The organism is Halomonas sp. IOP_14 (genome assembly GCF_021021315.1).
Classification (GTDB): Bacteria; Pseudomonadota; Gammaproteobacteria; order Pseudomonadales; family Halomonadaceae; genus Vreelandella; species Vreelandella titanicae.
Map to the genome: position 1 here is coordinate 1 of NZ_JAINWD010000006.1, position 115,343 is coordinate 115,343.

General features: G+C 56.1%; 92 protein-coding genes, 1 tRNA gene and 1 pseudogene (1 of these 94 running past the window's edge). 56 read left to right on the forward strand and 38 right to left on the reverse strand.

Going from position 1 to position 115,343, the window contains the following annotated elements:
- Positions 1-196 (reverse strand): annotated as a pseudogene (locus K7H09_RS05845) (IS5/IS1182 family transposase); the annotation flags it as partial.
- Between the two features lie 402 nt (positions 197-598).
- Here K7H09_RS05845 and K7H09_RS05850 point away from each other — a divergent pair.
- Complete coding sequence (locus K7H09_RS05850; protein ID WP_230804091.1) at positions 599-2,521, forward strand: acyltransferase family protein; 1,923 nt, start codon at positions 599-601, stop codon at positions 2,519-2,521.
- A gap of 307 nt (positions 2,522-2,828) precedes the next feature.
- On the opposite strand, the gene K7H09_RS05855 is transcribed toward K7H09_RS05850, so the two are convergent.
- The 9 genes from K7H09_RS05855 to K7H09_RS05895 all read right to left on the reverse strand — a co-directional run bounded on the left by K7H09_RS05855 (position 2,829) and on the right by K7H09_RS05895 (position 12,452).
- The gene (locus K7H09_RS05855) at positions 2,829-3,632 is read right to left on the reverse strand and encodes a hypothetical protein (RefSeq protein ID WP_230804092.1); all 804 of its coding nucleotides are present in this window, start codon (positions 3,630-3,632) and stop codon (positions 2,829-2,831) included.
- Positions 3,633-3,778: 146 nt separating this feature from the next.
- Positions 3,779-4,084: an addiction module antidote protein gene (locus K7H09_RS05860; RefSeq protein WP_230804094.1), complete on the reverse strand. Its 306-nt coding sequence runs from the start codon at positions 4,082-4,084 to the stop codon at positions 3,779-3,781.
- 229 nt (positions 4,085-4,313) lie between these two features.
- Positions 4,314-4,400: transfer RNA gene (locus K7H09_RS05865), tRNA-Leu, on the reverse strand.
- A 75-nt stretch (positions 4,401-4,475) separates the two neighbouring features.
- On the reverse strand, positions 4,476-5,645 hold the full coding sequence (locus K7H09_RS05870) for a M20 aminoacylase family protein (RefSeq protein ID WP_230804096.1): 1,170 nt from the start codon (positions 5,643-5,645) through the stop codon (positions 4,476-4,478).
- 34 nt (positions 5,646-5,679) lie between these two features.
- Positions 5,680-7,353: an ABC transporter ATP-binding protein gene (locus K7H09_RS05875; protein WP_230804098.1), complete on the reverse strand. Its 1,674-nt coding sequence runs from the start codon at positions 7,351-7,353 to the stop codon at positions 5,680-5,682.
- Positions 7,350-8,243, reverse strand: coding sequence for an ABC transporter permease (locus K7H09_RS05880; protein ID WP_230804100.1), 894 nt, complete (start codon positions 8,241-8,243; stop codon positions 7,350-7,352). The genes K7H09_RS05875 and K7H09_RS05880 overlap by 4 nt, the downstream gene beginning before the upstream one ends.
- Positions 8,243-9,184 carry an ABC transporter permease gene (locus K7H09_RS05885; RefSeq protein WP_230804101.1) on the reverse strand — a complete coding sequence of 314 codons (942 nt, stop codon included), beginning with the start codon at positions 9,182-9,184 and terminating at the stop codon, positions 8,243-8,245. Before K7H09_RS05885 ends, K7H09_RS05880 begins: the two co-directional genes overlap by 1 nt.
- Before the next feature lie 99 nt (positions 9,185-9,283).
- Positions 9,284-10,894, reverse strand: coding sequence for an ABC transporter substrate-binding protein (locus K7H09_RS05890; protein ID WP_201304173.1), 1,611 nt, complete (start codon positions 10,892-10,894; stop codon positions 9,284-9,286).
- Positions 10,895-10,952: 58 nt separating this feature from the next.
- Positions 10,953-12,452 (reverse strand): M81 family metallopeptidase, encoded by a 1,500-nt coding sequence (locus K7H09_RS05895; protein WP_159176045.1) that lies wholly within the window; start codon positions 12,450-12,452, stop codon positions 10,953-10,955.
- A gap of 147 nt (positions 12,453-12,599) precedes the next feature.
- Between K7H09_RS05895 and K7H09_RS05900 the strand changes: the two genes are divergently transcribed.
- The 6 genes from K7H09_RS05900 to secF all read left to right on the forward strand — a co-directional run bounded on the left by K7H09_RS05900 (position 12,600) and on the right by secF (position 19,355).
- Positions 12,600-13,541 (forward strand): LysR family transcriptional regulator, encoded by a 942-nt coding sequence (locus tag K7H09_RS05900; RefSeq protein ID WP_230804103.1) that lies wholly within the window; start codon positions 12,600-12,602, stop codon positions 13,539-13,541.
- A gap of 114 nt (positions 13,542-13,655) precedes the next feature.
- The gene (queA, locus tag K7H09_RS05905) at positions 13,656-14,687 is read left to right on the forward strand and encodes a tRNA preQ1(34) S-adenosylmethionine ribosyltransferase-isomerase QueA (RefSeq protein ID WP_230804105.1); all 1,032 of its coding nucleotides are present in this window, start codon (positions 13,656-13,658) and stop codon (positions 14,685-14,687) included.
- Positions 14,688-14,780: 93 nt separating this feature from the next.
- Complete coding sequence (gene tgt / locus K7H09_RS05910; protein WP_027957421.1) at positions 14,781-15,902, forward strand: tRNA guanosine(34) transglycosylase Tgt; 1,122 nt, start codon at positions 14,781-14,783, stop codon at positions 15,900-15,902.
- 149 nt (positions 15,903-16,051) lie between these two features.
- Positions 16,052-16,378 carry a preprotein translocase subunit YajC gene (gene yajC / locus K7H09_RS05915; protein WP_007111584.1) on the forward strand — a complete coding sequence of 109 codons (327 nt, stop codon included), beginning with the start codon at positions 16,052-16,054 and terminating at the stop codon, positions 16,376-16,378.
- 132 nt (positions 16,379-16,510) lie between these two features.
- A complete protein-coding gene (gene secD, locus K7H09_RS05920) occupies positions 16,511-18,364 on the forward strand; it encodes a protein translocase subunit SecD (protein ID WP_027957422.1) in 1,854 nt (617 codons plus the stop codon).
- Between the two features lie 64 nt (positions 18,365-18,428).
- Entirely contained in the window at positions 18,429-19,355 is a 927-nt protein-coding gene (gene secF / locus K7H09_RS05925) for a protein translocase subunit SecF (protein ID WP_022520069.1), read from the forward strand.
- Between the two features lie 131 nt (positions 19,356-19,486).
- On the opposite strand, the gene K7H09_RS05930 is transcribed toward secF, so the two are convergent.
- Positions 19,487-20,281 carry an inositol monophosphatase family protein gene (locus K7H09_RS05930; protein ID WP_009288412.1) on the reverse strand — a complete coding sequence of 265 codons (795 nt, stop codon included), beginning with the start codon at positions 20,279-20,281 and terminating at the stop codon, positions 19,487-19,489.
- 179 nt (positions 20,282-20,460) lie between these two features.
- Between K7H09_RS05930 and K7H09_RS05935 the strand changes: the two genes are divergently transcribed.
- The 17 genes from K7H09_RS05935 to K7H09_RS06015 all read left to right on the forward strand — a co-directional run bounded on the left by K7H09_RS05935 (position 20,461) and on the right by K7H09_RS06015 (position 36,167).
- Positions 20,461-21,225, forward strand: coding sequence for an RNA methyltransferase (locus K7H09_RS05935; protein ID WP_230804107.1), 765 nt, complete (start codon positions 20,461-20,463; stop codon positions 21,223-21,225).
- 169 nt (positions 21,226-21,394) lie between these two features.
- Positions 21,395-22,258, forward strand: a complete 864-nt coding sequence (cysE, locus tag K7H09_RS05940) for a serine O-acetyltransferase (RefSeq protein ID WP_138800467.1) — start codon at positions 21,395-21,397, stop codon at positions 22,256-22,258.
- A 78-nt stretch (positions 22,259-22,336) separates the two neighbouring features.
- Positions 22,337-22,804, forward strand: a complete 468-nt coding sequence (iscR, locus tag K7H09_RS05945; RefSeq protein ID WP_022520074.1) for a Fe-S cluster assembly transcriptional regulator IscR — start codon at positions 22,337-22,339, stop codon at positions 22,802-22,804.
- A gap of 52 nt (positions 22,805-22,856) precedes the next feature.
- Complete coding sequence (locus K7H09_RS05950) at positions 22,857-24,047, forward strand: aminotransferase class V-fold PLP-dependent enzyme (protein ID WP_230804109.1); 1,191 nt, start codon at positions 22,857-22,859, stop codon at positions 24,045-24,047.
- A gap of 29 nt (positions 24,048-24,076) precedes the next feature.
- Positions 24,077-24,403 carry a HesB/IscA family protein gene (locus K7H09_RS05955; protein ID WP_027957427.1) on the forward strand — a complete coding sequence of 109 codons (327 nt, stop codon included), beginning with the start codon at positions 24,077-24,079 and terminating at the stop codon, positions 24,401-24,403.
- A 230-nt stretch (positions 24,404-24,633) separates the two neighbouring features.
- On the forward strand, positions 24,634-25,059 hold the full coding sequence (ndk, locus tag K7H09_RS05960; RefSeq protein WP_022520077.1) for a nucleoside-diphosphate kinase: 426 nt from the start codon (positions 24,634-24,636) through the stop codon (positions 25,057-25,059).
- 89 nt (positions 25,060-25,148) lie between these two features.
- Entirely contained in the window at positions 25,149-26,333 is a 1,185-nt protein-coding gene (gene rlmN, locus K7H09_RS05965) for a 23S rRNA (adenine(2503)-C(2))-methyltransferase RlmN (protein ID WP_009288408.1), read from the forward strand.
- A gap of 142 nt (positions 26,334-26,475) precedes the next feature.
- Positions 26,476-27,210 carry a type IV pilus biogenesis/stability protein PilW gene (pilW, locus tag K7H09_RS05970; protein WP_022520078.1) on the forward strand — a complete coding sequence of 245 codons (735 nt, stop codon included), beginning with the start codon at positions 26,476-26,478 and terminating at the stop codon, positions 27,208-27,210.
- Positions 27,211-27,257: 47 nt separating this feature from the next.
- Positions 27,258-28,295: a RodZ domain-containing protein gene (locus K7H09_RS05975; RefSeq protein WP_230804111.1), complete on the forward strand. Its 1,038-nt coding sequence runs from the start codon at positions 27,258-27,260 to the stop codon at positions 28,293-28,295.
- A gap of 8 nt (positions 28,296-28,303) precedes the next feature.
- Positions 28,304-29,419: a flavodoxin-dependent (E)-4-hydroxy-3-methylbut-2-enyl-diphosphate synthase gene (ispG, locus tag K7H09_RS05980; protein WP_039860545.1), complete on the forward strand. Its 1,116-nt coding sequence runs from the start codon at positions 28,304-28,306 to the stop codon at positions 29,417-29,419.
- Between the two features lie 58 nt (positions 29,420-29,477).
- Positions 29,478-30,779 (forward strand): histidine--tRNA ligase, encoded by a 1,302-nt coding sequence (gene hisS, locus K7H09_RS05985; protein ID WP_022520080.1) that lies wholly within the window; start codon positions 29,478-29,480, stop codon positions 30,777-30,779.
- 67 nt (positions 30,780-30,846) lie between these two features.
- Positions 30,847-31,503 (forward strand): YfgM family protein, encoded by a 657-nt coding sequence (locus tag K7H09_RS05990; RefSeq protein WP_027957429.1) that lies wholly within the window; start codon positions 30,847-30,849, stop codon positions 31,501-31,503.
- Positions 31,500-32,669 carry an outer membrane protein assembly factor BamB gene (gene bamB / locus K7H09_RS05995; protein WP_230804113.1) on the forward strand — a complete coding sequence of 390 codons (1,170 nt, stop codon included), beginning with the start codon at positions 31,500-31,502 and terminating at the stop codon, positions 32,667-32,669. Before K7H09_RS05990 ends, bamB begins: the two co-directional genes overlap by 4 nt.
- Entirely contained in the window at positions 32,666-34,069 is a 1,404-nt protein-coding gene (gene der, locus K7H09_RS06000) for a ribosome biogenesis GTPase Der (protein WP_022520083.1), read from the forward strand. Before bamB ends, der begins: the two co-directional genes overlap by 4 nt.
- A gap of 226 nt (positions 34,070-34,295) precedes the next feature.
- The gene (locus K7H09_RS06005; RefSeq protein ID WP_009288402.1) at positions 34,296-34,910 is read left to right on the forward strand and encodes a hypothetical protein; all 615 of its coding nucleotides are present in this window, start codon (positions 34,296-34,298) and stop codon (positions 34,908-34,910) included.
- Positions 34,911-35,085: 175 nt separating this feature from the next.
- On the forward strand, positions 35,086-35,889 hold the full coding sequence (locus K7H09_RS06010; RefSeq protein ID WP_009288401.1) for a M48 family metallopeptidase: 804 nt from the start codon (positions 35,086-35,088) through the stop codon (positions 35,887-35,889).
- Positions 35,890-35,906: 17 nt separating this feature from the next.
- Positions 35,907-36,167 (forward strand): hypothetical protein, encoded by a 261-nt coding sequence (locus tag K7H09_RS06015; RefSeq protein ID WP_230804115.1) that lies wholly within the window; start codon positions 35,907-35,909, stop codon positions 36,165-36,167.
- 136 nt (positions 36,168-36,303) lie between these two features.
- On the opposite strand, the gene K7H09_RS06020 is transcribed toward K7H09_RS06015, so the two are convergent.
- The 6 genes from K7H09_RS06020 to K7H09_RS06045 all read right to left on the reverse strand — a co-directional run bounded on the left by K7H09_RS06020 (position 36,304) and on the right by K7H09_RS06045 (position 42,853).
- The gene (locus K7H09_RS06020) at positions 36,304-38,208 is read right to left on the reverse strand and encodes an alpha/beta hydrolase domain-containing protein (RefSeq protein ID WP_230804117.1); all 1,905 of its coding nucleotides are present in this window, start codon (positions 38,206-38,208) and stop codon (positions 36,304-36,306) included.
- Positions 38,209-38,395: 187 nt separating this feature from the next.
- Positions 38,396-39,220, reverse strand: a complete 825-nt coding sequence (gene aroE, locus K7H09_RS06025) for a shikimate dehydrogenase (RefSeq protein WP_230804120.1) — start codon at positions 39,218-39,220, stop codon at positions 38,396-38,398.
- A complete protein-coding gene (gene hemF / locus K7H09_RS06030; protein ID WP_138800464.1) occupies positions 39,217-40,170 on the reverse strand; it encodes an oxygen-dependent coproporphyrinogen oxidase in 954 nt (317 codons plus the stop codon). Before hemF ends, aroE begins: the two co-directional genes overlap by 4 nt.
- Before the next feature lie 76 nt (positions 40,171-40,246).
- Positions 40,247-40,804: an L-threonylcarbamoyladenylate synthase gene (locus K7H09_RS06035; RefSeq protein WP_022520093.1), complete on the reverse strand. Its 558-nt coding sequence runs from the start codon at positions 40,802-40,804 to the stop codon at positions 40,247-40,249.
- A 43-nt stretch (positions 40,805-40,847) separates the two neighbouring features.
- Positions 40,848-41,972: a DNA-processing protein DprA gene (gene dprA / locus K7H09_RS06040; protein WP_230804122.1), complete on the reverse strand. Its 1,125-nt coding sequence runs from the start codon at positions 41,970-41,972 to the stop codon at positions 40,848-40,850.
- Between the two features lie 35 nt (positions 41,973-42,007).
- The gene (locus K7H09_RS06045) at positions 42,008-42,853 is read right to left on the reverse strand and encodes a peptidoglycan-binding protein (protein WP_230804123.1); all 846 of its coding nucleotides are present in this window, start codon (positions 42,851-42,853) and stop codon (positions 42,008-42,010) included.
- 222 nt (positions 42,854-43,075) lie between these two features.
- On the opposite strand from K7H09_RS06045, the gene def reads away from it, so the two are divergent.
- From def to K7H09_RS06080, 7 genes are all read left to right on the forward strand, one after another.
- Positions 43,076-43,588: a peptide deformylase gene (gene def, locus K7H09_RS06050; protein ID WP_009288390.1), complete on the forward strand. Its 513-nt coding sequence runs from the start codon at positions 43,076-43,078 to the stop codon at positions 43,586-43,588.
- Positions 43,589-43,623: 35 nt separating this feature from the next.
- Positions 43,624-44,616, forward strand: a complete 993-nt coding sequence (gene fmt, locus K7H09_RS06055) for a methionyl-tRNA formyltransferase (RefSeq protein WP_009288389.1) — start codon at positions 43,624-43,626, stop codon at positions 44,614-44,616.
- On the forward strand, positions 44,613-45,947 hold the full coding sequence (rsmB, locus tag K7H09_RS06060; protein WP_009288388.1) for a 16S rRNA (cytosine(967)-C(5))-methyltransferase RsmB: 1,335 nt from the start codon (positions 44,613-44,615) through the stop codon (positions 45,945-45,947). Before fmt ends, rsmB begins: the two co-directional genes overlap by 4 nt.
- A 50-nt stretch (positions 45,948-45,997) precedes the next feature.
- Positions 45,998-46,204 (forward strand): dodecin, encoded by a 207-nt coding sequence (locus K7H09_RS06065; protein ID WP_008959783.1) that lies wholly within the window; start codon positions 45,998-46,000, stop codon positions 46,202-46,204.
- Positions 46,205-46,379: 175 nt separating this feature from the next.
- Positions 46,380-47,753: a Trk system potassium transporter TrkA gene (trkA, locus tag K7H09_RS06070; RefSeq protein ID WP_039860535.1), complete on the forward strand. Its 1,374-nt coding sequence runs from the start codon at positions 46,380-46,382 to the stop codon at positions 47,751-47,753.
- A 52-nt stretch (positions 47,754-47,805) separates the two neighbouring features.
- Positions 47,806-49,254, forward strand: a complete 1,449-nt coding sequence (locus tag K7H09_RS06075; protein WP_009288387.1) for a TrkH family potassium uptake protein — start codon at positions 47,806-47,808, stop codon at positions 49,252-49,254.
- 44 nt (positions 49,255-49,298) lie between these two features.
- Positions 49,299-50,573 (forward strand): TraB/GumN family protein, encoded by a 1,275-nt coding sequence (locus K7H09_RS06080; RefSeq protein ID WP_230804124.1) that lies wholly within the window; start codon positions 49,299-49,301, stop codon positions 50,571-50,573.
- Here K7H09_RS06080 and K7H09_RS06085 read toward each other — a convergent pair.
- Positions 50,508-51,308: a tRNA-uridine aminocarboxypropyltransferase gene (locus K7H09_RS06085; protein WP_138800461.1), complete on the reverse strand. Its 801-nt coding sequence runs from the start codon at positions 51,306-51,308 to the stop codon at positions 50,508-50,510. The genes K7H09_RS06080 and K7H09_RS06085 overlap by 66 nt on opposite strands.
- A gap of 164 nt (positions 51,309-51,472) precedes the next feature.
- On the opposite strand from K7H09_RS06085, the gene bioB reads away from it, so the two are divergent.
- The 6 genes from bioB to bioA are packed head-to-tail and all read left to right on the forward strand — an operon-like array spanning position 51,473 to position 57,166.
- Positions 51,473-52,552: a biotin synthase BioB gene (gene bioB, locus K7H09_RS06090; protein ID WP_027957827.1), complete on the forward strand. Its 1,080-nt coding sequence runs from the start codon at positions 51,473-51,475 to the stop codon at positions 52,550-52,552.
- Positions 52,545-53,702 (forward strand): 8-amino-7-oxononanoate synthase, encoded by a 1,158-nt coding sequence (gene bioF / locus K7H09_RS06095; RefSeq protein ID WP_230804125.1) that lies wholly within the window; start codon positions 52,545-52,547, stop codon positions 53,700-53,702. The genes bioB and bioF overlap by 8 nt, the downstream gene beginning before the upstream one ends.
- On the forward strand, positions 53,684-54,430 hold the full coding sequence (locus K7H09_RS06100) for an alpha/beta fold hydrolase (RefSeq protein WP_230804126.1): 747 nt from the start codon (positions 53,684-53,686) through the stop codon (positions 54,428-54,430). The genes bioF and K7H09_RS06100 overlap by 19 nt, the downstream gene beginning before the upstream one ends.
- On the forward strand, positions 54,427-55,209 hold the full coding sequence (bioC, locus tag K7H09_RS06105; RefSeq protein ID WP_141440013.1) for a malonyl-ACP O-methyltransferase BioC: 783 nt from the start codon (positions 54,427-54,429) through the stop codon (positions 55,207-55,209). The genes K7H09_RS06100 and bioC overlap by 4 nt, the downstream gene beginning before the upstream one ends.
- Positions 55,206-55,895: a dethiobiotin synthase gene (bioD, locus tag K7H09_RS06110; RefSeq protein ID WP_027957823.1), complete on the forward strand. Its 690-nt coding sequence runs from the start codon at positions 55,206-55,208 to the stop codon at positions 55,893-55,895. Before bioC ends, bioD begins: the two co-directional genes overlap by 4 nt.
- On the forward strand, positions 55,892-57,166 hold the full coding sequence (bioA, locus tag K7H09_RS06115) for an adenosylmethionine--8-amino-7-oxononanoate transaminase (RefSeq protein WP_159176030.1): 1,275 nt from the start codon (positions 55,892-55,894) through the stop codon (positions 57,164-57,166). Before bioD ends, bioA begins: the two co-directional genes overlap by 4 nt.
- A gap of 186 nt (positions 57,167-57,352) precedes the next feature.
- Here bioA and K7H09_RS06120 read toward each other — a convergent pair whose 3' ends face one another.
- From K7H09_RS06120 to K7H09_RS06145, 6 genes are all read right to left on the reverse strand, one after another.
- Positions 57,353-58,066 (reverse strand): SIR2 family NAD-dependent protein deacylase, encoded by a 714-nt coding sequence (locus K7H09_RS06120; RefSeq protein WP_159176029.1) that lies wholly within the window; start codon positions 58,064-58,066, stop codon positions 57,353-57,355.
- A 43-nt stretch (positions 58,067-58,109) separates the two neighbouring features.
- Complete coding sequence (gene aceK, locus K7H09_RS06125) at positions 58,110-59,870, reverse strand: bifunctional isocitrate dehydrogenase kinase/phosphatase (RefSeq protein ID WP_159176028.1); 1,761 nt, start codon at positions 59,868-59,870, stop codon at positions 58,110-58,112.
- Between the two features lie 81 nt (positions 59,871-59,951).
- Positions 59,952-60,446 (reverse strand): CIA30 family protein, encoded by a 495-nt coding sequence (locus tag K7H09_RS06130; RefSeq protein ID WP_022520108.1) that lies wholly within the window; start codon positions 60,444-60,446, stop codon positions 59,952-59,954.
- Between the two features lie 83 nt (positions 60,447-60,529).
- On the reverse strand, positions 60,530-61,969 hold the full coding sequence (eat, locus tag K7H09_RS06135) for an ethanolamine permease (protein ID WP_027957819.1): 1,440 nt from the start codon (positions 61,967-61,969) through the stop codon (positions 60,530-60,532).
- A gap of 115 nt (positions 61,970-62,084) precedes the next feature.
- Positions 62,085-62,921 (reverse strand): ethanolamine ammonia-lyase subunit EutC, encoded by an 837-nt coding sequence (eutC, locus tag K7H09_RS06140; protein WP_138800451.1) that lies wholly within the window; start codon positions 62,919-62,921, stop codon positions 62,085-62,087.
- The gene (locus K7H09_RS06145; RefSeq protein ID WP_230804127.1) at positions 62,911-64,326 is read right to left on the reverse strand and encodes an ethanolamine ammonia-lyase subunit EutB; all 1,416 of its coding nucleotides are present in this window, start codon (positions 64,324-64,326) and stop codon (positions 62,911-62,913) included. The genes eutC and K7H09_RS06145 overlap by 11 nt, the downstream gene beginning before the upstream one ends.
- Before the next feature lie 227 nt (positions 64,327-64,553).
- Between K7H09_RS06145 and K7H09_RS06150 the strand changes: the two genes are divergently transcribed.
- A complete protein-coding gene (locus K7H09_RS06150) occupies positions 64,554-65,501 on the forward strand; it encodes a helix-turn-helix domain-containing protein (RefSeq protein ID WP_138800449.1) in 948 nt (315 codons plus the stop codon).
- A gap of 84 nt (positions 65,502-65,585) precedes the next feature.
- On the opposite strand, the gene mdoH is transcribed toward K7H09_RS06150, so the two are convergent.
- The 3 genes from mdoH to K7H09_RS06165 all read right to left on the reverse strand — a co-directional run bounded on the left by mdoH (position 65,586) and on the right by K7H09_RS06165 (position 72,385).
- A complete protein-coding gene (mdoH, locus tag K7H09_RS06155; protein WP_230804128.1) occupies positions 65,586-68,105 on the reverse strand; it encodes a glucans biosynthesis glucosyltransferase MdoH in 2,520 nt (839 codons plus the stop codon).
- Positions 68,098-69,684 (reverse strand): glucan biosynthesis protein G, encoded by a 1,587-nt coding sequence (locus K7H09_RS06160; protein WP_051052184.1) that lies wholly within the window; start codon positions 69,682-69,684, stop codon positions 68,098-68,100. The genes mdoH and K7H09_RS06160 overlap by 8 nt, the downstream gene beginning before the upstream one ends.
- Before the next feature lie 355 nt (positions 69,685-70,039).
- A complete protein-coding gene (locus K7H09_RS06165; RefSeq protein ID WP_230804129.1) occupies positions 70,040-72,385 on the reverse strand; it encodes a putative bifunctional diguanylate cyclase/phosphodiesterase in 2,346 nt (781 codons plus the stop codon).
- A gap of 499 nt (positions 72,386-72,884) precedes the next feature.
- Between K7H09_RS06165 and K7H09_RS06170 the strand changes: the two genes are divergently transcribed.
- From K7H09_RS06170 to zigA, 5 genes are all read left to right on the forward strand, one after another.
- The gene (locus tag K7H09_RS06170) at positions 72,885-73,244 is read left to right on the forward strand and encodes a helix-turn-helix domain-containing protein (protein WP_081742548.1); all 360 of its coding nucleotides are present in this window, start codon (positions 72,885-72,887) and stop codon (positions 73,242-73,244) included.
- Between the two features lie 272 nt (positions 73,245-73,516).
- Positions 73,517-74,149, forward strand: coding sequence for a class I SAM-dependent methyltransferase (locus tag K7H09_RS06175; protein WP_009288375.1), 633 nt, complete (start codon positions 73,517-73,519; stop codon positions 74,147-74,149).
- A 97-nt stretch (positions 74,150-74,246) separates the two neighbouring features.
- A complete protein-coding gene (locus K7H09_RS06180) occupies positions 74,247-75,620 on the forward strand; it encodes a PepSY-associated TM helix domain-containing protein (protein WP_138800446.1) in 1,374 nt (457 codons plus the stop codon).
- 18 nt (positions 75,621-75,638) lie between these two features.
- Entirely contained in the window at positions 75,639-75,914 is a 276-nt protein-coding gene (locus tag K7H09_RS06185) for a TIGR03643 family protein (protein WP_138800445.1), read from the forward strand.
- Between the two features lie 116 nt (positions 75,915-76,030).
- Positions 76,031-77,257 carry a zinc metallochaperone GTPase ZigA gene (gene zigA, locus K7H09_RS06190; protein WP_230804130.1) on the forward strand — a complete coding sequence of 409 codons (1,227 nt, stop codon included), beginning with the start codon at positions 76,031-76,033 and terminating at the stop codon, positions 77,255-77,257.
- An 82-nt stretch (positions 77,258-77,339) separates the two neighbouring features.
- On the opposite strand, the gene K7H09_RS06195 is transcribed toward zigA, so the two are convergent.
- The 6 genes from K7H09_RS06195 to K7H09_RS06220 form a co-directional block, all read right to left on the reverse strand.
- Positions 77,340-78,653 carry a TRAP transporter large permease gene (locus K7H09_RS06195; protein WP_138800443.1) on the reverse strand — a complete coding sequence of 438 codons (1,314 nt, stop codon included), beginning with the start codon at positions 78,651-78,653 and terminating at the stop codon, positions 77,340-77,342.
- Entirely contained in the window at positions 78,653-79,159 is a 507-nt protein-coding gene (locus tag K7H09_RS06200) for a TRAP transporter small permease (protein ID WP_138800442.1), read from the reverse strand. The genes K7H09_RS06195 and K7H09_RS06200 overlap by 1 nt, the downstream gene beginning before the upstream one ends.
- A gap of 62 nt (positions 79,160-79,221) precedes the next feature.
- Positions 79,222-80,220: a TRAP transporter substrate-binding protein DctP gene (dctP, locus tag K7H09_RS06205; protein ID WP_022520121.1), complete on the reverse strand. Its 999-nt coding sequence runs from the start codon at positions 80,218-80,220 to the stop codon at positions 79,222-79,224.
- A gap of 144 nt (positions 80,221-80,364) precedes the next feature.
- Positions 80,365-81,003, reverse strand: a complete 639-nt coding sequence (gene leuD / locus K7H09_RS06210; RefSeq protein ID WP_138800441.1) for a 3-isopropylmalate dehydratase small subunit — start codon at positions 81,001-81,003, stop codon at positions 80,365-80,367.
- Entirely contained in the window at positions 81,003-82,442 is a 1,440-nt protein-coding gene (leuC, locus tag K7H09_RS06215; protein ID WP_138800440.1) for a 3-isopropylmalate dehydratase large subunit, read from the reverse strand. The genes leuD and leuC overlap by 1 nt, the downstream gene beginning before the upstream one ends.
- Before the next feature lie 145 nt (positions 82,443-82,587).
- Entirely contained in the window at positions 82,588-83,394 is an 807-nt protein-coding gene (locus K7H09_RS06220) for a GntR family transcriptional regulator (protein WP_230804132.1), read from the reverse strand.
- A gap of 224 nt (positions 83,395-83,618) precedes the next feature.
- On the opposite strand from K7H09_RS06220, the gene K7H09_RS06225 reads away from it, so the two are divergent.
- The 5 genes from K7H09_RS06225 to K7H09_RS06245 all read left to right on the forward strand — a co-directional run bounded on the left by K7H09_RS06225 (position 83,619) and on the right by K7H09_RS06245 (position 88,606).
- On the forward strand, positions 83,619-84,536 hold the full coding sequence (locus K7H09_RS06225) for an isocitrate lyase/PEP mutase family protein (protein ID WP_138800438.1): 918 nt from the start codon (positions 83,619-83,621) through the stop codon (positions 84,534-84,536).
- A 64-nt stretch (positions 84,537-84,600) separates the two neighbouring features.
- Positions 84,601-85,266, forward strand: a complete 666-nt coding sequence (locus K7H09_RS06230) for an isochorismatase family protein (RefSeq protein WP_022520127.1) — start codon at positions 84,601-84,603, stop codon at positions 85,264-85,266.
- 28 nt (positions 85,267-85,294) lie between these two features.
- Positions 85,295-86,248 carry a polysaccharide deacetylase family protein gene (locus K7H09_RS06235; RefSeq protein WP_138800437.1) on the forward strand — a complete coding sequence of 318 codons (954 nt, stop codon included), beginning with the start codon at positions 85,295-85,297 and terminating at the stop codon, positions 86,246-86,248.
- A gap of 4 nt (positions 86,249-86,252) precedes the next feature.
- Complete coding sequence (locus K7H09_RS06240; RefSeq protein WP_230804134.1) at positions 86,253-87,185, forward strand: polysaccharide deacetylase family protein; 933 nt, start codon at positions 86,253-86,255, stop codon at positions 87,183-87,185.
- Positions 87,185-88,606 carry an FAD-dependent oxidoreductase gene (locus K7H09_RS06245; protein WP_230804136.1) on the forward strand — a complete coding sequence of 474 codons (1,422 nt, stop codon included), beginning with the start codon at positions 87,185-87,187 and terminating at the stop codon, positions 88,604-88,606. Before K7H09_RS06240 ends, K7H09_RS06245 begins: the two co-directional genes overlap by 1 nt.
- On the opposite strand, the gene K7H09_RS06250 is transcribed toward K7H09_RS06245, so the two are convergent.
- Positions 88,603-90,621, reverse strand: a complete 2,019-nt coding sequence (locus K7H09_RS06250) for a RecQ family ATP-dependent DNA helicase (protein WP_230804144.1) — start codon at positions 90,619-90,621, stop codon at positions 88,603-88,605. The genes K7H09_RS06245 and K7H09_RS06250 overlap by 4 nt on opposite strands.
- Before the next feature lie 204 nt (positions 90,622-90,825).
- Here K7H09_RS06250 and K7H09_RS06255 point away from each other — a divergent pair, with 204 nt between their 5' ends.
- The 4 genes from K7H09_RS06255 to K7H09_RS06270 all read left to right on the forward strand — a co-directional run bounded on the left by K7H09_RS06255 (position 90,826) and on the right by K7H09_RS06270 (position 96,932).
- The gene (locus K7H09_RS06255; protein WP_230804146.1) at positions 90,826-91,461 is read left to right on the forward strand and encodes a Crp/Fnr family transcriptional regulator; all 636 of its coding nucleotides are present in this window, start codon (positions 90,826-90,828) and stop codon (positions 91,459-91,461) included.
- 102 nt (positions 91,462-91,563) lie between these two features.
- Complete coding sequence (locus tag K7H09_RS06260) at positions 91,564-92,325, forward strand: 3',5'-cyclic-nucleotide phosphodiesterase (protein WP_230804148.1); 762 nt, start codon at positions 91,564-91,566, stop codon at positions 92,323-92,325.
- A gap of 350 nt (positions 92,326-92,675) precedes the next feature.
- The gene (locus K7H09_RS06265; protein WP_230804149.1) at positions 92,676-93,986 is read left to right on the forward strand and encodes a hypothetical protein; all 1,311 of its coding nucleotides are present in this window, start codon (positions 92,676-92,678) and stop codon (positions 93,984-93,986) included.
- A gap of 9 nt (positions 93,987-93,995) precedes the next feature.
- Entirely contained in the window at positions 93,996-96,932 is a 2,937-nt protein-coding gene (locus K7H09_RS06270; RefSeq protein WP_230804151.1) for a FecR family protein, read from the forward strand.
- Between the two features lie 34 nt (positions 96,933-96,966).
- Here K7H09_RS06270 and K7H09_RS06275 read toward each other — a convergent pair whose 3' ends face one another.
- Entirely contained in the window at positions 96,967-99,165 is a 2,199-nt protein-coding gene (locus tag K7H09_RS06275; protein ID WP_230804153.1) for a CHASE2 domain-containing protein, read from the reverse strand.
- A 121-nt stretch (positions 99,166-99,286) separates the two neighbouring features.
- Here K7H09_RS06275 and K7H09_RS06280 point away from each other — a divergent pair, with 121 nt between their 5' ends.
- The 4 genes from K7H09_RS06280 to K7H09_RS06295 all read left to right on the forward strand — a co-directional run bounded on the left by K7H09_RS06280 (position 99,287) and on the right by K7H09_RS06295 (position 113,774).
- Positions 99,287-100,255 (forward strand): helix-turn-helix transcriptional regulator, encoded by a 969-nt coding sequence (locus K7H09_RS06280; protein WP_230804155.1) that lies wholly within the window; start codon positions 99,287-99,289, stop codon positions 100,253-100,255.
- A gap of 95 nt (positions 100,256-100,350) precedes the next feature.
- Positions 100,351-106,398, forward strand: a complete 6,048-nt coding sequence (locus K7H09_RS06285; RefSeq protein ID WP_230804157.1) for an MBG domain-containing protein — start codon at positions 100,351-100,353, stop codon at positions 106,396-106,398.
- A gap of 95 nt (positions 106,399-106,493) precedes the next feature.
- Positions 106,494-112,145: a YDG domain-containing protein gene (locus K7H09_RS06290; RefSeq protein WP_230804159.1), complete on the forward strand. Its 5,652-nt coding sequence runs from the start codon at positions 106,494-106,496 to the stop codon at positions 112,143-112,145.
- A 3-nt stretch (positions 112,146-112,148) separates the two neighbouring features.
- Positions 112,149-113,774, forward strand: a complete 1,626-nt coding sequence (locus K7H09_RS06295) for a ShlB/FhaC/HecB family hemolysin secretion/activation protein (RefSeq protein WP_230804161.1) — start codon at positions 112,149-112,151, stop codon at positions 113,772-113,774.
- 7 nt (positions 113,775-113,781) lie between these two features.
- On the opposite strand, the gene K7H09_RS06300 is transcribed toward K7H09_RS06295, so the two are convergent.
- The 3 genes in view from K7H09_RS06300 to K7H09_RS06310 are tightly spaced (at most 11 nt apart) and all read right to left on the reverse strand, a layout consistent with a single transcriptional unit that may run on beyond the window.
- Entirely contained in the window at positions 113,782-114,000 is a 219-nt protein-coding gene (locus K7H09_RS06300) for a DUF1653 domain-containing protein (protein ID WP_230804163.1), read from the reverse strand.
- Entirely contained in the window at positions 113,997-114,872 is an 876-nt protein-coding gene (tcdA, locus tag K7H09_RS06305; RefSeq protein ID WP_230804165.1) for a tRNA cyclic N6-threonylcarbamoyladenosine(37) synthase TcdA, read from the reverse strand. The genes K7H09_RS06300 and tcdA overlap by 4 nt, the downstream gene beginning before the upstream one ends.
- A gap of 11 nt (positions 114,873-114,883) precedes the next feature.
- Positions 114,884-115,343, reverse strand: the 3' portion of a protein-coding gene (locus K7H09_RS06310; RefSeq protein WP_230804167.1) for a pseudouridine synthase. The gene runs 314 nt beyond the window's last position; 460 of the gene's 774 nt are visible here — the last part of the coding sequence; its start codon lies beyond the right edge, outside the window; its stop codon occupies positions 114,884-114,886.

Here is a 115,343-nt window from a genome sequence, read left to right on the forward strand (position 1 = left end):
GCATGCAATGGACGCGGAGCATGGCAGACAATTGATACGGAGGCCGCCCGCTCTCGCCCTTAGGGTAATAACGGGCTACCTTCTTCTCCAACTGCGTCCAGGGGATCAGCTTGTCCATCCGCTCCAGAAAGAGTTCGCGGCGGGTCTTTCGCTTCTTGTTCTGGTACTCGGCTTCTGAGAAGGTGATTTGATCCATGGCAGCACTGAATCCTATGCAGTTGACGATAGCCGTATTATCGCTGATGGCAGTGACTTTTTCAGAGCTTCCTTAGTTAACCAGTGCCTGTAAGTAACATTGGTATTAGTAAAGTTCGTCATAATATTGGCTCATTTTTTTGATACTGATGCCGCCTCTGTACAGTTTAATCTCCACAACCTGATCCCTTGATAAATTATTGTCTAACTCTCCGTTTAGAATTGCGTCTATAGCTGTACATAAAGGCAGTTAGACAAGTCAAAACCACATGTCAATCTAAGTCTTCCTTCCTATTTATTTTTTGAGCATAGCATTGTACTTTAAAATAAAACTTGCCTGAAAATTAAAAAACAACCTCACCATTTATCTTTTATTTTAATTATTTAAAATGGGGCTTAGGCAATGGAATATCGTAAAGAAATTGATGGATTGAGAGCGGTCGCTGTGCTACCTGTAATCTTTTTCCATGCTGGCTTTTCACTGTTTTCCGGCGGCTACATAGGCGTTGATGTTTTCTTTGTAATCAGCGGCTATCTGATTACATTAATATTAATAAAAGACTTAGATAATAATTGCTTCTCAATATCTAAATTTTACGAGCGAAGGGCTAGAAGAATTCTCCCAGCTCTTTTCTTTGTTATGTTATGTTGCATCCCCTTTGCCTATGCATGGATGATACCGCAACAATTCAAAGACTTTTCACAGGCATTTGTAGCCGTAAGCTTCTTTTCATCTAATATTTTGTTTTGGGCTAAAGAGGATTACTTTGCTCCTTCTGCTGAGCTAAATCCTTTATTACACACTTGGAGTTTAGCAGTTGAAGAGCAATTCTACATTTTCTTTCCCATTCTTCTCTTTGCATTATGGCGCTTTGGTAAACATCCAGTATTTTTTGTAATTTTTGGATTATCATGTATTAGTCTACTATTATCGGAATGGGGCTGGAGAAACTCGCCATCGGCTAATTTTTATTTATTACCTACTCGAGCTTGGGAGCTTGGAATTGGCGCCATGTGTGCATTTTATATGCATAAACACACAATAAAGGCGAGTCAAACATTTTCCACACTCGGTCTTGTGCTTATCTTTTATTCAGTTTTTATGTTTAATGAAGACATACCTTTTCCTTCAGCTTACACATTGGTTCCGGTTTTAGGAACAACGATGATTATATTGTTTTGTTCTACCGGTACTCTTGTTCATAAGTTTCTTTCGTTGAAATACGTTGTAGGGATTGGCTTGGTGAGCTATAGCGCTTATCTTTGGCACCAACCTTTGATGGCTTTTGCTAGGATAAAAATATATCCGCATCCTCATTGGACGACTATGCTAGCACTTTGCTTTATAGCATTATTGCTAGCTTATTTCTCCTGGCGCTATGTAGAGCGGCCATTCAGAACAAAAGATGGCTCTTGGATTAACAGCAGAGTAAAAGTATTTTCTACGGCTATTGCCGTATCCTTGGCTGTTTTTTCTTTTGGATTATATGGACATTTAAGTAATGGCATGCCCGATAGAATTCGCTTAAGTGAAGAGCAAAGCTCATATCTTTCAACAGCAACGGCGAGCCCGATGAGAAGCGTGTGCCACGCTAGCTCAGATCATATAATAGAACCCGAAGATGCTTGCCGGTATAACAATGAAAGTGCAGCCATAGCCGTTTTTGGTGACAGCCATGTGGTTGAACTTGCTTACGCTTTAGGTGAGCAGGTTAAGGGAACTGACATTGGCGTTGCGCATTTCTCGTTTAGCGGTTGTGCTGCATCGTATGGACAAGCAGACAGTTCGACTTGTTCAGAGTGGGCAAATAATACTGTCAACTATATTATAGAGAGTGATGAGTTCACTCATGTGATCGTGTCTTATCGTATGGCGTCAAAAATTTGGGGAACCCCACGGGGGGTCTATCCTAATTTACCTCGAATTAGAAGTGAGAATAAATACAAACCTATTATTGACAGCTTAAGGAGCACGCTTTTAGATATTGCAGCTAGTGGAAAACAGGTAATCTATGTCGATCAAGCACCGGAGTTACCATGGAGTATTCAAGAGCTTGTGTACTCAGACAGAATAGTAAATGGAAGTATTCACGGTCTTTCGAGAGATTGGTGGGATTCATTTAATACCTTTTTTGAAAATACATATGCTGTCCCGGAATCCATTGATCGTGTCCACGTTGACGAAATCCACTGTGACGATGAAGTTTGTTACGCAGGAAGAGAGGGCACTTCTTTTTACTTTGACGAAGACCATATGTCTGTTGAAGGGGCAAAAAGAGTAGCCGACCTTATTATAATGGAGACGGATCTCTTTGCTGGAAGATAAAAAAATGAACGGATTGGCACCTTAAGGAGTTCACTTACCTTACCCATGAAGATACTGTCGCTTTGTTCAATGTGCTGCGCATTGGCTGAGTCACCTTCACCGGTATGACCTAAACAAACCATCGCTGTGGCCATGCGTTATGCCCCCCTGTCACCCAACCATTTAGCCGATGCGATTAGGTTTGACCCACAAATAGAATAGGGGTGGACAAAAAGTGGACAGATTCAGAGTCCTGAATTCAGTGAGAATCTGTAATGGAGAGGTTTCAAATTATTCAAATAGATAGAGAACCAATAAAACAGTTCAATTAATTCAACACCTCCAAATAACTTAAAAAACTTATAACGACAGATGAAATAAAAGAAAGTAAAAACACTTTTTTCACTCGATAATTAAACCCACCCACTTTTATTTTTTTCCACTCGCCATCTAAATACCCTGCAACATGGAATCTCAATGGGTCTATAAAATCATCTTCAAAATCATTAAAATCCTCGTAAAGAGCGTCTACATCTTCATCAAACCCTTTTAAGATTTTTCCGCTTTTAACACACTCCCCTAAAATCTCCACCTCCACCACTAGGCTGATAACTTTATTCTGAACTTCAATAAAATCATTATACACTCCCACCTCCACCTTATCTTCCTCACCTCTAATTAAATAAAGATCTATTTTAGAATTTTTCTCTTGTATATCTTTAATAAAATCAATTCCAAACTTACTGTCATATACATTTATATAGTGCAGCACTTTACCATGAGAAGATTCATATCCTGAAACCTTAAAATTCATAATAGCCCTAAAAAACATCAACTCAGAAATATATTCATTTGAAATACTTCTTATTTCATCACACCATTTTGCCCTATATTTATTTAACTCATTCTCTTTGGCATTATAAGATGTTAACAAACTGACTCCCGCGGCTAGAAGTCCAACAGCGACAATACCAATATCTCTTGTTTCAAAATCCCCATCAATATTAACGAAATAAATAAATACATAATAATAAATATAGTTCAGCGATACAAACAGAACCAACTCCCATAGCCAGCTCCACTCAAGATGGTTTGAGTCCCACTTTCTAACTCTTGCTGTTATTTTTTGCATTTACTTACTCAAAATCAGTTGTTTATTCACAGCCCTTCCTCCCTGGATATTATCTATCCACACCCCGTTGGGCTAGCTGATACCCGTCCTTGTTTGCTTCAATTCGCGGCGAGCCCTCTCTATCTCGGGGCTTCTAACTAATTTGCTCACGAAGCTTGCCGGGTTAAGTCATGAAAGTGTACGCCAGTGGCTTTGATGACCGCAGTCATAGTGCGCAAGGTCGGGTTACCCTTAGGCGATAACGCACGATACAGGCTTTCTCTTGATAGCTTGGCCCGTTCAGCAACGACTGCCATTCCACCCTGGGCCTCCACCACATGTCTAAGCGCCATTAGAAAGGCCGTTTCTCCGCCTTCCTCATCCAACTCATCAAAAGCGGTGCGTAGATAATCGACAGCCATATCAAGATCTTCACGAAGCATGTTAATCACAGCATCATCATGGCTTTTCATTTCTTCACCCTCATGTTGTGAAAATGAGCTAGGTGATAGGCAGCCTGTCTCGCACAAACACACAGCAGAACAAAAATAGTAGCCTAGAAGCTACAGCACTGCAGCTAAAACTAAGCATAGCTAGTCAACGCTATAAAGTACGCACCAAAAATTGAGGTGGACAGATTCAGGAGGGGAAAACTCAAACCGCAGACACAAAAAAAGGCGCCTAAGCGCCTGATTTTAAATTTGGTGCCGGTAGCCAGACTCGAACTGGCACACCCGTAAAGGCGGCGGATTTTGAATCCGCTGCGTCTACCAATTCCGCCATACCGGCAATGGAGGCGAATTATACAGACACTATTCCTCGCGTCAATAAAAGCATGCTGTTATCAGCTAGGTCCGTAAAAATTCATGCACCGGGCGACAACCGTTTCTCAATCAGCCTTGAAAATAGGCTGGCCCCAATCGGCAGAATATCGTCACCGAGCACGAAGGCTGGGTTATGCACCGGTACATTGCCGCTGTGACCCACCCAGCAGTATGCTCCAGGTACTACCTTGAGCATATCCGCGAAATCCTCACTACCCATCAATGGCTGATTATCAGTGCTTACATTAGCCTCGCCAACGATTTCCCGGGCGGCGTCGGCGAGCAGCTCCGTCTGCATGGGGGCGTTCTCCAGCACGCTGAATACATCACGAATCTCGATATCGATATCAACTTCATAGCTTGCTGCAATGCCAGCGACCAGCGTGCGCATACGCTCACGGGTTTGCTCACGAACCCTGTCGGAAAAGGTCCTTACGGTGCCTGCAAGGGTGGCCGTCTGGGGGATAACGTTATAGGCCGAACCAGAGTGCACCTGAGTGATCGAGAGCACCACTGGATCGTGGGGATTGATATTACGGCTAACCACACTCTGAAGCGTCTGGATCAATGCTCCGCTCACTACCACAGGGTCGCGGGAATAGTGTGGCATCGCCCCATGGCTTCCTTGCCCAGTCACGGTAATATCAAAAAAGTCGGCACCCGCCATCGCAGGGCCTGCACAAAGCGCTACTTCGCCGGGGGCATGTTGAGGAGAGTTGTGAAGCCCATAGATTTCATCGCAGGGAAAACGCTCAAAAAGCCCTTCCGCTATCATTCGGCGAGCGCCCCCCAGCCCCTCTTCCGCTGGCTGAAAAATCAGCACGACGGTGCCAGCGAAGTTGCGAGTTTCGGCAAGATAGCGGGCGGTGCCCAGTAGCATGGTGGTATGCCCGTCGTGGCCACAGCCGTGGAAGCGCCCCGCATTCACGGAGCTGTATGGCAACCCGCTCTCTTCTTCCATGGGTAATGCATCCATATCGGCGCGTAGCCCGATCCACTTACCCTGGCCAAGACGTCCATGAATTAAGCCAACCACCCCGGTGGTGGCGATCCCGGTGTGAATTTCATCAACACCATACTGCTTGAGCAGTTGAGCAACGATGGAGGAAGTCCGTTGCTCTTCAAATCCAATTTCGGGGTGCGCGTGCAGATCATGGCGGATAGCGCGTAGATCATCGCCGTACTCTTCTATGCGAGCAATCGTAGTCATCTTGTTCTCCATGTGGGATGACGAATCATCAGTATCAGTGCGCCTCAACCTGGCTGACCCGAGGTTTAATCGGTGCACCGGCGGTGAAGTCCCATCCACGCCCCGGTGCGGCTTCCATCAGTTGCCGCGTGTACTCAGCCTGGGGTTGGCCAAGCACCTGTGCTGCGGGACCATATTCGATCAGTCGCCCACGCTGCATCACCAGCACGTCGTCGCAAATCTGCGCGGCGACGCGCAAATCGTGGGTAATAAACAGCACAGCAATACCCAGCCGAAGCTGGATTTCATTGAGCAGCGTGAGCACTTGAGCCTGCACCGAAACATCAAGGGCCGAGACCGCCTCGTCGGCCACGATGACCTCCGGCTCCATGGCCAATGCGCGCGCGATGGCGATACGTTGGCGCTGACCACCCGAAAACTGGTGGGGATAGCGATCAATGGCATCAATCGGCAGGCCTACCAGTTCGAGCAGTTCATGCCCGCGAGCCAGGGCCTCGCGGCGTGGCATGCCGTAGTTGGTCAGCCCTTCGATCAGGCTCTGCCCCACCGTCATACGCGGGTTAAGCGAGCGATTGGGATCCTGAAAGATCATTTGAATGCGTTTGCGGTGAGGCTTGAGCATCGATTTGGGCAGTTCGGTGATCTGCTTACCGCTGACCCGAATATTGCCGCCAGTGGGAGTGATCAGGCGCATGACGCAGCGCGCCAGCGTCGACTTTCCAGACCCCGATTCCCCGACGATACCTAACGTTCGCCCGCGCTTGAGCACAAAGCTGACATCATCCACAGCGCGGGTCGGCACGACGGGCTTACGCAGCCAGCGCACCACGCCCTGGCTAGTATTGAATACTTTCTCAAGCGACTGCACTTCCAGCACCGTTTTATTGCTTGTGGCCTCCCGTGGCACACGTGGTACAAGACTGGGCACTGCGGCCAGCAGGCGCTGGGTGTAAGCCTCTTGGGGGTTACCAAGCACCTGGCGAACAGGGCCGCTTTCAACCAACTGGCCGCGATGCATTACGCATACCCGGTCAGCGATATCCACCACCACCCCCATGTCGTGGGTGATAAACAGCACGGCGGTACCATGCTCGCGCTGGAGTTCCTTGATCAACGCCAGAATCTGATGCTGGGTCGTCACATCCAAGGCGGTGGTAGGCTCGTCGGCAATCAGCAACTGAGGTTTAAGCAGCAGTGCCATGGCGATCATGATGCGCTGGCGCTGGCCGCCCGAGAGCTGGTGAGGGTAGCTTGTATAGATACGTTCAACGTCAGGAAGGTGGACCTGTTCAAACACTTCGAGCACTCGGGCACGGCGCTGCTGGGCTGTTTGTGAGGTGTGCTGGCACAGCACTTCGTCAAGCTGGCGGCCTACGCTTAACACCGGGTTAAGCGCGGTCATCGGCTCCTGAAAAATCATCGCCATATGCCGCCCTCGCAGGGCTCGTAATTGTGCCGGTGTGGCGGCGAGTACATTTTCCCCGGCAAGCCGGATCTGCCCACTGCGGGCGACCAGTGCTCCAGGGGGCAGCAGTCCCATTGTAGCAAGCGAGGTGACCGATTTACCCGAACCGCTCTCCCCCACCAGGCACAGCGTCTCGCCAGCGCCAATGGTGAATGAGATAGCGTCCAGAATACGCGTAGGCTTGCGCCCAGCGGTCTCGACGACCAGATTTTCAACCTCAAGTATCGGGGTGTCGGCCATCATGACATCCTCCGTTTCATCTTCGGATCGAGTGCATCGCGGGCGCTATCGCCGAGCAGGTTAATCGACAGAATGCAGGCCGATAGCAGCAGCCCGGCCCAGAAGATAAGCGAAGGTTTAAGCTGAAAGTAGACTCGTCCTTCAGACATGATATTGCCCCATGAAGGTGTCTCAGTGCCGATCCCCGCGCCAAGAAAAGAGAGAATGGCTTCGGTGAGAATGGCGGAGGCACAGATATAGGTGCCCTGCACGATTAGCGGGGCCAGCGTGCTCGGCATCAAATGACGCCACAGCAGCTTCGGTGTGGAGGTTCCCATCAGTATCGCGGCCTCCACGAACGACTCTTCGCGAGTAGCCAGTACCCGCGAACGCACCAGCCGCACCACTTGGGGGATCTCGGGAACCATAATCGCGATCATCACCGTCCATAGTGAGGCGCTGGTAAGTGAGACAATGGCAATCGCCAGCAGAATGCCAGGGATTGCCATCAACCCATCCATAATGCGCATCAATATCGCGTCAATGGTTCGGAAGTAACCCGCCAACAACCCTAGTGGTAGGCCTATCGCGATACTGGTTACGGCCACCCCAAGCCCCACAGTCAGCGACACGCGGGCGCCATAGACAATCCGTGAGTAGAGATCACGACCATAAGGGTCGGTGCCGAGCCAGTACTCACTCCCCATGGGTTTCAGGCGGTTAGCGGGAGACAGCGTCAGTGGGTCATGATTCGCAAGCCAAGGCGCAAACAGGGCGACAGCGACGATCAAGATCAGCACAAGGCCAGCGGCCAGGGTAACTCCCTGCGGGCGAGTCTGGCTTAGCCGCGACAGTAGGCGGCTAACGCTGCGCCCTTCGGGGGCGACGGTAAAGTGGGAGTGCGAGGCATGCATCAGTAGCGAATCCTCGGGTCGGTGATCGCGTAGGAGAAATCGATCAGTAGATTGATAATCACGTAGAGCCCGGCAGTGAGTAGAATCAACGCCTGGATCACCGGGTAGTCGCGAGCCAGTACAGCGTCCACTATCAGCCGCCCCAGGCCGGGAATATTGAATACACTCTCGGTGACCACGACCCCAGAAATCATGAGTGCAAAGCCGGTACCGATCACGGTCAGGATCGGTACCGCCGCATTACGCAGGGCATGGCGGAAGAGCACCGCACGCTCGGCAAGTCCTTTGGCGCGGGCGGTGCGGATATAATCCTCGTCAAGGACTTCAAGCATACTGGCGCGGGTCATACGCGTGATGAGCGCGATATAGATCGAAGAGAGCGTCAGCGCTGGCAGCACGATGCGACTGGCAAAAGGGGCAATTCCCTCGCTAAGACTTCGAAAGCCCTGCACCGGCAGCCAGCCCAGTTCAAGGGCAAACAGCTGAATCAATAAATACCCAATCACGAATACCGGCACCGAAAAACCTACTACCGAGGCCGACATCACCAGGTTGTCGAGAAAGCGCCCATGGCGCCAGGCGGCGATGACCCCTAGCGGAACAGAGATAACCACGGTAAACAGTATCGCCACCACCGCCAAACTGACGGTCGGTTCTAGGCGCTGCCCGATCATCGTCAGTACTGGGGTCTGGGAAATCAGCGATGTCCCGAAATTGCCGCTTACCAGCTCTCCAAGCCAAACAAAGAACTGGATATGCAGCGGCTGGTCGAGCCCTAATGCCGTTCGAATATTGGCGAGTTGAGCGGGGCTCGCCATGTCCCCAGCAATAATTGCCGCCGGATCGCCTGGCGAGAGGCGCAGCAATAGGAAGACAAACAGCGCCACCACCAGCATAACGGGGATCGAAGCTAAAATACGGCGAATGAAGTAAGCGAACATGCGACACCTGCTATGTGTTGTGGATAGGCATGGTCGAATAATAAGGTCAGTGCGCAGGCTCACTCGCGAACGTAGTGTCCCTCACGCACTGGCAAAGCCTTATTCGCTCTTAGTCATATTCCAGAACACTGGCACAGGCCCTTTGAGCACACCGCCGAGCTGGTTGGACCAGGAGGAGACCGAGCGATAGTCGCCTAGCGGCACATAGATAACTTGCTCAAGCGCATGGACTTGGATCGCTTCTGCGATGCGCTCTCGCTCTTCGTCACTCTCAGCCATGGCGAAATCCAGGCGCATGGCTTCCAGCTCTTCATCCTTGGGCCAGCCGAAGAAACTACCCTCTCGCCCTTGGGCGTTGAGCATCGGGTTGACGATAGGATTCCAGACTTCAGGAATAATCCAGTTGGTAAAGAACATGTTCCAGCCTCCATCCGCCGGATCATTCTGACTGGCACGCCGCGTTACCAGGGTCTGCCAGTCCATCGGCTGCATCTCAACATTGAAACCGGCCTGGCGCAGCGCTTGCGCAGCTACCACCGGCTGGGGAGAGACAGTTGCGACATCAGTGGGCTGCAGGATAACCACTGGGGTGTCGTCATACCCCGCCTCTTCCAGTAGCTCACGAGCTCGGTCAAGGTCGCCGGTAGCCATCCATGTATCGGTGCCAGCATCGCTGCCTAATGGCGTTGTGCAACCGAAGAAAGAGCCGCACGTTTCATAGTAGTCAGCGTTGCCAATCAGGGCAGCAAGCACATCCTCTTGATTCATCGCCAGCATCGCCGCTTGGCGAATACGCACATCATCAAACGGAGGGTAGAGGAAATTCATCCGCCCCATGGTTTGGCTGCCCATCACGCTAAGTGTTTCAAGGGTCAGGTCGTCATTGGTTTCAAGCAGCGGCGCCAAATCAAGCGGCACATTCTCTATAAAATCAATATCGCCACTGCCTAGTGCGTTAATAGCGGTTTGCTGATCCGGCATGGTGATCCACTCAACACGATCAACATTGACCACCTTGCCACCCGCGGTCCAACTTGGCGGCTCATCACGAGGCACATACTCCTCAAACTTGGCATACACCACCCGATTACCCGGCTGAAATTCGTCGACGACAAACCGGAACGGCCCCGAACCAATCTGCTCTGGAATAGCCTCTTCGGGGCTCGTATTGGCTAGCCTCTCGGGCATCATAAAGGCGGGTACAGAAGAGGGTTTGGCAAGCAGCTCGAGAACGTAGCTGAACGGCGAAGATAAGGTCAGGGTAATGGTGTGTTCGTCGCTGGCTTCTAGCGATTCGACATGATTCATCAACATCAAGCCACCGGAATCGCGCTTTGCCCAACGCTCAAGCGAAGCCACACAATCGGCAGCGGTGACCGCCTCGCCATCGTGCCAAGTGAGCCCGTCGCGCAGCGTGAAGGTGTACACCATGCCATCGTCGGATATTTCCCAATCGGCCATCTGCGGCTGCGGCTGAAACTCTTCATCCATGCCGAGCAGGGTATCGAAAACCATATAGCCGTGATTACGGGTGATATGCGCCGTGGTGAGGATTGGATCAATGATCCGTACCCCCGAGTGCATCACCGCGTTGACGGTTTGCGCCTGACTCTCGGCAGCCAATGACATGGCACCAAGGCCAAGCAGCGCTGCACTTAGCAGGGTTCGAACCATGCCAGGAGACGATTTAATCACTACTGTAGATTGCATCGCGATACCTCTTTTTTTCTTGGTGGTGGAACTACTCAGAGTGGCTAATCACATCAGACTAGGAAGCCTCCGCTGGAGGGACAAAAGGCTCCCCCATGGGGCGAGTGCGGATACCCGGTGCCAGGCATTGCCAAGGCAACTCACCGGGGTCAGCCGCCATTGGGCCGGGCGATTTGGCGATCAAAATAGCCGCGGCGATGGGCTGAAAATCGGCGCGGAAATGCACCGAGCTTTTGAGCACTAAAATCTTCTTCATCTCAGGTTCAATACCCACCATGCGCAGCAGGTTGCGATCTAGTAGTTGGCTCTTACGACTGGTCACTAAGATCGCCACGCCGCCTACTCTTAACTGCGCACTGGGGCCAAGATCGACCTGATTGCCGTGCATCATTGGGCCGTCGAAACGACAGCGGCCATCGCTCAGGCGCACCACCTCGAACTCGGCTTCCAGTGGTGCATCGCCAACACTTGGCTCACCGCCCAGCGCCAGGAAAATGCGCGCGCTCTCACCCGCGGCATGTGCTTTGGCAGCCGCCTCAGGGTCACAAATCAACCCTAAGGCGGCGTCTTGGGCATCCGCTTCCACCAGCGCACGCAACATACCGGTAGTGGTTGCATCGCCCCCAGCACCCGGGTTGTCCTGGGTATCAGCAATAACCACTGGTCGGCTTTCACCATTAGCAAGCCGCATCGCTTCAGCAATGGCCTCTTTAGGCGTCAGGAAAGGGACTTTCCAGCGCGCCTCAAGAGTGACGATTTCGTCAGCAAGCCGCGCCACTTCAGCCTCTAGTCGCTCACGGCCGGGTCCATACCCCCAAACGACTGGGCCGCATTCAGCAAAGTCCGCTGCGGGAAAGCCAGCAGCGAATGAACACACGCCGTTACTGCGCTGGTCATGTTCGCTAAGCCCGTGATAGACACTCTGGGCAGGTTCAAGAAAGGTACTGCCAGCGGAGATAGGAATAAGGAAAGGAATGCGCCGCGATGCGAGGTGCAATGTCTCGCCATCGAAGATACGTTTGAGCAGCGCCATGGTGCGGGCGCCCGTTTCAGCCATATCCACATGTGGATAAGTGCGGAAGGCCACTAGGCCCGTCGCGGCTTCAAGCATGCGCTGGGTAACATTGGCGTGGAGGTCAAGACTAGCCACTATCGGTAGTTCGCTGCCCACGATCTCACGCAGTCTAGCCAACAGTTCACCCTCGCCATCAGCAAGATGTTCGCAAACCATTGCGCCGTGTAGGTCGAGATAAATAGCGTCAAAAGCTCTAGACGAGGCAGCGGCAGTTATTTCACCGGCAATGCGTTCAAAAGCGTCTTTAGTGACGTGCGCTGAAGGGCTTGTAGCAGCCCATACGATCGGCAAAAGGTGATACCCATCCGTCTTAGCCGCCGTGATAAACCCACCAATGGGTATGTTTACTTCTTCGAGTTCAAGTAAAGCTTCACCTCGACATAACGCGGGAAAACCACCTCCTTGAACAAAACTCGCGTAGGTGGCTTTGGTAGGTGCGAACGTATTAGTTTCATGCTGAAATCCAGCGATCAGAATGTTCATCCCTTCTCCTAGACTTAAGTATATGACGCAGTGCAGCAGCATCATGTTTTTCACTCTAGGCGTGGCATAGACAGACAAGCAATGACCGATGCATGATGAAACTGTTGCCCTTTGAGCAACGCTGCTTCCCAACCACCGGTATCTGGCATGTCATCTCACGCACCGCTGAATAATGAAGGGTTTAATTCGCGTCGAATGCGCTACGCCTTTGAGGCGATGACGCAAGGTTCTATCCGTCGCGCGGCGGACAAACTGGATATCGAAGCCTCCGTTATTAGCCGTCAAATCGCACGCCTGGAAGCGGAACTGGGGGTAAGGCTGTTGGAGCGGCATGGGCGAGGTGTACGCGCCACCGAAGCGGGGGAGTTACTGCTTGATTTTCATCGAGAGCGCCAAGCCGCTGAATCTGCACTGCTAAGTGATTTTTCCGAGCTCGACAACCTCAGCCGAGGATCGCTTCGCTTAGCGATTAGCGAAGGCTACAGCGCCACGCTTATGAGCGAAGTGATCAATAATTTTTCCCAGCAACACCCGAAACTGCATTTTGAAGTGACCCACGCGAGCGTAAATCAGGTAGTCACGCGGGTTATGGAAGGTGATGCACATATAGGGCTGGCCTACTCTCCACGCCTTTTACCTGGTGTTCAATCGATCGCCTCAGCGCGTCAACCGGTATGTGCGGTTATGCATCCTGACCACCCCTTAAATAAGCGATCCTTGCCACTCTCACTGGACGACGTTCTCCAATATCCTCTGGGGTTAATATCCAAGGGATATGGTCTGCGTCAGTTAGTCGACACCGTGGAAATAATCGATAAACGCCACTTTACACCTAGCCTAGTCAGCAACTCGCTAGCAACCCTTAAACAGTACGTAAGCGCTGGGCACGCAGTGACGTTTATGCCAGCGGTGGCGCTCAAACATGAACTTGCACGAAGCCAGCTTGTAGCGCTACCCATCGCCCATCAGGTGTTTATCGAGGCCGAATCACACCTCATCGTGCGGCAGCATCGACCCCTATCGCTCGCAGCCTCTCGATTAATCAACGAAATCTGTCGAATTTACCCCTTTTCCACCACCTCGATATAAACCTCTGAGTGATACGCCTGACTTCAAACAAGTAGTCGAGTATCCTGTATGGACTTTTTCTCCGGGTATGACGCTCGGCTCTCTTCACTCTCCTAGCGAAACGTTTCCATCTCCATGCAACGCTCCGATTTTCATTACGAACTACCCGACGAATTAATTGCTCGCTACCCTTCTGAACAGCGTAGCGACTGCCGTTTGCTGTGCGTGGATGGCCAGAGCGGCGCGCTGGAACACCGCCGCTTTCCCGATTTGCTTGAGCTTCTGGAGCCCGGCGACCTGTTGGTGTTTAACGACACCCGGGTGATTCCGGCGCGCCTGCACGGCCATAAGGCCAGCGGCGGCAAAGTGGAGATGTTACTGGAGCGCCCGCTGGATGCTCACCGTGGCTTGGCGCATATTCGTTCGAGTAAGTCGCCGAAGCCCGGCACCGAGCTGATTTTCGAGGGCGATATTCACGCCATCGTAGAAGGCCGCCGTGATGCCCTGTTCGAGCTGCGCTTTTTAGGCGATACGCCGATGATCGCGCTGCTTGAAAAGCACGGCCATATGCCACTGCCACCGTATATTACCCGCGAAGACGAACTCAGCGACCGTGAGCGTTACCAAACCGTCTATGCCCGGTGTGATGGTGCAGTAGCGGCGCCGACCGCCGGGCTGCATTTTGATCAGCCACTGCTGGACGCCCTTGCCGATAAAGGCATTAACCGTGCCTTTGTGACGCTGCATGTGGGCGCGGGCACTTTTCAGCCGGTGCGCGTCGACAACATCCTTGAACACCATATGCACAGCGAATGGATTGAGGTCACGGAAGCTACCTGCCAGCAAGTGCGCGAGACCCTGGCAGCAGGCAAGCGGGTGGTGGCAGTGGGCACCACCAGCGTGCGCTGCCTGGAAAGCGCCTGCATGAAAAGTAGCGACGGGCAGATCGCGCCTTTTAGTGGCGATACCGATATTTTTATCTACCCCGGTTACCAGTGGCGCTGCGTGGATGCTTTAATTACCAATTTCCACCTACCGGAATCGACGCTGCTAATGCTGGTGTCCTCCTTTGTGGGCTATGACACCATCATGCACGCCTATCAACGGGCAGTGGCCGAGCGCTATGCGTTTTTTAGCTATGGCGACGCCATGCTGTTGACCCGCTAGGTATTGCTGCTGATTGTTGACCCGCTTGCCCTGCACCCGTCGCGCCAAACGAACGAGATTAACGAGTTACTTTATATGCGAAACGAATGCTTTATGCGCTTTGAGCGCCTGGCCGACGATGGCCGTGCGCGCCGTGGCCGCCTCCACTTCCCCCGTGGCACAGTGGAGACCCCGGCGTTTATGCCAGTAGGCACCTACGGCACGGTGAAAGGCATGACGCCGGATTCCGTCAAAGAGATCGGCGCCGAAATCATCCTAGGCAACACCTTTCACCTGTGGCTGCGCCCTGGCACCGAGGTGATTGAAGCTCACGGCGACCTGCATGACTTCGCCCAGTGGGACAAACCGATTCTGACCGACTCCGGCGGTTTTCAGGTCTTCTCCCTCGGTGAGACGCGCAAGATCACCGAGCAGGGCGTGCACTTCCGCTCGCCTGTGGATGGCAGCAAAGTCTTTATGGGCCCGGAAGAGTCCATGGCGGTTCAGCGTTCGCTGGGCTCCGATGTGGTGATGATCTTTGACGAGTGTACGCCCTACCCGGCCACCTTTGACGAAGCTGAGAAATCCATGGAGCTGTCGCTGCGCTGGGCCAAACGCTCGCGTGATGCCCACGGCGACTCCCCTTCCGCGCTGTTTGGTATTATTCAAGGCGGCATGCACCCTGAGCTGCGCGAACGCTCACTCAAAGGGCTGCTGGAAATCGGCTTTGATGGTTTGGCGATTGGCGGGCTTTCCGTCGGCGAACCGAAAGAAGAGATGATCAAGGTGCTCGACTACCTGCCCACCTGGATGCCCGATGAGATGCCTCGCTACCTAATGGGCGTCGGCAAACCCGAAGACCTGGTAGAAGGCGTGCGCCGGGGTGTGGATATGTTCGATTGCGTAATGCCCACCCGCAACGCGCGTAACGGCCACCTGTTCACCTCGGAAGGCACGGTCAAAATTCGTAACGCCAAGCACCGTTTTGATACCCGCCCGCTCGATGAAGAGTGCGATTGCCATACTTGCCAGAATTTCTCACGGGGCTACTTGCACCATTTGGATCGCTGCAATGAAATGCTCGGCTCGATGCTCAACACCATCCACAACTTACGTTACTACCAGCGTGTGATGGCCGATTTGCGCGCGGCAATTGAAGCGGGTACATTGACGACCTTTGTGGAAGGCTTCTATGCACGGCGTGGCTTGCCAGTGCCTCCGCTAAGCCAGCCCTGACGAATTAATCGCCACGCGCCTTGGCGCGTGGTTTAAACTGTTTGGCTATGTTTTAAAAACTATGCTTTAAAAACCATGTTTTCAAAACCAAGCTTTCAAAAACCAAGCATCTAAAAACCTAAGCTTTTCTAACTCAGGAGTTCTCTGCAATGCTGGATTTCTTCATCTCACCAGCCCATGCCCAAGAAGCCGCCGCTGGCGGTGGTATTGCGCAAATCGTCATGCTGGTCGGTTTCGTGCTGATTTTCTACTTCCTGTTGTGGCGCCCGCAAGCCAAGCGCGCCAAGCAGCACAAGCAGCTGGTCACCAACTTGGACAAAGGCGATGAGATCGTTATTGGCGGCGGTTTGGTAGGTCGGATCACTAAGGTGAGCGACGAATTCCTGACCATCGAGATCTCTGAAGGCACCGAAGTTAACGTGCAGAAGAACGCCGTTGCCGCCGTACTGCCTAAAGGCACCATCAAGTCCATCTAAACCTTGTAATACCCCTGCCGAGCCAGTGCCAGCCACCCCGGCAGGGGTGACATGGTATGAATGATGGTGAACTTTGCTGTGCGCGGCGTGTCCGTGCACAGCATTCCGTTTGTAATTGAAGGCAGGGCTTGCATGCTCAACCGTTACCCCCTGTGGAAGTATCTGCTGATACTGGTCGTCCTGGTGGTTGGCCTTATCTACTCGCTTCCCAATCTATTCCCCGAAGATCCCGCCATCCAAATTAGCAGCGCCCAAGGCGACTCGCTGGATGCGCGTCAGATAGACCGTGTTGAAACCGCGCTCAGCGAACACGATATTGAGATCAAAGCCCTCGAAGAAGAGAACGGGCAGTGGCTTATTCGTTTACGCCACGATGACGATCAACTTCCTGCTCGCGACATTGCCGCTGACCTTTTAGGCGATGATGCGACGGTAGCGCTAAACCTCGCCGAAGCAACGCCAGAATGGCTACAGGCATTCTCTGCTTCCCCCATGACGCTGGGCCTTGATTTGCGCGGTGGCGTGCACTTCCTGCTCGAAGTGGATATGGAAGCCGCGCTTACCCAGCGCCTGGAAGTCAACGCCAGCGCCATGCGTGAGCTGCTACGCGACGAGCGGATTCGCTATCGTAATACCGATATCGAGGAGCGCACGCTGTCGATCGATTTTGCCAGCGCCGAAGACCGCGATACGGCCCGCAGCCTGATCAGCCGTGACTTTCCTGAGTTTGAATACAGCAGTGAAGGCGATGGCCGCGCTTCAACGCTGGTAATGACGCTTAGCGATCAATCGGTAAACGAAATTCAGGATTACGCGATCAACCAGAACTTGACCACCCTACGCAACCGGGTCAATGAGCTGGGCGTGGCTGAGCCCATGGTGCAGCGCCAAGGCCCCAACCAGATCGTGGTGGAGCTGCCGGGCATCCAGGACACCGTGGCGGCCAAGCGTATTGTCGGCGCAACGGCGAACCTGGAGTTCCGCCTGGAAGCGCGCAACGATACGCCGGATAACGAAACGGAAACCCTCACCTTCCGAAATGAGCCTTCGCGCTCTGCCGAGCTAATGCGCGACGTGATCATTACCGGCGATAGCGTCTCCAGTGCCAGCAACAGCTTTGATGAGAATGGTCGCCCGCAGGTCAATATTGATCTGGACGGCACCGGCGGCACGCTAATGAACCGCGCCACACGCACCAATATCGGCCGCAATATGGCGGTGCTGTTCATCGAGCATAAGAGTGAAGACACCGTGGTGGTCGACCCGGAAACGGGCGAAGAGACCATTGAGCGGGAGCCTTACGTTGAGCGCGGCCTGATCAGTTTGGCCACTATTCAAAGTGCGCTTGGCAACAGCTTTCGGATCACCGGTTTGGATTCGCCGACAGAAGCCGCTGAGCTGGCGTTGCTGCTGCGTTCGGGCTCCCTTGCGGCTCCCATCTACTTCGTCCAAGAACGCACCATTGGGCCAAGCCTGGGCGCTGAAAACATTGAGCGGGGCCTGCTCTCGGTACAGATTGGCTTGCTGCTGGTCGTGCTGTTTATGCTGGTGCGCTATAAGGTGTTTGGCGTGTTTGCCAATATCGCCCTGGCGCTGAACTTAACGCTGTTGGTCGCAGTGATGTCGATGCTGGGCGCCACGCTGACGCTGCCAGGTATTGCCGGTATCGTACTGACACTGGGCATGGCGGTAGATGCCAACGTGCTGATTTTCGAACGAATACGTGAAGAGCTGCGTAACGGCATGTCGGTTCAGCAAGCGATTCAAGCCGGCTATGAGCGCGCCTTCACCTCCATCGTCGACGCTAACATCACCACACTGCTGGTGGCCGTTATCCTGTTCTCGATTGGCTCCGGCCCGGTGAAAGGGTTCGCCGTCACGCTCTCTATCGGCATTTTGACGTCGCTGTTCACCGCTCTGATGGTGACTCGCGCCATGGTCAACTTGGCCTATGGCAGCAAACCCGTCAAAAAGCTGTGGATTTAAAGAGCATGGATTTGAAAAGCATGAATTTAAACCACGTGCTTAGCCCAGAACTGAAGAGGTGGTAATGAAACCCCTATCACACCTGCGAATCGACTTTATGGGACGGCGCAACATCGCGTTTGCCGTCTCCGCTGTGTTACTGATCGTGTCGATTGGCGCCATCCTGTTCCAGCAGCTCAACCTAGGGCTGGACTTTACTGGCGGTACGCTGATTGAGGTGCGCTACGGCGCTGCGCCCTCCCTGGACGCTATTCGTGTGCTGCTCGAAGAGAGCGGCTTTCAAGATGTCTCGGTGCAAACCTTTGGGGCATCAACCGAAGTCTTGATTCGTCTCCAGCAGGCGTTTGACGCTGATGTAGGCGGCGAGGTAGTAAACCTGCTACGCGCGAGTGGTAATAGCGTTGACCTTGTTCGCTCTGAGTTTGTTGGTTCCCAGGTAGGTGACCAACTGCGTGACCAGAGTGGCTTGGGTCTGCTGGTAGCGCTCGGCGTGGTCATGCTCTATGTGGCCTTCCGCTTTCAGTACAAGTTTGCGATTGGCGCACTGCTGGCACTGCTGCACGATGTGATTATCGTAGTGGGCGTGTTCGCTCTGTTTCAGCTCGATTTCGACCTTACCGTATTGGCAGCCATCCTGGCAGTTATCGGCTACTCGTTGAACGATACCATCGTGGTTTATGATCGCGTCCGCGAAGCCATCCGCACTTCGCGTATCGACGATATGCCGCAGATCTTCAACGAAGCGATTAACGCCACGCTCTCGCGCACCTTGGCAACCTCGGGCACCACCATTCTGGTACTGCTCGCTCTGCTGCTATTGGGCGGGGATATGATTGAGAATTTCGCCATTGCGCTGCTGGTCGGCATCGTTGTGGGTACGTTCTCGTCTATCTATATTGCTGCGGCGCTACTGCTACCACTGAAGCTGTCGCGAGAAGATTTGATTCCCACCAAGAAAGAGTTCGACGAAGAAGAGGAAGAGCTGCCTTAACGGCGCATCTCTATACTCCTCTTATTTAGCCTACAAAAAAGCCCCTGCTGGGAATCCAGCAGGGGCTTTTTTTGTCTTTAAAAAAACGGTCGTCTGTAAAGCTTTTATCTTTAACAGCTTAGCATTGCTACTTAAAAGTGCGGCGTGAGCTGCTTGATCAGCGCTTTATAGAGACGCGGCCCGGCTGCCATTAGCTGTCCTTCCACTTTCACCGTGGGCTGGCCGTCCGGCGTCCCCATCAAGGCGCCCGCCTCCTTCAGGAACAGCGTGCCTACCAGCATATCCTGCTCTTCCAAGCCGAGTACAAAAGCGCTATCCACTCGCCCAGTGGCCAACTCGCACAAATCCAGCAGCCCACAGCCAGTGGCCAGCAGGTTTTCTACCTGTGGGGCAAGCTGCTGTGAAACGGTTAAATAGGCAGGTAAATTGCGCGGGCGCAGCCAAACTTCCGGCAAGCTCATGGCCATACGCGTGCCGCTAATGGCAGTAGGCTTGCTAACGCGCATGCGCTTGTCGTTGTGCTGGGCGCCGCGGCCGCGGCTGGCGATATATTCATCGTCGGCGAACGGACAGATAATCACCGCGTGTTCGGGACGACCTTTGATAAGACACACCACTGAGAGTGCAAAGCCCTTGCCGGCAACGGCTAAATTAGAGTAGCCGTGCATCGGTTCAATTTTCCAGACGATATCCGCGCCTTCGCCTTCACCCGCGCGGTGCGGGGTAAAGCGGCCGGTAACTCCGTGCTGGGGATAACCGCGTTCCAACTGCTGAACAATCGTCGCTTCGGCCTTGCGCGCTGTCTCATCGAGCAGGCGGTCAAGGTTAAATTCATCGTGCGCGTTCTCAATACGTTCGCGCACGCGCAGGAAGTGTTCAACAGCGCTACGCGCAGCGCGCAGCGTAAATTGGACCATCGGATTCATGGTTGGGCCTTGTGACAGTGATGTTAAAGAACGTGATGCTAATCATAGAGCATAAGTAGGCGCAGGTGCCGCCTTTGGCGCGCAATTCTAGCAGACCACTCTCGGGCATGCCATCGACTCATGCTAGACTGCGCGCTTTACGCGATAATAATCACCCTCTTTATTCACCGAGCCTTATTATGCTTGAGCGCATTCGCATTGTTCTTATCGGCACCAGCCATCCCGGCAATATCGGCGGCGTGGCACGCGCCATGCACAATATGGGCCTGGCAGATTTAGCCCTCGTTGCCCCCCGCTGTGAAGTGATTACCCAGGACAGCATTTCCCGTGCCTCCGGCGCTGACCACCTCCTTCATCAAGCCAGTGTGCATGCCTCACTGGAAGAGGCGGTAGCTGATTGCACCCTGGCCGTGGGCGCCAGTGCACGCTCGCGCACTCTGCCCTGGCCGATGCTCTCACCGCGGGAGTTAGCTGACCGGCTGCCCGCCGAGTGCCAGGCTGCTGAGTCCCGCGTGGCGCTGGTATTCGGGCGCGAGGACAGCGGCCTTACCAATGCTGAATTACAGCGCTGCCACGCACATGTGCATATTCCTACCAATGCCGACTTTAGCTCACTCAATTTGGCCGCAGCGGTTCAGGTGCTTGCCTATGAGTGTCGCATGGCGTGGCTAAGCCAATCAGATGGCCAAGCGGATGCACCTCCAACTGTGCCGAGTGATGACGATGATCTGGCCACCCACGCCGAACTAGAGCGCTACTTCGAGCACTTAGAACGCACGCTAATTGGCATTGATTTCCACGACCCTGATCAGCCACGACAGCTAATGGCGAGACTGCGCCGCTTGTACCTGCGCGCTCGCCCAGAACGCATGGAAATGAATATTTTGCGTGGAATTCTGTCGGCTACCGAAAAGGCGGCGAACACCAAACCGCCCAAACCGTAACTAACTTAGGCTGGAAACGCTAAACTTGAAGTTGATGCTGCGTGCCCCAACTTCGCTATTCTGCTAACGTGATTTCTCTATTGATATTCCAAGAATCGGCGATATTTCAAAAATCCGTTCTAATAGTTCAATAGCTAGACGCCGCCTTTATAACGCCAAGGAACACCTCATGTTTCAACGTCTACGTGAAGACATCAACAGCGTATTTGACCGCGACCCGGCCGCACGTAACTTTCTTGAGGTGCTGACCAACTACCCTGGCCTGCACGCCCTACTGCTGCATCGCTGCGGCCACTGGCTGTGGAAAAAAAATCTCAAGTGGCTGGCGCGTACACTATCGACGTTTTCACGCTGGCTCACCGGCATTGAAATTCATCCGGGCGCCACGATTGGTCGGCGGTTTTTTATTGATCACGGCATGGGTGTGGTGATTGGCGAAACGGCGCTGGTGGGCGATAACGTAACGCTCTATCAAGGTGTCACCCTGGGCGGCACCAGCTGGAACAAAGGCAAGCGCCATCCCACCTTGGGCGATGGCGTGATTGTCGGTGCGGGCGCCAAAATACTGGGGCCCTTTACGGTCGGCGCTGGAGCGAAAATTGGCTCTAATGCCGTGGTCACCAAAGAAGTACCGCCGGGCGCCACGGTGGTAGGTATTCCCGGTAAAATCGTTAAACGCGCCGACCCCGATGTGGAAGAAGCACTGGATGTCGACCCCGCCCGACGCGAAGCCATCTGCCAAAAATTTGGCTTTGATGCCTACGGCGTCAGCCAGGACATGCCCGACCCCGTAGCCCGTTCGATGCAGGCAATGCTCGACCATATGCACGCCGTGGATGAGCGCATTGAGCGCATGTGCTCTACCCTGCGTAAGCTAGATGACAACTACCGTGACGGCCAGTTACCGGCGCTGCGCGATGAAGATTTTGCCGACATTCTGGACGAGAACGATACCGGCTGCACCGGCGTTGGCAAGCACTCGGCCACTCCACCATCAGCCGAGCAAGAAACGCTGCCGCCGCGTAATGGTTGACCAAAGCACTCAGGTTTTCCCATAATGGCAGCACATTTGCCGTTAGTGCGCTGAGCTTTCAGCGTCGAGGGGCTTGCCATGCGCTTGACCACTAAAGGCCGTTACGCCGTTACCGCCATGCTCGATTTAGCCTTGCATGCCCACAACGGCCCGACCAGCCTAAGCGATATCTCCCAGCGTCAAGAGATATCGCTCTCCTATTTAGAGCAGCTTTTTGCTCGCCTGCGCCGTGCAGGCTTGGTCAACAGCGTGCGCGGCCCAGGCGGCGGCTATCTGCTTTCGCAGCCTGCGGACGCGATTAGCGTTTCAAAGGTGATTGACGCAGTAAATGAAAGCGTTGATGCCACCCGTTGCCAGGGGCTCTCTGACTGCCAACAGGGTGACACCTGCTTGACCCACCATTTGTGGTGCGAGCTCTCCGTGCAGATACGCCATTTTCTTGACGATATGACCCTGGCACAACTGATGCTGCGTCCTGATGTCATACGTATTGCGTCGCGACAGAAACAGCGTGCCGAGGCAGGCATTCTCGCCTCTTCACCCTGACCCCACGACACAAACCCGATTACCTTGATCGATCAACCGCTGGAACGTAACGATGACCACACCCACGCTGCCCATTTACCTGGATTACGCCGCCACCGCGCCGGCGGATGCCCGCGTGGTTGAGGTTATGCAACGCTACCTGACGGTTGACCAGCTATTTGCCAACCCGGCTTCGCGCAGCCATATGCTGGGCTGGCAGGCAGAGCAGGTGATTGAGCAGGCGCGCCGCCAGGTGGCCGATGCCATTGGCGCCGACCCGAGAGAGATCGTCTGGACCAGCGGCGCCACAGAAGCTGACAACCTAGCGCTGATTGGTTTTATGCGCGCCAACCGCGAGCGTGGCCTACACTTGGTGACCTCGACGATTGAGCATAAAGCCATCGTTGACACTGCCCATGCGCTGGAGAAAGAGGGCTTTGAGGTTACCTGGCTAACGCCGGGCCAGGATGGCCGTATTGAACCCGAACAGCTGCGCGCAGCGATGCGCGATGACACCGCGCTGGTTTCATTAATGGCGGTTAACAACGAACTGGGCAGTATCAACGATATCTCGGCTCTAGCGGCCGTTGCCCATGAGTTTGGCGCGGCTTTTCATACCGATGCTGCCCAAGCGGTGGGGCGTATTCCCTTAGACGTAGTGGCTCAGCAGATCGACCTGATGTCGCTGTCCGGCCATAAAACCTACGGCCCCAAAGGCGTCGGGGCGCTGTATGTGAAGCGCCACCCGGACATTCGCGTTGAGGCGCTGATACATGGCGGTGGCCATGAGCGTGGTATGCGCTCTGGCACCCTGCCGACACACCAAATTGCTGGCATGGGTGAAGCCTTTGCGCTGATGCAGCAGCAGTACGACGAAGACAACGCCCATATTATGGGCTTGCAGCAGCGCTTTCTGCGTGGCCTGGAGGGACTTGACGGTGTATTCTCGAACACGCCGCTGAATGACACTGAAAAGCGAGCAGTACCCAACATTCTCAATCTGGCATTCGAAGGTGTCGACGGCGAGTCACTGCTGATGGCGCTGCGCGATGTAGCGGTCTCCACCGGATCGGCGTGCAACTCGGCCAGCGTCGACCCGTCCTATGTGCTGCTCGGCATCGGCACACCACGCTCGCTGGCGCTCTCATCGCTGCGTTTTAGCTTCGGGCGCTTTACCACCGAAGCCGACATTGATCATGCGCTAACGCTCATACGCCATGCGGTGAGCGGTTTACGTACACCGCCCCGTCAAGCGGCTGACTAGCTGACTATTTTTAAGGAGGACGCCTCATGATGGCAACACTCAATATTACCCCGGCTGCCGCACAACAGATCCGCCACGTGCTCGACGAGCGCGGCCAAGGCCTCGGCCTGCGCGTCTCGGTCAAGCCAAGCGGCTGCTCTGGCTATAGCTACGTGCTCGATTTTGCCGACACCGTCAGCGACGAAGAAGTCCATTTTGAAGCCCACGGTGCCAGCGTCTATGTCACTCCCGATGCGGTAGAGATGCTTAACGGCAGCGAAGTGGATTACGTCAGCGAAGGGCTGAACCGCTTTTTCCGCTTCAACAACCCTAACGTCAAAGATGAGTGTGGCTGCGGTGAGAGCTTTACCGTCTAAGCATTGCTTGGTCAGCTTCATCGCCGGTATTCATCCCCCGGCTTAAGCGCTATAATCACGCCCCTGGATACACAAGCGCAGGCAGCCGGGTTACGCCCGCATGCTTTTTTGACACATTAGCGTTTAAAAACGCTAGCTGCCGAAGCGCTATTAACTGAATCATTTTCTGGGCCGCCCTGGCCTTCTAGGGCGGCACTTTTTGCTTAAGCCTTTTTAAGGAGACCATTTACATGGCTACTGAACGCACTCTTTCTATTATCAAGCCTGATGCCGTTGCCAAGAATGCTATCGGTGACATCATTGCTCGCTTCGAAAAAGCGGGTCTAAAAGTCGTCGCAGCCAAAATGGTTCATCTCTCTGAAGAGAAGGCTGGCGGCTTCTACGCAGAACACAAAGAGCGTCCGTTCTTTAAAGACCTGGTTGGCTTCATGACCTCTGGGCCGGTGGTTGTACAAGTGCTTGAAGGTGAAGGCGCCATCGCTAAAAACCGTGACCTGATGGGTGCGACCAACCCGAAAGAAGCGGCACCCGGCACTATTCGCGCCGATTTTGCGGAAACAATTGACGCCAATGCTGTCCATGGTTCTGATTCTCCGGAAAGCGCTGAGCGCGAAATTAGCTACTTCTTTGGCAACGACGAAATCTGCCCGCGCTAAGCCTTTAAGGTAGCGCCGCCGAATCAACTTTCGTTGCCGGCCATTTTGCGGGGGCTAGTCCCCCGCCCCTTTCTATAACGCTGACCGCCATGACCACCACTGTAGCCCAACACACGCCCGCCCCACATACTGACGCCGCCAGCAAGCCTGCTGCAAAAGCGACGCCTGAGCGTCAAAACCTGCTTGGCATGTCCCGCGAGCAGATGGAAGCCTTCTTTTTGTCGATCGGCGAAAAGAAGTTCCGTGCCGCGCAGCTAATGAAGTGGATTCACCAGGAAGGCAGCGATGACTTTGCTGCCATGACGAACCTCTCCAAAGCACTGCGTGAAAAACTGGCCCGGCTGGCAGAAATTCGTGGCCCAGGGGTGATTTATGAGGGTACTTCCAGCGACGGCACCCGTAAGTGGGTGCTGGAAGTGGAAGACGGCAGTTATGTAGAAACGGTACTGATCCCGGCGGAGAACGGTAAGCGCCGCACGCTATGCGTTTCCTCCCAGGTCGGCTGCTCGCTGGACTGCAGCTTCTGCTCCACCGGCAAGCAGGGGTTTCAGCGCAACTTAACCGCTGCTGAAATTATCGGCCAGGTATGGGTCGCTCAGCGCAGCGTTGGCCCGCGGCGTGATACGGCGAACCGTCCGGTGACCAACGTAGTGATGATGGGCATGGGCGAACCGTTGCTCAACTTCGATAACGTTGTACCTGCCATGAAGCTGATGCTCGACGACAACGGCTATGGCCTGTCCAAGCGCCGCGTGACGCTGTCGACCTCTGGCGTGGTGCCGATGATCGACAAGCTCGGCGATGAAATGGACGTTAGCTTGGCGATTTCGCTGCATGCGTCTACGGACGAGTTGCGCAATGAGCTGGTGCCCATCAACCGTAAGTACAATATTCGCGCGTTGCTGGATGCTTGCCACCGCTACCTTTCCAAATGCCCGGACAATCGTCAGGTCACCATTGAGTACACGCTGATCAAGGACGTCAACGATCAGCAGGAACACGCCGAGCAGCTTGCTGCATTGCTTAAAGAGCTGCCGTGTAAGATCAACCTGATCCCGTTTAACCCGTTCCCAAACTCTGGGTACGAAAAACCGTCGCGTAATCAGGTTATGCGCTTCCAACAGTGGTTGTATGATTTAGGCTACAACGCCACGGTTAGAACAACCCGAGGTGAAGATATTGATGCTGCCTGTGGCCAGCTCGTTGGTCGCGTGAAAGACCGCACCAAACGCAGCGCGCGCTATATCCAGTCAGTACAGCTCGACGCGGACTAGGGGGTGGAGTGTCGAAAACCGGGCTTATCTTGACTTCCGCTTGGCACGGCGCTTTGATGGTCACGGTTTTTATTTAGATTAGCACTGCTGTTTGTATGTATTGCCTTACTCGCAGTTGGACGTTCACTACAAGAGGATTTACATGATCGCTCACCGCAGGCGCCAACACCCATCGCGGGTGCCCATGCTCACCGTGCTTATCGGTAGCTTGTGGCTAGCCGGCTGTGCCTCGTCCAACAACCTTTCACCACAAGCTACCCCCGCGGCGGCAGAAGCCTATACCCAGCTTGGCGTCGCCTATTTAGAGCGCGATAATCTTCCCCGCGCTCTCAACGCACTGGATCGGGCACTTGAAATTGCCCCACACCATGCAGAAGCGCTGCAAGCACTGGCACTGGTTTATCAACGCCAGGGCGAAAGTGCACTTGCCAACGACTATTTTCAACAGGCGGTGAATGCCGAGCCTGACTTCACCCGCGCCCGCAACAACTATGCGGCGTTCTTGTTCAGTCAGGGCCAGTTAAACGCCGCCTGTGAGCAGTTAGAAACCGCATCACAGGATGCCCAGTACGCCAACCGTGCCCAGCTATTTACTAATTTAGGGCAGTGTTATCTGGCGCTGGAAGAATTTGATAAGGCGCGCGCTCGATTGGAGCGCGCGCAAAGTATTGATCCGCGTAATTCACGCGGCTATTTAATGTTAGCTGAACTCGAATATTCGCAGGGCAATTACTCTCAGGCCTGGGCACCGCTGCAAACCTATTTACAGCTCGCCGAGCCCAACCAAGCAGCGCTAAGAATGGCGGTTGATATCGCTCATTCACGCGGCGAGCATAGCGTCGCCGCCGAATACCAGCGCCTGCTTGGCAACGACTGACTGATTGACGCCCTGATCACCGCTTATTTAATGAAGGATGCTCAGCCATGAGCGATACACAGTCACAAGAAAGCGTCATTGATAGCCCTAACACTAGCGCCTCTCCTGGCGAACTTCTTGCTCGCCAGCGCGAGCAGCTTGGTATTCCGCTCGCCGATGCGGCCCGGGCGCTCAACCTGCGCCCCGCCGTGGTGGGAGGGCTTGAGCAGGATGACTACCAAGAAATCCCTGTCGCCGCTTATCGACGCGGCTACCTGCGCTCTTACGCTAAATACCTGGGCATGGATGACCGGCTGGTGCTTGAAGCTTATCAAGCCCGCAGCGGCGGTAGCGACACCGAACGCCAAGTCACCCCGGTCTCCACGGCGAGGCCACCCTCCCGTATTGGCGCCTGGCTGTTCAAGTTGGTGACTTTGCTGGTAATTGTGGGTCTTATCGCGGTGACCGTGATGTGGTGGCAAAGCCGGGGTGGCAATGAGCCGCCGGGCTTTGGCTCAACCTCCCCGGAAGAGACCGCTACCGCCCCGGCAGAGCCGACCAGTGAACCCGCTGAAACAGCAGAGAGTACGGGTTCAAGCTTCACCAGTGGCGATGAAAGCGCGACGCTGCCCAGTAATGCCACCAACGTCACGCCTTCACCGACGGCTGCGCAAGAACAAGCGCCCAGCGATCAAGCTGATGTTGACGCAGTGACTGGCCTCGACGAATCCGCACTGGATAGCACCACCGATACGGCCAGCACCGCCGACGATAGCAATGAGCCTAGCAGGCCTGAGCAAAGCAGTGTTGAAGAGAGCGACACTGATAGCGAACAAAACGCTGCCGCCGAGCAAACCGCCAATGCCAACGTCCTCGAACTGACGTTTAACGAGCAGTCGTGGACGGAAATTTTTGATGCCACCAACCAGCGCGTCTTCGTGGGCCTACAAACGCCCGGCACCTCGACAACCGTCGAGGGTGAGCCTCCGTTTCGCTTAACCGTAGGTAATGCCACCGGCGTTGAGCTGCGCTACCAAGGCGAGGAAGTTGATCTTCCCGCCCGCGCAGGCGCCAACAATGTTGCCCGATTCACCTTGGGAGAGTGACCCGTCTTATGCACGCCCCTTCTCCGATAAAACGCCGCCATTCCCGCCAGATTCAGGTTGGAAACGTCGCGGTGGGCGGTGATGCCCCCATTGCCGTTCAAAGCATGACCAATACCAACACGTTGGATGTCGCCGCGACCGTGGCCCAGATCCAACAGTTGGAAAAAGCCGGTGCGGATATCGTACGCGTTTCAGTACCCGATATGGACGCCGCCGAAACCTTTGGTCAGATCAAAAAACTCGTCAATGTACCGCTCGTTGCCGATATCCATTTTGATTACAAAATTGCCCTACGCGTCGCCGAACTCGGCGTCGACTGCCTGCGCATCAACCCAGGCAACATCGGCCGTGAAGACCGCGTACGCGCGGTGGTTAGCGCGGCCCGCGATCATGGCATTCCGATCCGGATTGGCGTCAACGCAGGGTCGTTGGAAAAAGACCTGCAGAAGAAATATGGCGAACCCACGCCAGCAGCGCTGGTGGAGTCTGCCATGCGCCATATTGACTACCTGGATCGCCTGGATTTCCCCGACTTCAAAGTCAGCGTCAAAGCCTCGGATGTATTTATGGCCGTGGCCGCCTATCGCGACCTTGCCGCACGCATCGAGCAGCCGCTGCACTTAGGGATTACCGAAGCGGGAGGTCTGCGCTCGGGCACGGTCAAGTCATCGATTGGTCTGGGTATGCTACTGATGGACGGAATCGGCGACACGATCCGCGTCTCGCTGGCAGCAGACCCGGTGGAAGAGATCAAGGTCGGCTTTGATATGCTCCGCAGCCTCAAGCTGCGCTCGAAAGGCATCAACTTTATTGCCTGCCCCAGCTGTTCGCGCCAGAACTTCGACGTCATTGACACCATGAACCAGCTCGAAGAGCGGCTGGAAGACGTAATGACGCCGCTCAACGTCTCGGTGATCGGCTGCGTGGTCAATGGCCCCGGCGAAGCCAAAGAGACCGATATCGGCCTGACCGGCGGTAGTCCCGCTAACCTGGTGTATATCGACGGCAAGCCCGCCAGCAAGCTGCGCAACGACCACTTGGTAGATGATCTCGAGCAGCTGATTCGCGAAAAAGTGCGCGAAAAACAGCAGCAGCAAGACGATATGATTGCCCGCAGCGTTTAGCTGGGGCTGGCTGCCAGCCTGGGTGAACCACGCCTGATGGCAGAATAAGGAGTTTTCTTTGAGCAAGTCCGCCGTTAAAAAAATTCAAGCCATTCGTGGTATGAACGACCTACTGCCCAGCGATAGCCCACGCTGGCAATTTTTTGAAGCCAAAGTACGCCAGCTAATGCTGCGTTACGGTTTTAATGAAATCCGCACGCCTATCGTTGAGCAAACCGCGCTGTTTGCACGCTCTATCGGTGAAGTTACCGATATCGTCGAAAAAGAGATGTACACCTTCGATGATCGCAACAGCGAGAGTTTGACCCTGCGTCCCGAAGGCACTGCCAGCTGCGTGCGCGCGGCCATGGAGCACGGCCTGCTGTATAACCAAACTCAGCGGTTGTGGTACCAGGGGCCGATGTTTCGCTATGAGCGTCCGCAAAAAGGCCGTTACCGCCAGTTCCACCAAATCGGCGTCGAGACCTTCGGTTTTGATGGCCCGGATATCGACGCCGAGGTGATCTTGCTTTCAGCGCGCCTGTGGCAGGAACTCGGCTTGATGGAGCACGTTACCCTGGAGCTAAACTCGCTAGGTTCATCAGAGGCGCGGGCAGCCTACCGGGATACGCTGGTGGCCTACTTTGAGCAGCACCTAGATGCTCTCGATGAAGACTCCAAGCGCCGCTTGACCAGCAACCCGCTGCGTATTCTCGACTCCAAAAATCCGGCCATGGCGGAGATGCTCGACGGCGCGCCGCAGTTGATGGATCACCTGGATGCCGAATCTCAGGAACACTTTGAGCAGCTCACTAAGATGCTTGAAGCAGCAGGCATTGACTATGTGATCAACCCACGCTTAGTGCGCGGACTCGACTACTACTGCCGCACCGTGTTCGAGTGGACCACGACTGCGCTGGGCAGCCAGGGCACCGTATGTGCAGGCGGACGCTACGACGGCCTGGTCGAACAGCTGGGCGGCAAGCCTACCCCAGCGGTGGGCTTTGCCATGGGCATTGAGCGGCTGATTCTGCTGCTCGACACCCTGGAACTGATTCCTGAGAACGCCCTTGGCGGCTGCGATGTCTATTTGCTGCCCATGGATGATACCGCCACCACGGCAGCGATCACCCTGGCCGAGCAACTGCGTGGCGAGCTGCCTGAACTGCGTCTACAGCTTCATTGCGGCGGCGGCAGCTTTAAAAGCCGAATCAAAAAAGCCGACAAGAGCGCTGCTACGATAGCCATACTGATCGGTGAAGATGAAATCGCGACGCAGTCGGCAACGGTCAAGTTTCTGCGCGATGACCGCGAACAGCAAAGCGTTCCTCAAGCCGCATTAGGCCGCACGCTGGGCGAGCTTTTAACGGCTAACGCATAAGCCCTGCAGGCTGCCTGCTTGCATGCGACGGTCTAAACATACGACTTTAGAAGAAAGGAGCCCGCCCGTGGTGGAGCTGAGAAGCGAAGAAGAACAGCTAGACGCCGTCAAGCGCTGGTGGAAAGAGAACGGCATGTCGTTGATTGCAGGCGCTGTCCTGGCGGCGGCCGGGGTGTTCGGCTGGAATGCCTGGCAGAACTATCAGCAAGGCCAGGCTGAAGCGGCCTCCATGCGCTATCAGCAGTTAGTCAATATGACCGCTGGCAACGAGCTTGACGAGGAGCAACTAGCAAGCGCGCGGGAAATGGTTAGCGAACTAACCGACGAGCATGGCGATACGCTCTACGCCGAACTCGCCCTGCTGCTCGACGCCCGCTTGGCTGTTCAGCAAGGCGACTTGGAAGCAGCACGCACCGCACTGGAAAGCGCAGCCGATTCCTCGCGCCGCTATGTGCAAAGCTTGGCGTGGCTACGTTTAGCCCGTATCGAGCTTGCCGACGGTAACCCTAAACAGGCGCATGCGCTGTTAGACGAGCCGATTAGTGATGCGCTAGCGGCCCAAAAAGCTAACGTGCGCGGCGATGCGTTCGCCGCCCAAGGCGACACCGAGGCGGCCCGCGATGCCTGGGAAACCGCTCTAGAAGTGTCTCAAACCAAAGACCAGCCGCTTTACGGCGTGCAGTTCAAGCTTGACGATCTCGGCGCTGAGGAGGCGACACAATGACTTTTGGTATCCCAACGAAACAGCTAGTACGCGCTAGCTTAGGCGCGCTGTCGCTGGCACTGCTGGTCGGTTGCGCGAGTAAAGGCGAGCCTGCCTATACCCCCAAAGAGCTGCGTAGTTTCGACGAGACCTCCTCGCTGGAAACTCAGTGGCGGCGCAACGTGGGCGATGGCCTGGGCCATGCCCGTTACCCCATCGCGCCTTCCCGTGAAGGCGACACCGTGTTTGCGGCCGATGTCGAGGGCGTGGTGATGGCGATGGATGCCAACAGCGGCGACGTCAAGTGGGAAATCGACCTTGATACCCCTATTTCCAGCGCACTAACGGCAATTGCCGGTCAGGTTTATCTGGCCACCGGTAACGGCGAAGTGATCGCGCTGGATCAACGTGACGGCAGCGAAGAATGGCGCTCGCGGGTATCCAGCGAAGTGCTTGCCGCGCCCCAGGCCAACCAGCAACTGCTGGTCGTGCAAAGTGTCGATGGCCGTGTGACTGCCTTGGATCGCGCCACTGGTGAAGAGCGCTGGGTATACACCAGTTCGCAGCCGTCACTCACCCTGCGCGGTACCGGTACACCGATGGTCATTGATCCAGTCAGCTTTGTTGGCCTGGCCAATGGCCGCCTGGCCACGCTGGATAACCGCAGCGGCCAACCGCTATGGGAAATGCAGATTGCCACCCCCCAAGGGCGTAGTGAAGTGGAACGCCTGGTCGATCTTTCCGGCCAGCCGATCATCAGCCCCGATGGCCGCCTGTTCGTGACCAGTTATAACGGCCGCGTGGTGGCGCTGAAAGCAACTCAAGGCGACGTACTTTGGGAAGCGGATCTCTCCAGTCGCCACACCCCGATTCTGGTCGGCGACTTCCTGTTTGTGGTCACCGATGACAGCCAAGTCGTCGCCCTCGACGCTAACAACGGCCGCGAAATTTGGCGCAACGACGATTTAGAAGATCGTTGGTTGACCGCCCCCGCCTTCGCCGATGGCCGTTTAGTGTTCGGCGATTTTGAAGGTTATGTTCACCTGATCGACGCTCGCGAAGGCGATATCGTGGGTCGCACTCGCGTGCACAGCTCGGGCATCAGCGTACGCCCGGTCACTGAAGGCAGCACCATTCATGTCCAGGCCAACAATGGTCGCCTGGAAACCCTGGAAGTAACTCCATGACACCCGTCATTGCTTTAGTCGGTCGCCCCAATGTGGGCAAATCGACGCTGTTTAACCGCCTAACGCGCTCGCGTGATGCACTGGTGGCCGACTTTCCTGGCCTCACCCGCGACCGTAAGTACGGCAATGGCATGCTGGGCGATAAGGTCTATACCGTGATTGATACCGGCGGTATCAGCGGTGACGAAGAAGGCATCGATGCCGCTATGGCAGAGCAGTCACTCGCCGCCATTGATGAAGCCGATATCGTGCTGTTTATGGTCGACGCTCGCGCCGGCCTTATCGCCGCTGACCAGGCGATTGCCAACCACCTGCGGGTTAACCAGAAAAAAACCTGGCTGGTGGTGAATAAAACCGATGGGTTAGAAGAGCATTCGGCAATGGGCGACTTCTGGTCGCTCGGCCTAGGCGACCCCTGGCCAATTGCTGCCGCCCACGGGCGCAACGTTTCCACCCTGATCGATGTGGTGCTCGAACCGTTTCCGGAGCGCGATGCCAGCATTCCTGCCGACACCGGCAGTAAAGGCGTTCGCATCGGCGTGATTGGCCGCCCGAACGTGGGCAAATCGACTCTGGTCAATCGCCTGCTGGGCGAAGATCGGGTCGTCGTGTTTGATGAGGCGGGCACTACCCGCGATGCTATCGAGATTCCTTTTGAGCGCCGCGGCAAGCCCTATGTGCTGATTGATACCGCGGGTATTCGGCGGCGCAAGAACGTGCGCGAAATCGCCGAGAAATTCTCCATCATCAAGACGCTGGATGCGATCAAAGAGTCCCATGTGGTGATCATGGTACTGGATGGCTCCAGCGGTCTGGTGGAGCAGGATTTGCACCTGCTCGACTACGTGTTGACCACCGGTCGTGCCCTGGTGCTTGCAGTCAACAAGTGGGACGGCCTGGAGACCGAAGCCAAGGACAAAATGCGCACTGAAGTGAAGCGCCGCCTGGGCTTTGCGGATTATGCCGAGCTGCACTTCATCTCTGCTCTACACGGCACGGCAGTGGGGGATCTCTACCCCTCGATTGATCGCGCCTTTGACGCCGCTAACGCCCACTGGTCGACCAACCGCCTCACTACCCTGCTACAGGACGCGGTAAGCCAAAACCCACCGCCGATGGTGCACGGTCGACGCATTAAACTGCGGATGGCTCACCAGGGTGGCAGCAACCCGCCGATTATCGTCGTCCACGGCAACCAAACCGAGGCGTTGCCAGAAGCCTATCGTCGCTATTTGACCAACACCTTCCGCAAGGTGCTCAAGGTACGCGGCACGCCAATTCGCTTTGAGTTCCGCTCGGGCAGTAACCCGTTCGATGACATGGCGGGCGCCAGCGACAAAGAGAAAGCTAAAAAGCGCGAGCTTAATCGCACCAAAGAGGCGCGTAAAAGCCGTCGTTAAACGCCTTATTAGCTGCCTTTTGAATTCGCCCGCTTGTATCATCAAGCGGGCATTTTGGTTCTAGCCTTAAATAGGCGCTTGAACACGTAAATTCTGTTGACAGAAAATAGCTTCAGCCCTCAAATAGCCGCGCTTATTAGCCCGAAGCTAACAAGCTTGCATCAGCACTTTACACTTAGCGTCGTTACCCCACTGCTTACGTCCTACTTAAGGGGACTCTTATCTTATGCTTTATATTGCTCGCTACTGGCGCTGGCTGACCTTGTTTGGCGTTGCCAGCCTACTCACGGGTTGTCTCGCCCTCCCCCAAACCGGTTTGTTTGCGTTTCGTTTGGCGGTGACCTCTCTGGGGGTTGAGGATGTTCGCATTGGCCCTTACAGCATTAATGCGGGGCTAGACACCAGCGATTTAACCAGCCTGATTGCGTCTAGCCTTGGTGCCGGTAGCCTGCCCGTTCAGGCCACCATTGCCATGGGGCTGGGCTTACCTGCGGGCATGCCACCGGTGGAGATGTCAGGCTTTCGCTGGGCGCTGGATATGCCGGGCGTTGATCCTGTGGAAGGGAACTATGAACAGGACGTCACGCTGACCTCTGGCGATGATGCTAATTTACGCCTACCGGTTGCCTTTGATGTACTCGCCACCGACACCCAACGCCTGGCCCCCATGCTGGAGCTTGCCAGCCAGTTGGCGTCTCAAGGCGAGCTACCGCCTGGCAGTCAACTGGCCATCACGCCTGGGGATCTACGCGGGTTGGGTATGAAACTACCGTCAGGATTATTAACGCCGACAATTCGCTTAAACGTAGGTGCCGATGGGCAGCTAGTACCCCAGCGCTAAGGGTTTATGTCTAGGAGCTTGCAGCCAATCGTCTGCGGCCTAGCCTTGGTTCAGAGGGGACTCAATTCAGCACCCATACTCAACCACTAGGTGGGTTATGATGGGGGATTGATTTACTGCTATCAGCGGTTATCTTGTGTGCAAGAAACTCTTTCGTCTATAAGGAAACCGACTCATGCGCTGGCTTCGCCCTCTCGCTGTTACCGCACTATGTGCGTCTATCGCCGCTTGTACCACCTCGCCTACCGGACGCTCGCAACTGCTGTTGCTCTCTGATAGCGAATTGAATGAGATGGGGCGCCAAGCGTTCACTCAATATCAGCAGGAGCTGCCCACGGCGGGCCAGGCCAGCCACCGCTATGTGCAGTGTATTGCCGATGCCATCGTGGCGGAACTCCCCGCCGAACAGCGGCAGCTAGACTGGCAAATTCGCGTATTTGAGTCCGAACAGCCCAACGCGTTCGCGCTTCCCGGCGGCTATATGGGCGTGAATACCGGCATGCTGGATATTGCCACGACCCAGGATCAGCTTGCTTCCGTTATCGGTCACGAAATTGGTCACGTACTGGCCAACCATGCCAATGAGCGCGCCTCCACCGAGAGCGCCACCTCATTAGGCCTGTCGGTGATTTCCAGCACTTCTGGCATGCAGTCTGCCGGTGGCCAGCAACTCATGGGCGTGCTCGGCATGGGCGCACAGTACGGCATCGTACTTCCCTTCTCCCGGGCCCATGAGAGTGAGGCCGATGTGATTGGTCTGGATCTCATGGCTCAAGCCGGTTTCAATCCCCGTGAGAGCGTGACCCTTTGGGAAAATATGCAGGCGGCCACAGGTGGCGGTGCGCCCCCCGAGTGGATGTCGACTCACCCTGGCCAAGGCCAGCGCATTCAAGGGCTGCAGGGTAATATGGATCAAGCACTTGCCTTGTACGAGCAGGCTCGCAGCAATGGTCGTACACCCAACTGCCCGCGTCCTTAACGGCTCTTGAGGTTTAAATGATTAAGCTGGGATTACTGCTACTGGTACTGCCGCTGTTTGTGCTGATGGGCGTGTATTTCTGGGAGCTAAACGACGTACGCGCGTGCCAGCTTGATGGCGGCCATTGGGACTATATCGAGAGTGCCTGTAGAGACACCCCGCAACCGTTTGTCTCCTGGCTGGAGCGTTCGCCGCTGTTAGTCAATGGCGGCATGCTGCTCTCGGTAGTGGGGCTGGCGATGTGCACGGTGGGCTTGTACGTCAAACGCACTAAGTGAAACGTTATTAGTGGCATCAATAAAAAGTGGGGGCGGATATATTATCCGCCCCCACTTTTTTAGCTATGTTGTTGATCAATGAAGATTGATACTAGCGAGGAAAAAGACCTCATTTAAAACTCTTTAAAAATGCGGGTTATAGTTCTGGAGCATCCTCCATCACCCATTGACGGTCTTTCTCAAGCATAAAGCCAATATCTACTAGCTCATCTATAGCGTCACCTAAGGATTCTTGGTATGACTCAGGGCTTGAGTATCGGCTTGATACTGACTTTCTACCATCATTACTACTCGCAAAAGGGATAAAGCTGCCGGATAAGTTACACAATTGGCCTTCTGCGTACCCTTGATCGCGCAAATTCCAGCCTAAATAAGTACCTAGAGGCACAGCCACATAGGGTTGGCGAATGCCTCCCAAGGCAATGCCATCTTCATCCACTTCTGGCACCTTCACCGAATATTGTTCACCCTCTTCAGGTGGCACCACAGTATGGTTTCTGGCATACAGCTCGTTGACAGGCGGCTTAGGCACTTCTCCCTGTAAGGGCGGCAAATTCAACTCCTCATTCGCCACAAGCCCATCACCCTTCAAACCTGGATAACGGCTTGCTGGCGGGGCTATATCATTTACGACCCAAGACTCCATCGCACTCACAAGCGCACGCATGCTAGGCGCCACACTAATTGGATTACTCGGATATTTACATACTTCACTAGCCGAAGCCGATCCTCCCCAAGCATTAAAATGCGGCGCCCCAGCGAAAAAATATAATCGCACATCATCAGGCATAGTCAGGGGGTCTCCAGTGGGGGATGTAGAAACCAATGACGCACGAGCCTGCCAAAATTCTGCCGACGTGTCGGTGTGCATAAGTTTCGGACACGTATTGTTTTCACGACAGACGGCCAAAATACTGTCGCTCTGCCCCGTCAACGGATCTAGCATCTCGACATAACTGAAGGGGAACTGATCTCCTACCGCATCATGATCTTCATGCTGTCGAGAGAAGCGACCAGGCTGAGCAAAAGGGTAGTTGGTGAACGTCTTCCGTGATCCCGCAATATGCGCCATGGCGCCATCAAATACTCGGTTGCCCTGACTATCAGCATTGTATCCTTGATATATCAAGTCGCGCAGGAAGCGTCCTGACTGAGAAATCCCCATTGCCACGGTATGCTCAATATCGTTCAGTGGTGTTTCAACATCATGTCCTTGCGCACCTCTCAGAAAGGCGACCAAGTCGCTCGTCGCGAGCATCCCTAACCCGGCGGGCACTGCATCCTTAGCGGTATAAATAAACTCGTATATAGCGCCGCCATCCATACTAGTGGGCCGCTGAATCTCTATACGATTTTCATCCAAATAACGAAACGACAAACCCTCCACCATTTGACGAGGCGCATCAGGCGTAGGCCTAACGGTTAGAGAGGAATGTTCGGGGTTTAGGTCTGCAGCAGGGTATGTAAGGGACGCAACACTTACCGACTCATGGTTATCGAAAACGAACTCCTCACGAGATTCACCCGTTACCCCCTCAATAACCGGCAAATCAATCTCGATCAAACTATCGCTCAAACCGGTCTGCCAGCCACTCCATACCATGGTGTGGCCCTGGCGCATTAAAAAACCATCACCTGGCTCATCGACTGCAAAGTCGCCCGAGATACTCGTTAGATTAAGTAACGGAAAACTCAAGTTGCGGCCACGGTTAGGGACTTCGTAGAAAAGCACTCCTGAGGTTTGCTCAGTAGGTCGTAGAATCACCACTTCCGTACTAAAGGCCACTTCACCTTGATCATTAACAGGCGCTTTTTCTAAATCGGCAATGTTACTGGCTCTAGCACTCGTAGGATCAATAGCAAAGCTTGCCACGGCCTCAATTCTCTCGTAAGCACCAGACTCTCCAAAGCGTTCACCACCATACTCATCTACAGTGTTGATGATCTCAAAACCAGTCACTCTGGCTTCGCTACCAGGAGATAAAAATATGGCTCCAGCTATTGCCAGTGGTACTAACGTTATTTTTGGTAAAGTTTTCATAGTAGCTCCTTTTTGTTATTACTTATTTTTCAAGTGAGATACGAACTATTAATACACCTTTGAGGTTTTAAACGATTACAAATACGCACACCATAATGGGCAGTACAGCTACAGAGGCTTATTATGCAAGTGCCTAGTGCTTATTAAGAAGAATTCCTTGTTCCTTTTCACTTGTCAACTTAAAGCACTAAGTTAAGAAATTTAATTGTTGGCGCAGCATTTCTCGCACAGGCGCGGTTTCAGGGCGCACATTACGCCACAGAAAAAACGACTCGGCGGCCTGCTCGACCAGCATGCCTAAGCCGTCAAGCAACTTCGCGCCGTGCGGGCCTGCCCACTGTAAAAATACCGTCGGCTCGGCCCCGTACATCATGTCGTAGGCCCAGGCATTGGTATTGAACAACGTATCAGGCAACGGCGGTAAATCGCCTGATAGGCTGGCACTGGTGCCGTTAATCACCACATCAAAAGTGCCATTAACGGTATCAAAACCACCGCCGTGGATAGGCCCTAGATCAGCAAAATCGCTGGCCAGCTGCTCGGCCTTGGCGGCGGTGCGGTTGACCACGACGATTTCACTGGGCTGCTCGGCAAGCAGGGGCTCCAGAATGCCGCGCACGGCGCCGCCTGCGCCTACCACCAAAATGCGCTTTTCTGCTAACGCCACACGGTGATAGGCCAAATCGCGCACTAGGCCAATGCCATCGGTAGTATCGCCGTAGGTACGGCCATTACCACCCAGAATCAGAGTATTCACCGCCCCTGCACGACGGGCGCGGTGGCTCAAGGTGTCGCACAGCGCAAAAGCATCGCCCTTGAACGGCACGGTAACGTTGGCGCCACGCCCGCCCGCGTCGATAAACGCCCGCCACGCACCTGCAAAACCATCCACCGGTGCTTCTTCAGCGGTGTACTCAAGGGCCTGCTGGGCTTGATGGGCAAACTCAGCGTGGATCTGCGGGGATTTGGAGTGTTTGACCGGGTTGCCAAACACGCAGTAGCGATCGGTCATGAGAGCTCTCCGCTTTTTCCTTGACCTGCATCCTCAGCGAATTCACCGAGCCAGTCGCGGGGGTATAAGAAATCCTGCAAACGCGCTTCGGGACTGCCGGGCTCTGGCTCAAAGGCGTACTCCCAGCGCGCCATTGGCGGCATTGACATCAAAATTGACTCCGTGCGCCCGCCGCTCTGCAAGCCAAATAGCGTGCCGCGATCCCACACCAGGTTGAACTCCACGTAGCGGCCACGGCGGTAAAGCTGGAAGTCGCGCTCCCGCTCGCCCCAGGCGTCATTTTTACGGCGCTCAACGATGGGCAAATAAGCCGCTAAGAAACTGTCGCCCACCGCGCGCTGAACGGCAAAACAATCGGCAAACTCACCTTCGTTCAGGTCATCGAAAAACAGCCCACCGACGCCGCGGGTTTCATCGCGGTGCTTAAGGTAAAAGTACTCGTCGCACCAGGCCTTATAGCGCGCATAAACATCATCGCCAAAGGGGTCGCAGGCGGCTTTTGCCACCCGGTGCCAGTGCACCACGTCTTCCATCACGGGATAAAACGGCGTTAAGTCAAAACCGCCGCCAAACCACCACACCGGCGGCTCGCCGGCTTTCTCGGCAATAAAGAAGCGCACGTTGCCATGGCTGGTAGGCACATGGGGGTTTTCCGGGTGCAGCACCCAGGAAACGCCCACCGCGTGGAAGCTGCGACCAGCCAGTTCAGGGCGCGCGGCGGTGGCCGAAGGCGGCAGCTGGGTGCCATAGACATGGGAGAAGTTGACGCCGCCTTTTTCAAATACGCCGCCATGGGTCATCACCCGTGATCGACCACCACCGCCCTCGGCACGCTCCCAGCTATCTTCTTGGAACTGGGCAGCGCCATCGGCTTTTGCCAATCCAGCGCAGAGCCGATCCTGCAGATCAAGAAGGTAGCGTTTAACGTCATCAAGGTGCTCGTGGGCCACGGTAACTCCTGGGGGCATTGGTGAGTCGTAATGGGTGAGTCGTAATGGGTGAGTGGTGAATAGTTGGAGAGCCGGTTTAAGAACGCATGATTTTACCGGTGGCTAGGTCTCTAATAGTGCTGGGTTTGGCATTGCCACCCAGCTCGCCTTGCACTATATAGGCCACTTCATCAGCAAAGATGTCAGTAATCTCGGCGGCGCTCATCGCGGGCGGTTCCCCCGAACGGTTGGCCGAGGTTGATACCAACGGACCACCGAAAGCTTCGCACAGGGCTTTCATCACCGGGTGGTCGGTCACCCGCAGCGCTACGCGCTCGTGGGCGCCACGCACCAGCCCATGGCTGCGGCCATAATCAGGCACTAGCCAGGTATTGGGCCCCGGCCAGCTTGCCGCAAGAGGAGCATGCATCGCGAGGGGAAGCTGGCTCAACCAGGGGTGGAACTGGCCAATATTGGCAGCAACAAGGATGACGCCCTTGGCAGGGTCGCGCTCTTTCATGCGCATTAGATGGGCTAAGGCTGCGTCGTTTTCGGGGTCACAGCTGAGCCCCCAAACCGCTTCAGTGGGACAGGCAATCACTCCCCCACTACGCAGCGCGCTAATCGCAGGGGCTAGATCGGTCGCCAAACTCATGCTCTCTCCTCACGGCTAACAGGCCTTTAATGACTTTATCCTATCATGGCCGCGGCAACCGCACCCAGCCTCCCGCCTGCTGTGCAACCCAGCCTTCTAACTCCAGCATCAGTAGGCGCTGCTGGCAGTCGCTGACCGTCACGCCAGTGGCGTGCACCAAGAGATCAATAGGCGTCGGCGTGGCCGATAATGACGCTAATAAGGAATCGGGCAAGCTATCGTCGGACAAACTATCGGGTAGCGGTTCTTGCTCAGATGGCTGTTCTTCCGTCTCAGGCGGGATAAACGCCTCCGCCCAGTGGCCAAGATCAGCGATGATATCGTCGACGCTACAGGCCAGGTGCGCACTGCCTTGACGCAGTAGTGTCAAGCAGCCGCGGGCCTGTACATTGTGTAGCGAACCAGGCAGCACAAACAGTTCGCGATTTTGCTCTAGAGTAAGTCGTGCACTGACCAGCGAACCGCTTTTTTCGGTGGCTTCGACCACTAGGGTACCGAGCGAGAGGCCGGTAACGATTCGGTTGCGCCGCGGGAAAAACGCCGGGCGGGCCAGCGTACCTGGCGGATGTTCTGACACCACCAGGCCACCGGGTAGAGAGCTAAGCTGTTCGTGAAGATCACGGTGAGAGGCGGGATAGATCACATCTACGCCGCAGCCGAGTACAGCGATCGTGCGCCCACCGGCATTTAGCGCTGCGCGCTGGGCAACACCGTCAACTCCCAAGGCCATACCGCTGACCACGCACCAGCCGCGGCGGGCTAGATCGCGAGCGAAGGTTTGGGCGTTATGGGTACCTTCGCCGGTGGGGCGACGAGTGCCTACCATGGCAAGTTTGGGGCCCTCCAGGGCGCTAAGATCCCCCTTGGCCCAGAGCACCACAGGCGGGTCGGGCAATTCATTTAACAGCGCAGGCCAAGCGGGGTGATCTCGATGCAGCACATGGCGACTTGGGCCGCTTCGCTGCCACGCCAGGGTTTCATCAACCACATTTTGCAACGGGCTGCGCGTGGGATGTTCAAGCCACAGGCGCAACTCGCTGGCAGCACGGCTCGGCAGTGCTGCCAGCCAGCCTTCTGGCCACTGCGGCTGACGGGCTAATAATTGCGCGATACGCAGCGCCCCCATACCCGGCAACGCATTGACCACCAGCCACGCCTGGGCGTCCATACTTCCTCCTTTTAAACGTCTTTGTGTGCCGCCTGTTAGTTCGTCGCTGACCCAACCCCATCGCCCACTTCCAGTATCCGGGACGCCTGCATCACCAAGGCATAGCTGACGCGATCATAGGGCTTGAAGACCATCACACTGCCCGCCTCTGTGCTGGGCAGTTGCACCAGCTCCTGGGTACGTGGGTCGTTGATCAGCTCACCCTGCTGATTGACTCGCAGCACATGCCCCGCCTGCAAACCATCCAGGGTGCCAAGATCCAGCGCAACGATCTGAAAACGGCCAATAAAACGCACGCCACCTGGCACGGCAATAACATGACCCTCAACCGCATTGGGCGGCGCGCGGGGCATAAACTCACGGCTCAGCTCGCGCTCCTCCAAGGGCAACACAATATCGTTAACCCGCACTTCCTGATGGGAGCTAACGACTTCAAGCTGCGCAATATCGCCTTCACTGCTGACGTGGCGAGCGATGCCAACGTTGATCAGCTCTAAGCCCAGCGGCGTGCCATCCATTGCCAGGTAGGGCTCCGACTGCCGATAGATACCCACCTGACCATGGTGTGGCACAACGCCACGCACGTATAACCTATCTCCCGCACCACTGATCAAGCGGCGATCATCTCCCGCCACTACGTAAGCCAGTTCCTGCAACGCCTCGGTATCATCGACGACGCGGTGTTCGCGCAGAAAGGCTCGCGCTTCCTCCAAGGCGATGGGCTCGATCGCTTCACGATGGGGCAAGGTACGCACCTGAGGCGAGAGTTTAATCACTTTCTGATCACGCTCCCAAGCGGTGGCATCAATACTCACCAGCACCACTGCGCTCAGCAGCAAACCACTCAAAGCCCTCCGGTAGGCGTGTTGTTTTGCCGCCATCCAGTTCTCCCAAGAAAATGCATCACTCTTAGTTCCATGTCGAAGCGCTGCATAAGCGCAGTCATTCTGTTGCTGCTGAGACCCAGTGCGTATCGGGCGCCCATGCCCAGAAACGTTGACAGCATGATATAGTGACCCATCATAAAGTACCTAGGTTAGAAGACGCTCGTCACTACCTAGCTTGACTTAATTTAGACTCAGCATAACGGTGATTGTAACGCCATGGCCAAACTTCCTATTCTTGAATTCCCCGATGAGCGCCTGCGCACCAAGGCCGCTGCGGTGGAAACCGTCGACGATGAGGTACGCCAGCTCGTCGACGATATGCTGGAGACCATGTATGACGCCCGTGGTATCGGTCTAGCCGCGACCCAGATCGATGTCCATCGCCGTATTGTCGTCATGGATGTCAGCGACGATAACTCCCAGCCGCTGGTGCTCATCAACCCGCGCTATACACCCATTGGCGACGAGAAAGAGCCACTTTCGGAAGGCTGCCTGTCGATTCCCGAGCACTACGCCGAAGTGCCGCGCTATCTTAAGGTGCAGCTCAACGCGCTGGATCGTAATGGCGAGGCCTATGAGTTAGAGGCAGAAGGTCTGCTGGCACACTGTATTCAGCACGAGTACGACCACCTTGAGGGTGTGCTGTTTGTTGACTACTTGTCGCCGCTAAAGCGCGACCGTATCCGCAAGAAAATGCAGAAACGCCACAAGCAGATGCAGGACGCCTAACACTTCTCTCATTCACGCCAGGTAGCCCTCTTTATATGTCACGATTGCGCGTTGTTTTTGCTGGCACGCCTGAATTCGCCGCCTCTAGCCTTGCCGCGCTGCTGGAAAGCCAGCACGAGGTGGTGGCGGTGTATACCCAACCCGACCGCCCCGCTGGCCGCGGCCGTAAGCTAACGCCCAGCCCGGTCAAACAGCTGGCTCTGGAACACAGCCTGCCTGTCTATCAGCCTCAGACGTTAAAGCAACCCGAGGCACAAGCCGAGCTGGCCGCGCTCAATGCTGACATTATGGTCGTTGTGGCCTATGGACTGCTGCTTCCTCAGGCCGTGTTGGACATACCGCGTCTCGGCTGCGTTAACGTTCACGCTTCGCTGCTGCCCCGCTGGCGCGGCGCTGCCCCCATACAGCGGGCGATCGAGGCGGGTGATAGCGTATCGGGTGTAACTATCATGCAGATGGATGCTGGCCTGGATACCGGGGCGATGCTCACGGAAGTGCGCACGCCCATTACGAACCGCACCACCGGCGGCGATTTGCACGACCGTCTCGCGATTCAAGGCGCCAATGCGTTGATCAACACGCTGGATGCCCTGGCCACCGGCACCGCGCATGCCACGCCTCAGCCCGAGGAAGGCGTCACCTATGCCGCCAAGCTGAGCAAAGCGGAAGCCGAGCTCGACTTTGCCCAGCCCGCCCAGCAGTTAGCCAGCAAAATTCGCGCTTTTAACCCCTGGCCGGTGGCTTGGTGCGCATTAGGCGATGATCGCCTGCGGCTGCTAATGGCGAACGTAGAAGAGGGCGATCAGCCAGCCTGCGAGCCCGGCATGCTACTAGACCACGGCGACGATCATCTGCGGATTGCCTGTGGGGAAAACGGCAGCGAGGTACTTTGTGTGACCAGCGCACAGCTGCCCGGCGGTAAAGCCATGGACGTGCGTGACTTACTCAATGCCCGCCACGCGCGCCTTGCTACCGGTACTCGTCTTGGTAAACCAGCGGCTCAGGCCAGCGAAGGAGAAACACCATGAGCCAAAAGCGCTCCCCCCAAGGCGGCAGTGGTCAGGAAGTCCGCGCCGCGGCGGCTCGCGCGCTGGCCCCGGTGCTCAGCGACCAAGGCTCACTGGCGGGGCTGGATGAGCACAGCGTGGTGGCTCGCGACCGCGGGCTGCTCAAAGAGCTCTGCTTTGGCACCTGCCGCCGCTTACCGCGTCTGGAAGCCTTAGCGGGCACATTACTTAAGCAACCGTTTAAAAAGCGCGACAGCGATGTTCAGGCGCTGCTGCTGCTGGGTATTTACCAGTTGTTGTACATGCGCATTCCAGCCCACGCGGCAGTAGGTGAAACCGCGGGCGCTGCGCGCTTGCTGAATAAGGAGTGGGCCACCCGCGTGTTAAATGGCTGTTTGCGGCGATTGCAGCGCGAATCCGAGGCGCTCCAGGCCCAAGTAGACCGGGATGAGAGCGTCGCGTTAGAACATCCACCCTGGCTACTTAACGCCTTGCGTCAGGCATGGCCAGAGCAGTGGCGGGCGATTGTCGAAGCCAACAACCAGTCAGGCCCGATGACGTTGAGAGTGAATCAGCACCACAACGATCGTGAAGCCTACTTGTCGCAGTTGACCGAGCAGGGGTTGAGTGGTCACCTGTGCCCCCACGCCCCAGACGCCATCACGCTGGAAACACCCTGCGATGTCACGGCGCTGCCTGGCTTCGAAGCGGGACATATTAGCGTTCAGGACGAGGCCGCCCAACTCTCGGCAGTACTGCTGGGGCCCGTGCTTGCGCCACGGCCAGGTGCACATGTTCTGGATGCTTGCTGCGCCCCCGGCGGCAAAACGGCCCATTTGCTCGAACTGTTCGACATCAATCTTACCGCTATCGATAGCGATAATCAGCGCCTGGCACGGGTGGAAGATACCCTTACCCGACTAGGCGTAGAGGCCGTTCTCCAACACGCCGATGCGACCGAGCGCGACTGGTGGAGCGGCACGCCGTTTGATGCCATCCTGCTCGACGCCCCTTGCTCTGGCACCGGTGTTATCCGCCGTCACCCGGATATCAAGAAGCTGCGGCGCAAAGACGATATCCGGCCGCTGGCCAAGCTTCAACGTCAGCTGTTAGACAACCTTTGGCCGATGCTGCGCGAAGGCGGCACCCTGCTCTACGCCACCTGCTCGGTGCTTCCGGAAGAGAACAGTGAGCAGATTGAGGCATTTCTCGCCCGCACCCCTGACGCCCATGTCACCACGCCTAACGATGTTGCCTGGGGCATTTCCAGCGGCGCGGGTCGCCAGCTGTTTCCAGCCCAGAACAGTCACGATGGCTTTTTTTATGCCAGACTAGAGAAGCGCACTGCCTAGGCGCTCACTGATGTCGGGGGCAGTGATTTCATGACAAGGAAGGAGGTACTATGAGTCATCATACTTACAAGCACGTGGAATTGACCGGCTCTTCCGAGAAGGGCATTGAGGAAGCGGTTCAGAATGCACTGGCCAAGGCGTCAGAAACGATTAAGCACATGCGCTGGCTGGAAGTAGTCGATACCCGTGGCCATATTGAAGATGGCCAAGTGGCCCACTGGCAGGTAACGGTTAAAGTCGGCTTTACGCTAGAGTAATCCCCACCTGCTTTTCGGCGGCGGCTGGTTTACACTGGCCGCCGTCTTTATTGCAGCGCATGATAGACGTACCTGAACGACCATTTACGTCTTCAACGTCAGGACTGAGTCCTAAGACCGTCTCCTGGTCTTAACGATATTGCGCTGGCGCTTTTAATGGAACCGATGCTCAGCAATGAAAATCATCATTCTCGGCGCCGGCCAGGTCGGCGGCACACTGGCAGAACACCTCGCCCGCGAGGAGAACGACATCACTGTCGTTGACACTGACGCCAAAAAACTTCGTGAGCTGCATACCAAACTCGATATCCGCACCGTTACCGGGGCGGGCTCCTACCCCATTGTGCTACGTCAGGCAGGCTGCGAAGACGCTGATATGTTGATCGCTGTGACCAACAGCGATGAGATCAATATGATCGCCTGCCAGGTCGCCCACACGCTATTTCGCACCCCGACCAAGATTGCCCGTGTACGCGCCACCGCTTACTTGACTCGTAAAGGGCTCTTCGCCCACGAAGCGATTCCCATTGATGTACTCATCAGCCCAGAGCAGGTGGTGACCGACCATGTACGCCGCCTGATCGAACACCCAGGCGCCTTGCAGGTCTTGGAGTTTGCCGGTGGCCTGGTACAGCTGGTGGCGGTGAAAGCGTTCTACGGTGGCCCGCTGGTGGGCCAGGATTTGGCCTTTCTGCGCCGCCATATGCCCAACGTGGATACCCGGGTGGCGGCGATTTACCGCCGTAACCGCCCAATCATTCCCCGTGGCGATACGGTCATCGAGGCTGACGACGAGGTGTTCTTCCTCGCCGCCCGCCGGGATATTCGCGCAGTGATGAGCGAGCTGCGCCGGGTCGAGCGGGACTTCCGTCGGGTCGTGATCGCCGGGGGTGGCAATATCGGCGAGCGGCTGGCGGAGCATTTGGAGCATAGCCACCAGGTCAAGATCATCGAGCACAGCCTGGAGCGCTGCACCACCCTCTCCGAGCGACTGGATCGCACCGTGGTGCTCCACGGCAGTGCCACCAGCAAGCGCTTGCTGGAAGAGGAGAATATCGAAGAGTGCGATATCTTCTGCGCGCTGACCAACGACGACGAGGTCAATATCATGTCGTCGCTACTCGCCAAGCGTTTGGGGGCGAAGAAGGTGCTGACGCTGATCAACAACGCCGCTTACGTGGATTTGGTGCAGGGGGGCGAGATCGATATCGCTATTTCTCCCCAGCAGGCGACCATCGGCAGCTTGCTCACCCACGTGCGTCGGGGTGATATCGTCAACGTTCACTCGCTGCGCCGGGGCGCCGCCGAGGCCATTGAAGCCATCGCCCACGGCGATAAGCAGTCCTCCAAGGTGGTCGGGCGTACCATCCGCGAGATCGACCTGCCCGAGGGCACCACCATCGGGGCGATTGTGCGCGGCAAGGAAGTCATTATCGCCCACGGCGACGTGATGGTTGAGAGCGGTGACCACGTGATTCTATTTGTGATCGACAAGCGCCGCATTCGCGATGTGGAGCGCCTGTTCCAAGTCGGCTTAACGTTCTTTTGATAACCCTCGAACCACGGCCACTGGCTGCTAATAACAGGAGCATGCGACAACCATGAGTCTGCGGGTTATTTTGCGCATTTTGGGGCTGCTGCTGATGCTCTTCAGCCTTACCATGCTCCCCCCAACGCTGATTTCACTCTGGTTTCGTGACGGCGTGTGGAGTGCCTTTATTAGCGGTATTGCGATTTCGGTGGTGACGGGATTACTGCTTTACCTTCCCAATCGACGCTCGCAAAAAGAGCTGCGTATCCGCGACGGCTTTATTATCGCCGCGATGTTCTGGACGGTGCTGGCGCTGTTCGGCTCACTGCCGCTGATGCTATTCGGCGAAGGTTCTCTCGGCGTCACCGATGCGGTATTTGAGTCGTTCTCCGGTTTAACCACTACCGGCGCCACGGTGATTACCGGCATCGATTTTCTACCCGAGTCGATTCTCTACTATCGCCAGCAGCTCCAGTGGCTGGGCGGCATGGGGATCGTCGTTTTGGCCGTCGCCATTTTGCCCACCCTCGGCGTGGGCGGTATGGCGCTGTATCGCACCGAGATTCCTGGGCCGCTGAAAGACTCCAAGCTCACACCACGCATCACCGAAACCGCCAAGGCGCTATGGTATATCTACGCCACGCTCACCCTGGCCTGCATGATCGCCTATATGTTAGCGGGCATGAGCTGGTTCGATGCCTTGAGCCATAGCTTTTCCACCGTCGCCATTGGTGGCTTCTCCACTCACGACGCCAGCATCGGCTATTTCGATAGCGCTACCATCGAGATGATATGCGTGGGTTTTATGTTGATTTCGGCGTTCAGCTTTAGCCTACACTTTATCGCTTGGCGTGAAAAAAGCCTGATGCACTACTTTCACGACCCCGAAGCGCGCTTTTTGATGCTATTTCTACTCGCGCTGTCCGTGGTCACCGTGCTCTCTCTGTGGTTAACCGACACCTACGACACCGCGCGCGGTCTGAGACACGGGGTTTTCCAAGTCGTGTCGGTGGCCACCACCGCGGGCTTCAGCGTTGCCGACTTCTCCATGTGGCCCGGCGCCCTGCCCTTTTTACTGTTTGTGGCAGCCTTTGTTGGCGGCTGCTCCGGCTCTACCGGTGGCGGCATGAAGGTGATAAGGATCATTCTGATCCTCAAGCAGGGCATGCGTGAAATCATGCGATTGATCCACCCCAATGCGGTGATTGCGGTCAAAGTAGGTAAAGTCAGTGTCCCCGACAGCATTGCTCAAGCGGTATGGGGGTTCTTTTCAGTCTACGTGATGCTGTTCTTTTTAATGCTAGTGGGCGTCATGGCGACCGGGGTTGATCAGGTCACAGCCTGGTCGACGGTGGGCTCGGCCCTCAACAATCTCGGCCCTGCACTGGGTGAATCCCACACTCACTATGGCGACATGCCTAGCTTGGCGAAATGGATACTGGTCATGGCTATGCTGCTCGGTCGCCTGGAAATTTTTACGGTACTGGTGCTGTTTACCCCCGCTTTCTGGCGGCGTTAAGCGCTTCACGCCTGCCCCCTTATTGATCGATTTGAGAGCTGTTAATGAACCACGAAGATACATCTCACGACGAAACGCCCAACGCAGAAGCGGGGTCGCTGGCTGAAACACCGACTTCGCTGCCAGCCACCAGCGGGCCGTTAAAAACAATCACTGTCGGTGAAACCCGCTACACGCTGCTGGGCACGGCCCATGTGTCGGCGGAAAGTGCCGACGACGTGCATGCGCTGTTAGCAAGCGGCGCCTTTGATGCAGTGGCCATTGAGTTATGTGACGCCCGCCACCACAGCATGTCCAACCCGGATGCCATGGGCGAGCAGGATCTGTTCCAAGTCTTTAAACAAGGTAAAGCGGGCATGGTGGCCGCAAGCCTGGCGCTGGGCGCCTTTCAGCAACGGATTGCCGATCAATCCGGCATTCAGCCGGGGGCCGAAATGCGTGCGGCAGTTGAGGAAGCTAACCGACTGAAACTGCCGCTGTTGCTGGTTGACCGCGATGTCGGCGTAACGCTGAAACGCATTTACAGCAATGTGCCCTGGTGGCAGCGCTTCTCGCTGTTTTCAGGCCTGCTTGGCAGCGTGTTATCGCGTCAGGATGTCTCCAAAGAGGACATCGAAAAGCTCAAAGAGGGCGATATGCTGGAGGCCACCTTCAGCGAGTTTGCCGCCGAATCCGAAGCGCTCTATACACCGTTGATTCGCGAGCGCGACCGCTATATGGCGTTACGCTTAGCCGAAGACGCGCCGCCGGGGCGCTACCAGCACGTGTTAGTAGTACTCGGCGCAGGCCACCTCAAAGGTACTGGCGAACATCTGGAAACACCGCTGCCAGCCGAGCCAAAGGTAGAGCGCGAAACACTGGAAGCCACCCCGCCACCGTCCAAGCTTTGGAAAGCGCTGCCGTGGCTGATTACCGCGTTGGTGCTTACCGGCTTTGCGATTGGTTTTTCACGTAACACCGACCTTGGCTGGCAACTGGTGCTTGAGTGGTTCTTGATTAACGGTATTCTCTCTGGCGGTGCGACGATTATCGCCATGGCGCACCCGGTGACCGTGATTGCCACCTTCTTTGCCGCGCCGCTCACCTCGCTGAACCCCACCATCGGCGCTGGATTTGTGGCCGCTGGGGTTGAGCTCTTTATGCGCAAACCCAAAGTGCGCGATTTTTCATCGCTACGCCACGATGTCACGCAGTTGAAAGGCTGGTGGAAAAACCGTGTCTCTCGCACCCTGCTGGTGTTTATTCTCGCCACGCTAGGCTCCGCGGTGGGCACCTGGGTGGCCGGATTCAGAATCGCCGGTGCTCTGTTTGGCGGCTAGGCGCCGCATCGCTGCAGTAGGCGGGTCGATTTTGTGATGCAATCGGCTCGCCGCATAACTATCGTTAAACACCTCAAAGTAGTCATCCAGCACGTCCGCAGCAACTGTATCCCCACCCTGGCGCAGCAGCTCGATAGCCACTTCCGCAGTACAAAGGTGCGATTTTGACGCCGGTTTGCGCAGCCGGTAGCGCGTCTCACGCTCGGTTCTCAATGGCAGCACGGGCAAAGCATCCAGATAAGCGCTTTTACGGAACATGCGCCGCGCCTGACGCCAGGTGCCATCCAAAATGATAAACACCGGAATGCGCGCCTGGGCTTTCGCCGCATGCACCGCGTCTATGCCAACCACCCGGTCCGCATAGTCGGGCTGATCATCGGGAAAGATCACAAAGGGCGCGTAAAGAGGATCTTTCAACAACGCGGCCAGCTGTGCATCCGGCGCCGTGCGGTACCAGGTAAACACTTGGGTCGTCGTGATCACATCACCAATCAAACGCCCGGTGTTGGTTGGCTTGTAATGCTCCAAGGGGTGGGTCAATAACCACACCTGAGCATGGCTCTCCGCCTTCACCTGATAGGGGCACAGGCAATTCAGTACGGGGAGCTGACAGTTATCGCAGCGGGTGACAAAACTGCCCCGTGCCTTGAACTCGCGCCGCGGCGGACGCGGATGTTCAGCGGCTGAATCATGATTCACAGAGCTCTCGTCAACAGAGCTATCAACATCAGACATCCACGCTCCAGAATGTGAAAAAGGGCGCAGAGTATAAATGAGCGCATCATCTTTTGACGAATGTTTCCACCACCACCGTAAACCTAAAAAATCTCCAACGTTGACACCCAAAGCGCAACGCCGCTAAAGTCTCGTCAACTATTAAAGGTAAAAAGGTTTACACCATGACCGTGCATCACGAACAGCTTCTTCATGCGCAGCGCCACGACTGGACGCTGGATGAGATCAACGCGCTTTTCGCGCTGCCGTTCAATGACCTGCTGTTTCAAGCCCAGCAGGTTCACCGTGCCCACTTCGATGCTAACGCGGTGCAGGTCTCTACCCTGCTGTCGATCAAGACCGGCGCCTGCCCCGAGGACTGCAAATACTGTCCCCAATCCGGCCACTACAACACTCAGCTGGAAAAAGAGAAGCTGCTGGAAATTGAAAAGGTCGTCGAACAAGCCAAGGCAGCGAAAGAGGCAGGTGCCAGCCGTTTTTGCATGGGCGCCGCCTGGCGAAGCCCGCGGGATAAAGATCTACTGCTGGTCGAAGAGATGGTTCGTCAGGTGAAAGCCGTGGGCCTTGAAACCTGCATGACGCTGGGGATGGTCGACGGCGAACAGGCCAGTCGATTGGCCACGGCAGGGCTCGATTACTACAACCACAACCTGGATACCTCGCCGGAGTTCTACGGCGAGATCATTACCACCCGCACCTACAGCGACCGGCTGGAAACGCTCTCCAACGTGCGCGATGCGGGCATGAAGGTCTGCTCTGGCGGGATTCTCGGCATGGGTGAAGATGCCAAAGACCGTAGCGCCCTGTTGCAACAGCTGGCCAAGCTCTCCCCGCACCCTGAATCCGTGCCGATTAATATGCTGGTGAAAGTGCCCGGCACACCGCTGGAAAATGTTGAAGATTTAGACCCCATCGAGTTCATACGCGCCATTGCGGTCGCCCGCATTATGATGCCGCAAAGCCATGTACGGCTCTCCGCTGGCCGCGAGCAGATGAACGAATCAACCCAGGCGCTGGCGTTTTTGGCCGGTGCCAACTCGATCTTCTATGGCGACAAACTGCTGACCACTGGCAACCCCCAAGTGGATCGTGACCGTGCCCTTTTTGCCAAGCTGGGCCTGCACCCTGAGAAGCGCGAGACCTGCGAAAGCGAAGATACTCAAGCAGCACGCCTTGCCCAACAGGCACAGCAGCAGGTGCACGCCGAAAGGGTTGCCGAGCTGGCGGTAGACGCCAGTGTCTGAAGCGTGGCAACAGCGTCTGGCCGACGCCCGCGCTCATCGTCAACAGACGGAGCGCTGGCGAACTCGTCAGGTAGCCAAAAACAATACCCTCGACTTTGCAGGTAACGACTACCTGGGCCTCACCCTAGACCCTCGCGTGTGTGAAGCCCAGGCGGAAGGCGCGCGCCAGTTTGGCGCGGGTGCAGGTGCTTCGCACTTGGTCAGCGGTCATCTAGAGATTCACGACACCCTGGAAGAAGCGTTAGCGCGCTGGACAGGCCGCGAACGTGCGCTGCTGTTTTCTACCGGCTATATGGCCAATCTCGGTGTGCTGCAAGCGCTGGCAGATCGCCATACCGCTATTTTCCAGGATCGCCTCAACCACGCATCGCTAATTGATGGCGCCGCGTTAAGCGGTGCCCGCTCGCGGCGCTTTCATCACCGCGATGCCATTGATCTGAACAGCCTGCTGGCACGCAGTGAGTGCGCGCACAAGCTCGTGGTCAGCGATGGTGTTTTCAGTATGGATGGCGATATCGCCGATATTGCCACGCTGGTCGAAGTCAGTCAGCAGCACAGCGCCTGGCTGATGATCGATGATGCCCACGGCGTAGGCGTGCTAGGCGACAATGCCAGCGGCTGCGTGGGCAACACCTGGAGTAGTAAGGACGTGCCGATTCTTGTCGGCACGTTAGGAAAAGCATTAGGCACCGCCGGGGCGTTTGTTGCTGGTGATACCGAGTTAATCGATCACCTGATCCAGTTTTCACGCAGCTATGTCTATACCACCGCCCAACCTCCGGCCATCTCCGCCGCGACTTTAAAAGCGCTGGAGATCGTTCAGGGCGAACCGGAACGCCGCGCTCAGCTAAACGCCAATATCGCTTACTTTCGCCGTGAGGCGCTGCACCTGGGGCTAGCTCTCAGCGATTCGGCCACCCCCATTCAGCCGCTGATCCTGGGCGATGAAACGCGCACCCTAGGCTGGGCATTACATCTCCAGCAAAAGGGTATACAAGTGGGGGCGATTAGACCGCCAACAGTGCCCAAGGGTGAATCCCGTCTGCGTGTGACTTTAAGCGCTCGCCATCAGCACGACGATATTGATCAACTGTTAGCCGCGCTCCACCACTGCCAGCACCAAGAGGCGTTATGCAGCCCCTGCGCTTAATCCTGCTCTCCGGCTGGGGAATCGGCCAGCGTATTTGGCAGCCGCTTGAGGCGCACTGGCCCGCCTGCCTAGCTGCCCAGGCGGTGGATTGGCCCGGCTATGGCGATACGCCGCCGCTTGAGGCCAACGCGGCGCTGCAAGAGCTGGCCGACACTATGGCCGAGCCGTTAGCCAGCGATGCGGTCTGGGTCGGCTGGTCATTGGGTGGGCTACTTGCTACGGCGCTACTGGCATATCTTCCCCCACCTCGGGGCCTGATTCTGCTCGGTGCGGGGGAGACGTTCTGTGTCAAAGGCGAGGTCAGCGCCAAAGGTGGCGTCACTAGCGCCGAGCTGAGTGCCTTCCAACGCGCCTTTCAGCGCGACCCCACCGCGACCTGGCAACACTTTTTGCGCTGGCAGACCCAAGGTGAGCCCGGCCCCCGGCAAGTTCACCGGCAACTGCGTGATTTATTGGGCGATACACCGCCTGCCGACAGCCCCACCTTGGCTACCGGCCTACACTGGCTGGCAACCATTGATAATCGCCCACGCCTAGCGGCGCCCCCTTGCCCAGTGGTACGTCTCATCGGCGACCATGATCCATTCATCAGCCCCGCCCAGCGCCGCCTAAGCAAGCCCCTAAGCGATGTCGGCCACTGCCCGATGCTCTCGCAGCCCCAGGCACTCGCAGCAACGATTGGCCATCATGCCAGACAGATGACTGACGTCAGTACGGCGGTTTTATGAACGATCTAACGCTGAAGGCTGAGGTTAACTGGCAGGCACGGGTCGCCCACGCTTTCTCCCGGGCCGCTCCCCGCTACGATGCGTTAGCCACAGCACAACGCCACATAGGCGAGAAGCTTTGGGGTTCGTTACCTCCACACGCTTTTAACGTGTTGGATATGGGGTGTGGTACCGGCTACTGGACACAGCGGTTGGCTGAACGTTACCCGAATGCTCGTATAACGGGGTTAGATTTAGCCCCCGGCATGCTGGAACAGGCCCGCCAGCGCCACGGTGAAAGCATTCATTGGCAACCGGGAGACGCCGCGACACTGCCGTTTGGTAAGCATGCATTTGATCTGGTGTTTTCCAACCTGGCGGTGCAGTGGTGCCCCGACATTGGCGCGGTGATGGAGCAGCTTTACCGGGTCCTCACGCCCGGGGGATTGGCGCATATTACGACGCTGCTGCCAGGAACGTTAAAAGAAGTTGGCCATGCCTGGCAGAGACCCGAAGCGCTGCTGCAAACGCCTGATCGCGCCAGCGTCGAGAGAGCCATCGGCGAAAGCGGCTTAACCATCACCCGGCAGACGGCCACCGTTGAGCGCTTCTATTACCCTGACTTGAAGGCGGTAATGGCGTCCATCAAAGGTGTCGGCGCCCAGATTGCCCGGCCACAAGCCAGCCTTAGTCGAAATGACATCGCCGCCGCACAAGCGCGCTTTGAACAACTCCGCCAACCGGAAGGCCTACCCGTGAGTTACCACTGCTTAACGCTGCAATTGGAAAAATCGCTATGAACGTCTGGTTTGTGACTGGCACCGATACCGATGCGGGTAAAACATTGGTGACCAGCGGATTGCTATATACCGCCCGCCAACAGCAGCTGAGCACGCTGGGCTTGAAACCTATCGCCTCCGGCAGCCAAGCGACGCCTGAAGGCCTGCAAAATAGTGATGCTCTCGCCCTTCAGCATCAAAGCGTGCCGCCGGTCGACTACGCCACGGTGAATCCCATCGCCTTTGCCCCCGCCATTGCGCCTCACCTCGCTGCGTTAGAGGCGGGTCAGCCGCTTGAGATTAGCACCATCGTTAGCTTGCTGCGCGAAACGCTTAGCCAAACACCCAGAGACATCACTCTGATTGAAGGCGCCGGCGGCTGGCGCGTACCGTTAAACGAACAGGAAGATTTTGCCGACCTGGCGATGGCGCTTGAGCTACCGGTGATTCTGGTGGTTGGCCTAAAGCTGGGCTGCTTGAATCATGCCCGCTTAACCGCAGAAGCCATTCGCGCCGACGGCTTGGTATTAGCCGGCTGGGCAGGCAGCGTGGTAGACCCCGCTTTTGCGGCTGACACAGCCCGCTTTGAGGCCAATATTGCCCATCTAAACGCCAAGCTGGCGGCTCCCTGTTTAGGCATTATTCCCCATCTAGATGCCCCCAACGCCGCGAATGCCGCCCCCTGTCTTTCCCTGGAGCCGTTATGAAAACGCCAGTTTGGCACCCTTATGCTCACCTAAAAACCCAGACACCCGCACCTAAGGTGGTTGGCGGTGAGGGCGCTCACTTTATGCTTGAGAGCGGTGAACGCCTGCTGGATGCCACCTGCTCCTGGTGGTGCATGATTCACGGCTATGGCCACCCCCGTTTGGTGGCGGCCATTCGCGAACAGGCAGGCGAGCTGTGCCACGTGATGCTTGGCGGCTTGACCCATGACCCCGCCGACCAGTTGGCCCGCGAGCTGGTGCGCATTACCCCCACCGGGCTGAATCACGTCTTCTATTCGGACAGCGGCTCGGTGGGCATGGAAGTGGCGATGAAAATGGCGCTGCAGTACCAGGTACTTGCCGGCCACTCAGGCAAGCAAAAGATGCTCTCGTTGATGAAGGCTTATCATGGCGACACCACCGGTTGCATGGCGGTGTGCGACCCGGAAGAGGGCATGCATAGCCTGTTCACCAGTCTGCTCCCCCAGCACCATTTCGCCCCGGCGCCCACGGCCCCTTTTGATGCCACCGCTGAACAGGTCGAGCACGACCTTAGCGCCCTGCGTAGCGTACTGGAGCGCCACCACCACGAGATTGCCGCGCTTCTTATGGAGCCCCTGTTACAAGCGGCAGGCGGGCTCAACATGACCTCGCCAGACTATGTTACTGGCGCCAGGGAACTGTGCGATGAGTTTGGGGTGCTGTTGATTTTTGACGAAGTCGCCACCGGCTTTGGCCGCACCGGCAAACTGTTTGCCGCCGACCATTCGGGCATCACGCCGGATATCATGGTGCTCTCCAAAGGTTTGACCGGCGGCTATTTAGGCCACGCTGCAACGCTCGCCACAGATCGGGTTCACGATGCCTTTATCGGCGATACTCCCCAGCACGCCTTTATGCACGGGCCTACCTTTATGGGCAACCCGTTGGCCTGCCGCGTGGCATTAGAGAGTCTGCGCGTGTTCGAAGAGGAAGACTATCTTGGCAAGATTGCGACACTCAGCCAGCAACTGCAGCGTGAGCTACTCGAAGACCAGGCGCTGAACGCGCACCCGGCCGTGGCTGACGTTCGAGTCCTTGGCGCCACCGCCGTTATCGAAGCGCACTCCGCCGAGGCGCTAAAGGGGGTAGGCGATTTCGCCCGGGAGCGCGGCGTTTGGCTGCGCCCCATTGGCCGCTGGCTGTATACCATGCCCGCCTACATTACTTCTGAAGCGGAAATTAGCCAGATTACCGATGTAATGAAGGCGTGGTTCTTAAGGCCTCAATAAAGCCACAATGATTACTCAACACGAGATCGGGATCAGCCTGTAGCGGGGGTCTTTTGTCATGACCGGAAAATGTTCCCAACAATTCCGGCATTTCCGCCATCCATGGCGGTCAGATGACAAAAGTAGCGCCCATGGACGGGTTTACAGCGCCCCCGCAGAAGGCTGTGCCGATCCAGTCTCGAATTTTCAAGACAACAGTAGATTACCCTGCTGCTTCCAGCGGTTTACCAACGCTGGAACGCCTTCTCCAGCGGTGGTGTTAATTGCCAATACACCTGGCGGGCTGAGCATATCCGCCTCCGGGTCGACCAGTGCGCAGGGCGTGTCGTAGTCAATGTACGAGAGCAGCGAAGCGGCAGGCATGACTGCCAGCGACGTGCCAACGACCAGCAGAAAGTCAGCCTGGCTAACAAGGTCACAGGCCTCCGCAAACAGCGGCACCGACTCGCCAAACCAGACCACGTCGGGTCGCAGTTGGCTGCCCTTGTCGCACACGCTGCCCAGTTCTATGCCACCTTTCGGCAGCGGGTAGCGCATGCGCTCATCGATTGACGAACGTGCTTTTAAAATCTCGCCGTGCAGATGTAATACATGGCGAGAGCCTGCACGCTCGTGTAGGTCATCAATGTTCTGGGTAATGATACTGACGCTAAAGCCGTCTTGCTCCAGTGCAGCCAGCGCTTTATGGGCGGCGTTGGGCTTGGCGCGACGGATCTGCTCGCGGCGCTGATTATAGAAATCCAATACCTGCTGCGGATTGCGCTGCCACGCCTGGGGGGTCGCCACATCCTCGACCGGATGGTTCTCCCACAGGCCGTCGCTAGCGCGAAAGGTTTTAATCCCGCTCTCGGCGCTAATCCCCGAGCCGGTAAATACCACCAAATGCGGGCTTGCTGCCATGTTTACCTCGTCGTTTATGTTCCACTTTTTCTTAAGTAGAACACTAATATACTAGCTGGCCGATGTTGCCCGCAAAACGCTGCTTGTTACGGTAAGGATAAACATCGATGACGCGCCCATCGATGATGGCCTGCTGCAGTTCCAGCCAGTATTCCGGATCAAATAGCTCGGGGTGCTGCGCCATGAACATGTCGCGTAGGATCTTATTAGCGAACATAAAAGGCCCAAACTCCTCAGGAAAAATATCGTTAGGGCCGATAGATAACGTATCCCCCCCCTGGAAGTCATTGCCCTGGGATTTGGGTATATGCCGAAAACGGCACTCGGTGAGGTAGCAAACTTCATCGTAGTCGTAGAAGATCACCCTTCCATGGCGTGTCACGCCAAAATTTTTCAGCAGCATATCGCCAGGAAAGATGTTCGCCGCGGCCATTTGCTTAATGGCATTGCCGTAATCCTTAAGCACCGTCTCCTTCTCTTGGTCGCTGCACTGTTCCAGGTAGATGTTCAGCGGCGTCATCATCCGCTCGGTATAGCAGTGCTTGATAATCACCTTATCGTCTTTCAACACAACGGTTGAGGGAGCCACTTCCAGTAAGTGCTCCAGGCACTCCGGCGCAAAATGATCCTGGCGGACAATAAAATTGGAGAACTCTTGAGTATCAGCCATGCGCCCTACCCGGTCATGACGTTTCACTAGCCGATACTTTTCTCGCACTACGGCGTGGGTCACGTCTTTGGCCGGGTCGAATTTATCTTTAATGATCTTAAAGACGGTGCGAAAGCTGGGCAGTACAAACACCGCCATCACCATGCCGCGCACGCCTGGGGCGATAATAAACTGATCCTCGCGCTTAGCGACCTGACGATTCAGTGCCCGGAAAAACTCGGTTTTACCATGTTTGAAGAAGCCGATGGCAGCGTAGAGTTCGCCTTCCGGTTTGTGCGGCATCAGCTGCTGCAGGTAATCGACAAACTCCCTGGGTACCGCTACCTCAACTTGGAAGTAGGCGCGGGTGAAGGAGAAAATAATCGACACCTCGTCGGTTTCGATCAGTACCGTATCCAGGTGTAGGCAAGGGTCGCCCCCCTGCTGCTCACCAAACCCTTCGCCATGGAGTACCGGCAGCACCAGCGGCACCTGCTCGCCGCCGCCCAGGATTCGCCCCACCAAATAGGCGCCTTTATTGCGATAAAAGACGCTATTCAGTAGCTCGATTTCAGCATCACTGGCATTCAAAATCGCCGAGGGTAAGTGCTGCTGTAAGAAGGTGGCGCCGAGATGAGTATCCTGATCTATTTCCGCAAAGCGATTTTCGAAGGGGGCATCGATAAGTGCCCATTTGAGGGCAGCCTGCCAGTCGCCATTAACCTGTTTGCGACGGCATAGGTCAATTCCCGAGCGGTGGGCGGCATCTTCCCGGGAGCTATACACAAACATCCAGTCGTTGCGGATATGGCGATGATGGAAAATAGCGCAGAACAGCGAGTTAAAGAAGGTTTCAGCGAGCTCATAATCGAGTCGGTGGCTGATCAACTCAGCGTAGTGGTTGCGCGCCTCGCGCCAGCACTCGCAGTGAGACACCACCTCGGGATCAAAGGTACGCTTTAAGCGCCCCAGAGTGTCATCAATCTTTTCCTTATAGAGATTGATGCGCTCGGCGGATGCCTGCTGCGTTTCGCGCCACGCCGCGTCACGGAAACGACGGCTGGCATCGGCGGTAATCTCCTTAAAACGTGCACGGTACTCATCAAAGCCATGCAAAATCGTCGTCGCTAAGCGGTACGCAGGCGAGTGCTTCACGGGCTGGGCTCCTGTTGATTTGCGCTAGCGTTGCCTAACGGCAAACTACATGCGAGACGACCTTGGTTGGGTAGCCCCAGTTTAGCGCACTGCCGCAATACGTTTGAGCCGTAAGCAAAAAGGCCCCGCGGTGCGGTCAGCGATTAAAAAGCCAAGTTGGTGAATCTCGCTTGGCGTTACTGCCGGGGCGTCACTCAATAGCGTTCCCCGCCTCACCGCTTCAAAAGCATCCCATGAGAAGTACAGCGTCTCCCAGGCATCTTGAGAAGGCGTAAATTTCACTCGGTACGCTGAGGCATTGCCAAGGGAGGTGCTTTTCAAGCGCAGTTGATAGGTACGTCCGTCGCCCCGCACGGTCAGCTCTATGCCCTGGGCATCCGCTAGCGTTGGCTCGAACCCATTGGGCTCGCGGCGAACGGAGGCAAAGCCACCACCGTTTTCAAGCGACACCTCGCCCTGAAAGCGACCTACGCCATCGGTAACGCAAAAACCACTCTTTGAAACGCCACCCATCACGCCATCATCAACGGAGTACCAGCGCTGCTGCTCGCTGGGACTATCAAATGTCAACGCCATGACGACTCCTTATCATTAGCCAAAAAAGCCTCTTTGCCGCTGGGCAAAGAGGCTTGTTCAGCCTAGGCGATTAGTCTTGTGAATTACAGCTTCGCTGTCGTGACCACAGGATCTGAGTCAATATCATCCAGATCTTCAGGTGACGCGACCACCAACGCAAACTCCTCCTCGGCGGTTTTCGCTACGAGGTGATTCTTGCTGTAGAGGAAGAAGTAAGCTGCGCCAACAATGAACAGCACGATAGTGTAGTTAAAGGCGCGTGGGTCGAAGGCGTATACCCCGGTGAGCGCAACCAGGGAAAGCACCAGTGCAATCCCCGAGGTAACGACACCGCCAGGCGTTTTATACGGACGCGGCAGGTCGGGTTGTTTTACCCGCAGTAGAATATGGCTGAGTGCCATGAGCGCATAAGAGATCGTCGCACCGACCACGGCCATGCCCAGCATCAGGTCGCCTTCACCGCTCAACGACACCAGAAAGCCAAACACGCCGGGCACGATCAGGGCAAGATAAGGCACTTTACGGCCACTGGTCAGCGACAGCGCCTTGGGGAGGTACCCCGCCCGTGAAAGCGCAAAGACCAACCGGCTATAGCCGTAGATGATCGAAAAGAAGGAAGCAATCAGCCCCGCCAAACCCAGTACGTTCACCACGGTTGCCAGGGTCGGATTACCTGCTGCATTCAGCGCATCTACCAGCGGCACGCCGCTTTGACCGATCATCTCGGCGCCCGCGGCACCGGCCAGCAGCACCACGACCAACAGCGCTGTGAACAGCAGAAACAGCATCGCGCCGATAATGCCTTTGGGCATGTCCCGGGCGGGGTCTTTAGCCTCTTCGGCCGCCAGCGGTACGCCTTCCACCGCCAGGAACAGCCACATACCAAAGGGTAGTGCCGCCCAGACGCCGTACCAGCCAAAGGGCATAAAGGTGCTCGCACCCGCTGCATCGGTGGGGGCAATATCGAACAGGTTGGCGGCGTCAAAATCTCCGATCAGGGCGACCGCGGTGGCCAGGATGGCAAACACGGCCAAGCCACTGATGACCATCATGACTTTTAGCGCTTCCCCCACACCCGCCAAGTGAATGCCGATGAACAGCGCGTAGAAAATGAGGTAGACCAGCGGGCCGTTGATACCCAGCAACGACTCTACGGCGGCGCCAATGAAGATCACAATGGCCGCTGGCGCCAGGGCATACTCGATCAATACGGCCAACCCGGTCAGATAGCCGCCAGCAGGCCCCATTGCCTGGCGGGCAAAGCTGTATCCGCCCCCAGCCGCGGGTATCGCCGCCGACATTTCGGCAAGTGACAGCACCAGCGCCAGATACATTAACGCCATCAGACACGCGGCTATTGCAAAGCCACCCCAGCCAGCTTCAGCAATACCAAAGTTCCACCCGGCGAAATCACCGGAAATTACGTAGGAAACCCCAAGGCCCGCCAGCAACATCCAGCCAGCGGTGCCTTTGCGCAGTTGGCGTTTTGCCAGATACGCCTGATCTATCGTTGGTTGTGTCATCGTTTTGCCCTTTAAGTGTGGAACGAAATCGTCGTCAGCGGCGTGCTGTGGTTTACCAACGTTGTTCCGTTTTGTTGTGTGATCGTTGTTATAGGGTGTCGCTTGTTAGGTGACGTTAATCTGCCACCAGGAAGTTACGCGTCGAACCTGATGCGGAGTCTCCTTCTAGCACATCGTCTTCACTGCGGTCTTTCAACTTAACGCCCGACAATTTGCGCTGGCGGGCCTCTTTTAACAGCAGAAAGAAGCGTCTGGCGGCCTCCTCCACTTGCAAACCTGCCGGACGCACATTGGAAATGCAGTTGCGCCGGTCGTCCCTTAATCCAGGTTCGGGCGCCCAGGTCATGTAAAGCCCCAGGCTATCCGGCGAGCTTAGCCCCGGTCGTTCGCCGATCATGACGAGCACGGCGTCGGCATTGAGCAGGGCGCCAATTTCGTCGCCAATCGCTACCCGCCCCTGCTCCACAATGGTCAGCGGCGCTAGCTGCCAGTCGGCAGCATCGCCGCTCAGCATCTGATAAAGCGCGCCAAGAAACGGAGCACTGTTTTGCTGTACAGCCAACGCCGAAAGCCCATCGACCACAACAATCGCAAGGTCATAACGCTGCTGAGACGCGGCGGTTTTCTGGAGGTGCTCACGGGCTTCGTCGTTAAGGCGACGGCCATAGTCGGGCCGCTGCAGGTACGTGGCACGATCCTGGGCATGGCTGTGCAAGCGTAGCGGTGTCTCAGTCAAACTCAGGGTTTGGGACAGCTCGGTAGAAAGCGCTTCCACATCCAGCGGACAGTGAACCGCATCCTGTGCTTGGGCGTGAGCCAACTGAAATGCCAGCAACTTGCTGGTCGGCAGGCTGACCCCAGCGCGCCCCAGGCCAATTCGCGCGTCGGTAAAGGCATTCAGCCGCTCCCAGGGGTTCTCCACCACGATGGGGGATGATGGATCATGTGCCATGGCGCGGCTCCTTGGGGAGGTGGTACAGACTTTTGGCAAAGGCGGCCGGAAGCTGGTCATTGAGCCGGTGGGTGCTGACATCCTGGAAAATCTTCATCTCTTCGAGCCAGCGCTCGAACTCCGGCGCAGCCTTCAGCCCCAGTACCCGCCGTGCATAGAGCGCATCGTGAAAGGAAGTAGTCTGGTAATTGAGCATGATGTCGTCGGAGCCGGGGATACCCATGATGAAATTGCAGCCCGCCACGCCGAGTAGCGTGAGCAGGTTATCCATATCATTCTGATCGGCTTCGGCATGATTGGTGTAGCAGACATCGCAGCCCATGGGCACGCCCAACAGCTTGCCGCAGAAGTGGTCTTCAAGGCCTGCACGGGTGATCTCCTTGCCGTCGAACAGGTACTCCGGACCGATAAAACCCACCACAGTGTTCACTAACAAAGGCTTGAACTTGCGTGCGACGGCGTAGGCGCGAGCTTCGCAGGTTTGCTGGTCGAGCCCGTGGTGAGCGTCGGCAGAGAGCGAGCTGCCCTGGCCGGTTTCGAAATACATGACGTTGCGCCCCACCGTACCGCGATTGAGCGACTGTGCCGCTGCTTCAGCTTCGGCGAGAGTACTCAAGTCAAAGCCAAAGCTGCGGTTGGTGGCCTCAGTGCCGCCGATCGACTGGAAGACCAGATCCACCGGGGCGCCCTGCTCGATCGCTTCCAGCGTATTCGTTACATGGGTAAGCACACAGGACTGGGTGGGGATTTGATACTTCTGGATCACTTCATCCATCAAGCGCATCAGCTTGACGCTCTGAGCGACGTTATCCGTCGCGGGGTTGATGCCAATCACCGCGTCGCCGCTGCCATAGAGCAGGCCATCCAGAATGCTGGCCGCAATACCGGTCACATCATCGGTGGGGTGATTTGGCTGGAGCCGCGTTGAAAGCCGCCCCGGCAGACCAATCGTATTACGAAAGGCGGTGGTGACCCGACACTTTTTGGCCACCAGAATCAAATCCTGATTGCGCATCAGCTTGCTGACGGCAGCGGCCATTTCGGGGGTAATCCCCGCTTTTACTTCTGCTAACACCTCACTGGTAGCGTGGTCGGAGAGCAGCCAGTTACGAAAATCGCCGACGGTGAGGTGACGGAGGGGAGCGAAAGCGTCGGCGTCATGGTCATCGATAATCAGCCGAGTGATTTCATCCTCTTCGTAGGGGATCAAGACCTCGTTCAAAAAGGTGGTGAGCGGGAGTTCAGCCAATACCATCTGAGCGACCACGCGCTCTTCAGCGCTCTCCGCCATTACTCCGGCCAAACGGTCGCCGGAACGGGGCGGTGTGGCTTTAGCCATTAGCTCTGCCAGGCTTGCAAAGCGATAGCTGCGGCTCCCCACCGTCGTGTGATAGGTCTGCGTCATGGGGCCTTCCTTTTTTATATTTCAATTTCTACGTATATTTCAGACACAGCGTCACGGCATGCGCGTTGAGGTATAAAACTTGCTTGTTTCTACCATAGCGCTATCACTAGAAAGGGAGTATCGAGTTTTGGCAAACCCTTCAATATTTAATAAATTCAAATAAATACAAAAAGTTAAGGCGTTAACCAGGCAGTATTGGGCGCGTATTACGTCTCGAGGAGATACCCATGACCACGCTCGACAGCGCATTTGCACCAAAAAGATGCGTCCAGGAAGCGTTTGATGCTGATGAGCACGCGCAAAACCTGACGCGTTGGCAACAGGAGTACGACCAGCTCAGTCCTGGCAGTTTCTATGGTCGCCTGGATGAAGTGGCATTAGAGACGATGCAGGTGTTTAAGGAGTACACCGGGCAAGCGCTACGCCAGGACTGTCGGGTATGGCCAAATTCGCTGTGGATTGGGATTCCCACTACTCGTCAAGGCACGCGTATCAATGGTCAAACGCTTAGCGCGGGCGAGGTGATGTGCCGCCCCGGCGGGCGGGATTTTGAACTGGTTACCCCACAGGCCTTCGATATATATGGGCTGGTGATCCAGTTGCCCGCATTGACCGCGGCGGCTAAACGGCAGGGGGTGCGCCTGGATAAACGCTGGCAAGTAAAGCCGCGTCGGCAAGCGGCTGGCGAAACGCTCAATGCGGTGTCATTTCTTATTGAACGTCTCCTCACCAGCCAGACCTTGGCGATCGCTAGCCATATTCATCAAGACATTCTGCTGATGGCGTTACTCGAACTGCTGCAGGGCGAGCAGCCTGGAGCAGAGCTGCCACCCAGTTACACTCATCGTAAGGAAGTGGTAGACCGGGTTAAACGCTATGTTGATGAGCACTTGGATGGCCCGGTGACGATGGAGGAGCTTTGTCAGCTCACTCACGTTAGCCGCCGCACCCTGCAGTACAGCTTTACCACCATCCTGGGCATCAGCCCGCTGCAGTTTTTACGCCTGACCCGGCTGAACCGCGTGCGCCGGGCGCTGCGGACGGCATCTCCGCAACAATCGGTCACGGAAATAGCCACCTACTGGGGTTTTTGGCACTTGGGACAGTTCGCCCACGACTACAAGCAGCAGTTCGGAGAGAGCCCATCGCAAACGCTCAGTGCGAAAACGTTATGAGCGAGTCAGTGAATAGCGGCAAATACAAGCCAGCCTCTCAGCCGGCCTGATTAAATGCGAGAGTAGCTAAAAAAGAGCGTCTGCCTAGTTAAAGGTTGGGAGGTGCTTGGATTCACGGCCTGGCAGACCACAGTCAAACCAACTGTGATGTGCCTTGCTGTCTTCCCAAATGTGGTAGTGCAGTTGCGACATCATCACCGGGTCATCTAGAAAATCCAAACGCTCCAGCTTACTCATTGCCGCAGGCCCCATCCTGACTCCGCGTGCAACCCGCTCGGCCCGACGTTGGCGTATTGGCTCGGCATCGGTATGCCGTGATGTGCCTAAAGCAGTAGCTAACGCATTCGGCACAGGATCTACCACCATTTGGGCAAAAGACGGCGCCGCCATTCCGGTATTCATGTGGGAAAGCAACCTCACCATGCGCCGCAGCACACGGGGCGGCTGTGTTTCTTCGGGGATCCGGAAAAGCCGCTTTTGAAAGCAGAACCACCCTAACGAGACACGGCTCGACAGTGCCGATACCGGGATAGACAGCATCAAAGCGACGACGATGGGCGAGAGCCACCACAGAAATGTAGGCTCCATAACGTAAACACCCGCTGCCCACACAGCCCCTATTAGGGTTTGACTCCAATGTGCGCGGAATGCATCCCCCCACGTCGTGTCGCTATTTTCACGTGATGGTGAGCGCCATTGAACCGCCCACCCCATCAATGACGTCAGTACAAAGCGGGTGTGAAACAGCATCCTTACCGGCGCTAATAGCATCGAGAATAGCGACTCGAGAATCATACTTTCCAATACCTTGAGAGGCCCGCCAAATTGACGACTCCCCTGTATCCACACCAGCAATACGCTGAGTAGCTTAGGCAAGAACAGCAGTAACGCCGTCACACCAAACAACCCCACCGCTAAGGTTGGATTCCATTGTGGCCAAACAGGAAACAACATTCCCGGCTCAGGAAAGTAGTCGGGCGTGCTAAAGGTATGCACTGCTAAAAGCGCGGTCGAAAGCACTAAAAAAAGACACCATAGCGGCGCGGAAAGATAAGACATTAAACCGGTCAGGAAAACGGCACGGTGGACGGGGTGGATGCCTTGCGAGAAAAACAGCCGGAAGTTCATCAAATTTCCGTGGCACCAGCGTCTGTCGCGATTGAGTTCATCGAGCAGGTTAGGTGGCATTTCTTCAAAGCTGCCTTCCAATTTGTAGGCAATCCATACCCCCCAACCGGCTCGCCGCATCAGCGCCGCCTCAACAAAATCATGGGATAGTATCTCCCCAGACATCGAGCCTTTACCGGGCAGTGGCGCCAGGATGCAGTGCTGCATAAACGGGGCGAGGCGAATGATCGCGTTATGGCCCCAGTAATGCGACTCACCCAATTGCCAAAAATGGAGCCCGGCAGTAAACAGCGGTCCATACACTCGTGTCGCAAACTGTTGCATCCGAGCGTACAGATTGAGGCGCCCCGAAGCGCGTGGCGCTGTTTGGATAATGCCGACCCTGGAGTGCACCTCCATCATTTGCACCAGTCGCGTCAGGCATTTGCCGCTCATGACACTATCGGCGTCCAACACCACCATATAACGATAGAGCGCCCCCCAGCGGCGGCAAAAATCGTCAAGATTACCGCTCTTGCGTTTGACTCGACGCTGGCGGCGGCGATAGAAAACCTGACCGAAAGCATCCAGATCACGACACAACACCAGCCAGGCATAGGTTTCTTGAATGGCAATATCGGGGTCGGACGTATCGCTCAGAATAAAGATGTCGAAATGCCGGTCATTACCCGTACTGCGCAGGGATTCCAGGGTGGCGCGCACCCCGGCAAAGACCCTGGCAACATCCTCGTTACAGATTGGCACCAATAGTGCTGTGCGTGCCTCATCATCAATCGGCTCGTCGCCCACCTCGTTGTCAATGGCGTAGCGGTCATGGCTTCGTAATAGCTGGAAAAACCCCATCAAGGCAGTCCAAAACCCGGCGGATACCCAGGCGAATAGCAACACAAATAACGACAGGATAGCTATCTCAAGCCACTGCAGGCCCTGGCCAGGGAGGACGGTACGCATCTGATTGGCAGCGATGATACTTTGACCGAAAATCAGCACTAGCAAAACCCAGCGTCGCCTAGTGGCGACCCACTTCCAGGACGCGGAGGGTGACTCTCTTCTGCGCCGACGAAAATCACCATTTGCCCAGCGCTTGAAGCGGCGACCAATATTCACGAAAGGATTGGTCGACCACTGCTGGGGCGCCAACGGCGTTCGCTTCATCGGTGGCGCAGTTTGCAGGCGGGTAATACCGGAGGTGTCCGTAGACAGCACGTCTGGCGGCGCTAGCGGCGGCTCTGCATAGGCAAGCGCCAGGCGCCGACCTACTGACAGCGCTGCAGGATCACTATTGTCACCTCTCTGCCAATTACCATCCCCATCACTATCCTCGCTCAACGCAGCGTGTAGCGACGCCATGTCGTGCTTATCAAGATCACCGACCAGTAACTTGTAGCGCTCCTTACGATTCTGGGTCTCCAACGCCAAGCGCTCTAAATAAATATCCGTTGGCGTTGCCTGCGATGAAGACATCATTTCAGCCATTAGCAGGCAGCCTATAGTACCAGGTTTCGGACATTTGCTTGCCATCGAGCATTAGCTTGGCCCTGATATCCAAGGGCTGGCTGCCATTATTCCGCTTCACATTGACAAATACACGCCAACCGTTGGTCGCTGGGTTATGAACAACGCGGCTAGTCGCCAATTCTCCATTATCGCCCACGCTTGCCTCAACGGTCATATTTGCATCGCTGCCGATACCGGAAAGCGAGGGCCCGATAAAATCGAGGACAAAAGCGAGTGTCCCGTCGGGCTCGCGCACCAGGTTATCGCGCATCACCTCTCCCCGTGAGCGACGTGTTTCTTCAACCCAGGCAAGCTGAGGATCAAGGTGGCGGCTTTCATTGGTTGTGAACGTAATACGGTAATCGAATGCCAGCGGTGTTCCCGGCTCATGGGGTTCATCAGACAGCCACATCGAGACGATATTATCGTTGGTCTCGTTGTCAGTCGGAATCTGAATCAGCTCAACGCTACCCGCTCCCCATTCGTTTTGTGGCTCGACCCAGGCGCTTGGGCGCAGATCATAACGTGCGGCAATATCCTGATAATCGCTAAAATTGTGGCCACGCTGCATCAAGCCATAACCGCGTAACTGAGGTGTTGCATGCCTATTCATCATCAATCTGGCCGGATTGGCTAGCGGGCGCCACAGCCAGCCATTCTGCGCATCATTGATCAAAAGGCCATTAGAATCATGGATTGCCGGGATATAGTGTTGTGTCGAAGAGGGCTGCTCTGGGCCGTAAAGATACATGCTGGTGAGTGGAGCTATCCCTAGTTTCTCGACAGCCCGACGCAAATATAACCGCGACTGTACGTCGACTATAGTGTCTTCTCCGGGACGCAGCACGAAGCGGTATGCACCGGTCACGCTAGGTGAGTCAAGCAGTGCGAAAATAGTCAAGTACTGGCTTTCCGGGCCAGGTTCGACGATCCATATTTCCTTGAAGCGAGGGAACTCCTCGCCCGAAGGTAGCCCTGTATCAACGGCAAGTCCTCGCCCGGAAAGCCCATAAACCTGCCCTTCGCCAATAGCGCGAAAATAGCTAGCCCCCAGAAAGACCATCACCTCATCTTTGCGATCACCTTCATTGAGTGCATGGTTGATCCTGACCCCGGCAATACCAATGCCATCGCTATTCTTCACTTCGTCGGAGATGCCTAAATCACCGTAGGTAAAATCATCCGGATTATAGGCAAAGCCATGTACCCCCCCCTCCTGATCAACGCTGTTTAATTGGATGGCACTGTCATAATGCATACCCTCATGGATAAAGCTCAGGGTGAACGGTGCGCCTTTACCGCTCCACACATCGCGATCTCGCTTGAACTGTATTTGCGAATACTCCATATAGCTGAGTTCGCGCAGCTCATCAGGCAAAGATGTTTCCGGGGCTCGGTAGCCCTGCTGGGCTAGTTCCTCTGCTTTTCTAGCGACATCATCGAAGCCAAATGCAAAAGCCTCAAGAGGGATGCTTCCAACCAGCAGGCCACCCAGAACGGCGACTGAAAAAAAACCTTTGCAGCTTGAAAATTTACTTAACCGGGTCGATCCACTCATTTAGCGTCATGCTCCTGTACAATCCTTTGACTAAATTCAAATTCGCTTACTTGCCGAATCGACATACGAAAGAGTCCATTCGATCAGCTAAATGCGTCCTTTTGATTTTCTCACCATCCTAAAGCGCGCACCTCGAGCGTATGTGAAGATGAGGTTACGTTTTAGGTATAGCATGAGTCTAGACTACTTGGCACCCCGACTAACCGGGCTTTTTGAAAGGGTTGAGGCTAAAATTAGAATGGGCTCGATTCGTTGAACCGGGAGAACAGGCGCTACCTTAAGCTTATTGTCTATTATAGATAGCAGTTTGGTGGGCGCCCTTCAAAAACGCTCAATGCAAAAACGACCTACTCACCTAGCGCAGCCAGCGCTGGGCAAACTCTTTAGCTGCCAATGGCCGATCAAAGTAGTAGCCTTGGCCCTGGGCACAGCCCATTGCAAGCAATGCGTTAATCTGGTTTTGGTTCTCAATCCCTTCCGCAATGGTTTCAAGGCCCAGCGTGTTTGCCATGGCAATGATCGTTGCCACAATGACACGGTCGTTGTCGCTGGTGAGCATATCGCGGACGAAGGAGATATCGATTTTAATTTTATCGGCGGCGAAGCGCTTTAGGTAGGCAAGCGACGAATACCCGGTGCCAAAGTCATCAATGGAAAGCCCTAACCCTTTGCTCTTTAACACTTCGGTCATAGCAATCGCTTTTTCAGGATTCTCCATGATACCGCTTTCGGTAATTTCCAGGCTAAGTTGTGACGCCTCAACGCCAAAGTCGACACAGCAACCGAGCAGGCCAGTCACCAAATCATCCTCTTCAAACTGCTGGGCGGCAATATTAATCGCTAACTGGCCAGGCATAGAGCGCCCCTGCTCTCGCCATGCGGCAAGTTGCCTGCAGGCTTCCTCTATCACCCAACTGCCGAGCGCGACAATCATGCCGCGCTCCTCGGCAATAGGAATAAATTTACCCGGTGAAACGTCACCCAGTTCCTCATCGTGCCACCGACACAGCGCCTCAGCGCCAATTAACTGGCCGGTGTGCAAATCTACCTGGGGCTGAAAGTGCAGGCTCAGCTGTTTTTCGGCAATGGCGGACGCCAGGCGTTTGGCGATATGCAACTGTTCAGCCACAACGCGCCCCATCCAGGGTTCAAATACACATACGGGAAGCTTTTGCCGCTTGGCTTGATGCATGGCAATGTCGGCGTGTTTCAACAGCTCTAATGGCATTGCCGCATGCTGAGGATATAGCGCCAGACCGATTCCCACAGAAAGCTCAAAGGAGTGTTGCTCAACAATAAACGGTTGCGCGATGCTGTCGCACAATTGCTGAGCTGTGGCTAACGCGCTGCTTGCCTCAACACCAGGGCAAACCACCACAAACTCATCACCAGCTAAGCGTGCTAAATACTGTCCCTCCGTCAACGAAGCTGCAAAGCGCTCGGCCACGGCCTTTAGGACTAAATCGCCCAGGTCATGCCCAGCGGTATCATTGATCTCTTTGAAATGATTAAGATCCAGTAGCAATAGCGCCAATTCAGTGGTCTGCGTATCGGCGACCACTCGCTCTAAGTGGCGCATAAAGGCAGCACGGTTGGGCAATTGAGTCCCCGAATCAGAAAAAGCCAATTGGCGAATGCGTACTTCGTCTTGTTGGCGTTCAAGCTCTGAAGCGGCCCGCGCAGCAAATATCTGCAAGACATTGCGCACAACATCCACATCGTCCAGCGGCTTCTTAAACATGACGCCAATAAGCCCCATCGGCTGACCATGGCTATCATCCAGCCGCCGCCCAACATAGCCGTTTACCCACGAAAGCGCCCCGTTGGTTTCAGCAGGCAGCCTAATGGCGGCGCCCTCGTGAACGATACACTCTTGCTCCACCATTACCTTATGGCAAGGAACGCCGGGAAGATAATAAGCAAAATTATCCTGGCACTGACCATTTACATACAGCGTTAAGGTATGCGCGATATCGGAATCCTGCTCGTCCAGTAGCGCTATAAACCCCACTTCAGCGGATAACGCTTCGGCCATATGGGCGGTTAGCCGGCGCAGAAACGCTTCGCCATTCTCAGCTGAGACCGCAGTTGCCAAGCTAACAACGGCGTGTTGAAAGCGTTGCTGCTCATTAATGGTGTTGATCAGGGCGGTGTTGTGTCGACCAATGCGCTGCAACGCCTGCTGTTTATATAACAGACGTTCGCGCGTTTGGCTTTCTGCTAACTGACGCGCCAACTCTGCGCCAGCCAACGCCGCAGAGATACGTAACACTTCATCGGCATAAGAAGGAAGCTCCAGGACGGATGAGTGCATTAGCGCAATAGCCCCCAAAAAGCCGCCACCAGGCGCTGCGATGGAGATACCCAAATACCCCTCAACGCTCAGGGAGTCCAGCCGCTGATCATCCGGGAACTGCTGACGAGCAGAAGCAGGCACAAACAACCGTGAGTGTTCCGCGACCTGTTGGCATGGCGTGCTTTGTAGTGAATACGGAGCTGTCTCAATGAACTCACCCTGAGACCACGCTGCCAATGTGCTCACAGTGCCCTGGCGGCTATCGACATATTCAACAACGGCATGATCAACGCCAAGGATACCCGTCAGGGATCGCACAAGGTGTTGAAAAAAGCCCTCTTCACTGACGCAGGTCAACTTATCCGCCAACTGTCGAAAAATCTCTGGTGCAGAAGTAGGGAGCATGTTATTAAGCGCCTTCGGATTTACACATCAAGCTTCTCTCCCGCTCTTGCTGAACAGTATTTAAAAAAAACGCACCGATCCGCCGCATAAACGCCATTCGGTAACCGATCAACGACTAAAGTTTATAAACGCCTAAAGCTTACAAAAGAAAAACCACCCAACATTCAACACCTCACAATCTTCTTTCATAAGATTTTAAACAACCTTCAAACAACCAAAGCAACTTGAACATTAACACTGAAAGCATATTGATAACTTACACTACTAAAGCTGCCCTCAGTTATATGCTTTATAGCTTCGGGCATTTCCACCTATCACACCTATGCTTTTTATTTTTTTTTGGCTACCCAATTAAATCATTACCCCTTAATTACACATTTCACGGCGTAACCAAACGAAACAAAAAGTAACTACAGGCATCCAAATCAACCTTAGAAGATGATATTCAACCTAAACAGTCCTTCATGTCAATAGGTCGTTCCTCAACCATCTAGGTCTAATGGAGGACATTGTGAATAAAACAGAACAGAAACGGCTTGCAGGCAGTATCGGCCGGGCAATTGCCAAACAGCGGGTTCGCAGTCAATTGACCCAAGAGGAAGTTGCTGAGCGCCTAGGTGTTGGTAACGAAGCCGTTTCGCGCATCGAGCGCGGGCGGGTGATCCCCAACATTGTGCGCTTAATAGAGCTTGCTGAAATTTTCAACTGCGAGGCAGCTGAGTTATTTGGGCAAGCCAGTTTTCATATCGATGATCAGTCAAGCAGAATGAAACAGCTTTTAGAGCCTTTAAATCAAAATGATCGACAGCTAGTTATCGATATTGTTGAAAGCTTAACTACACGCCTACAAAAAGGGTAATCAAACACAATGACAAAATCTTATCTCTACAACTTTAAGACCAATCAAAAATTACTACAAAAAATCAACCAAAGGATCACTATAATGTTTGCTATTTCATAAACCCCACACAATAAATTTGATAAGGTGATAATATTAGCCATATAAAATAAATCATCCAACATGAGCACGCTTTATTGGTTGAATGATTGCTTTCATGCTATAGGTAGTCTGATGTAAATAGTCGACACCCGGCATTCAGCAATCGCAGCGTTGAGCTGCAAAGGGGCGTTATGTTCAACACCACCGCGTGGAATCGCCTTCGCTACACCGTTTACGCACCTTTCTACGATGCGGTCGCCGCCCGTGCGTTTCGTAGGCCACGGCGTATTGCGCTTGGACAAGTAGATTGGGAGCCTGGTATGCGGGTGCTGCTGGTAGGGGCTGGCACAGGGTTAGACCTGCCTTTTCTGCCTCATGACATCGAATTGCACGCCACCGATATCGCTCCGGCCATGGTGAAGCGCACGGCAAAAAGAGCCGAGGAGCTTCGCCACGATGTGGAATGTAGTGTGATGGATGCCGAGGCGCTCAACTACCCCGATGAGCACTTTGAGGCCGTCATCATGCATCTGATTATTGCGGTAATGCCTGATCCACAGCGAGGGCTTGCCGAAGCGTACCGCGTGTTAAAACCCGGTGGGCAGCTGTGCGTAATGGATAAGTTCCAGCCAGACGGTCAATCTGTGGGCGCGGGCCGACGTCTTCTGAATGGAGTCACATCGGCACTTGCCACCGACATTACACGCCAAGCACAGCCACTGCTCAGCGAAGCTGGGTTTCAGATTCACCACGACGAACCGGTGCTAATGAATGGTCTGTTCCGTGCACTCCTGGCCGTCAAGCCCGCTCCGTCTAGCCGCTAAGCGTGTGACTTTTTACCGCTACGCACAGGCTAGCGATTGCTAATCAAACTATCTAAGCTGTCTGGCTAATTTACCGATACCACTCGGATTCAAGCCAATGACAGTCCACTCCTCTAACCGCACCGGCAAGCTGCTTTTTGCCCTGCTTAGCCGCTTACACCTATATATTGGCCTCTTCGTCGGCCCTTTTATTCTTATCGCGGCACTGTCTGGTATCGCTTACTTGCTTAGCCCACCACTTGAAGAGTGGCTCTACCATGACACCCTGTATGGCGCTACTCAGGGCGAGCCTCATTCACTTGCCGAACAGATCACTACGGCCCAGCAATACCTGGGCGAACCAACCCTGCCCAGCGCGGTGCGCCCTGCACCGGCGTTAGGCGACACCACCCGACTCATGTTTAGCGAGCCAGGGCTGGGGCCTTCTGAACATCGGGCGCTGTTTGTCGACCCCATTACCCTGAAAGTCACCGGTGATACGACGGTTTATGGTACCAGCGGTATTTTACCGCTGCGCACCGCGATCGATCATTTTCACCGCCAGCTGTTAATGGGCGAGATGGGGCGTCTCTATAGTGAGCTGGCTGCCTCATGGCTTTGGCTTGCCGCGCTGGGTGGCATAACGCTGTGGATTCGCCAACGCCGCACACTGAAAGCACTGTCAGGCGCCCACACCACACGCCAGCGCCACGCAACACTTGGCGTAGTGCTTTCCTTCGGGCTGCTGTTCTTTTCGGCAACGGGGCTCACTTGGTCACAGTGGGCAGGGAGCAATATTGCGGAACTTCGTCATGCCTGGGGCTGGGGCACGCCAAGTGCCTCAACGGCACTGATCGATACCGATAGCCAGGTAGCCGATGAACATGCTGAGCATCACGGCCATATGGCAATGGTGGCCACGTCTATCACGTTAGAGGACTTTGACCAGGCGCTGAGCGCTGCTCGTAAGGCGGGGCTTAGCGCAGCGCGCATCCAACTAACGCCTCCGAGCAGTTCCCAGGAGGCATGGCGGGTAGCGGAAATTGATCGCCAGTGGCCTACGCAGGTAGACCAGGTGGCACTGCATCCGCAAAGCATGGCTGTGACCGATCAAACCGACTTTACCACCTTCCCACTAGCCGCCAAGCTCACCCGCTGGGGGATTGATCTGCATATGGGCGTACTGTTTGGTATCGCGAATCAAATAGTGCTGGCGTTGATCGCCGCGGGGCTTGTGACGCTGATGGTATGGGGTTACGTAATGGCGTGGCGGCGGCTACGCACGGCGAGTGGTCAGCGCTTCCCAACGGTGACTGAACCCTGGCTAATGCTTCCGCTTACGACCCAACTCGGCGTGCTGTTCGTCGCTATCACGCTTGGCGTAGCTCTGCCCGTACTGGGTGTAAGCCTGGCGATTTTCATCGTGATTGATGCGCTGCGCTGGTCTATTAAAAAGCGCTACACTGCCCGCAGACTTAATACCCACCAATAACATACCTTGAGGTGAACGATGCCAAAAGCCCCCGTTAAGCGCTTTCGCCGCTTACCCGATGACGAACAGTCACGCGTTATAGAAATGGCCTGGGAAGACCGCACGCCGTTTGAAGCGATCGAAACGCTGTTTGGGCTTGCCGAGCCCGATGTGATTGAGGTGATGCGCCACCAGCTTAAACCAGCCTCGTTTCGTTTATGGCGCACACGTGTCACCGGCCGCGCCACCAAACACCAAGCTCTGCGCTCGCCGGATGTTCTACGTGGATATTGCCCAACGCAATATAAGCGCTGAAATCCACTAGGCTTTGTACGAAAACTGACTCGACCTCCTCTGAAACAAATCTTCCTCTAAGCATCTAAATTGTTATATTATCACATAACATAAACCCATTTAGAGGCGTACTAGCAATGGCTGCGTTTTCTCCCCTGCCCGTCACCGTGCTGTCGGGCTTTCTAGGTGCCGGTAAAACCACCGTTCTCAATCATATTCTCGCCAACCGTGAAGGCCGCCGGGTGGCGGTCATCGTTAACGATATGAGTGAGGTGAATATCGACGGTGCACTGGTGCGCGGTGGCCCTGGTGAGTCGACGCTGGATGGCGATGTTGCATTGAACCGATCAGAAGAGCGCTTGGTAGAGATGAGCAATGGCTGCATCTGCTGCACCCTGCGCGAAGACCTGCTGGAAGAAGTCAGCCAGTTAGCCCGGGAAGGCAAGTTCGATTACCTGGTCATTGAGTCCACCGGGATTTCCGAACCGCTGCCCGTGGCGGAAACCTTCACTTTTGCAGATGAAAGCGGCCAGAGCCTCTCCCACGTCGCCCGGCTGGATACGCTGGTCACCGTCGTTGATGGCGCCAACTTTCTTGAACAGTACCGCGAAGCGCAAAGCCTCACCGAAGCGGGCGAAAGCTTAGGCGAGGATGACGAGCGCAATGTCGCTGACTTGCTGGTCGATCAAATCGAGTTTTGCAATGTGCTGCTGATCAGCAAAACTGACCTGATCAATGAGAAAGAGTTGGAGGCGCTGAAGGCTATCCTGCACTCGCTGAACCCCGACGCGCAACTGGTGCCGATCACTCAAGGCGGCGTGCCGCTCGATAAAGTACTGGATACCGGCAAGTTCAATTTCGAGCGTGCCCAGTTGGCACCGGGCTGGCTAAAAGAGATGCGCGGCGAGCATGTGCCAGAGACCGAAGAGTACGGTATTGGCAGCTTTGCCTATCACGCCCGCCGCCCCTTCCACCCACAGAAATTTCATGACCTGCTCAACCAGGAGTGGTTTGGTAAGGGCCTGCTGCGCTCGAAAGGCTTCTTCTGGCTCGCCACTCGCCCCCAATCCGCCGGTCAATGGAGCCAGGCAGGCGGCATCGCCCACCACGGCCCAGCCGGGATATTCTGGAAGGCGATTCCCGAAGAGCGTTGGCCAACGGATCCCGAAACGCGTCAGTTTATTATGGAAAAGTGGCAGGAGCCGTTTGGCGATATGCGCCAGGAGCTGGTCTTTATCGGTCAGAACCTGGAACAAGATAAAATGCGTGAAGCGCTGGATGGCTGCCTGATAAGCGAAGCGGAACTACTGCAAGGCATGAACGCGTGGAAGAAACTGCCCGATCCATTCCCGTCCTGGGAATAAGTAAGAGCTAATAACGCTTAAACGCAAAGAGAGGCCGCAGCCTCTCTCTTTTTTATTACCTGCACTTTTCTTGCTAAACGCTCTATTGCAACATGCTGGGCAACCAAGTCGCCAGGCCCGGAAACACTATCAGCACTGCGACCAGCAGCATCGAACAAAGAATGTAGGGAATCGCTGCCGAGTATATTTCTCTCATGGTAGTACCTGCCGGTGCGACCCCTTTCATGACAAACAACAAAAGACCCAGGGGCGGCGTTGAGAAGCTGATTTCAAGCGCCAGCAGAACAACGATACCGAACCACACCAAATCAAACCCAAGCGCCTGGGCGAGCGGGAAAAAGATCGGCACGGTCAGCATCATGATAGAGATCTGCTCCATAAAGGTGCCCAGCACCAGTAGCACCGCAAACATCGCCAGGAGCATCAGAATCGGCGACAGATCGAAACTGGTCGCCCAGCCGATCAAGCCACCCGAAGCGCCTGAGAAACCGAGCAACTGACTGAAGGTAGCCGAGCCAAACACGATCAGGTAGGCCATCAGCGTGACTTTTAATGCCCCGGTGACCGAAAGTTTAAACGCCTCCCAGGTCATGCAGCGGAAAATAAACGCCAGGATAATCACACCTAGCGCGCCAAAGGCTGCAGCCTCTGACGGCGTGGCAAACCCAATCAGCATTAATGTGACGATAATCACCATCACGCTGAGCATGGGTAGAATATCGGTCACGATCAGTTTGAGCTTCGCGCTCAGCGGCACCGGCTCAAGCTCATAATTCGGGGCGGCCTGAGGATCCAGCTTGGTCTGAATAAAAATGGTCGCGATATAGAACCCCGCCAGCGTTAGCCCCGGCAAGATACCGGCAATAAGCAGCGCGCCAATATCCACTTTTGCCAAGGTTGCTAACAACACTGCCAGCGCAGAAGGCGGAATAATAATCGCCAGGCCGCCAGTGCCCAGAATCGGGCCAATCGCCATTTTCTTTTTATAGCCCCGCCGCTCCATTTCTGGCACCAGTAGCGAACCCATTAATGCCGTAGAGCCCATGGAGGAGCCACTGAGAGTGGAGAAAGCCGTCCCACCCACCACTGTTACGTAAGATAAACGCCCCGGCACCTTGCCCATTAGCTGGTCAATAGCGTTGAACATTTTCATGCCTAGACCAGTGCGGAAAAACAGCTCGCCCATCAACAGAAACAGCGGAATGGGCACCAAATTAAAACTGGATAGTGCGCCGAAACCGTTGTTGAGCATCTGCAAGATGCCGGTTTGGCCGCCCATAAAGTGCCAGGCACCAATCACATTGGCGGCCAAAAAGGCCAGGGCAATGGGGGTGCCAATCGCCATAAAGATCAAAATCAACGAGAGCAGGAAAGCGAGTGCAAAGTACCATTCCATTATTCTTTAATCCCCGCTTCGCCGCTGTGAAGAATTTCATGGCCCACCACAAAGCGGCCAAATTCGATCGCCATCAGGGTAAAGCTGATGGGGAAAACAATGGTCAGTATCCATTTCGGCACAAAGAAAGCCCGCACGTCATAGTCAGTGCGCTCGATATTAAGCAGCACCAGATCAAGCCCCTTCCACGCCAGCACGCCGCACACCACGACACAGAGCAGCGCTACCCCTCGGCTGAGGATATTTAGCGCTGCTGGCGGCAACACCGAGGTCAGTAGTTCAATATGCACATGCCCTTTTTGGCGCACCAGCCAGGGAGCCCCGAGTAGAGTGAGGTAGAACATGGCGTACTCGGTGGAGAGAAAAAACCATGCAGAGGGCTGAAGACCTAAGTTACGAATCACCACCGAAAGCACCACGGCCACCATCAGCCAAACCAGCATGATGGCGGCCAGCAGGGCCATGCCGTTGAGCAGCAGCAGATAGCCGCGTTGTGCGTAGCGCATAAAAAACCCTAGAAAATAAGCCACACAAATAGGGCGCTCGACCGCTCGGCGCCCCTACGTTTCTATAGATCGTTGAATTTTTCGATCAGCGTATCGTAGTGCTCAAGCCCCATGGGGTGGCGCTCCATCTGGCCACGCATACGTTCCCAGGTGGCATCCCGGGCAGCGTCTGAGAATCGCTGTGCTGCTTCGCCTTCCAGGGTGATGACCTGCATGCCATCGGCCTCAAGCTGAGCCTGTTGCTCGTTGGCTAATTCAGCCAGTTGTTCGGCGCTGTCGCGCTCATGCTCAATGGCGACTTCCTGAAGAATTTGCTGCGACTCTTCGCTGAGCTGGTTCCACTTATCCAGGTTAACGATCACCCCCATATCGGTGGAGAAGAAGGCAGGGTCAACCCGATAGTTAAGAAAACGATCCCAATTTAGGTCTTTCAGGCCAATTTGAGTCCAGCCAGTCGCGTTCACTACACCCCGCTCCAGGGCCGCGTAAACATCGGTGGTCGGCAGGCTGATTGGCTGAGCGCCCAGGTAGTCCTGGAAGAAGGCGTCATACACCGGATTACTGCGTAGGCGTAGGCCCGAAACGTTTAGGTTACCTTCGCCATCGACGGTGGGCTCATCAATGGTGTAGAAGTTGTAGCTGACCCCGCTGTCGAACCAGCCCAGATAGTAGGTGCCCATCTTCTCCTGATGAATTTCATTAAGCAGGTCGATGCCGCCATTTTCGCGTGCGTAGATAGCGTTAGTGTTCGAGGCGACCATGGCATCGCGCTCTGGTACGGTACCTGCGTAGAAGCTCGCAGCGGTGTAGGCCATATCGACCACGCCGTTGCGAACTGCGTCGGGCTGCTCGGAAAGGCCAATCACTTCAGGGCCGCCGCGTACGTTAATTTGCACCACACCTTCACCGCGTTCGTTCACCTTATCGACGAACTCTAAAAAGCTCTGGGTATAGATCAACGAGGGGGGAAATGCATGCACTGCGTTAATTTGATCAACGGCCAGCACTTGAGTGGAAGCCAGGGCAGTTAGCACGCCCAGGGTAAGGGTTACTTTTTTCATTAGTTTTTCTCCTGCACAAGATAATTTGCGTTATAGCGTTTTTGTTTCTAAACCGTTTTTATAAGCTGCTGTTTATTAACCCTTCTTATCAACGTCTGTTGCAAACGTGCGTGCTGTTGTTAGCAATATACTTCCAGGCCGTTTCTACCCCTTGCTGATAAGGGTACTCTCTGGCGGCTGAGCCGCTGTCCAAGGGAACTGTGCCGTGTACTGTGCTGAGAAATCAGTAATGGTGTCAGCATGCTGGCGGGTCATATCAATATCATCCCAACCGTTAAGCAGCTTGGTGCGCCAAACCGGGCTAATTGAAAAGCTGACTTCTACTTCGGCGACACGGACGACCTGCTTGTCTAAGTCAACGTGTATCGCCGCCGGTGCATCGCCAAGCGCTGATAACAAACGCTCGGCTTCATCCTCTTCCACCACCGCAGGCAGTAAGCCATTATTGACAGCGTTAGACGCAAAAATATCGCCAAAGCTTGGCGCCACCACGCAGCGAAAGCCGTAATCGACCAGTGCATAGACTGCCGCTTCCCGCGATGACCCCGCGCCAAAGTTGCGGCGACTAACCATCACTTCAGCCTCGGCAGCATTAGGGCGATGAAGAATAAACTCTTCGTCCGGTGTGCCCTGCTCGTCGTGGCGAACGTCGTAAAGTAGAAACTGACCGTAGCCGACGCTGCGTGGCTCTTTCATAAAGCGCGCGGGAATCAACTGATCGGTATCCACGTTAGCCGCGGCAAGGGCAACGCCAAGGGTGTCTAGTACGGTAATAGGTTGCATTAGTGCGCTCCTGAAGCCTGAACGGATGAATCAGCGCCTGCTGTTAACGTACGCACATCGGTTAGCCGCCCACTCACCGCCGCAGCGGCGACCATAGCGGGTGACATCAGGTGAGTACGTGCGCCGGGCCCCTGGCGGCCCTTGAAGTTGCGATTGGTGGTCGAAGCGCAGCGCTCGCCGCTGGCCACTAAATCACCGTTCATGCCTACGCACATGGAGCAGCCGGAGTGTCGCCACTCAAGCCCTGCGTCGATAAAGATACGGTCTAACCCTTCAGCTTCGGCCTGGATTTTCACCAGCGTTGAGCCAGGCGAGACCATACCGGGCACACGACTTTTTTGCCCTGCCAGCACGGCGGCAGCGGCCCGTAAATCTTCAATACGCGCGTTGGTACAAGAGCCGATAAAGACTCGATCAATGTTGATATCGGTGAGTTTTTGGCCCGCCGTTAAGCCCATATAGGCCAAGCTCTCCCGAGCCTGGCGCGCTTTCGCGGGATCACTCAATTGCTCAGGATCGGGCACAGCGCGATCAATCGGCAGCGCTTCTTCGGGTGAGACGCCCCACGTCACCGTCGGCGCGATTTCGTCCGCATGCAGCGTCACTTCAAGATCAAAACGGGCGCCTGGGTCGCTGTAGAGCGTGGCCCAATAGGTGCAGGCTTGCTCGAAGGCTCGCCCTTTCGGACTCCAGGGGCGGTCACGCAAATAGTCGAAGGTGATTTGGTCTGGGGCAATCATGCCGCAGCGACCGCCGCCCTCAATGGAGAGATTACACAGCGTAAGCCGCGCTTCCATGGAGAGCGAGCGGATCGCCTCACCAGCGTACTCAATGGCGTAGCCGCGAGCACCGTCGGCACCCAGGCGCGCAATCCAGGTCAGCGCAATATCTTTAGCGGTGATGCCCTCGGCGAGTTGACCCTCGACGGTAATCCGCATCACCTTGGGTTTGCTTTGCCACAGGGTTTGGGTGGCCAGTACGTGGGCCACTTCCGAGGCACCAATGCCAAAGGCAATGCTGCCAAAGGCGCCGTGGGTGGCGGTGTGGCTATCGCCGCAGACCATCACCATGCCGGGCTGGGTAAGCCCCTGTTCAGGCCCAAGCACATGCACAATGCCCTGGCGCGGGTCGTCTAAACCAAACAGCGTCACCCCGTGCTGCTGAGTATTGTGGGAGAGCTGCTCAATCATTGAGCGCACTTTGGGGTCGGCAACACCTGCCAGGTCGCGGGTCAGCGTTGGTACGTAGTGGTCAGCAATACCAAAGGTTAAATCGGGCCGGGCAACGGGCAACTGGCGTTCAGCCAGCTTATTGAACGCATGGAAGGAGCCTTCATGGACAAAGTGGCGGTCAATCCACAGCAGGCTCTGACCGCTTTCACTACGGTGAACCTCGTGGGCGCGCCAAACTTTGTCAAACAGCGTTGTTGGGGTACTCATGGTCGTCGCTCGTTGCCTCGGCCTTCGTTAGACTTATCGTTCTCACCCAATACAACTAGCGCAATTTCACAACACAGGTCAAATGTATTTTTTGTAATTTTAAATCTGTATTAAATCTAATACATTAAAAAACAGCCCAATCACTCTACTCAGCCTTCCCGCCGGTAGGCGTTCCGCCCACCTTCGGTTCCCAGTAGCGTGAGTCATCATCGCCGTTTCGCTCTAGATCAATCTGGAAACGATAGCGGTCAGGACGGTAGAGCGCATCCAAATGTTCGACACCTCGACCTTGCTCATCAAACACCACGCGGGTCAGTGAAATCAGCGGAGAACCCACGGCGACATCCAGCGCTTCCGCCACTTCGTGGCTGGCCAGAGTGGCGGAAATCGATTGGGACGCGTGATCAACTTTCACGCCGCTACGCTCCAGCAGTACAAACAGCGGCGTATTGGCTAAATCCATCTCGTTGTAGTGTAGGGCAATCGCTTCCGGCACATGGGTTACCAAATGGGAAAATGGCTTGTCGTCGACCATGCGGACACGAACCGAACGCTGCACCTTACCACTCGGCCCCATGCCTAACCGCTCGCGAATCATTTCCGGTGGCAGCACATAAGCAAACTCCAGCAGCCGCACCTGAGAAGCCTGGCTCATCTTGACCATATTGGGCATTAGGTTAGACACGCTGGCAGTCATCACCGTGGCGTCCAGCGGCTGCTCCAGCACCACCGTACCCACGCCTGCTTTACGCTCTACCATGCCTGTCGCTTGTAGCGCTTCCATGGCACGCCGAACGGTCACCCGCGACACCCCATGCTGCTCCGCCAGTTTATTTTCGCCGGGCAATTTACTGCCCGCAGGCAGCCGCCCGCTCAAGATTGCGTCTTTCAACAGCAGGTAGATGCGATGTGATTTAGTGCCGCCCACCGCGGAGGATTGTGCCTCACTCATCCACACCTCTCCTCAAAATGTTGTTCAAAAAATTCATGTCAGGCTTGACGCAGGGATAATAATAGACATAAAAATGTATTATATATAATACATATTGAAAGCTAATCAATAACACAGCTGCTGCCCTTTGAGAGCCATTATTACAGAACCAGTGCTCTTAAGTATCACTAACTGGGTGGCCTCATATTCGCCGCTGACGCTTACTTAAAACAGATGAGATCGCTATGACACGCCCACACCGCTCTTCAAACCAGGCTTCACAGCACGTTTCACAACAGTCCGCCCAGCTTAGACAGCAACTGAAAGATAGCTCCATTGTGGTCGCCCCCGGTGTGTTTGATGCGTTAGGCGCATCCCTAGCTGAGCAAGCGGGCTTCGATACGGTCTACCTTTCCGGCGCCAGTCTGGCTTACACCCAACTGGGGCGGCCGGATATTGGCCTGCTCAGCATTACTGAAATTTGCACCGCCATGTCGCATATTCGCGAGCGCACCAATTTATCCGTGGTCGTGGATTGCGACACCGGCTTTGGTAACGCCATGAACGTGATGCGCAGCGTTAGACTGCTGGAGCGCGCTGGCGCTAACGCCATTCAGCTTGAGGATCAAACCTACCCCAAGCGCTGCGGTCACTTGCGCGGTAAAACCCTGGTCTCCAAAAGCGAAATGGTCGGTAAGTTGCATGCCGCACTGGACGCCCGTGAAAATGACAACACACTTATTATTGGCCGAACCGATGCGCTGGGCGTGGAAGGCACCGACAGCGCCATTGAGCGCGCCCAAGCCTATTATGAAGCTGGCGTGGATATGCTGTTTATCGAAGGTATCCGTAGTGACGAAGATATCAGCAAAATCATGACCCAGTTCAAAGGCAAGGTGCCCATCATGGCCAATATGGTCGAGGGGGGTGACACGCCGCTGCAGAACGCTCAGGCGCTTGAAGACCTAGGCTTCTCGCTGGTGATTTTCCCCGGCGCACTGGTGCGGGCGATTACCCACATGGCCAGCCGTTTCTTTGCCACGCTTAAGCAGGATGGCACCACCGATGCCTTCCGCGACCAAATGCTCGATTTCAAACAGCTTAACGACTATTTAGGCACCCAGGCGATGCTGGAGCTCGGCGAGCAGTACGACAATCGCTAGTGCCTCTCATCAAACCGTGCCCAATATTTATAAGTGCGAATAAATAACTATTCAGGAGACGACGATGCAGACCACCGACAAAACGGCGAGAGAGATTTTTAACGACGTCATGGCCAACCCTCAGCGGGTACCCTTTGGCTTTGGCAACAAAGCGGTGCTGGTGAATGTCGACCCACAAAAGGCCTATACCCGCACCGATCTCTTCAAAACCGCCTATGAAACAGACCCCAAGCAGTTGGAGTACACCAACCAACTGGCCCGCGGTTTTCGGGAGAAAGGCTGGCCGGTGGTTTGGACCCACGTGGCGTTTCTAGACTCCGCCGAAGACGCCGGGGTTTGGGGTACTCGTACCGATACGCCTGATTCGTTGCAAAACATTAAGTATGGCTCTGAACGCGCTGAATTCGACGAGCGCTGCGAGATAGACCGCAGCCGTGATGTGATCTACACCAAGCGTATGCCCTCGGCATTTTTTGAAACGCCGCTGCAGTCGCTGCTGGTGTGGCATCAGATCGATACGGTGATCATCACAGGCGGCTCTACTTCCGGCTGCATTCGCGCCACCGCCGTGGAGAGCCTGTCCCGGGGCTACCGCACCATCGTGCCCATGGAGTGCGTCGCGGATAAACACGAAAGCTATCACTACGCCAACCTGACCGACCTGCATCTCAAGTATGCCGACGTTCTGCCGGTTGCCAATGTACTCGAATGGCTAAATGGCAACACCTAAGGACTACCAAGTTTCAAAGGAGCCGGTTATGAAAGAGTCACTAGGCGTTTACGACTACTGGGCCTACGACCAACGCCCTAAAATCGAGTGGCCAGGAGGCGCCAAGGTGGCCTTCTGGGTCGCACCCAATATCGAGTATTACGAACTCGACCCACCGCTGAACCCCCAGCGTAACCCTTGGCCGCATCCGCACCCTTCGGTACCCGGCTACAGCATTCGCGATTACGGCAACCGGGTTGGCCACCAGCGCCAGATGACCCTGCTGGATAAGTACGGCATTCGTGGCTCGGTGTCACTTTCGGTCGCACTGTGCGAGCACCACCCCGAGATTATCCAGATGTGCAAAGAGCGCGACTGGGAGTTTTTCAGCCACGGCATTTACAACACCCGCTACACCTATGGGTTGAGCGAAGCCCAGGAGCGGGCAATGATCCGTGACAGCATGGAGACCATTTACCGCCATACTGGCCAGGCTTGTGCAGGTTATCTGGCGCCCGCGCTTTCCCATTCAGAGCGCACCCTGGATCTATTTGCCGAAGTGGGCGAAGAGTTATTCGGTGACAAAGGAGGGATTTACACCTGTGATCTCTTCCACGATGACCAGCCGACGCCGGTCAGCGTTCGCTCCGGCAAACGTTTTATCTCCATGCCTTACTCGCTGGAGATGAACGACACCATCGTCTACGCGGTGAATAAAGTAGAGCCGCGCCAGTACGCCACCATGCTCAAGCGCCACTTTGACCGCCTCTATGCCGAGGGCGCGGAGTCCGGCACAGTGATGTGCATTCCCACTCATAACTATCAGGTGAGCTGCCCGCATCGTATTAAGGCGTTCGAAGAGGCGCTGGAGTACATCACCGGCCACCCGGATGTGTGGGTCGCTACCGGGCGCGAGATTGCTGATTACTACTTGGCCAACTATTACGATGCCGCTCTCGACAGTATTGCGGCCCAGGCCGCCACCGCAGGCAAACAGGGGTAACGCTATGGCGCTTAACAACGACTATCTCGACTACCCCCACCGCAATCACGGCTACGATCACAAGCGCTATGAATGGTCGATGCTGAGCGAGCGTGCCCCGATCACCTGGCCTGAAGGCAAAACCCTGGCGGTGTGGGTCAATATTTCGCTGCAGTTTTACCCGTTAAACCAGCGCGGCAAGCCGTTTAAAGTACCTAACGGCATGACAATGCCCTACCCGGACTTGCGCCACTTCTCACTGCGGGATTACGGCAACCGCGTGGGGATATATCGGGTGCTCAAAGCGCTGGCAGCGCACAACATCACACCCACCTTTGCGATCAACGCGCAGCTGGCGGAGCAGACCCCCTATCTGGTGCAGCGCCTAAAAGAGCACGGCGGTGAATTTATCGCCCACGGCTGGAATATGGATCACCTGCACTACGACGGCCAACCGATTGAAGAAGAGGCCGAGCTGGTCAAACGCTCCGTGGAGACCCTGCGACGCGTGACCGGCCAACCCGTTCGCGGCTGGCTAAGCCCCGCCAAGCACCAGAGCTTCAACACTCCCGACCTGCTGGCAGAAAACGGCATCGAATACTGTGCCGACTGGGTCAACGACGATATGCCCTACGCTTTTCATAGCCAATCAGGCCCCTTGATGATGATGCCACTGGCCACCGAGATCGAGGACCAGTTTGTGATCGGCCAGAACCTGCACTCGGAGGATTCCTGGGTGACTCAGGTGAAAGACGCTTTCGACTTCCTGTTGGCAGAGTCCCGCGAGCAGGGCGGGCGGCTGTTTGCGCTGAACCTGCACCCCTGGTTGGTGGGCCAGCCCCACCGCATTGCCTGCCTGGAAGAGGTGCTGGCCCATATCAGCGGGCACCCAAAAGTATGGCAGGCCCCGGCGGGCGAGATTCTTGATGCGTTTCATCGTGCAGCGGAGCAGGCGTAATGGCGATACTTCCCTATAACAACGACAGCTTTGATGCCCATCTGCCGTTACTGATTATTGGCGCTGGGGCCTGTGGCTTGGTCGCCGCACTGGCTGCCCAAGAGGCGGGTGTGGAGCTGGCGGTGCTGGAGCGCGACGCGCTACCCCGCGGCAGCACGGCGATGTCGTCGGGTTTTATTCCTGCTGCTAATACGCGCTTTCAGCATGAGCTTGGCGTCACGGATTCCGCCGAAGTCATGGCAGAGGATATCCAGAAGAAAAATGGCTTTGAGGCAGACCCGGCGATTGTTGAGTTACTCGCCAACCAATCCGGCCAAACCATCGAGTGGCTAGCGGATCAACACCATGTGCCCTTTGAGCTGGTAGAAGGCTTCCTCTACCCCGGCCACCGCCACCTGCGCATGCACGCCACGCCTCGACGCACCGGAGAAGAGCTGATGGGTGCGCTGCTTAACGCTGCCGAGTCGGCGGGCATCGATATTTTGACCCAGGCACGGGTAGTTGATTTGCACGTTGATGACACTCAGAGAGTGCGGGGCGTAACCATTGAGCGCCCGGATGGCAGTCGCGAAAGCATTGGCTGCGACGCGCTGATTCTGGCCTGCAACGGCTACGGCGGTAATGTTGAACTGGTAGAGCGCTATCTGCCCACGCTCAAACACGCGCTCTACTACGGCCATGAAGGCAACCAGGGAGATGCACTGCTGTGGGGGCAGGCCATGGGCGCCAGTACAAAAGATCTGGGTGCATGCCAGGGCCACGGTTCGCTGGCAACACCCCACCAGATTTTGATTAGCTGGGCGCTGATGATGCAGGGCGGCATTCAGATCAACCTAAACGGCGAGCGCTTCTCCAACGAGCACGGCGGCTACTCCGAGCAGGCGGCCAAGGTGCTGGCGCAACCTGATCAGGTGGCCTGGAACCTTTATGACGCCCGCATTCATGAATCCGCACAGGCCTTTGAGGATTACCGCAATGCCCAGGAGAGCGGCGCAGTGCGCAGCTTTGCCAGTATTGAGGAGATGGCAACAGGCTTGGGTCTGCCACTAACCACACTGCAGGCCACCTTCGCGGAAATGCAGCAGCATGCCGAGCAACAAACGACGGATACCTTTGGCCGCCGTTTTGAACCCGCCAACCTACTCAAACAGCCCTATTACGCTATTCGCGTAACCGGGGCGTTGTTTCACACTCAGGGGGGGTTAGAAGTGAATCGCACGGCCCGGGTGCTCAACACCCAAGGCCAGGCGCTGCCCAACCTGTTCGCCGCAGGCGGTGCTGCTCGCGGGGTTTCCGGCTCCAACGACAGCGGATACCTTTCCGGTAACGGGCTGCTCAGCGCTGTGGTGCTGGGGGCCGTAGCAGGCAGGAGTGCCGCTGAGCTGTTGCACTTACAGCTAAGCTCAGCGGTATTACCTTAACTGCCTAGCGACAGCATCGCCTCTGTCCACTGACGCACGTCGGGGTAGCCGCGCTGCTCGAAAACCGCGAAGCCGCTAATGCTACGCGCTTTGAGCGGCGTAAAGACCGGCATGGTTAAACCGCACAGAAAGTGCGCCAGCCGCTGGGCATTTGGCGGCTGGCCCAGTTGTTCGGTGTGGCGCTGTATAAACGGAGCGGCAAAGCGCGTGAAGTCGTTATCCGATAGCGTGGGTAGTGGCGGCGCTTCCGGTAGCCTAACGGGGTGCCCGTAACACACCGAGCAGTGGCCACAGCGGCCCTGCTCGGTGTCGGATGGCGCATCAAAAGTGCTATCGCCAAAGTGCTCGGCCAGCCGCCGCGTCAGGCAGCTCTCCGATTCAAACAGTGCCAGCATGGCCTGGAGCCGTTCGATCTCAATACGCTCCCGGTTCAGGCAATCTTCAAAAAGCTGCCTCGCCAGCGTCTCAATGGCAAAATTCGGCTGGCAGACCTCGTAAACGTCGGTCATCCGCTTGCCTTCCAGGGTCAGCCAGCCTTTGTCCTGAAAGTACTCAAGGGCCGTAATCACGCGAGAGCGGGAGGCATCAATCTGCTGGGCCTGCCCGGCATGATGTAAGCGATCAAAATCCACCGTTCCCCAGGTGCGGGCAATAGGGATATTATCGACCAGCAAACGTACAAAGTCCGCCCGCTCGCCTTTAAAACGGCCCACCAGCGCCTCCGCTTCGATGTGATAGCGCAGCCGATACTCGGCTAAAAACGCAAAGCGCGGGGCGATAATGCCGTGCATCTCCAGCCGCACCAGCAGTGTTTTCAGCGGCAGCGGGCGGATATTGGTATCCCGGGAAAGTGTATTGAGCAGCACTTCCCACTGCTGATCTGCCGCATCGCCTGACGCGCAGCCTGCCGCAGCAATCTCTTCCAACAGGCAGTAGATACCTGCGTATTCAGGGGTATCGCCGTAAACAAAGTTTTCCAGCACCCGCAGGCCATCGCGCCCGGCCATGGTCAGGCAGGTAGAAGGCAGGCCATCACGCCCCGCCCGGCCGATTTCCTGGCTATAGTTCTCGATGGATTTGGGCAGGTCAAAATGCACCACGTTGCGAATATCGCCCTTATCGATGCCCATGCCAAACGCAATGGTGGCCACAATGCAGGGCGACTCACCGCCCATAAACTGGCGCTGGATCTCATCTCGACGCTGTGAATCCAACCCCGCGTGATAGGCCTGGGCGGCGATCCCCTGTACCGCTAACGCATTTGCCACCCGCTCGGCGGTTTGCTGCAGGGTGACGTAAATAATCGTCGGCGCTTCGCTACCCGGCTGCATCTGCGGTTTTAGCCAGTTGATCAGCTGCTGCTGGCGATCCCCCATGGCGGGTGCCACCAGCAGCTCAAGATTGGGGCGGTAAAAGCCGGTGGTGATAACGTTATCGTGGGCAATGGCAAACTTCTCGCCCATATCGGCAATAACGGTTGGTGTTGCCGTGGCGGTGAGCAGCAGCACCTGGGGAATGGCGAACTCGCGCTGGTAGTCCGGTAGCTTCAAATAATCGGGTCGGAAGTTATGCCCCCATTCAGAAAGGCAGTGTGCTTCGTCGACCACCAGTAGCGATATCTGCACCTGGCGCAGAAAATGGCGAAAGCGCTCGTTCTTAAGTCGCTCCACCGACACCATCAGGATTTTCAGCTCACCACTTTTGGCGCGCTCCATGACATCGCGAGTCGTTTCGCGGTCTTGAGTGGAATCAATACTGTCCGCCGCCACGCCATGGCGCGTTAGAAACGCCAGTTGATCCTGCATCAGCGCCAGCAGTGGCGATACCACCAGGGTGAGATGGGGAAGATGCAGCGCCGGAAGCTGGTAGCAAAGTGACTTGCCCGCGCCGGTGGCAAAAATTGCCGCCGTGGAGTGCCCCTCCAACACTCGTGACACCACCGCCTGCTGGCCACCGCGAAAGTCGTCAAAACCGAATACGTCTTTCAGCGTTTGCTGGGGGGAAGCTGAGGTCATGGGATATTCCTAAAATAGAATAAAGACTTAAAGCAACAACCTAACGTGTTCGTGCGGCTTTCTCCATAGGAGTCGAAAGTATCAAAAGCAGCGTGACTATTGCGGCTATGTAGTTTCTGCGGACGTATTGCCAGGTACGCTTCAGCGTTTTTGTGTAGCATGGTGCCGCTATGACGTGGGGAATGCAGTTACCGTGAGGATAGAATGTTTACTATTGCGCTTTTTTTTATTGCCAACGTGCTTTTCTGTTTGGCTTATATTGTCCGGGATATGGCGTGGCTACGTGCGGTTACTATATTGGCGGCCCTATCTACTTTGCCCTACTTTTATTTCCAATCCACTCCCCTTTACGAAGCAATGACATGGCAAATTGCCTTTATTGTCATCAACGCGTTCAACTTAACCGTATTACTGCTCCAACGTCGACCCATTACACTTAATGCAGAAGAAAAGTGGCTACACAAAACAACCTTCTCACTGCTTAATCCACGACGAATGCAACACCTATTAAGCCGCGCCGAAACACGTGAAATACCCTCAGGGGGTGTACTCATTGAACAGAATGAAGAGCTGCGTGCCCTTATTATTTTGTTATCCGGTAGCGCCAGCGTTATGGTTGATGGGGTTAAGCGCGCAACTCTATATCCCGGTGATTTTGCAGGTGAGATGAGTTTTATCACCGGCCGGTTAACCAGCGCTGATGTGATCGCAAATGAGCCTGTACGCTACATGATATGGTCAGCGACTGCCCTTGAACGCCTTTATCAACGGGATGCTGATATGAAAAATGCTATACACAGTATTATCGGGTTTGATATGGCTTCCAAGCTGGCACGATAAAGACTACTAAAAAGCAACAAAATATAGAGATGCGCTGAGGCAACATGTCATTGTCTTACTCAATTGATACCCCATGAGCCCAAAAAGAGAGGAGTCAGTACCATGAAGATAAATCCTCTTGGCGCAAGCGGGGGCCTGGAACAATCACAGGGAACAAGCGCATTTTTGCTTACTCCCTCCACGCTGCTTGATGCTGGTACCGGTCTGAATCGTCTAAGCGACGAACAGATCCGTGGCGTGGAAAAAGTTTTATTGACCCATGCCCATATTGACCATATTGCCAGCCTCCCCCTTCTTGTCGATAGCCTCTTCGAACCCCTGATTTCACGCCATCATGCGCTAACAGTTTATGCTTTGCCCGACGTCATTAAGTCGCTTCAAACACATATTTTCAATGACATCATCTGGCCAGACTTTACCCAGCTACCCAGCGCTGAGCACCCAGTCTTGCAATATATCCCGCTCGACTTCTGGCAAACGTATACGCTCGATGAAACACTAAGCGTGATGCCTTTTCCTGTCACCCACGGTGTGCCTGCCTGTGGCTATTGGATAGGCAGCGCTAACAATGCATTGGCGTTTAGTGGCGACACCGGGCTTTCCAGCACCATCGTTCAGTCAATCGACCGGCTCGGCAAGCTCGACACCTTAGTAATTGAATGCGCCTTCCCCGATCAACTCGACCACCTTGCTGAATCATCGCATCACCTGACACCCCAGCGCCTCGCACATTTACTTTCCCAGTTGGCAATACGACCCAAAGCCGTTCACATCACACATTTAAAACCCGCGCACCGCGACACCATTATTCAGCAGCTCCACGATATGCTGCCCACATCACTGGCCTGGCAAACCATCCCATAGACAACGTTTAAGGATAGCCGCTTACCTCACTTACCTATCGTGTCATGCAGGCCTTCCAATACCAAAAATAACCTCATTGATGGTTCCTTCTATCACAAACATCAATATCCGCTCACGTGTAACGCTGAGTGGAAGCCATGATTTTTGCTAGCTTGTAGGCTGAACAGTAACGACTGGTCACATTCTCAAAATGTGCCGTCAGGCACATACCCACCAACATGGCAGGTTACCTAATGGCATTCACAAAAAGGCGACCTAGACGTCTCTGCGGCTTATTCAGCATCTCACTCTGGCTGCTATGTATTCCGCGCGTCTTTGCCTATGAAGAAACGCTCCAAAACGCGCGTCAAATGCTCGAACAGGACGATGCCCAAGCCGCCTACGAGCAGGTGAAAGCCGCCGAAGCACAGCATAGCGGTGAGCCTGAGTTTGACTACTGGTTGGGTGTCATTGCCCTGCGCGCCGGTGAAGTCAGCCACGCGCTGATAGCCCTGGACCGGGTACTGATTATCCAGCCCGAGCATGCGGGAGCACGCATGGAACGGGTGGCCGCCCTACTGCAGCTGGACCAGCGCCGCGCTGCCGAACAGGAAATCGAGCGCCTGGAAGCCCTGTATCCCCCGCCCGAGGCGCAAGCAGCTATTGGCCGCTTCAAAGCCGAAATCAATCAACGTCGGCAAGAGGAAAACGCACCTCAGCACAACGTCAGCATTGGCGTCACCTTTGGATATGACAGTAACCCCCAGCGTTATCAAAGCGAGATCTCCCTAGACCCGCTACCCCCCTCATTACGCAGCGTGGTGGATGAACTGATCGATAGCGGTGCGCTGGAACCCGACGACCCCGCCCAGCTTGACGAGACCACCTTTGCCAGTCGCTCCAGCGTCTATCATCGCTGGCAGGCCAATTACCAAGGCCGCTACCCGATCGACGATCGCTCGCGCTGGCTGATGAGTACAACCGCACAAACCCAGCGTTACCTGCGCGATTCGGCGGATGAGATCGACCTAACCCTCGTGCAACTCGCCCCCGGTTACCAGCGCGAGCTAGACAACGGCCACACCATGACGCTGCAGCCCAGCCTGTTACAAGGCTGGGGCGGCGCCGATCAGGACCCGCTATTGACCCGTTGGGGCCTCACCGGCCGCTATGCCTACACGATCGGCAGCGAGAGCGAACTTGCCTGGCAGGCGAGCGCCCAGCACAACGACTTCGATAACGCCCAGAGCGATTACGATGCCGGCCGGCTGGGCGTAACTCTGACAACGCCGCTCAACGACATCAGTCTTCGTTGGCAGGCCCAGCTAGGCCAGGAATGGGCCCGCGGTGGTGAAAGCAACCAACAGCGAGACGGCGGTGACCTCAACCACTGGCAGCTCGGCGTAGGCGTTGATGTCCCCATCGGCGAGCGCCAGCTGATACGTGGCGATATTGGGTACCGCCAGCGTGATTATCAGGATGACGTCAATAACATCACCACCCGCTATGAATCTCAAGCGCGCGAAGAGCAGATATGGGAAGCGCGCGTGAGCTGGCTCTACCAGTTCAATCGACACTGGCTGGTGGAAACCTCCGCCGACTATGAAAAGCGCAACGCTACTATCGACTTTTACGACTCGACACGCCTGCAAACGCAGATCGGCGTGCGTTATCTCTTCTAGGGAGGGCTTATGGCTCGTTTTACACAACATCCCATTGCCCGCTGGGTATCGCTGCATGCCAGTGTCGGCAGCCTCATTCTACCCATGGCCGTACTCGCCGACGCGCCTGCCGGGCGAGTAATGTTCATCCATGGCAATGCCACGATCGAGCGCGACGGCGAGCGCAGTGACGCTGAACGCGGCGATGACATCTTTGCTGGCGACACCTTCCGTACCCAAAGCGCCAGCACGCTACAGATCCGCTATAGTGACGGCGGCACCAAAGCGCTCCAGCCCGAAACCACCTACACCCTGGAAAGCTACGACGACAACCAGGAAAACCCAGAGGAATCCGAGCTAAGCGGCGAGCTACTCAAAGGTGGGCTACGTGCCATCACTGGTGCAATCGGGCACAACGCCCCGGAAAATGTCAGCCACAAAACACCGGTCGCCACCATGGGGATTCGCGGCACCAGCTTCCAGATCCTCCACGTGCCCGAAGGTAGCATGCCCCCGCTACCCAGCATGAACACCGGCAGTTATTTATATGTGGAAAGTGGCATGCTTAGCATGAATACCGACGCCGGCGAGCGCTTGGCACGCCCGGGCGACGTTGTTTTTACCTCAGCCGCTGACGCCACGCCCGAATTGCTGGCCGATGGCATCAACATCTTTGAACAGCTGGAAGAACAGCGCAGCGACATGGGGGAACGCGAGGACGAAAGCGACGATTTCCAGGAGCCAAGTCTTGCCAGCGCCACGCTAGATGCCGATACCGAGGACGCCAACAACGACGCCACTAGCGGCACCTTCTTTGATAACGCCGTTCTCGCCCCAGCCTCCAACGAGCAGCTCCAGCGAGACCAGACCGACAACTTGGCTAACCAACAAGCCACCAATGCCAATGCGCTGAGTGACGATATTGAAGACGAGCTAGAGTCGAAGCCTGAACCCGAGCCGGAACCGGAACCCGAACCAGAACCAGAACCAGAACCAGAGCCAGAACCTGAACCCGAACCCGAACCAGAGCCCGAACCAGAGCCAGAACCCGAACCAGAGCCCGAACCAGAACCCGAACCAGAGCCAGAACCAGAGCCCGAACCAGAGCCAGAGCCCGAGCCCGAACCAGAGCCCGAACCCGAACCCGAGCCAGAGCCCGAACCCGAACCAGAGCCCGAACCAGAGCCAGAGCCAGAGCCCGAACCCGAACCAGAGCCAGAGCCAGAGCCCGAGCCCGAACCAGAGCCCGAACCAGAACCAGAGCCCGAACCAGAGCCAGAGCCAGAGCCCGAACCAGAGCCAGAGCCCGAACCTCAGCCGGCCGAAACCCTGGGCTTTGATGACACCGAGACCATGCTCAGCCAGGGCAGTACAGGCGACAGTAACGAGCGGTTGACCCGCCAAGGCAGCGTTGCCCTAACCACCGGTGAAGGGGGCAGCGCACGGCTACCGGCGGAAGCCGTGCGCTTTGTTGAAGACCAGCTCACCTCCGCCGAGCGCGGCGACGAGCGACTGCAAACACCAGCTGATAGCACTCCTGCAAACGTCCGCGTCATTTCGCTCAGCGAACGCGACGGAACCCTAGATAGCGCTACGGTCATTTACTGGGGCCGCTGGTCGGTCGATGAGGTTGCCACGTTCAGCCAGGACGGAGAAACGCTGCTCACCCCGCTGGGCGAGGTCGGCGAGCTGCACTACGCTGGTACTAACCAAACGCGGGCGCTTGAAACGCTATCCCCCAGCAACGCCACCGACTTGATCGAACGCCTTGCCGACCTGGATCCCGACGCCCCGTTCGCACCCTACAATCGGCTGGACTTTTCACTGGTGACGCCCGGCGAGTTGACCGCCTCAAGCGGTGAACTCAGCGTCCGGGAAGAGGACTCGCGATTCTCACTTGTCTATTTGGAGGCCGACGGAGGTGTGCAGCTAAATGCCCAAGCGCGCTTCTACCTGATCGACGACAGCGGCGAAGTTTATCTCGCCCAGGCACAATCATGGCTGGAAAATTTTTTCTTCGACTCTGGAGACGGCAGCCAACGCCTAACCTTTGGCAATGAAGGCGCCCCCATTGGCGAGCCAAATCCCGGCGATGAAGACGGCGACGCAATCCCGGTCAGCGGCGGTTACTTTGCCTCGCGCTTCACCGGCAACGAAGGAGAGGACAGCAATGATGACGGCACCCTCGACGGTTTGATCGGCAACCTCTACGTAGAGATCGACGGCGAGGAAGGAGACCCTCTGACCGGCTACGGTAGCCTCGGCTTTGGCCGCGACCCGGCACCGGAGGTATGGATCGACTTTCCGCCTACCACCGAAAATAGCTTAACGACACTCATCGGCAGCGACTATTTAAACGGTTTTTACGAGCAAAACACCTCGCCCACCGAGCAAGGTGGCCAAGGCGTGGCCCAGGGCAACGTTGTCTGGGGCTACTGGGACGAAGAGACCCCCGACCCATTTTTTCCTGAAGAACAACAGCCCTTAGGAGAGAGCATTCCGTTTATTAGCGTGTCGGATGAACTCGCCGACACCATTAGCACAACGCTAAGTGACCAAGCACTAGGGGAGCTTAGCGGCCAGCTCGCCGAAGGAGTCACTTTCAATTGGGCAGGCGGCACCGGCCTGGTGCCGGCGTCAGGCGGCGATGTGATCCCAATTCTTGACGCAAGCAACCTCACACTCGCAAGTGACGGCGAAGAAAGCAGCGTCGCAGTCAGCATGCAGTTAGAGGAATTTGGTCAGTTAGTGGGTGAGCAAACAGCCAATGCCAGTGGGGATGGGTTTGAAACCTTCCCGATCGATACTCTCGACCTCACCCACGAAAACTGCGAAACCGACTGCTTCGATGCTGCCAGCCTACAAGGCAGGTACATCGGCGAAGATGCCGAGGCAATCATGAGCCTGATTGAAGCCGCAAGCGACGAACTCGGCAACTACAGCGGCACCGGACTGCTGGAGCGTTAAACCAACCGCCCGCCCCCGCCAATCCGCACCCTGGCTACTTATCGGTATGCGTCCACACCCCGTCCCAGTCGGGCGGGGGTGGGTTCTCCGTAAAGTAGCCAATGCGCTGCAGATACAGCTGTGTGGGCGGGTCGTCAGGGTCGTCCAAGGCATTGAACGCCGCCTCGGCGTTGCCAAACTCGCGGGCCTGATACAGGCCCACCGCCTGCTCAAACGCCGCCTGCCACGCTTTTTGCCCATCGCTCAGCTGCGCCCACTTGCCTACTGGCTCCAGCACCCAGAGCGGCGCGGCCCGGCCTTTTACGCGCACTTTATCCAACCGGCGGCAGCACCACTGGGGCGCCTCCTGCGCCGTTGTCTCGCTGACCAGCACGCTCACCCCGTACGCCTTGGTCAACCCCTCAAGGCGTGAACCCAGGTTGACGTTATCACCCATCACGGTATACGCCATGCGGAAGCTGGAACCCATGTTGCCCACGCTCATGGGGCCGGTATTCAGCCCCACGCCCATGGCGAGCGACGGTTTTCCCTCCTGGGTAAACGTCTGGTTAATTTCGTTTAACGCTGCCAGCATGGCAAACGCTCCTTCCAGAGCGTGCTCAACGTGTGCGCTATCGTGAAGCGGCGCCCCCCAAAAGGCCATAATCGCATCGCCCATGTATTTATCGATGGTGCCATTGTGAGCGTGGATCGCCTCGGTCAGCGGCGTCAGCAAGCGGTTCATCACCTGAGTCAACTCTTCCGGCGGGATCGATTCAGAAAACGCGGTAAACCCGCGAACGTCCGAAAACAGCACGGTCAGCTCGCGTTCCTCACCCTCTAAGTCAACGCCTTCGCCGCTTGCCACCATGTCGTCAACCAGCTTCGGCGGCACGTACTGCCCAAAGCGCTCGGCCACCCAGCGCTTGTGCTGAGACTCGCGCAGGAAATTGAGCCCCAGATGCCATAGCATCTGGGCGACAAACAACACCAGCAGCGACGCCACCGGCAGCACCAGGCCCTGCTGCCAAGCCCACAGGTTACCGCCCAGCGTAATGCCCAACAGCCCGGCGCTTGCCACCAGCAACACCGGCGCGCTCAAGCGCGGGTAGACCAGCACCATCACAGCCCCCAGGACCACCAGACTCAAGAATTCAAACCCCGCCACCCACGGCGGCTGAGCATGAAAGCGCTGGTGGAGCATGCCGGCCAGCAACGACATATTGACCTCTGGCCCAGGGAAGACGCCGCCTACCGGGGTGGAGCGCAAATCCATCAACCCAGGGGCCGAGGCCCCCAGAATCAGCGTTTTACCGGCTAATTCCTCAGGATCTACCCGCTCGTTCAAGACATCCGCCGCTGAAATATAGGTAAAGTGACCACGCTCGCCGTACCACGGCACCAGCGCTGCACCTTCGTTATCTACCGGTATCTCGAACCCGCCCACGTCCAGCGCTTCCAGTTGGGCCATGCCCGCGCCTTCCGCCACTTGGGGCTGAATGGTCGGCCCGCCGATCATGGCCATCAGCATGGCCAGCGGTAGGCTCGGATAAAGCTCGCCTTCCCAGCGTTGCAACAGCGGCACGCGGCGAAACACACCGTCGTCATCGACGCGGGGGTTATCAAAAAAACCGCCGCCCATGGCGTTGTGTTGCAACGCGGGCAGGTTGCCGGTGTAACGTTCCGGTTCGGGCACCGCCAATAATCCGCCGTCGGCCACCTCAACCGGGGCAGGTAACTCGCCCACCGGCGGTGGGTCATTTTCAGCGACGGCAGCCTGAAAGTAGTAGCCCAGCACCACGGGAAAATTGGTCAGCGTCTCGGCCAGCACCTCGTCGCCGTTTTCCGGCGGCGAGCGCTCTTCAAGCTCAGGGTAAGCATTTACCAACTCTTCCCAGTACTGCTCAAGGGCCTGGCCTTCCGGCTCGGCGAACACGATATCCACGCCCAGTAGCGCCGCGTCGTAGGTATCAAACAGCGTTTCCATCAGCTCAGCAATTACCGTACGCGGCCATGGCCACTGGCCCACTTCATACAGGCTACGCTCATCAATATCGATGATCGCCAGCGACGGGTCGGCCTCCTCGTCGCTCAGAGTAGCGCGCACCCGGGTATCGTAGGTTTGCCATTCCAGCCGCTCCAGAAACGGCAGCGGTCCCCACCCCATCAGGTCTAGCAACATCACCAGCACGATGGCGACACCGCCACCAACCTGCAGCCACCGCCAATGCCTTGTACCATTGGCTATCGTCATAACCCCAACCTTGTTGCTGTCAGTTTTTACACGCTACCACTCTGTGTTTTTCCTTGCTTTCAACGTCTCTCACATTTTGTATAGTAGGGCTCTAATCATTCTTTCTAACGCGACGCCCGCCATGGCTTTTATTTCATTTTCGACGAATGACTTTGCGCCTAACGAACGACTGGAAGCTGCGCAAGACATCTATAGCGCAATCGCCCAGGTGCAGCTTGATGCGCCCAAAAAGCAAACACCACATGTGGAAACACGTATTAAGCTACTGCCTGGCATATCGATTGCCAATGTGACAGCGTCTTCATTACATGCGGCGCGCAAATCACCTCAAGTGGTCGATGGTAACGACGACATTACCTTCTTGATCCACCCCGGTGGCCAGGGCGGTTGGCTTTCACATCTACAAGCCCACGATACGCTGGCCTGCACCCCAGGCAGGGCTCGCATTGTTCTCAACCATCAATCAGGCAGCGTTGATTTTCACGGTGAGCGAGTTAATTTTCTCAGCGTTGCGTTTTCACGTGCCCAGTTAGCGCCGCTTATTCACGGCCTGGATCGCGTGCCCAAAACGTTACTGCCTCCCAGTGAGCCACTACAGCATATTATCCGGATCGCTCTTTCGCTTACTCACCCCCAAAATGCTGTCGTGGAAACTTCAACAGAACCATTAAGGAGGCAATTGTTTGATCTTGCTTGCTTATCACTCGGCGCTACTCGTGACTCAAGTTATCGCTCCCTATGGGGTGGGCTACGAGCGGCTAGATTGAAAGCCATTAAAGCTGATATCAAACTGCTTGCGCGGACGCCAATCAGCCTAGAATCTATCGCAGCGCGACATGCGGTATCACCCAGCTATATCCGAGCGCTGTTTAACAGTAAAGGCACATCCTTTACCGATTATTTACTTGAACAGCGACTGCAAATCGCTTTTAACGCACTAACAAACTGCCAAGCACCGCCAAGATCCATTAGCGATATTGCGTTTAAAACCGGATTCAACAACATTTCATGGTTTTATCGCGCCTTCAAGCATCGCTTTGGGATTCCACCCGGCGAAGCGCGGCATATCGCCATCCACTCTCGCATTTAACAACCAATGAGTACGGCAAGTGTAACGCTGAGTGGAAGCCCTCCCCCTTGCGAATGCGTACGCTAGTAAAAAAATACTAGTCGCAGGGGCAGACCATGAACCGGATCTATCGCACCGTTTGGAGCGCGACCAAAGGGCAATGGAAAGTGGCGCCGGAAACCGTTAAAAGCCAGGGTAAAACGTCACCACGCTCCGCCACCGTGGGCACGATGGCCGCTTTGGCCACAGGCAGTTTGATATTCTTCCCGCTCAGTGCCTTCGCCAGCGGCCTCCCCTCGGGCGGAGAGATACGCGCCGGTAGCGGCAACATCGAGCAGTCCGGCCATGAAATGCGCATTAACCAGCACAGCGACCGCATGGCTATCGACTGGGATGACTTCTCTGTGAAGGAGGGCCATCGCGTTGAGTTCAACCAGCCCGGCCGTGACGCCGCCGCGCTTAACCGCGTGACTGGTGGTCAGCTCTCGCAGATTCGGGGGGCTATTGACGCCAACGGCCAGGTCTTCCTCGTTAACCCCAACGGCATTTTCTTTGGCGATACAGCCCAGGTCGACGTGGGCGGGCTGGTCGCTTCAACGCTGGATATCAGCCCGGAAGACTTTATGGCCGGGGACTTCACCTTTGAAGGTTCCAGCAGCAGCGCGATTGTCAACCAGGGCAACATCCGTACCGGTGACGAAGGCTATGTCGCCCTGATTGCCGCTGAAATCATCAACGAAGGTAGCATCACCGCCCCGCGCGGCGATGTAATGATGGGCGCGGGCAGCCGTGTGCGGCTGGACATGGGCGGCCCTGTCAAGATCGAGGTCGAAGAAGCCCTGCTGGATACCTACATTGAGCAAGGCGGTGCCATTAAAGCCGATGGCGGGCGGGTTTACCTCACCGCCAAAGCGGCTGGCGATCTCGCCGCCAGCGTGATCAACCACACCGGCGTCACCCAGGCGCGCACGGTTGCTGAAAACGAGCAGGGTGAAATCTGGTTGATGGGTGATATGCAACACGGCGAGACCCGCGTGGCTGGCACCCTGGATGCCTCGGCACCCAATGGTGGCGACGGTGGCTTTATCGAAACCAGTGCGGCCAAGGTCAGCATTATGGATGAGGCCGCCGTGACTACTAAAGCTGACCAGGGTGAAACGGGGGAGTGGTTGATTGACCCCTACGACTTCACTATTGCTGAAAGTGGCGGCCACCTCACCGGCACGGCGCTTTCCAGCGCGCTGGGTAATAACGATGTTATGATCGAAACGACTGGCTCAAATGCTGGTTGCACCAACGTGGCCTGCGGTGATGGTGATGAAAACGGCAACGGCGATATCTTCGTTAATGACGAAGTTACCTGGGACAGTGGTAGCACCCTCACTCTCAGTGCCTGGCGTGATATCCAGATCAATCAAACAATAGATGCTTCAAAGGGCAGCGGCGGCAAGCTCGAACTGGAGTACGGCCAGAGCGGCGGTAGCGGTGACTACCGCGTCAATACCCCGATCAATCTGCGAGCGGGACAAAACTTCTCGACAAAACGCGGCAATGGATCGACTGTCGACTTCACGGTGATTACTGCTCTGAAAAATGCGGATGCAGATACCACCAGCCTAGTGGATCTACAAGGCACTGGCAGTCACCTTTCCGGTCACTTTGCCCTTGGGGCTGATATCGATGCTTCACCAACCGCCATCTGGGATCAGGACGGTACAGATGCCAGCAACAATCCAATCTACCTGGGTTGGGATCCCATTGGTGAATATGTCATCGACCAAAACAAAGCCTTCACCGGCACCTTTGACGGCCTTGGCCATACGATCAATGACTTGACCATCGACCGCCCCGACGAGCCGTTCACTGGCCTGTTTGGCGTTACCGACAGCAACAGCATAATTCGTAATATCGGCCTGATTGGTGGCAGCGTCTCGGGCTCATCCAGGGTCGGTAGCCTGGTTGGCTATAACAAGAGTGACATCTTCAACGCCTACGCAACCAGTACGGTTACTGGCGAGCAAAATGTCGGTGGGCTCTTAGGGTTTACTCTTGGTGGTGATATCGCCCGCGTCTACGCCACTGGCGATGTAACGGGCAGCAGCGACATTGTCGGGGGGCTGGTTGGTGGCAATGATAGCAGCGTTATCTCCAACGCCTATGCCACTGGCGATGTAACGGGTAGCAGCATCTATGTCGGTGGGTTGGTAGGGTTTACCCGTGAAGATATTACCCACGCCTACGCTACCGGCGATGTGACGGGCAGCACTGATGTCGGCGGGCTAGTGGGGAAAGTCTTTAGCGGTAATATCAATAACAGCTACTACGCCACCACTGACGCCAACGGCACGGCGATCAACGCAACTAACGACTCCGGCGTTGGCACAGGCGTAACGCGTTTTGAGCTGATGAGCCCATTGATCGTCAATAGCTTTAATGCGCCGATCTGGTCATTTGCTACCGATGCCAATGCGGAGGGCTATCAGGTTAGCTTGCCTTATCTCAATGGCACCACTCGCCAACAAGATATCCAGACTGCCACATTGTTTGAAGCAGGGCATGGTTCTCCAGTCGAGCCGTTTACCCTCACCAACTGGCAGCAACTTCAAAACATTAACGCCAGTGGTGAATTATTGAGTGGGGGATACCACTTTTCTCTCGTTAACTCTCTTGATAATACCACCACCGGCTATGCCAGTCTGGCAGGTGAAAGCGCCAATGGCGGTGAGGGCTGGGATCCCATCGGTGATGCCAGTAACAATTTTACTGGCACCTTTGACGGCCTCGGCCATACCATCAGTGACCTAACCATCGACCGGTCAGATGAAGGCTATGTTGGCCTGTTTGGCCGCACCAATAATGATTCAAACATAAGAGATATCGGCCTAGTAGATAGTAGTGTGATAGGCGACACCTTTGTAGGAGGATTGGTGGGCTACCTCTACGATGGTGACATAACCAACAGTTACTCCACGGGCGACGTGGAAGGCCGATTTGTTACTGGTGGACTGGTAGGTATGAACAGCTATAGAGGTCATATCACTAACGCCTACACCACGGGCAATGTGGAGAGCCGCGATGGACAAGCCGGTGGATTAGTGGGCAGTAACGAAGGCGGAACTATCGGCAATGCCTACGCAACAGGCAATGTAAAGGGCAATACTTGGGCTGGCGGGCTAGTGGGCCATGGCTTTAGCGGCAAGATTACTAATACCTACGCCACGGGCAATGTGACAGGCAATAGCTTCGTCGGCGGTCTTGTTGGCTCTAGTAATAGTCCGGCTATCACCATAACCAACAGCTACTTCGCCACAACGGATGCCGATGGAAATAATATCAATCAGACGAATGCTTCCGGTGGAGGTGAAGGAGTAACCCTTGAAGCGCTAACCGAACCCGGCACCTTCGGTGCCTGGGGAGATGACATCGATGACCAGGGCAGCAGCGATGTCACTTGGCGTATATATGAAGGCCGTACCACACCGTTGCTGCGCAGCTTTTTAACACCATTGAACGTCACACCTGATGTTTCGAATAAGAGCTACGACGGTAACATCGCCAGCAGCGACGACACCACTTATAGCACGGACGTGAGCGGCGCGGCGCTGGAGGGTAGCCTTGCGTATAGCACTGGTGCCGCCGATGCAGGCACCTACCGCACCACTGATGGCAACCTCATGTTATCGGGGCTGTTCTCCGATCAGCAAGGCTACGATATCAGCTACAACGATACAGCTAGCCTGACCATCGAAAAGGCTGACGCCAGCGTCACCGCCAACAGCGATACCGTGACGTACGACGGCACCGAGCAAAACATCACTGGCTATACCGTCACCGGTTTGGTCAATGGTGAAGATGAAAGCGTACTCGATAGTGTCACCACCTCTGGCGGCAGCGGCACCGATGCCGACCGTTATCCCCATACCATCAGCGGCACGGATAACAATTACAACCTCGACTTCACCGACGGCGAGCTGATCATCGAGAAGGCCAATGCCACCGTCACCGCCAACAGCGATACCGTGACGTACGACGGCACAGAACAAAGCGTCACCGGCTTTAGCGCTACTGGCTTGGTGGGTAGCGACACTCCGTCAGACCTCACCAATGTCATCACTACGGGTGGCCGTGGTAAAAATGCGGACAGCTACGCCCACGAGATCAGCGGCAACGCGCAAAATTACAATTTGACGTTCAATAATGGCGAACTGGTCATCGAGAAGGCTGACGCCACCGTCACCGCTAGCAGCGACACCGTAACGTACGACGGCACCGAACAAAGTGTCACCGGCTTTAGCGCTACTGGGTTGGTGGGTAGCGACACTCCGTCAGACCTCACCAATGTCATCACTACGGGGGGCCGTGGTAAAAATGCGGACAGCTACGCCCACGAGATCAGCGGCAACGCGCAAAATTACAATTTGACGTTCAATAATGGCGAACTGATCATCAAGAAGGCTGACGCCACCGTCATCGCTAGCAGCGACACCGTAACGTACGACGGCACCGAACAAAGTGTCACCGGCTTTAGCGCTACTGGGTTGGTGGGTAGCGACACTCCGTCAGACCTCACCAATGTCATCACTACGGGGGGCCGTGGTAAAAATGCGGACAGCTACGCCCACGAGATCAGCGGCAACGCGCAAAATTACAATTTGACGTTCAATAATGGCGAACTGATCATCAAGAAGGCTGACGCCACCGTCATCGCTAGCAGCGACACCGTAACGTACGACGGCACCGAACAAAGTGTCACCGGCTTTAGCGCTACTGGGTTGGTGGGTAGCGACACTCCGTCAGACCTCACCAATGTCATCACTACGGGGGGCCGTGGTAAAAATGCGGACAGCTACGCCCACGAGATCAGCGGCAACGCGCAAAATTACAATTTGACGTTCAATAATGGCGAACTGATCATTAAGAAGGCTGACGCCACCGTCACCGCCAGTAGCGATACCGTGACCTACGACGGTACCGAGCAAAACGTCACTGGCTATACCGTCACCGGTTTGGTCAATGGTGAAGATGAAAACGTACTCGACAGTGTCACCACCTCTGGTGGCAGTGGCACCAATGCAGGCAGCTACCCCCACACCGCCAGCGGCACAGATCAAAATTACAACCTGACTTTCGAAGACGGCACCCTCACCATTGACCCCCGCGCCATCACCGTCACCGCCGACGACCAAAACAAAACCTACGGCAATGATGACCCGACACTGACCTGGCAAATCACCGATGGCAATTTGGTGGGTGACGACTTCCTCGCAGGGGATCTGACCCGTGAGATAGGCGAGGAAGTGGGGCTTTACGCCATTCTCCAAGGGGATCTGAATACCGTGCAGAACCCCAATTACGCTATCGCCTTTGTTGAAGGCGAGCTGCAGATCGCCCCCCTGCCGGAACCCGAACCAGAGCCACAGCCCGAACCAGAGCCACAGCCCGAACCAGAGCCACAGCCCGAACCAGAGCCGCAGCCCGAACCAGAGCCGCAGCCCGAACCAGAGCCGCAGCCCGAACCAGAGCCGCAGCCCGAACCAGAGCCGCAGCCCGAACCAGAGCCGCAGCCCGAACCAGAGCCGCAGCCCGAACCAGAGCCGCAGCCCGAACCAGAGCCGCAGCCCGAACCAGAGCCGCAGCCCGAACCAGAGCCGCAGCCCGAACCAGAGCCGCAGCCCGAACCAGAGCCGCAGCCCGAACCAGAGCCGCAGCCCGAACCAGAGCCGCAGCCCGAACCAGAGCCGCAGCCCGAACCAGAGCCGCAGCCCGAACCAGAGCCGCAGCCCGAACCAGAGCCGCAGCCCGAACCAGAGCCGCAGCCCGAACCAGAGCCGCAGCCCGAACCAGAGCCGCAGCCCGAACCAGAGCCGCAGCCCGAACCAGAGCCGCAGCCCGAACCAGAGCCGCAGCCCGAACCACAGCCGCAGCCCGAACCACAGCCTGAACCGAAGCCTGAGTCACCCTCCCCTCTAGTTTTAGGAGTCAATATTGATGCGGTCATCAATCAGACACGTCGAGATGCCTCGCCCGCTATCGTGGAAGAGCGACTGAGACGCACCAATGGGTTATCGCAACGGCCCTCATCCCCCACGCTGCCTGCTGGTATAGAAATCGTGACGGGAGGCATCAATACCTCTATTGGCGATGGCACTACCGAGAATGAGTAATACTCCCCCCAAAGTGTAGCGCTGAGTGGAAGCGCCCCCCCACTGCCCCTTGGTAGGCTAATAAAAAAGTATCACTCAAAAGGGGACAGGGGATCATGAACCGCATCTATCGCACCGTTTGGAACGCGGCCAGGGGGCAGTGGCAAGTCGCACCTGAAAACGTTAAACGCCACGGCAAATCATCGACGCGCCGTTCCCACACCGTCGGTTCGGTGACGTCGTTGGCGGCCGGGAGTTTGATACTTCTGCCCCTAAGCGCCTTCGCCAGCGGCATCCCCTCGGGCGGGGAGATCCGTGCCGGTATCGGCACTATCGAGCAGTCCGGCCACGAGATGCGCATCAACCAAAACAGTGACCGTATGGCCATCGACTGGGATGACTTCTCTGTTAAGGAGGGCCATCGCGTCGAGTTTCACCAGCCCGGCCACGACGCGGCTGCGCTTAACCGCGTGACTGGTGATCAGCTCTCGCAGATTCGGGGGGCTATTGACGCCAACGGCCAGGTCTTCCTCGTTAACCCTAACGGTATTGTGTTTGGTGACACCGCCCAAGTGGATGTCGGCGGTCTGGTGGCCTCAACGCTGGATATCAGCCCCAAAGACTTTATGGCCGGGGATTTTACCTTTGAGGGCGACAGCAGCAGCGCGATTATTAACCAAGGCAACATCCGCGCCGCTGAAGAAGGCTATGTGGCTCTGATCGCCGCCGAAATCATCAATAAAGGCAGCATCACCGCCCCGCGCGGCGATGTAATGATGGGCGCCGGTAGCCGCGTCACCTTGGATATGGGCGGTCCGATCAAAATCGAGGTAGAAGAAGCCCTGCTGGATACCTACATCGAGCAAGGCGGCGCCATCCAAGCCGACGGTGGGCGGGTCTATTTGACCGCCAAAGCCGCAGGCGACTTGGCCGCCGGCGTGATCAACCACACCGGCGTCACCCAGGCGCGCACGGTAGCTGAAAACGACCGAGGCGAGATCTGGCTGATGGGCGATATGGAGCACGGCGAGACCCGCGTGGCCGGTACGCTGGATGCGTCAGCGCCCGCCTCTCTCAACCCAAGCGGCGGCGACGGCGGTTTTATCGAAACCAGTGCGGCCAAGGTCAGCATTATGGACGAGGCCACTGTCACCACCCGCGCCGATGACGGCCAGACCGGCGAGTGGCTGATTGACCCGCAGGATTACACTGTCGCGTCGTCGGGTGCCGATATGACCGGCAATGCCCTTTCCAACAACCTCGCCGAGAACAACGTCACCATTGCAAGTGTTCAGGGCGGCGAAGACGGCAACGGCGATATTTTCGTCAACGACGAGGTCACCTGGAGCAGCGGTAATACCCTGACCCTGAACGCCCAGCGGAATATCGAAATCAACGAGGAAATAGATGCCAGCCAGGGTGGTGGCGGCAAGCTGGCGTTGGAGTACGGCCAGGGCAGCACAAACGGCGAGATCGACGGTGAAACAGCTCTTTACACTGTTAATGCCCCGGTCAATCTGCAGGCCGGACAGAGCTTCTCGACCCAGTTGGGCGGCGATGGTAACAACCGGATCGACTTTACCGTGATTACCCGGCTGACCGGCGGCAGCGACACAAACCTCAGCGATCTACAAGGCAACAGCCACCTTTCTGGCAACTTTGCCCTGGGCGCGGATATCGATGCCAGTGATACGGAAAATTGGGACAGCGGGAAAGGTTGGAAGCCAATTGGTGACAGTATCTCACCCTCGAAAAGTTTCAGTGGCGTGTTCGATGGCTTGGGGCACACTCTTTCTGGATTAACTATTAATCGTGGAACGGAGGAGTTTGGAGTTGGGTTATTTGGTACTACCAACGGTACAGCTAGTAACATTGCTCAGGGTATTGCCCAGTTTTCAAATCTTGGCTTAACCGACGTTAATATAAGCGGTGATCGTCGTGTTGGTAGTTTACTGGGTTGGATGACTCTAATAAGTGGTAGAAATGCACCAATTATAAGAAATGTTTACACCACCGGCACAGTAATAGGGCAGGAAAGGGTTGGCGGATTAGTTGGAAATGGATTTGGTGTACGTGGAGCAATACTAGACAGTCATACCCATGTGGACGTCACAGGAAAAGAAACTGTAGGTGGTCTAATCGGAGGGACTAATTCAAATTATACATCTTTAAAGCTTAAAAATAATTACACCACCGGAAAGGTTAGCGGCACAAAAAACGTAGGCGGATTAATAGGCCATGCCGCTGAAGTGGAAATAGCTGACAGCTACGCTATCGGTGACGTAGATGGCGACGACAGCATTGGTGAGAACATTGGTGGGCTTGTGGGTTATAACGAATACAGCTCAATCACCAATGCCTACGCCAACGGCGCGGTGTCTGGCAATAAACTCGTCGGCGGTCTGGTGGGTAATAACAATGCTGACAGCAGCTCTTTTGTCAGTATCGATAACGCCTACGCCACCGGTAAGGTAAACGGTAGCGAAGGCGGAGTCGGCGGCTTGGTAGGAGGTGTACAAAACGGCAAAATTACCAATGCCTACGCCACCGGCGACGTATCTGGCCAAGTTGCCGTTGGCGGACTGATAGGGACAGTTGCGGGCCCCGTTGTCAACGCTTACGCCACGGGGGATGTAACAGGTACAGGAACGGACAGTGAATTTATCGGCGGATTATTGGGCTACTCCGTTCATCGTATCACCAATGCCTACGCCACCGGCACAGTCAGCGGCAACAGTGATATCGGCGGGCTGGTCGGGAGCCACCTTAGCGTCTGGTTCAACAGCTACTACGCCACTACCGATGCCGATGGAAATGCCATCAATCCGACCAACGATTCTGGCGCGGGCGAAGGCAAAACCTACGCCGAACTCACTCAACTCAGCACTTTCGGGGCCTGGGGAAGCGATATCGACGACCAGGGCGGTACTGATGCGATCTGGCGCATTTATGACGACCATTCCACACCGCTACTGCGAAGCTTTCTCACGCCGGTGGCCATCACCTCACTTTCAGATAAGACCTATGATGGCGATATTGCCAGTGGCTCTACCGCCGCTTATGACACGGACGTAAGTAATGCGACGCTGGATGGCAGCCTCACGTATGCGACTGATGACGCCAATGCAGCTACCTATCGCACCAGTGATAACAGCCTGACGCTGTCGGGACTGTTCTCCGACCAGCAGGGCTACGATATCCGCTATGCTGGTGCTCGCCTGGACATTACACCCCGCCCTCTTTCCATCGATGGCACCAATGTCGATGACAAAGTTTATGACGGCACCACGGATGCCGTTGTCACAACGGGCACACTGGACGGTCTGATCGAGAGTGAAGAGCTAGGCGTTACTGCCAGCGGTAGCTTCGAAAGCGCCAACGCTGGGCAGCGCGAGGCCATTGCTAGCTACACGCTTAGCGATGGCAGCAATGGTCTAGCCAGTAACTATATGCTGGCAGATACCACACATACCGCGACCATTGATCCTCGCGTGCTCTCTATCAACGGCACGACCGTCGACGACAAAAACTATGACGGCACCACGGACGCCACCGTGACGGCAGGCGCGCTGGACGGTCTGATCGGGAGTGAAAAACTAGGCGTTACCGCCACCGGCAGCTTCGACAGCGCCAACGCTGGGCAGCGCGACGCCACTGCTAGCTACACGCTTAGCGATGGTAGCAATGGTCTAGCCAGTAACTATACGCTGGCGGATACCACGCATACTGGCACCATCAACCCCCGCCCTATAACGGCCAAAGAGATCGCTGATGGTCAATCGGTCTACGGAGAACCGCTGAGCTCTGGTGACGTTACCCTAAGCAACGTGGTCGATGGCGATGAAGTCACCGCGCAGGCAGATGTGCTCACAGGCACCACGAGGAGTACCTCCGGTAAGGTTATCGTTGACACTTACGACCAAGAGCTTGATACCAGTAGCCTGGAAGGTAGTGATGCCGCCAACTATACCTTGGCAACTTACACCGAGGCGGATAGCTACAAGGTCACCGCTCGCCCGCTCAACATCACCGGCACCAACGCCGACGACAAAATCTACGACAGCACCACAGAGGCCACAATAACGGGTACCGCTCAGTTGGATGGTCTGGTAACAGGCGACGCCGTCTCCATCGACGCTACCGCCGTGGTGGGCAGTTTTGAAGATAAGAATGTCGGCAACGGCAAGCAGGTCAACGTCACCGGCTATACACTGGCCGGTGCGGATTCCGGCAACTATAGCTTTACCCAACCCAGCGGCCTCAGCGCCGATATCACCCCTCGTCCTATAACGGTCACCAAGATCGCTGATGGTCAATCAGTCTACGGCGACCCTCTGGCCCCCGGTGACGTTAGCCTGGATAACGTAATAGGTGGTGATAAGGTCACTGCACAAGTCGCCCTTACAGGTACCACACTGAGCACTTCCAACAACGTGAATGCCGGCGACTATGGTCAAGAGGCAGATGGCACGCTAAGCGGCGACGATGCCGCCAACTACACCCTGACCAATACGATCACCAAGCCAGATAGCTACACCGTCACCCGCCGCCCGGTGGACGTCACCGCCGATGCCCAACAAAAATACCAGGGCCGCGACGATCCCACATTGACTTACCAAGCCGAGGCCATGACCACCGGTCGTGGATTGGTCAGCGGCGACACCCTGGACGGTGAGCTTAGCCGCGTGGCGGGGGAGGAACTAGGTGATTATGACATTGAGCAAGGTACGGTGGATGACGCAAACAACCCCAACTACAGCATCGATTTTGCGGGTGCACTGCTCACGATCGCTACTGAGCCACCAACGCCGGAGCCAGAGCCCGAACCAGAGCCACAGCCCGAACCAGAGCCACAGCCCGAACCAGAGCCGCAGCCCGAACCAGAGCCGCAGCCCGAACCAGAGCCGCAGCCCGAACCAGAGCCGCAGCCCGAACCAGAGCCGCAGCCCGAACCAGAGCCGCAGCCCGAACCAGAGCCGCAGCCCGAACCAGAGCCGCAGCCCGAACCAGAGCCGCAGCCCGAACCAGAGCCGCAGCCCGAACCAGAGCCGCAGCCCGAACCAGAGCCGCAGCCCGAACCAGAGCCGCAGCCCGAACCAGAGCCGCAGCCCGAACCAGAGCCGCAGCCCGAACCAGAGCCGCAGCCCGAACCAGAGCCGCAGCCCGAACCAGAGCCGCAGCCCGAACCAGAGCCGCAGCCCGAACCAGAGCCGCAGCCCGAACCAGAGCCGCAGCCCGAACCAGAGCCGCAGCCCGAACCAGAGCCGCAGCCCGAACCAGAGCCGCAGCCCGAACCAGAGCCGCAGCCCGAACCAGAGCCGCAGCCCGAACCAGAGCCGCAGCCCGAACCAGAGCCGCAGCCTGAACCAGAGCCGCAGCCTGAACCAGAGCCGCAGCCTGAACCAGAGCCCGAACCAGAGCCTGAACCGGAGCCGCAGCCCGAACCAGAGCCACAGCCTGAACCAGAGCCACCGCCAGAACCAGGGCCGGAGCCGGAGCAGCCTGAACCAGAGCCACAGCCAGAACCAGGGCCGGAGCCGGAGCAGCCTGAACCAGAGCCACCCGCCTCTCTCGCTTTAGGGGCCACTATCGACGCAGCCGTCAATCAAGCGCTTCAAGACGCATCACCCACTGACGAGGAAGAGCGGCTGAGACGCGCCAATGAGTTAACGCAAGGGCACTTACCATCCACCCTGCCTGCAGGCATAGAAATAGTGGCGGGCGGTATCAATACCTCTGCCGCCGATCAAGAAACTGAAGGGGAATGATCAATGTATTATGTACTGTCGACCAGGTGCTGGGCATCCACCGCTGCCGTGTGTTTAGCCAGTTCGTTATCGCTTGCTAGCTACGCTCAAACCGTGCCGGATGCAGGCCGGATCCTGCAAGACACGTTGCCGGAGGCTGACTACCAGCCACGCCCCTCCTCGGTGGAGTTAGACCTGCAAGGGGCACCGCTTGATGAAGGCGATGCCGGTGGCACAGAAGTCCGCGTTGATCGCATCGAGATCACCGGTAATACGGTGTACGACGATGCGACGCTATTAAACTTGCTCCAGAACGAGACCGGCACCGCGCAGGACATGGCGGGCTTACAAGCGATGAGCAACCGGCTCAGCCGCTTTTATCGGGAAAATGGCTACCCTTTTGCTCAGGCGTTTCTGCCCAGGCAGGATCTCAGTCAAGGCACCCTGCGCATGACCATCATTGAAGGTCGCTACGGGGAAGTGTCCACCAGCGGTGATGACGCCGCGCTGACCGCCGATGTCGCCCCCTACCTGGCGGATCTACAAACGGGCGATGTGATTCAAGGCAACCGGCTCGAACGCACCGCTCTGTTACTCGGCGACTTACCTGGCATCAGCGTCACACCAGTGATGCGGCCGGGCGAGGAGACCGGCACAGGTGACTTCGATGTGAATGTGGCCGCGGATAGGCGCGTAGAGGGTTATGTGGGCGCGGATAACCACGGTAGCCGCTCCTCTGGCGAGGGGCGCGCCATGGTCGGGGTACAAGCCAACCGGCTGCTGAGAGTGGGTGACCGATTAGACGCCACCGCTCTCTATTCGGAAGAGGATTTATGGCTGGGGCGCTTGGCCTACTCTATGCCCCTTGGCTACCAAGGCTGGCGCGCAGAGGCGGTGTATGCGCGAACGGAGTATGATTTACGCGCGCCGTTCAACGGTTTTACCGGCACGGCAGATACTAGCAATATCACCCTGAGCTATCCGCTTATACGCCAGCAGCAGACCAATCTGACGGCGTCTTTTGGTGGGGAGTACACCGAATTAAACGACCGTTTTGAAGGCGTTAGCTATCAGAAGCGTTACGGGCATAGCTGGCCCTTGGCGCTGCAGTTTGATCATCGTGATGCCCTCGGCCAGGGCGGTGTCACCTTTGGGGAAGCTAGCCTGCAAAGCGGCCAAATCAGTAACCCCGCCAATGACAGCGTAGATGGGGGGTATACCAAAGCAAATGTACGCCTTTCGCGCCTGCAGAATCTTGGCCATAGGTTCTCGCTGATGGCGAGGGGCGATATCCAGTGGGCTGATAAACCACTGGATTCCTCGGAAGGGATGAGCCTCGGTGGCGCCCGGGGCGTTCGGGCCTACCCCCAGGGCGAAGTCAGCGGTAGTCGCGTGTGGCTCACCCAAGCCGAAGTGCGCTACCAAGCGACGCCTGAACTTGCGCCCTACGTGTTCTATGACCATGGGGCACGCCAACGCTTTGGCGAAGAAACCAGCGAAACACTGGCAGGCGGTGGGGCCGGGGTGCGCTACACAAACGGCGACTGGACAATTGATACCGCAGTAGCCACACAAACAACGGGGGACGCCGCCTCATCCGATAAGCAGAGAGACCCGCGGTTCTGGTTATCTACCCGTTTCGCGTTTTAAGTGAGGCTTAAAACGCCTTCTCCAGCACAAAGCGCGGTTGGGTGTGCCCTGCTTTGGTGATGGTTTCCGTAAACATCTCAAGCGGGCGCACCCAGAGGCCGTAGTCGCCGTAGAGGGCACGATACACCACCAGCGGCTCTTCGCTTTCGCTGTGTTGGGCAGTGCCAAGCACTTCGTAGAGGCTGCCTTTGTAGTGGCGGTAAATACCGGGAACGGGGGTGGTCATGAGCTCTCCTCTTGGGTGGCGTTTGCGACAGCTGGCTGGTTGGCTTTTTTGGCCAGGCGCTCCAGCACTTTGGAGGCGGCCACAAAGCCAAAAGTGCCGGTCAAAAAGGTAGCGGCACCAAAGCCCGAAGCGCAGTCCAACCGGGTGGCGTCGCCGCTGCCGGGCTTCTGCAGGCAAACTTCACCGTCGGCGCCGGGATACACCAATTGCTCATCGGAGTAGACGCACTCCACTGAGAAGCGCCGTTTAGGGTTACGGGAGAAGCCGTAATCCCGACGCAGCCGCGAGCGCACTTTGGATAGCAGCGGGTCGTGCTCGGTACGGGTGAGATCCGCCACTTGAATACGCGTCGGGTCGGTTTGCCCGCCCGCAGCACCGGTCACGGTAATCGGTATTTTGCGTCGCTTGCACCAGGCGATCAGGGCAGCCTTGGCAATCACGCTGTCGATGGCATCCACCACGTGGTCGGCATCGTCGGGAATCCGCTCGGCCAGGTTGGTGGGTGTCACAAAGGCAGTGTCGGCTACAACCTCGATTTCCGGGGCAATCCGTCGGCAGCGCTCAGCCAGCACCTCCACCTTGGGCTGACCAATCGTGCCATCCAAGGCGTGGAGCTGGCGGTTAACGTTGGAAACGCAGACGTCGTCCAGGTCGATCAACGTCAGCTTGCCAATGCCCGAGCGTGCCAGCGCCTCTACCGTCCAACTGCCTACCCCGCCGACACCCACCACTACCACGTGAGCGTGGCGAAATGCATCAAAGGCACGTTGACCGTAGAGGCGGCGAATCCCACCAAAGCGTAAGTCATGGTCTGTAGAAGCTGAGCCTGCAGCGACAGGAGGTGGCTCGTTCGATGACACAGTTGAGGACATTGCAGACTCACTCATAGCACTTGAAGGGCTGAAGGCTTGGCGTGGGGTGGCGTGCGCAGACTATCCAGCGGTAGATGCCCCGCCCAGCCAAGGTGATTAAACAGCGCGACCATGGTGTCATCCAAGGCACAGCTTAATTGTACCCGCTTGTCGAGCAGCGGATGGTTAAAGGCCAAATAGGTGGCCGCCAGCAATAATCGTGGCGCCCCCAGCTGTTCGGCGAAAAAGCGGTTGTGGACACTTTTACCGTGCTTGGCATCGCCAATAATCGGATAACCCCGCCGTGAAAGATGGCGACGAATTTGATGGCGCCGTCCGGTCAGTGGGCGCGCTTCGACCAGCGAATAACGCGCCACCGGGTAGCGGTCGACCTGCACGGGCAGCTCGACGCTATCCAGGCGGCGAATATCGGTCATCGCGGGCATGGCGGGCATTTCCGCTTTAGGTCGCGTACCGTCTTCTTCCCGCAGT

Bases quoted from the DNA above. Each gene is read 5' to 3' on its own strand.
- K7H09_RS06165 (WP_230804129.1), bottom strand. From the start codon at position 72,385: ATGCTCCCTACTTCTGCACCAGAGATTTTTCGACAGTTGGCGGATAAG.
- K7H09_RS05935 (WP_230804107.1), top strand. From the start codon at position 20,461: ATGCTTGAGCGCATTCGCATTGTTCTTATCGGCACCAGCCATCCCGGC.
- bioC (WP_141440013.1), top strand. From the start codon at position 54,427: ATGAACGATCTAACGCTGAAGGCTGAGGTTAACTGGCAGGCACGGGTC.
- K7H09_RS06285 (WP_230804157.1), top strand. From the start codon at position 100,351: ATGAACCGGATCTATCGCACCGTTTGGAGCGCGACCAAAGGGCAATGG.
- K7H09_RS05975 (WP_230804111.1), top strand. From the start codon at position 27,258: ATGAGCGATACACAGTCACAAGAAAGCGTCATTGATAGCCCTAACACT.
- K7H09_RS06160 (WP_051052184.1), bottom strand. From the start codon at position 69,684: ATGAGTGGATCGACCCGGTTAAGTAAATTTTCAAGCTGCAAAGGTTTT.
- rsmB (WP_009288388.1), top strand. From the start codon at position 44,613: ATGAGCCAAAAGCGCTCCCCCCAAGGCGGCAGTGGTCAGGAAGTCCGC.
- K7H09_RS06035 (WP_022520093.1), bottom strand. From the start codon at position 40,804: ATGAGTTTGGCGACCGATCTAGCCCCTGCGATTAGCGCGCTGCGTAGT.
- K7H09_RS06220 (WP_230804132.1), bottom strand. From the start codon at position 83,394: ATGAGTGAGGCACAATCCTCCGCGGTGGGCGGCACTAAATCACATCGC.
- K7H09_RS06270 (WP_230804151.1), top strand. From the start codon at position 93,996: ATGGCTCGTTTTACACAACATCCCATTGCCCGCTGGGTATCGCTGCAT.
- K7H09_RS06265 (WP_230804149.1), top strand. From the start codon at position 92,676: ATGCTCGAACAGGACGATGCCCAAGCCGCCTACGAGCAGGTGAAAGCC.
- eutC (WP_138800451.1), bottom strand. From the start codon at position 62,921: ATGGCACATGATCCATCATCCCCCATCGTGGTGGAGAACCCCTGGGAG.
- K7H09_RS05870 (WP_230804096.1), bottom strand. From the start codon at position 5,645: ATGACTACGATTGCTCGCATAGAAGAGTACGGCGATGATCTACGCGCT.
- K7H09_RS05855 (WP_230804092.1), bottom strand. From the start codon at position 3,632: ATGCAAAAAATAACAGCAAGAGTTAGAAAGTGGGACTCAAACCATCTT.
- K7H09_RS05900 (WP_230804103.1), top strand. From the start codon at position 12,600: ATGTCATCTCACGCACCGCTGAATAATGAAGGGTTTAATTCGCGTCGA.
- K7H09_RS06275 (WP_230804153.1), bottom strand. From the start codon at position 99,165: ATGACGATAGCCAATGGTACAAGGCATTGGCGGTGGCTGCAGGTTGGT.
- K7H09_RS06175 (WP_009288375.1), top strand. From the start codon at position 73,517: ATGTTCAACACCACCGCGTGGAATCGCCTTCGCTACACCGTTTACGCA.
- K7H09_RS06150 (WP_138800449.1), top strand. From the start codon at position 64,554: ATGACCACGCTCGACAGCGCATTTGCACCAAAAAGATGCGTCCAGGAA.
- K7H09_RS06170 (WP_081742548.1), top strand. From the start codon at position 72,885: ATGGAGGACATTGTGAATAAAACAGAACAGAAACGGCTTGCAGGCAGT.
- K7H09_RS06195 (WP_138800443.1), bottom strand. From the start codon at position 78,653: ATGGAATGGTACTTTGCACTCGCTTTCCTGCTCTCGTTGATTTTGATC.
- K7H09_RS06020 (WP_230804117.1), bottom strand. From the start codon at position 38,208: ATGAAAACTTTACCAAAAATAACGTTAGTACCACTGGCAATAGCTGGA.
- tgt (WP_027957421.1), top strand. From the start codon at position 14,781: ATGCGCTTTGAGCGCCTGGCCGACGATGGCCGTGCGCGCCGTGGCCGC.
- pilW (WP_022520078.1), top strand. From the start codon at position 26,476: ATGATCGCTCACCGCAGGCGCCAACACCCATCGCGGGTGCCCATGCTC.
- K7H09_RS06145 (WP_230804127.1), bottom strand. From the start codon at position 64,326: ATGACGCAGACCTATCACACGACGGTGGGGAGCCGCAGCTATCGCTTT.
- bioB (WP_027957827.1), top strand. From the start codon at position 51,473: ATGACCGTGCATCACGAACAGCTTCTTCATGCGCAGCGCCACGACTGG.
- bioD (WP_027957823.1), top strand. From the start codon at position 55,206: ATGAACGTCTGGTTTGTGACTGGCACCGATACCGATGCGGGTAAAACA.
- K7H09_RS05895 (WP_159176045.1), bottom strand. From the start codon at position 12,452: ATGAACATTCTGATCGCTGGATTTCAGCATGAAACTAATACGTTCGCA.
- K7H09_RS06300 (WP_230804163.1), bottom strand. From the start codon at position 114,000: ATGACCACCCCCGTTCCCGGTATTTACCGCCACTACAAAGGCAGCCTC.
- cysE (WP_138800467.1), top strand. From the start codon at position 21,395: ATGTTTCAACGTCTACGTGAAGACATCAACAGCGTATTTGACCGCGAC.
- K7H09_RS05950 (WP_230804109.1), top strand. From the start codon at position 22,857: ATGACCACACCCACGCTGCCCATTTACCTGGATTACGCCGCCACCGCG.
- K7H09_RS06005 (WP_009288402.1), top strand. From the start codon at position 34,296: ATGCTTTATATTGCTCGCTACTGGCGCTGGCTGACCTTGTTTGGCGTT.
- K7H09_RS06185 (WP_138800445.1), top strand. From the start codon at position 75,639: ATGCCAAAAGCCCCCGTTAAGCGCTTTCGCCGCTTACCCGATGACGAA.
- leuD (WP_138800441.1), bottom strand. From the start codon at position 81,003: ATGCAACCTATTACCGTACTAGACACCCTTGGCGTTGCCCTTGCCGCG.
- secD (WP_027957422.1), top strand. From the start codon at position 16,511: ATGCTCAACCGTTACCCCCTGTGGAAGTATCTGCTGATACTGGTCGTC.
- K7H09_RS06255 (WP_230804146.1), top strand. From the start codon at position 90,826: ATGTTTACTATTGCGCTTTTTTTTATTGCCAACGTGCTTTTCTGTTTG.
- bamB (WP_230804113.1), top strand. From the start codon at position 31,500: ATGACTTTTGGTATCCCAACGAAACAGCTAGTACGCGCTAGCTTAGGC.
- K7H09_RS06200 (WP_138800442.1), bottom strand. From the start codon at position 79,159: ATGCGCTACGCACAACGCGGCTATCTGCTGCTGCTCAACGGCATGGCC.
- K7H09_RS06225 (WP_138800438.1), top strand. From the start codon at position 83,619: ATGACACGCCCACACCGCTCTTCAAACCAGGCTTCACAGCACGTTTCA.
- eat (WP_027957819.1), bottom strand. From the start codon at position 61,969: ATGACACAACCAACGATAGATCAGGCGTATCTGGCAAAACGCCAACTG.
- ispG (WP_039860545.1), top strand. From the start codon at position 28,304: ATGCACGCCCCTTCTCCGATAAAACGCCGCCATTCCCGCCAGATTCAG.
- K7H09_RS06080 (WP_230804124.1), top strand. From the start codon at position 49,299: ATGAACCACGAAGATACATCTCACGACGAAACGCCCAACGCAGAAGCG.
- iscR (WP_022520074.1), top strand. From the start codon at position 22,337: ATGCGCTTGACCACTAAAGGCCGTTACGCCGTTACCGCCATGCTCGAT.
- K7H09_RS06010 (WP_009288401.1), top strand. From the start codon at position 35,086: ATGCGCTGGCTTCGCCCTCTCGCTGTTACCGCACTATGTGCGTCTATC.
- K7H09_RS05885 (WP_230804101.1), bottom strand. From the start codon at position 9,184: ATGTTCGCTTACTTCATTCGCCGTATTTTAGCTTCGATCCCCGTTATG.
- K7H09_RS06075 (WP_009288387.1), top strand. From the start codon at position 47,806: ATGAGTCTGCGGGTTATTTTGCGCATTTTGGGGCTGCTGCTGATGCTC.
- K7H09_RS06045 (WP_230804123.1), bottom strand. From the start codon at position 42,853: ATGGCGGCAAAACAACACGCCTACCGGAGGGCTTTGAGTGGTTTGCTG.
- K7H09_RS06245 (WP_230804136.1), top strand. From the start codon at position 87,185: ATGGCGATACTTCCCTATAACAACGACAGCTTTGATGCCCATCTGCCG.
- aroE (WP_230804120.1), bottom strand. From the start codon at position 39,220: ATGACCGATCGCTACTGCGTGTTTGGCAACCCGGTCAAACACTCCAAA.
- def (WP_009288390.1), top strand. From the start codon at position 43,076: ATGGCCAAACTTCCTATTCTTGAATTCCCCGATGAGCGCCTGCGCACC.
- rlmN (WP_009288408.1), top strand. From the start codon at position 25,149: ATGACCACCACTGTAGCCCAACACACGCCCGCCCCACATACTGACGCC.
- yajC (WP_007111584.1), top strand. From the start codon at position 16,052: ATGCTGGATTTCTTCATCTCACCAGCCCATGCCCAAGAAGCCGCCGCT.
- K7H09_RS05850 (WP_230804091.1), top strand. From the start codon at position 599: ATGGAATATCGTAAAGAAATTGATGGATTGAGAGCGGTCGCTGTGCTA.
- K7H09_RS06015 (WP_230804115.1), top strand. From the start codon at position 35,907: ATGATTAAGCTGGGATTACTGCTACTGGTACTGCCGCTGTTTGTGCTG.
- K7H09_RS05880 (WP_230804100.1), bottom strand. From the start codon at position 8,243: ATGCATGCCTCGCACTCCCACTTTACCGTCGCCCCCGAAGGGCGCAGC.
- K7H09_RS06120 (WP_159176029.1), bottom strand. From the start codon at position 58,066: ATGGCAGCAAGCCCGCATTTGGTGGTATTTACCGGCTCGGGGATTAGC.
- K7H09_RS06130 (WP_022520108.1), bottom strand. From the start codon at position 60,446: ATGGCGTTGACATTTGATAGTCCCAGCGAGCAGCAGCGCTGGTACTCC.
- K7H09_RS05930 (WP_009288412.1), bottom strand. From the start codon at position 20,281: ATGAATCCGATGGTCCAATTTACGCTGCGCGCTGCGCGTAGCGCTGTT.
- tcdA (WP_230804165.1), bottom strand. From the start codon at position 114,872: ATGTCCTCAACTGTGTCATCGAACGAGCCACCTCCTGTCGCTGCAGGC.
- queA (WP_230804105.1), top strand. From the start codon at position 13,656: ATGCAACGCTCCGATTTTCATTACGAACTACCCGACGAATTAATTGCT.
- K7H09_RS06100 (WP_230804126.1), top strand. From the start codon at position 53,684: ATGCAGCCCCTGCGCTTAATCCTGCTCTCCGGCTGGGGAATCGGCCAG.
- zigA (WP_230804130.1), top strand. From the start codon at position 76,031: ATGGCTGCGTTTTCTCCCCTGCCCGTCACCGTGCTGTCGGGCTTTCTA.
- dprA (WP_230804122.1), bottom strand. From the start codon at position 41,972: ATGGACGCCCAGGCGTGGCTGGTGGTCAATGCGTTGCCGGGTATGGGG.
- der (WP_022520083.1), top strand. From the start codon at position 32,666: ATGACACCCGTCATTGCTTTAGTCGGTCGCCCCAATGTGGGCAAATCG.
- K7H09_RS05875 (WP_230804098.1), bottom strand. From the start codon at position 7,353: ATGATGGCCGACACCCCGATACTTGAGGTTGAAAATCTGGTCGTCGAG.
- K7H09_RS06230 (WP_022520127.1), top strand. From the start codon at position 84,601: ATGCAGACCACCGACAAAACGGCGAGAGAGATTTTTAACGACGTCATG.
- bioA (WP_159176030.1), top strand. From the start codon at position 55,892: ATGAAAACGCCAGTTTGGCACCCTTATGCTCACCTAAAAACCCAGACA.
- K7H09_RS05955 (WP_027957427.1), top strand. From the start codon at position 24,077: ATGGCAACACTCAATATTACCCCGGCTGCCGCACAACAGATCCGCCAC.
- K7H09_RS06240 (WP_230804134.1), top strand. From the start codon at position 86,253: ATGGCGCTTAACAACGACTATCTCGACTACCCCCACCGCAATCACGGC.
- leuC (WP_138800440.1), bottom strand. From the start codon at position 82,442: ATGAGTACCCCAACAACGCTGTTTGACAAAGTTTGGCGCGCCCACGAG.
- K7H09_RS06280 (WP_230804155.1), top strand. From the start codon at position 99,287: ATGGCTTTTATTTCATTTTCGACGAATGACTTTGCGCCTAACGAACGA.
- K7H09_RS06250 (WP_230804144.1), bottom strand. From the start codon at position 90,621: ATGACCTCAGCTTCCCCCCAGCAAACGCTGAAAGACGTATTCGGTTTT.
- dctP (WP_022520121.1), bottom strand. From the start codon at position 80,220: ATGAAAAAAGTAACCCTTACCCTGGGCGTGCTAACTGCCCTGGCTTCC.
- K7H09_RS06235 (WP_138800437.1), top strand. From the start codon at position 85,295: ATGAAAGAGTCACTAGGCGTTTACGACTACTGGGCCTACGACCAACGC.
- ndk (WP_022520077.1), top strand. From the start codon at position 24,634: ATGGCTACTGAACGCACTCTTTCTATTATCAAGCCTGATGCCGTTGCC.
- K7H09_RS06180 (WP_138800446.1), top strand. From the start codon at position 74,247: ATGACAGTCCACTCCTCTAACCGCACCGGCAAGCTGCTTTTTGCCCTG.
- K7H09_RS05890 (WP_201304173.1), bottom strand. From the start codon at position 10,894: ATGCAATCTACAGTAGTGATTAAATCGTCTCCTGGCATGGTTCGAACC.
- fmt (WP_009288389.1), top strand. From the start codon at position 43,624: ATGTCACGATTGCGCGTTGTTTTTGCTGGCACGCCTGAATTCGCCGCC.
- K7H09_RS06085 (WP_138800461.1), bottom strand. From the start codon at position 51,308: ATGTCTGATGTTGATAGCTCTGTTGACGAGAGCTCTGTGAATCATGAT.
- K7H09_RS06290 (WP_230804159.1), top strand. From the start codon at position 106,494: ATGAACCGCATCTATCGCACCGTTTGGAACGCGGCCAGGGGGCAGTGG.
- K7H09_RS05860 (WP_230804094.1), bottom strand. From the start codon at position 4,084: ATGAAAAGCCATGATGATGCTGTGATTAACATGCTTCGTGAAGATCTT.
- K7H09_RS06260 (WP_230804148.1), top strand. From the start codon at position 91,564: ATGAAGATAAATCCTCTTGGCGCAAGCGGGGGCCTGGAACAATCACAG.
- K7H09_RS06065 (WP_008959783.1), top strand. From the start codon at position 45,998: ATGAGTCATCATACTTACAAGCACGTGGAATTGACCGGCTCTTCCGAG.
- mdoH (WP_230804128.1), bottom strand. From the start codon at position 68,105: ATGGCTGAAATGATGTCTTCATCGCAGGCAACGCCAACGGATATTTAT.
- trkA (WP_039860535.1), top strand. From the start codon at position 46,380: ATGAAAATCATCATTCTCGGCGCCGGCCAGGTCGGCGGCACACTGGCA.
- K7H09_RS06295 (WP_230804161.1), top strand. From the start codon at position 112,149: ATGTATTATGTACTGTCGACCAGGTGCTGGGCATCCACCGCTGCCGTG.
- secF (WP_022520069.1), top strand. From the start codon at position 18,429: ATGAAACCCCTATCACACCTGCGAATCGACTTTATGGGACGGCGCAAC.